The organism is Aquabacter sp. DMC10, from assembly GCF_056314145.1.
In genome coordinates this window covers 113,275-226,656 of the sequence record NZ_JBQUYX010000004.1, presented here as the reverse complement: position 1 = coordinate 226,656, position 113,382 = coordinate 113,275, and the positions used below count along the sequence as shown (strand labels likewise).

Genomic DNA, 113,382 nt, shown 5'->3' with positions numbered 1-113,382 from the left:
GCGGGCGCCACATCCCTGCGGGCGGTCATTTCCGAGCGCATTCCGGCGGGCGTGGTCTACACCACCTTCCACCATCCGGTGACCCAGGCCAATGTGGTGACCACCGAATATTCGGACTGGGCCACCAACTGCCCCGAATACAAGGTCACGGCGGTGCAGGTGGCGCCTTCCAACGGGCCGAGCCAGTGGCAGGAAGAGTATGAGAAGCTCTCCCGCGAAAGCCGCCGCATCGCCGAAGCGGCGGAGTGAGGCGGGACGGTGTCCTCATGGCCGGACCAGATGAAGCGGGACCGGGCCCTTGCCCGACTCCGCTTGAAGTTGGCGGGCGGGCGCACGACCTTGCAGGGGTTCGCCCGCGCGAGGTCCGGCCATGTCTGACGAGCCCAACATCCCCGATTTTCCAGATCCGGTGCGCCGCGTCGACCGCGCCGCATGGCGGAACGGGGTCGTGTCGGAAGGCGAGCGGGCGGTGCCCGAGGAGACGCCGGTGGCGCTCACCTATAACGGCACCACCCACGCCGTCATGATGGCGAGCCCGCAGGACATTGCCGATTTCGCGCTGGGCTTCTCGCTTACCGAGGGCATCATCGCGTCCGCCGACGACATCCTCTCCCTCGATGTGATCGCGGTGGAGGATGGCCTCGAGGCCCGCATGTGGATCGCCGAGGAGAAGATGCGTGTCCTCTCCGCCCGCCGGCGCCATCTGGCGGGGCCCACGGGCTGCGGCCTGTGCGGCGTGGAAAGCCTCGCCGAGGCCATCAAGCCCGCCGCCCATGTGACGACGCAGGCCCGTTTCTCGCCCGGCGAGTTGCTGGCCGCGATGTCCCTTTTGTCACCCGCCCAGGCGCTGAACCGGGAAACCCGCGCGGTGCACGCGGCCGGCTATTTCGAGCCGGAGCGCGGCCTGCTGGCGGTGTGCGAGGATGTGGGCCGCCACAATGCCCTCGACAAGCTGGTGGGCAAGGTGGCGCGCCTGGAGGCCAGCCCCTCGCGGGGTCTGCTTCTGCTCACCAGCCGCGTCTCCATCGAAATGGTGCAGAAGGCGGCGGTGCTGGGCGTCGGCGTCATCGCGGCCGTCTCGGCGCCCACGTCGCTGGCCGTGCGCACCGCAGAGCGCGCCGGCATCACCCTTTGCGCCATCGTGCGGGACGATGGTTTTGAAGTCTTCACCCACCCGGAGCGCATCGGCACCGGGCCATCCGCGGGGCAAGCCCATGTCGCATAGCACCACCGACCGCCTGGTCTATATGGCCAACCAGATCGCCACCTTCTTCGCCACCCAGCCCCATGCGGCAGCGGTGGACGGCACGCGCACCCACATCCGCAAGTTCTGGGACCCGCGCATGCGCGAAAAGATCGCCGAGCACATCGCCCATGGGGGAGAGGGCCTGTCCCCCATCGCCAAGGAGGCGCTGGAAGGCCTGATGCCTGTGAAGGCCTGACGGCTCAAACGTTTCGCCCCGCTGTCACGCCGCCGGATGCCGCCGCATCCGGCGGCATTTTCATATGGGCACAAGCCGGCATCCGCCTCGCGGAAATTGACAGGCCCCCGGCGCGCACGCGTGCCGCACTGCACGCGTGCGCATCAAGTGACGCGAATTTGCGCATCACTTTTGCACGCCACCGAGCAGCCTTAAATTTAGGCATAAAGGATTATCTTGGCGGAGCAAAGCCTTGCTCCATAGCCCGCACTTGGCACAACTCTTGAAAGAGAGGTGAAGCGCGCGGTCGACGCTGATCGCGCTATCCCATTCGTCCCAAAGACGGGACCCGCAGCAGAGCCGCTGACACCGATGGCCGCAAGCCGTCGTGATGTCTGCGGCTTTTTTCGTTTCTGGCCCGCCTTTTCCGCCGACCCACAGGGGAACAGAATGACCGACGCGCCGTCCTCCAAGTCCGATCTGATCGTCCCTGCCTCCGCCCCCAAGGCAGAGCCCGCCCAGATGTCACGCCGCTCCCTGCTCAAGGGCAGCGCGGCGGCGCTCGGCACCGCCGCGCTGTTCGATGCGGTGCGCATGGCGTTCCCCGGTGGGGTGCCCTCGGCCTATGCGGCCGCGCCCGAAACCACCAAGGCGGTGCTCGGCTATATCGCGCTGATGGATGCGGCGCCCCTGGTGATCGCCAAGGAAAAGGGGCTGTTCGCCAAGCATGGCGTGCCGGACGTGGAGGTGGTCAAGCAGGCCTCCTGGGGCGCGACCCGTGACAATCTGGTGCTCGGCGGGGCCGCAAACGGCATTGACGGCGCCCACATCCTCTCGCCCATGCCCTATCTCATCTCCACCGGCAAGGTGACGCAGAACAACGTCCCGACCCCCATGTACATTCTGGCGCGCCTCAACCTGGATGCGCAGGCAGTCTCCGTCTCCAACGAATACAAGGACCTGAAGGTCACCGCCGACGCCACGCCCCTCAAAGCCGCCTTCGCCAAGAAGAAAGAGGACGGCAAGGAAGTGAAGGTCGCCATGACCTTCCCGGGCGGTACCCACGATCTGTGGATCCGCTATTGGCTGGCCGCCGCCGGCATCGATCCCGACAAGGACGTGTCCACCATCGTCGTGCCGCCTCCCCAAATGGTGGCGAACATGAAGGTGGGCAACATGGACGCCTTCTGCGTGGGCGAGCCCTGGAACGAGCAGCTTGTCAACCAGGGCATCGGCTTCACCGCCTGCACCACCGGCGAGATCTGGAAGAACCATCCGGAAAAGGCGCTCGGCATGCGCGCCGAGTTTGTCGACAAGAATCCCAACGCCACCTTGGCCATCCTCATGGCGGTGATGGAAGCCCAGCAATGGTGCGACAAGATGGAGAACAAGAAGGAGATGTCGGAGATCGTCGGCAAGCGGCAATGGTTCAACGTGCCTGTCGCCGACATCTACGGCCGCGCCATCGGCGACATCAATTACGGCAACGGCCGGGTGGTGAAGAACTCCGACCAGTACATGAAGTTCTGGAAGGATTACGCATCCTACCCGTTCCAGAGCCACGACACCTGGTTCCTCACCGAAGACATCCGTTGGGGCAAGTTCGAGCCCACCCTCGACACGAAGGCGCTGGTTTCCAAGGTGAACCGCGAAGACCTGTGGCGCACGGCGGCCAAGCAATTGTCCGTGCCGGCGGCGGAGATTCCCGCTTCCACCTCCCGCGGCAAGGAAACCTTCTTCGATGGCAAGGTCTTCGACCCGGCCGATCCCGCCGCTTACCTCAAGACGCTCTCCATCAAGCGCGTCGAAGTCTGACATCCCACGACCGGGAGAGCCCCGCATGTCCGTCACCGCCTTGAAGGAACCGCCGCAGCCGGCCCGGCGCACCAGCGCCGAGGTCGTGCGCCTCGCCCCCGCGCGCGCTCCGCTCACCGCTCATCTGAAGGCGGGGCTGCACTGGTGCGCCGTCAACATCGTTCCGCCCCTGGTGGTGACGGCGCTGCTCCTGCTCATGTGGGAATTGCTCTGCGCCAGTCCCACCGCCACCCTGCCGCCGCCGAGCCGCATCTGGGCGGACTCCAAGGACCTCATTGTGGACCCGTTCTTCGTAGCGGGCCCGCAGGATATCGGCCTCGGCCTGCGCGTGCTGGTGTCGCTCCAGCGCGTGGCGGTGGGCTTCGGCCTCGCGGCGGTGGTTGGCGTTCTCATCGGCGCCATCATCGGCCAGTCGGTCTGGGCCATGCGGGGCCTTGACCCGCTGTTCCAGATGCTGCGGACGGTGCCCCCGCTCGCCTGGCTGCCGCTGGCGCTCGCCGCGTTCCGCGACAGCAATCCCTCGGCCATCTTCGTCATCTTCATTACCGCCATCTGGCCGATCATCATCAATACGGCGGTGGGCATCCGAAACATTCCGCAGGATTATCGCAACGTGGCGCAAGTGCTGCGCCTCAACCCGCTGGAATTCTTCTGGAAGATCATGCTGCCTTCGGCGGCGCCCTACATCTTCACCGGCCTTCGCATCGGTGTGGGCCTCTCCTGGCTTGCTATCGTGGCAGCCGAAATGCTGACCGGCGGCGTCGGCATCGGCTTCTTCATCTGGGATGCGTGGAACTCCTCCCGCCTGCCCGACATCATTGTCGCCCTCGTCTATATCGGCGCGGTGGGCTTCGTGCTCGACCGCCTCGTCGCCGGTATCTCCGCCATCGTCACCCGTGGCACCGCTTCGGCCTGAGGAGGGTCTCATGACACAAGCCGCCTATCTCCAGCTCAGCCAGATCGGCAAGACTTTCTCGCGGGGCGCCGCCACCACCGAAGTCCTCAAGGACGTATCCCTGGACATCGGCAAGGGCGAGTTCCTGTCCATCATCGGCCATTCCGGCTGCGGCAAGTCCACCTTGCTCAACATCGTCGCCGGGCTCACGGGGGCGACCACAGGTGGCGTCATCCTGGACGGCCGGGAGGTGAACGCCCCCGGTCCCGACCGCGCTGTCGTGTTCCAGAACCACTCCTTGCTGCCCTGGCTGACCGTCTATGAAAACGTCCGCCTCGCCGTGGACAAGGTCTTCTCCGGCAAGCGTTCGCGGGCGGAGCGGCACGACTGGACCATGCACAATCTCGATCTGGTGCAGATGGCCCATGCCAAGGACAAGCGGCCGGCGGAAGTTTCAGGCGGCATGAAGCAGCGCGTGGGCATCGCCCGGGCGCTCTCCATGGAGCCGAAAGTCCTGCTGCTGGACGAGCCGTTCGGCGCGCTCGACGCGCTGACCCGCGCCCATCTCCAGGACAGCGTCATGCAGATCCACGCCAGCCTCGGCAACACCATCCTCATGATTACCCATGACGTGGATGAGGCGGTGCTGCTGTCCGATCGCATCGTGATGATGACCAATGGCCCCTCCGCCCGCATTGGCGAGGTGCTGGACGTCAATCTGGCGCGGCCACGCCGGCGGCTCGATCTCGTCACCAATCCCACCTACCTGAAGGCCCGCGAGGCGGTGCTGAAATTCCTCCACGAGCGCCATCGCTTCGTGGAAGCAGCTTGAACCCGGCGCCGGTCGGGCCGGCGCCGCCCCCTTCTTCCTCCCAGCCAGAGGTCCGCCATGACCCCGAGCCAGGTTGCCCTTGTGCAGGCGTCCTTCGCCAAGGTTGCTCCGATCGCCGATGCCGCAGCCAGCCTCTTCTATGGCCGGCTGTTCGAGATCGCGCCGGAGGTGCGGCCGATGTTCAAGTCGGACATCTCCGAACAGGGCCGCAAGCTCATGGCCACCCTCGCGGTTGTGGTGAACGGCCTCGCGAAGCCCGAAGCCATCCTGCCCGCCGCGCAGGCTCTTGCGCGTCGCCACACCGCCTATGGCGTCACCGCCGACCATTACACGCCGGTGGGCGCGGCCCTGATCTGGACGCTGGAAGAGGGCCTTGGGCCCGACTTCACGCCGGACGTGAAGGCCGCATGGCTGGCGGCCTACACGCTGCTGTCCGGCGTGATGATCGAGGCGGCGGCCGAAGCCCCCGCATCGGCCTGAGGGGAGTTCAATCGCGTCATGCTCGCCCCCCTCGTCATCATCGGCAACGGAATGGCAGCGGCCCGCCTCTGCGAGGAGCTGCGTGCCCGGGATCCCGCCTGCCCGGTGACGGTGGTGGGGGCGGAACCGCATCCGGCCTATAACCGGGTGCTGCTCTCCGACGTGCTGGCCCGCAAGGTGGCGGTGGACGACCTGGCGCTGAAGCCCGACGCATGGTGGGAACGCCACGGCATCAAGGTCATCCGGGGCGTGCCGGCCACCGGCATCGACCGGACCGAAAAGAAAGTGACCTTGGCTGACGGGAGCGTGCTGCCCTATGGCCGGCTCGTGCTTGCCACCGGTTCCCATCCCATCCGCCTGCCCCTGCCGGGCGCGGACCTGGCCGGGGTGCTCACCTTTCGCGACTTGAAAGACGTGGAGCAGCTTATTGCCGCCGCGCGGCCCGGAACCCGGGCCGTGGTCATCGGCGGGGGCCTTCTCGGCCTGGAGGCGGCGAGCGGACTTGCCGCCGCGGGCGCCGAGACGACCCTCGTCCACCTGATGGACCGGCTGATGGAGCGCCAGCTGGATCCCGCCGCCGCCGCCCTCCTGCGGGGGAGTTTGGAGGCACGTGGCGTCCAGGTGCGCCTTGAGGCCGACAGTGCCCGTATCGAGGGCACGGGCCAAGTCTCTGGACTGAGACTCAAGGATGGCACGCTCCTGCCCGCCGACCTGGTGGTGATGGCCTGCGGGGTGCGCCCCAATGCGGACCTCGCCCGGTCGGCGGGCCTCTCCTGCGGCCGGGGCGTGTTGGTGGACGACCAGCTCGTCACCAGCGACCCGGCCATCCATGCCGTCGGCGAATGCGCCGAGCATCGCGGCGCCGTCTATGGCCTGGTGGCGCCCGCCTATGAGCAGGCGCGCGCCCTGGCCGCCCATCTGTGCGGGGAGCGGGCGGCCTATGAAGGCAGCACCGTTTCCACCAACCTGAAGGTCTCCGGCGTCTACGTCTTCTCCGCCGGAGACATCACAGGCGGGCCGGGATGCGAGGACATCCTGCTCACCGATACCGGCCGGGGCACCTATCGCCGCCTGATCCTGAAGGAGGGTCGGCTCGTGGGAGCCGTGCTGTTCGGCGATACGTCGGACGGCCTCTTCTATCTCGACCTCATCACCCGTCACGCGCCCGTCGCCCATCTGCGCGCGGACCTGCCCTTCGGCCGGTCCGCGCTCGACAGGGCGGCCTGAGGCCGCTCCCCCTTTTGCGAAAGACAGGCCCATGAGCGCCGACTTCACCATCGACCAGAAGCGCTATCTGGAGGGCTTCGTCTCCGGCGCGCAGGCCGCCCGCATCATGAAGGGCGCCGCCCCCGTTCAGGCCGCCCCCGCCGCCGAGCCCACCGGTCCCGAGGCCGCCAGCCACCGCGCCATGGCGCGGACCGAGGCCGAGGGGCGCAAGCTGTGCCCGGAAGAAAAGGCCAAGCGCGAGGAATTGGGCCTCGACAGCTACCCGCGCATGAAGGAGGCGGCGGCCAAGGGCGAATTTCCCAAGGGCCCGGACCTTCTGCGCTGGAAGTATCACGGCCTGTTCTACGTGGCCCCCGCGCAGGACAGCTTCATGTGCCGCCTGCGCATCCCCAATGGCATCCTCACCCACTGGCAGATGCGCGGCCTTGCCGACATTGCCGAGCGCCATGGCGGCGGCTATGCGGACGTGACCACGCGGGCCAATCTCCAGATCCGCGACATCCCCGCCACCGATGGGGTCATCCTCCTGGAAAAGCTGGTGGATCTCGGCCTCACGGCGAAGGGCTCGGGAGCGGACAATATCCGCAACGTCACCGGCACCCCCACCGCCGGCATCGACCCGCAGGAGCTTCTCGACACCCGGCCCTATGCCAAGGAGTGGCACTACTACATTCTCAACACGCGCGAGATGTACGGCCTGCCGCGCAAGTTCAATGTGGCCTTTGACGGTGCCGGCCGCATCGGGGCGCTGGAGGACACCAACGACATCGGCTTCCAGGCGGTGAAGGTGAAGGCGGGCTTCGGCGTGGAAGCCGGCGTGTGGTTCCGCCTCGCCTTGGGGGGCATCACCGGCCACAAGGATTTCGCCCGCGACACCGGCGTTGTCGTGCGCCCGGAAGACGCCACCAAGGTGGCGGCCGCCATCGTGCGCGTCTTCATCGACAGCGGCGACCGCACTGACCGCAAGAAGGCGCGGCTCAAATATGTGCTGGATGCCTGGGGCTTCGAGAAATTCCTGAAAGCCGTGGAGGACAAGCTCGGGACGCCCCTCACCCGCCTGCCCGCCGAGGCGGTGCTGCCTCGACCGGAAACCGACCGGCTGGCGCATCTGGGGGTGCACCCGCAGAAGCAGGCGGGGCTCAACTGGATCGGCGTCGGCCTGCCCGTCGGACGGCTGACCGTAGAGCAGATGCGTGGCCTGTCCGACCTCGCCAGTTCCCATGGCGATGGCGATCTGCGCCTCACCGTCTGGCAGAATGTCATCCTGTCCGGCGTGCCGGACGAGCGGGTGAACGACACCAAGTCGCGCATCTATGCCCTCGGCCTTTCGGCGGAGGCGGACCCGCTCCAGGCCGGCATCGTCGCCTGCACCGGCTCGCGCGGCTGCAAGTTCGGCAATGCGGACACCAAGGGCACCGCCCGGGCCATCGCCACCCATTGCGAGGGCAGCGTCGACCTTGATGGGCCAGTGAACATCCACGTCACCGGCTGCCATAATTCCTGCGCCCAGCATTATATCGGCGATATCGGCCTCATCGGCGCGCGTGTCGCCATCAATGACGAGGGCGACACGGTGGATGGCTTCCACCTGCTGGTGGGTGGCGGCTTTGGCAGCGAGGCGGCGATCGCCGAGGAACTCTATCGCGATGTGAAGGCACAGGACGTGCCCGCCACGGTGGAGCGGCTGCTGGCCACCTATCTCGCCCATCGCAGCGGCGCCGAGACCTTCGCGGACTTCACCCGGCGCACCGGCGCCGAAGCCCTGAAACGCCTGGTCGATGCGGAGCTTGTGGCATGACCGTGCAGACCCGCCCCCCCTTCGTGCCCTTCCTGCCAGAAAGCGCGCCTTTCTCGGACGAGCAGCGGGCCTGGCTGAACGGCTTCTTTGCCGGGATCTTCTCGGCCGACACCCCGTCCGGCGCCACCGCTCTGTCGCCCTCCGAGGGCGCGGCCCTCATGCCCGCCCCGGCGGAGGAGGATGACGGCGCACCCTGGCATGATGCGGCCATGCCGCTCGCCGAGCGCATGAAGCTGGCCGAGGGCCGCCCGCTCGCCCGCCGCATGATGGCGGCCATGGCCCAGCAGGATTGCGGCCAGTGCGGCTATATCTGCGAGACCTATTCCAAGGCCCTGGCGGAGGGCACCGAGACCGCCCTCAATCTGTGCGCGCCCGGCGGCAAGGACACGCTGCGCATGCTCAAGCAGCTGGCGGGCGAGAAGGAGGGGGCGCCTGCGGCCGTCCCCGCCGCCGCCGTGCAGCCTGCATCCGCGCCGGTCCTCGCCGCCCTCGGCACGCGGGACAATCCGGGCGAAGTGGTCTTCCTTGGTCGCACCCGCCTCAACAAGGCCGGCTCCGAGAAGGAGACCTGGCATATCGATTTCGACCTGACGGGCTCCGGCATCGACTATCGCGCCGGCGACAGCTTCGGCCTGTTTCCGCAGAATGATCCGGCTCTGGTGGAGGCGGTCATCGCCGCCCTTCATGCGCCGGCCGACTTTCCCATCGGCGAGAAGACGCTCGCCGAAGTGCTGCTGCGCGAGGTGAGCCTCGGCGCGGCGCCCGACCCGCTCTTCACCCTCATCTCCTATGTCACCGGCGGCGCCCGCAAGGCGCTCGCCAAGGCATTGGCGGCGGGGGAAGACCCGGACGGCGATGCCGCGAGCCTCGACGTGCTGGCGGCGCTGGAGAAGTTTCCCGGCATCCGGCCCGATCCGGAAGCCTTCATCGAGAGCCTCGACCCGCTCCAGCCCCGCCTTTATTCCATTTCCTCCAGCCCGGCCGCCACGCCTTCCCGCCTGTCGCTGACGGTGGATGCGGTGCGCTATGCCATTGGAGCGCGCGCCCGGCTCGGCGTGTGCTCCACCTTCCTCGGTGGCCGCGTGGCGCCGGGCACGCGCCTGAAGGCCTATGTGCAGAAGGCCCACGGCTTCGGCCTGCCCGACGATGCCAGCCGCCCGGTCATCATGGTCGGCCCGGGCACCGGCATCGCGCCCTTCCGCGCCTTCCTGCATGAGCGCATGGCAACGGGCGCGCCCGGCAAGAACTGGCTGTTCTTCGGCCACCAGCGCCGCGACACCGACTTCTTCTATGAGGACGAGCTCTCCGGCCTCCAGGCCAAGGGCGTGCTCACCAAGCTGGACCTCGCCTGGTCCCGCGATGGCGGCGCCAAGGTGTATGTTCAGGACAAGATCCGCGCCGCCGGTCCCGAGCTTTGGGCGTGGCTCAAGGAGGGCGCGCATTTTTATGTCTGCGGCGATGCCAAGCGCATGGCCAAGGACGTGGAAAAGGCGATCATGGACGTGGCCGGGGCGGAAGGCGGACTTTCGCCGGATCAGGCGGCAGCTTTCCTGGCCGAACTGAAGAAAGCCGGCCGCTACCAGGCCGACGTCTATTGAGGGCACGCGCCATGGGCCGCAGTGTGGCAGTGGCTGCGCTCAGCGCAGCCTTGGACAGCAGGGGGTTAAGCCGTTGAACGCACCGGTCCAGAACCCCGCCGCCGTGCGCACCACCTGCCCCTATTGCGGGGTGGGCTGTGGCGTGGTCGCCACCCCGGAACCCGAGGGCACCGTCCATATCGAGGGGGATGCGGCCCATCCCGCCAATTTCGGCCGCCTCTGCTCCAAGGGCGCGGCCCTGGGCGAGACGGTGGGCTATGGCTCGCGCCTGCTCCATCCCCTGATGCGGGACGGCACCGGCACGCTTCAGCCGGCGGGTTGGGAGACGGCGCTCGACCATATCGCGGCGGGGCTGCGGGACACGCTGGAGCGTCACGGACCGCAGGCAATCGCCTTCTATCTCTCCGGCCAGTTGCTGACCGAGGATTATTACGCCGCCAACAAGCTGGCCAAGGGCTTCCTCGGCACGGCCAATGTGGACACCAATTCGCGCCTGTGCATGGCCTCTTCCGTCGCCGGCCACAAGCGCGCCTTCGGCTCCGACACGGTGCCCGGCAGCTATGAGGACTTGGACGAAGCGGACCTCATCGTCCTCACCGGCTCCAACACCGCCTGGTGCCATCCGGTGCTGTTCCGCCGCATGGCGGCCGCACGCCAGAAGCGCGGCACCCGGCTGGTGGTGATCGATCCGCGCCGCACCGCCACGGGTGAGGAGGCGGACCTCTTCCTGCCCATCGCCCACGGCACGGACAGCATTCTGTTCAGTGGCTTGCTGGTGCATCTGGCGGAGGCGGGCGCGCTGGATGAAAGCTATATCGCCGCCCACACCACCGGCTTTGCCGCCGCCCTCGCCGAGGCCCGGCGCATCGCCCCCACCCTCGCTACCACCGCGACGGCGACCGGCCTGCCCGAGGCAGACGTGGCGCGCTTCTTTACCCTGTTCACGGCCACCGAGCGGACGGTGACCTGCTATTCCCAAGGGGTGAACCAGTCGGCGCAGGGCACCGACAAGGTGAACGCCATCCTCAATTGCCACCTCGCCACCGGGCGCATCGGGCGGGCGGGCATGGGGCCGTTTTCACTCACCGGCCAGCCCAATGCCATGGGCGGACGCGAGGTGGGTGGCCTCGCAAACCAGTTGGCCGCCCATATGGGCTTTTCGCCGCAAGAGGTGGACCGGGTGCGCCGCTTCTGGGACGCGCCCGCCCTGGCGGAAAAGGAGGGCCTCAAGGCGGTGGACATGTTCGCCGCCATCGGCCGGGGCGAGATCAAGGCGCTCTGGGTCATGGGCACCAATCCCGTCGTCAGCTTGCCCCGTGCCGATGCGGCGCGGGCGGGCCTCGCCAAGCTCGACCTCTTCGTCGTCTCGGACAATGTGCGCCATACCGACACCATTTCGAGCGGCGCCCATGTGCTGCTGCCCGCCGCCGCCTGGGGCGAGAAGGATGGAACGGTCACCAATTCCGAGCGTCGCATTTCCCGCCAGCGGCCTTTCCTGCCCCGCCCCGCCGACGTGAAGCCCGATTGGTGGGCGCTGGCGGAAGTGGCCAAGCGCCTGGGACATGGTGGCGCTTTTGCCTGGCGCGGGCCAGCGGACATTTTCCGCGAACATGCGGCGCTCTCCGGCTTTGAGAATGGGGGCACGCGGGACTTCGATATTTCCGGCCTCGCGGACGTTTCCGACGCCGCCTATGAAGCCCTCGCGCCGGTGCAATGGCCGGTCCAGCCCGGCGCGGAGCGGGGCCGCGAACGCCTGTTCGGCACGGGCGGCTTCTTCACGCCGGACCGCAAGGCCCGGTTCGTCTCGCCGGCGCCGCCGCAGGCGGCCATTGCCAGCCCGGACTTCCCGCTCCTGCTCAATACCGGCCGCATCCGCGACCAGTGGCACACCATGACGCGCACGGGCCTGAGCCCCCGTCTCGCCCGGCACATCCCCGCCCCCTTCGTGGCGGTGAACCCGGCAGATGCGACGCGCTTGCGCCTGGAGGATGGCGGCCTGGCGCGCCTCGCCTCGGCTCACGGTGCGGTACGGCTGCAAGTGCGCCTGGACGAAGGGCAGAGCCCCGGCACGGTCTTCGCTCCCATCCATTGGAGCCATGCCAATGGCTCGGACGGGCGTGTCGGCCCACTGGTGCAGGATGATACGGACCCCTTTTCCGGCCAGCCGGACATGAAGGCGACGCCGGTCGCCCTCGCCCCCCTGCCCGCGCCGCAGGAAGCCTTCCTCCTCTCGCGCACAGCACTCGATCTGCCGGAGGGCAGCTTCTGGGCACGCGTTGCGCTCGGGGGTGGCTTCGGGTGGAAGGTGCTGGCCGATCTCGACGCCTGCACCTGGCAGGCCTTCGGCCGCGCGCGCATCGCCGGGCGCGACCATGCCGAGCTGGTGGACCTGACTGGCGGCCACTACCGGCTGGCAGTGTTCGAGCCGGACGGGAACCTGGCCTTCGTGCTCATGGCCGGCCCGCGGGGTGGCGTGCCCGCCTGGGACACGCTGGTGCACCTGTTCGAGCATGGCCCCGTCAATGATGCGGATCGCAAGGTGATCCTGTCTGGCCGGCACGCTGACGGGGAAGCATCCGCTGGCCCCCTGGTGTGCGCCTGCTTCGGCGTGGGCGCCGGCGCCATCTGCGCGGCCATCGAAGGCGGGGCGGCGACGCCCGAGGCGGTGGGAGCCCGGCTGAAGGCTGGCACCAATTGTGGGTCCTGCCTGCCCGAGATCCGCCGCCTCATCGGCGAGGCGCCGTCTTCCGCGGAGCGCACGCTCACCGCCGCCGCGTAAGCGGGGTTAAGGGCGTCAGCCCCGGCTAAGGCCCTTTTCCTTCAGGGCCTCCAGATAGGCGGCAAACCGCGTTTCCTGCTCAAGGCCGAGCGTATAGAGCAGCACCCAGCTGTAGAGCCCGGTGGAATGCCCGTCATCGAACACGATGCGCACCGCATAGCTGCCCACGGGATGAAGCTCGGCAATGCGCACACTGCGCTTGCCCGGCACAGTCACTTTCTCGTGGGGCGCATGGCCCTGCACCTCGGCCGAGGGGCTCTCCACCCGCAGATATTCCGCCGGCAAGGTAAAGCTGGCCCCATCCTCGAACGTTACCACCAAGGCGTGCTTCTCCTGGGCGACGCGCAGTTCGCTGGGCCAAGGATCGGAAGGAACGGCGGGGGAGGCTTGGCCGGACCCGTGCTCGGTCATGGGAGACGTCCTCGAAATGGAAGGCAGAGCACACGCTTCGGCCTTGGAGGGAGGATGCGGTGATAGACGCGGCGCCGGTCCTTCCTCAAGCGGGATTGCAGGCCAGCCCCTACCCTTTCCGCGCAGGCATACGATATAACGGGATCAAGACCGCAGAAAATCAGAGAGGAACGGTCAGTGAGGCGGATGGCACGGGACCTGGGCGACCGGAGCGGCGGGACGGGCACCTCTTTGGGCCCGCTGATGGATACGTTCGGCCGCACGGTCAGCTATCTGCGCGTGTCGGTGACGGACCGCTGCGACTTCCGCTGCGTCTATTGCATGGCCGAGCACATGACCTTCCTGCCCAAGCAGGACCTGCTCTCGCTCGAGGAACTGGACCGGCTGTGCTCCGCCTTCGTGGAACGGGGCGTGCGCAAGCTGCGCCTCACCGGCGGCGAGCCCCTGGTGCGGCGGGACGTGATGACGCTGTTTCGCGCCCTCTCCCGCCATCTGGAGAGCGGCAAGCTGGAAGAATTGACGCTGACCACCAACGGCTCCCAGCTCGCCCGCTATGCGGCGGACCTGGCCGCGTGCGGCGTGCGGCGGGTGAATGTCTCCATCGACACCCTCAACCCGGACAAGTTCCGCGAGGTGACGCGCTGGGGTGACCTCGGCAAGGTGCTGGAGGGCATTCGCGCCGCCAAGGCCGCCGGCATCCATGTGAAGATCAATGCGGTCGCCCTGCGCGACGTGAATGAGCAGGAGATCGCCAGCCTGATGGAATGGTGCCATGGCGAAGGCCATGACCTCTCCCTGATCGAGGTGATGCCGCTCGGCGAAGTGGGGGCGGAGCGGGTGGACCAGTATCTGCCTCTCTCCGAAGTGCGCGCCAAGCTGGAGGAGCGCTTCACGCTGGAGGACATCCCCTACCGCACCGGCGGGCCTGCCCGCTATGTGGAGGTGAAGGAGACCGGCGGCCGGCTCGGCTTCATCACGCCTCTCACGCACAATTTCTGCGAGGGCTGCAACCGGGTGCGCGTCACCTGCACCGGCACGCTCTACATGTGCCTCGGCCAGGAGGATGCGGCGGACCTGCGAGCGCCGCTGCGCGCCTCTTCCGACGATGGGCTGCTGCATACGGCCATCGATGCCGCCATCTTCCGCAAGCCGAAGGGCCATGATTTCGTGATCGATCGTGCCACCCGCGCGCCGGCCGTGCATCGGCACATGAGCACCACGGGCGGCTAGGTTCTACCGCTTCTGAGCCGCACAAGTTTCTGCGTCCCACCAAGGGCTTAACCTGCCGTTTCCGATTGCGGCGCGCAGATGGCAGACCCATGCCGCACGCGACGGGCTTGCAGAGCGGACCAGCCATTTACGCAACGGCGTATCGGCATCAAATGGGTTAGAGACGTTCTGGTCGGCTTCTCGCGCACTGCCGGGTCTCCCCGTGCAGACCGCCCTCCCGCGCAGGCCGCCCAGGAGACGACCGGTGACCCTCAGTCCTGTCATGCGCGGCATCGTGGCGATGATTACGTCCATGGTGCTGTTCATGGGCAATGATACGTTCATGAAGCTGGCGACCGCCAAGCTTCCGGTGGCTGAGGTCATCGGCATCCGCTCCATGATGGCGGCGGTGCTCCTGTTTGTGCTTCTGGTGGCGACGGGGGACATTCGCGATGTCCACCACGTGCTGCGCCGCAAGGTGGTGATCCGCTCCGCGCTCGATTCCGCCACCACCTACACCTATGTGGTGGCGCTGGCGGTGCTGCCCATTTCCACCTCCACCACCATCTATATGGCCGCGCCCCTGATCACCACGGCACTGGCTGTGCCCATGCTGGGCGAGTCGGTCTCGTTCAAGGGCTGGTGCGCCATCATCGTGGGCTTTGCGGGCGCGGTGATCGTGACCCATCCCGATCCCACCAGCTTCGACACGCTGGCGCTGCTGCCGTTGCTCGCGGCCCTGTTCGGCTCGGTGCGGGACATTGGCACGCGCTCCATCTCCGTCGCCGTACCGGCGACCGTGATTTCCTTCGCCAGCTCGCTCGTCCTGTCGGTGACCGGGCTGCTGTTCGCCATCATGCATCCCTGGACCTGGCCGGACCTGACCTCGCTGCTCTACATGGCGGGGTCCGGCACCTGCTATGCGGCCGGCACGCTGTTCCTGGTCTATGCCTTCCGCAATGCGCCGGTGCGCGCCGTGTCGCCGCTGCGCTACGTGCTGGTGCCGCTGGCGCTGGTCGTGGGCTATTTCGTCTTCGGGCACATTCCCGATGGCTGGGCGAGCGTGGGCGCGGTGCTGGTGGTGGGCGCCGGCCTCTATTCCATCCACCAGGAGGCCTTGCGCGGGCGCGCCGCCAGCCGGGCCGCACGCGCCTTGAGCGAGGCCGCGGCCACCGGCTGCGGCACGCCGCTGGCCGGTGCCATCACCCGCGCCCCGCCGCGCTGATCCGCTCTTTTCAGGCGGAAGACGGGCCCGTCCTCAGTCCGGGCGACCCTCTGAGGCCGCTGCGGCGCCGAGCGTCTCGCGCAGGCCCACCAATTCGTCCTTGAGCCGGACCAGATCCTCCATCTTCCCGCCGGTGGCGGCAAAGATGCACGGCGGCACATCCGCCGCCTTCGTGCGCAAGGTCCGGCCGGCGTCCGTCAGGCTCACCCGCACCACCCGCTCGTCCCTGGAATCGCGAAAGCGATGCACCAGCCCGTTGGCCTCCAGGCGCTTCAGGAGCGGGGTGAGGGTGGAGGATTCCAGGAACAGCCGCTCGCCGATCTCGCCGACCGTCTGGCCGTCCTTTTCCCACAGCGCCACCATGGCCAGGTACTGGGGATAGGTCAGTCCCAGCTCGTCCAGCAGCGGCTTGTAGACGCGGTTGAAGGCGTGGTTCGCGGAATAGACGGCAAAGCAGAGAAAATCCGCCAGCCGCAAATGATCGTCGGCCATGCGGCCATCCCTCATGCAGACGCGGCCCCCTGAAGGTTTGCCGCCTCTTCCAATATAGATCGCACACGATCAATCTGCCAGAGGTGGCGATGACCTGCGCAAATGCGAGGCCGACCGCCCTCGACCTTGACATGCTCGAACGCCAGTGTACCAATTGGTACACTAAAGATCTTTCGGTACGGAGCGCACCCATGTCACGTCCCCCCTTCCCGCCCTTCACCTTTGAGACGGCCAGGCAGAAGGTCCAAATGGCCGAGGATGCCTGGAATCATCAGGACCCGGTGAAGGTCTCGCTGGCCTATACGCAGGACAGCATCTGGCGGAACCGCTCTCAGTTCCTGGCGGGGCGCGAGGCGATCGTCGCCTTTCTGGCCGGCAAGTGGGAGAAGGAGCTGGACTATCGCCTCATCAAGGAATTGTGGGCCTTCCACGAGAACCGCATTGCCGTGCGCTTCCAATATGAGTACCGCACGGCGGAGGGCGCGTGGTTCCGCGCCTATGGCAATGAGAATTGGGAGTTTGACGAGGCCGGCCTGATGCGGTGGCGGCAGGCGAGCATCAATGATGTCCCGATCACGGCCGGCGAGCGCAAGTTCCTGTGGCCCAAGGGACCGCGCCCAGCCGATCATCCTGGCCTCACCGAACTTGGACTTTGATGGCGCGCACCGTCCATGAACGTTCCGACGTGCTCCCCCTCCTCGGCGAGGTGTTCCGGGAGCACGGCTATGAGGGCGCCAGCCTGTCCGTGATTACGGCACGGACAGGCCTCGGCAAGGGCAGCCTCTATCACTTCTTTCCCGGCGGAAAGGAGGAGATGGCGCAAGCGGTGCTGGCCCATATCGATGCCTGGTTCGAGACCGAGATCTATGCGCCCCTGCGGACCGATCCCGACCCGGCGGCCGCCATCGTCCATATGATCCGGGGCGTGGATGCCTATTTCCGCTCCGGCAACCGCGTATGCCTGGTGGGCGTCTTCGCCCTGGTGGAGGCACGCGATCGCTTCGCGGTGGCTGTGAAGGACTATTTTGTGCGCTGGACCGCGGCGCTCGCGGACGCCCTGGTGCGGGCCGGCCGGCCGGCGGATGCCGCCTTTGCGGATGCGGAAGAGGCGGTCCTTGCCATCCAGGGTGCGCTGGTTCTGGCGCGGGCGCTGGACGACCCCGATGTGTTCCGCCGCGCCATGGCGCGGATCGCTGTCCGGCTCGGCGTCGAGGGAGCCCCTTAAGGTTCCGCTTGCGATGGGCCGGCCCCTGATCCAGTCTCCCGCCCATGTCGAGCCACGCCCCCGCCCCCCTTCTTCTGTCCCCCGACGTCACCGCCCCGGTTCTTGAGCGCATCGCCGCCCGCATCGGCGCGCGGCACGTGCTTGTGGATGCCGGCGAGATGGCGCCCTATCTGGTGGAGGACCGGGGGCTCTTTCGCGGCGTTTCCCCTGCCGTGCTGCGTCCGGGCAGCCCGCAGGAGGTGGCCTTCTGTGTCGCGGCCTGCGCCGAGGCGGGCATTCCCATGGTGCCCCAGGGCGGCAATACCGGACTTGTGGGCGGGCAGGTGCCGCTGGGCGGCATGGTGATCTCGCTCCAGCGGCTGGATCGCATCCGGCGGCTGGATGCCTCCGACTACACCCTCACCGCCGAAGCGGGGTGCACGCTCCATGGGGTTCAGCAGGCGGCGGCGGAGGCCGGATGCCTGTTTCCCCTCTCCATTGCTTCGGAGGGCTCCTGCCGGATCGGCGGCAATCTGGCGTCCAATGCGGGGGGCACCGCCGTCCTGCGCTACGGCAACACGCGGGAGCTCACGCTGGGCCTGGAAGTGGTGCTGGCCAATGGCGAGATCTGGAACGGCCTCTCCCGGCTGCGCAAGGACAATACGGGCTACGACCTGAAAGACCTTTTCATCGGCTCGGAGGGGACCCTCGGCCTCATCACCGCCGCCGTGCTGCGCCTTTATCCCAAGCCTCGCCAGCGAGCGACGGTGCTGGCCGGCGTTCCCGATCCCCATCGTGTGCTGCGCCTGTTCGAGCGCCTGCGGTCCGAGGCCGCCGATGCCCTCACGGGCTTTGAAATGATGCCGTCCTTCGGCATGGAGATCGTGCTGCGGCACATGCCGGGCATGGTGCGGGCCCTCCAGGGCACCCACCCCTTCTATGCCCTGATCGAACTCACCTCCCCGCGCGCCCGCGACGACCTGTCAGGGCTGGCGGAAGCCGTTCTGGGCGACGCCCTGGAGGCGGGCGAGATCGAGGATGCGGTGATCGCAGCCAGCGAAAGCCAGGCGGACGGGCTGTGGGCGCTGCGCGAGAACATGTCGGAGGCCCAGAAATTCGAGGGCGGCTCCATCAAGCATGATGTCTCCGTGCCCGTCTCCTGTGTCGCCGACTTCGTGGTGGAGGCGAGCCGCCGGTGCGAGGCGCACATGGCGGGGGTGCGGGTGTGCGCCTTCGGCCATGTGGGCGACGGCAACATTCACTTCAACCTCAGCCAGCCGGTGGGGATGGACAAGGCCGCCTTCCTCGCCTCCTGGGAAGGCTTCAACCGCATCGTGCACGACCTGGTGGCGCAGATGGACGGCTCCATCTCCGCCGAGCACGGCATCGGCCTCCTGAAGCGGGAGGAACTGGTGCGCTACAAGGACAAGGTGGCGCTTGACCTGATGGCGCGCCTGAAGGCGGCCATTGACCCGCGCGGCCTGCTCAATCCCGGCAAGGTGCTGATGGGCTGACGGGCTCAGGCGCGCTTCTGGCGCCCGCCCACTCCCATCACCGCAAAGATGCACAAGGCGAGCGGAACCGAGGCCGCAAGGAACACGGCCTGGTTCATGTGGTGGTCCAGAAGCGCGCCATAGATCAGCGGCCCCAGCAGCGAGCCGATGTCGAAGCCGGAATAGACCACGCCGAACACCTTGCCCGTCGCCCCGACCGGCGCCGCCCGGCGCACCAGCACGTCGCGCGAGGGCATGGTGACGCCGAAGAACAGGCCGATGCTGGAAATCAGCACCACCATGAGCCAGGCCGGATGCACCGCCATCCCCACGCTGGCACAGGTGAGGGCCGCGAGCGCGAGGCCTGCCATGGCCACCCGGTGGTGATGGGTCGCCCGATCCGCCAGCACCCCGCCGATGGACACGCCCACGATGGTGGCCAGCTGGTAGCAGCCAAGCGCCAGCGCCGCGAGCGACGCGGACAGGCCATACCCCTCCTGCAAGGCGGTGATGGAAAACGACTGGACGCCCACCAGGGCCATGGCCGAGGAGACGAAATACAGGAAGGCGAGCAGCACCACCGGCGTCATCAGCACATGGGCGAAGCTGATGGCGGGCAGCCCGTCGGGATGGGCCGCGGCCCGTGCCGCATGGCTCTGCGTCTTCAGGAGCGGGCGGGCCAGCAGCAGGCCGCAGGCAATGGTCAGGCAGGTGAGCCCGAGGATCATCAAGGCCGTGCGCCAGCCGAAAGTAAGCGCCAGGAAGCCCGAGGCGACGGGCGAGACGGCAAAGCCCAGATTGCCGGCGATCACATGGGCCGCGAACGCTCGTCCCAGCCTTTCGGAGCGCACACGCTGGCTCAGGATGGACAAGTCCGCGGGGTGATAGACGCTATTGCCCAGGCCGGCGAGCGCCGCGAGGGGCAGCATGGCCGTATAGGAGGGGGCAAGCCCAAGCCCCGCCATGGAAGCGGACTGCAGCGCCATGCCGGCGATCAGCAGCCGGTCCGCGCCGAACCGATCCACCAAAACGCCCGCCATCACCTGCCCGGCGCCGGAAAACAGATAGAAAACCGACAGCAGGAGGCCCAGATCGGTAAACGACACATTGAGGTCGCTGCGCATGCCGATGAAGAGGGGGGCCAGCGCGAGCTGCAGGACGTGGCTGACGAAATGTGCGGTGCCCACCGCCGAGATGGTGGCAATCTCGCGCTGGGGCTCGGCGGCGGAGGGGGCAGCAAGGCTCACGCGTCTCTCCCGGGTGCCGCCTGCATGGGACAGCACGCTTGTTCTGGACAAGGCACCCGTCGCTGGGGCGCGCCGCCTGGCGACAAGCACACGGTCTCCGGCCCTGATGGACCCATCGTTGCAGACCGATGTTTTAGACCAGCGGCGCGCGTTGCCCTAATGCGTATTGCGCGGACCATGCCCGCCGAAATAGCGGAGCGTGAGCAAGGTGATGTCGTCGGCCTGGGGCGCGCCGCGCTCGAAGGCGCGGATGGAGGCGAGCACATCATGCTCCACCTGCGGCACCGGCCGCTCGTGGAGGCCGGAGGCGAGCAGCGCTTCCAGGCGCTTCTCGCCATAGGGCTCGTCGTCGATGTCGAAGGCCTCGGTCACGCCGTCGGTGAAGAGGAGCAGCGTGTCCCCCGGCTCCAGCTGGATTTCACGCTCCCCATAGACGAAGCCCTCCATCACCGCCACGGCCATGCCCTGGGTGGTGGGGAGCGCCTGCACCTTGCCCTCGCGGGAGATGCGATAGGGCGGATTATGACCGGCATTCACATAGGTGCAGCGGCCGGTATCCAGATCGATGACGCCGTAGAACAGCGTCACGAACAGCATCTGGTCGTTCTCCACGGCCAGCAGGTCGTTGAGGCGGCGGACGCTGCTGGAGGGGGAGCGCTCGAACATGGCGGTGGAGCGCAGCAAGGTGCGCGAGATGGCCATGAACAGGGCCGCCGGCACGCCCTTGCCCGACACGTCCGCCACCACGAAGCCGAGCGTGGACCGGTCGATGAGGAAATAATCGTAGAAGTCGCCGCCCACTTCGCGGGCCGGGGTCATGTGGCCATCCACCATCACCCGCGGGTCGGGGGGGAATTCCTTGGGCAGGATGGCCAATTGCACCTGGCGGGCAATCTCCAGCTCCTGCTGGAGACCGGCCAGCTTGGTCTTGGTGATGAGGGCCTCGCGCAGTTCCACCACCATGGAGGACAGGCGGGTATATTGCTCGACGATGCGGCGCGACAGATCGTGCAGCACCCGCGCCACCCGGCGCAGTTCGTCATCCCCCTCGCTCTCTTCGGGGCGGGCGAGCAAGGCCAGCACCTCTTCCCGATCGGTGGGGTCGATGGCGTCGGCAAGCGCCTTCAGCTCGGTGGAAATGACCGCCTCCTGGCGGCGGCGCACGCGCTCGCGCTGGCGCCGGCTCTCGGCGAGGGCCTGGGCATTGGCCCGCAGACCCACCACCGCCTGCCCGATGCGTCCGATCTCGTCGGCGCCGGTATGGTCCAGCGTCACGGACGTATCCCCCCGCGAGAGGGCTTCCAGCACGGCGATGGCATTTTCCAGCGGGCGGAAATTGTACCAAAGGAACACATAGAGGCCGAGCAGGCCGAAAATGACGAGGGCCAGGCTCACCAGGATGGCCGTCCGGCGCAGCAGCGACTGCGCCTCCCACTCGGCGGTCTCGTCCTTCAGGCTGATGACGGCCCCGACGATGGAACTGGCGAGGTCGTCCACCGGAACCGTGGTGACCGAATAGGTGCGCGGACCGATCACCACCTGCTCATACTGGGGCACGCGGGGCGAGACGTTCAGGTTGGCCTGCTTCCACAGCAGCTCATCGGACGTATCCACCAGGCGCCCGCGCAGCGAGACCAGGGAGGCGCCGGCCCCGAGGCTGGAAGCGAAACGGTTGACGGCAACCCGGGCATCTCGCGCCAGCACCACCACGACGGCGCCTTTGCCGGGCAAGGTCAAGGTGCGCGAGGCCACCACCAGGATTTCGCTCGCCGACACCGAGCGCAATCCGCCCACCGGCCGGCCGGACAAGGCCTTGTCGAGGGTGCCCGCATCCAGAATGCCGCGCCCGAAGGCATTGCCGAGGCTGAAGATGATGTCCCGGCCCTGGTCGATCACCTCCAGCGCCAGGTTCGGAATGTCTTCCTCATAGCCCAGTTCCTTGAGCTCCTGCATCACGCGCTCCCGATCGCCGGCGGCCAGGGCGCCGATGGCGAAGGACGACGCCTCCATCTCCGCAAGGATCTGGTCGAGATCGGAGACCTGCGCCTCGACAATCTCGCTCCACAGCGACGACTGCAGGGAAATGGCGATCTGCGAGGAGCGCCGATGCTCCAGGCGGTCGCGCACCAGGCTCGAGGCCCAGAAGGCGGCGCACAGCGCCAGGAAGCCGATGCCCACCAGCAGGGTGATGCGGGTTCTCAGCAGCATCAGGCGCCCCTCGACGCTTCGGTCCTGGCGCCGGGCCGGGCGAGCACCTTGCGGCGCACCCGCTCCACCTCGGGACGCAGACGGCCGTCGAAGTCCACGGTCAGGATCTCATCGGCATAGGCCTGGAGCGCCGCCTGTCGCTCCAGGATCCGGCGGGAGCCCTGGCGCAGCGCAGCGAAGGCTGCCCCAACGGCGCCGATGCTCACGACGGTGGGCGGTGGACCGAGGTCGAAATCCCCCGCGGCGGTGCGGGCCAGAAGATCCGTCAGCCGCCGGCGGGAGCGCGCCAGGCTCGACCCGGCGAACATCGCCCCCACGCCGCCACCGAGGAGGGCGCACACCACCAGGGCGATGATGGCGTCGCGATTGAGATCGGCGAAGGCGGTGGACAAGGTGGTGGGGGTGGTGATGACATCCACCTGCCCCATCTGGATGCCATCCACCTGAATGGGCATGGTAATGGTGTCGGTGCCGGTGGCGGGGCCGACGGCGCTGCGCAATTCACGCCCGTCCGGCCCGCGCAGCACGATGCGGGCAAGGCCCGGGGTGCGGGACAGCGTTTCGTCCAGATAGGCTTCGACGCCCGGCAGCAGCTTGAGGGGAATGCCGAAGCGCGCCGCCTTCTCGAACTGGGACGCCAGGGAGCGGGCCACCGTGGTGCCGATCAAGGTGGCGTCGCGCCGGGCCTCGTGCTCCACCCGCATGCGGAAGCTGGACAGCAGGAAGGCGCCGGAGAGGCCGCCCACCAGCAGTGTAATCATGAACACGAAGAGCGCACAGGCCAGACGGTCGCGGCCGGTGGCGGCCGATTGCGATTCAATGCGCATCGTCCAGCTCCTGCAGGTCGCGCATGCCGGTCTCCACCCGCTCCTCGGCCTTGTCCCACGCCTCGCGGGTTTGCACAGCGAGCTTTTCCAGCGTCAACCCGCGCTGGTTCTGGATGCTGGCACCGCGCAGGATTCGGGCGACGCGGGCAAAGGGCCGTGTCATGACGAAGGCGCAGGCGCCCGCTGCCAGGATGCCCATCAGGCACGCGGCGGCGATGGTCACGGCGGAATGAGAAACCAGCGCAAAGCCCAGTGTTTCCACCCGCTGCATGCGCGCCGAATCAGACACGGTGACAGCAATGCCGCCGGCGACACCGAGGTCCCCATCAAATCGGGTCCCAAAGGTGGATTCCCGCGGGCCGTCCATGTGCCAGATGGTGTCCTGCTTCAGCAGCGCGAGCCATGGCTTGTCCACCATCTCGCCGATGGTGCCGCGATCGGTGCTGTAGATGAAGCGCCCTTGGGGATTGAAGATGTCGATGGCCACAATGGAGGGGTCGTTCACCTTCTCGCGCTCGATCCGGGCCTGGAGCAGGGAGATCTGGTCGAGCGTCAGGCCGATGGACAGATTGGCTTCGGTGGCGCTGCGCAGCGTCCCAAGGAGATGGGACACGCGCGCCAGCTCGATTTCCTCGCCGACCTTGCTGCCAGCGAGGAAGGCAGCGCTTGCCACCGTCACCAATGTGACGAGGAGCGTCCCTAAGGTCACCAAGACGAGCCGACTGACAAATGTCATGAAGACGGAATGCTGTTCTGTGAAGCGCGCGGGACGTTACCCCCCCGGGCCGTTGCAAACTAGACCCAAACTGAGCAGAATCGAAAATACCGAACTCTTCGAGACGCTTCTCTGCCCATTTGAGCCGCCTCACGGACGTGCGGCACCTTTACCGAGCGAGCCGTCATGACCCGTACGACCGTGGGCCTGATTACGCTGTTTGCTCTGATCGCGGCGGTTTGCGTGGCGTTCGGTGCCTACTTTTCCTACATCACCCTGCAGAACGCCCACCGTCAGGCGGTGGAGGCACGATTCTCCATCACCGCCGAACGCATCGCCCAGACGGCCCAGGTGGCCGATGCCCTCGGCATCGCCTTGCCCATGCAGGAAACGCTCACCGCCGTCCTGCGGCGGGAGGAGCGCCTGGATCATGCGATTCGCTCCATCGACGTGGTCGACCGCAAGGGGCTTGTCTTGTTCAGCAGCGCTCCCAGCCGGGTGGGCGCCACCGGTGAGCGGCGGCCGCCCGATTCGGTTTCAAGCGGCATCGAGAACGACCTCGGACAACTGATCGGGCAAGTGGTGGTCCGCTATGATCCTGAAGCCCTCGCGGCTGGCGCGGCCGCCTTGGCGCAGGATCTGGAGCACATCGCCATTCCCACTCTTCTGGGCGCCGGCCTTGCCACCATGCTGATCGGCCTGCTGCTCGCCCTCGGGCTCAAGCGGGCGGTGCGGCGGGCGGCGGATCCCCAGTCCTGGCCCCCGGCCGCCGTGTCGGCCCGCGCCGCTGCGGACGCCGCCCACGCTCCCCTCACCGCCCCGGAGGTCTCTCGGTCATGATCGGACTGCGGGCAGGCATTTCCATCGCCATTTCCGTCGTCTTGTGCGCCGCGCTGGCCGTGATCGGCTGGGGCGCCCAGCAGGCGGCATCCCGCACCATCGTGCCCGCCATTACCGAAAAGGCCCAGTCGGTGAGCCGCTCGGCCGCGGCCTTGGTGGAAAGCGCGCTCCGGGCCGGCATTCCCCTGGACGACCTGGTGGGCGTGCCCGCCTATTTCGACGAGTTGCGCGCGCGAAACCCCGAGCTGGCGGAAATCCGCCTGACCGCCACCGGCGGTCGCATGGTGGGCGCTTCCGGCGCCCCGCCGGAAGCCGAGGACGCGCCCAAGGTGCTGGCGGCCATCACCGCCACCACAGGCGCCCCCCTCGGCACCCTGACCATCACCATTGATCCCGGCGTGGTGGCCCAACGGGTGAATGCGGTGCTGGTGGACGTGGCCTTCATCGGTATCGTCTCCCTCCTGGTCGCCCTGGAACTGGTGGCGCTGGTGGTGGGTACGCGGGGCGTGGAAGCGCTGTCCGCCGTCGAATCGCGCGTGCGGGCGCTGGCCCGGGGCCGGCTCTGGCTGCATGAGGCGCGCCAGGACGCCTCCGCCCCGCTTGTGGCGCCCATCGACCGCCAGGTGGAGGCGCTGCACGAGCGGCATGCCCGGGCGCGGGCGGAAGCCCAGCGCCGGGGCGACCTGGAAGCGGTGGCCGCCCTCGACGCCATGGCCGCCCGCACGGGCCTTGGCACCGTACATCCCGGCGAGAATCACGCCGCGACCGTCATCCGCCCGGCCTTGTTCCTGTTCATGATGGCCGAGGAACTCACCAGGCCCTTCCTGCCGCGCCTGGTGCAGGGAATGATCCCCCCCGAATCCAGCCTGAAGCTGGATGTGGCGGTCTCGCTTCCCATCGTCGTGTTCATGGCCGGCGTGGCGCTGTGCCAGTTGCCGTTCGCCGTGGCCTCCGAGCGGCTGGGGCGCCGACGGGGCTTCGTGCTCGGCGCCCTGATCGCCGCCTGCGCCTACGCCGCCTCGGGGCTCGCCGAGAACTACTATCTGTTCCTGGCGGCGCGGCTTGCCTCAGCGGTGGGCTATGCCCTCGTCTTCGTCTCCGCCCAGGGCCATGTGATCGACCATTCACGGCCGGCCGAGCGCACGGCTGGCCTTGCCATGTTCGTGCGGGCCATCATGGTGGCGGGCCTGTGCGGGCCGCCCATCGGCGGGGTGATCGCCGACCGCCTCGGCGGCCATGCGGCCCTCCTGGCCTCCGGCCTGCTGGCGGGCGTGGCGCTGTTTGTCGCCCTCCTGACCTTGCCGCGGTCCGAACCGCGCAAGGATGCGGCGGGGGTGGGCCTTGCGGACTTGGCCGCCGCCTTCCGCGCCCCGCGGCTGGCGCCCCTCCTGTTCGGCTGCGCCCTGCCCGCGAAGTTCCTGCTGGTGGCCATCTGCTTCTATCTGGTGCCGGTGGAACTCCAGCGGCAAGGCTATAGCTCGGCCGCCGTGGGCCGGCTGCAGATGATCTATCCCATCCTCATGGTGTTCGCCGTTCCCGTGTTCGCGGCCCTGGCCGAGAAGCTCAATGCCCGCGCCGGCTTCGTCGCCATGGGCGGCCTGGTGGCGGGTGCCGGCACGCTGCTCCTGCTGCTGGGCACCTCCCCGGTCACGGTGGCGGCGGTGCTGGCGCTGCTGGGCCTGGGGCAGGCCATGTCCATCGCACCGCAGTCGGCACTGGTGGCGGACAGCGCGCGGCACATGCCGGGAGGGGGCTCAGCCGGTGTCCTCGGGCTGTTCCGGCTGATCGAGCGCAGCGGCAATGCGGCGGGCCCTGCCGCCGCCGGTTTCCTGCTTGCCGTGACGGGATTTGCTTCCGCGACGGCCCTGATCGGGGTATTCGTGATCTCGGGTGCGCTCGTTTTCGCCCTGTCCGGTCGCCAGAAGGGCACCCGGGCCGGAACGGCAAGCGGTCCGCGAGACATTTCACCAGAAGGTAGCCCGTTGTGATCGATCGGCGTTCGCTCCTTTCGCTGGGCCTTGGCGCGGGCGCCGTCGGCGCATTCGGGGGGCTGTCCCGGGCCGCGGCGCAGACCGCCTCCGCCGGGCAGGACAGCTCCTTCCGCATCCTCATGCTCACCTTCCGCGGCGAGACCGATGTGGAGCGGGGCTTCCGCTACTTCTTCGAGGCCTCGGGCATCAAGGCGGACTTCCTGACCCGGGACGTGGAGCGCGACGCCACGCGCGTGAAGGGGATCCTTGACGAGACCCTGCCCACCTTCAAGCCCGACCTCATCTACACCTACGGCACGCCCAATACGCTGGCGGTGGCCGGCCCTTATGACGCCGCCGACCCCTCGCGCTTCGTGCGGGACATTCCGGTGGTGTTCGCCCTGGTGGCGGCGCCGGTGCCCACCAAGATCACCTCTTCTCTGCCGCTGTCGGGCCGCAACGTGACCGGCGCGGTGCATGTGGTGCCCACCGACGTGCAGATGCGCGCCATGCAGACCTACAAGGCGTTCTCGAAGGTGGGCGTCATCTATTCGCCCAACGAGAGCAACTCGGTGGTGATCGTCAACGAGATGAAGACCTTCTGCGACAGCATCGGCGCCGAGTTGCTGGCCCAGCCGCTCACCATGGTGGGCAACCGCCCCACCGGCGACGGGGTAGAGCAATTCGTGCGGGATCTGCGCAACAAGGGTGCGGAGTGGCTCTATCTGCCGCCCGACACCTTCCTGGCCACCATCTTCAACCGCATCGCGCCCGTGGCCATCGATGTGGGCCTGCCCACGTTCGGCTCCACCGAATTCTTCCTGCGCGAGGGCGACGGGCTGGTGGGCCTGGTCTCGCGCTATTATTCCGTCGGCCAGCTCGCCGCCTCCAAGGCGGTTCAGATCCTGGTGGACAAGCGGCCGGCCAAGGATGTGCCCATCGAGACGCTGAAGCGCTTCGCGCTCATCATCAACATGAAGGTGGCCAAGCGGTTGGGCATCTATCCGCCCATTGTCATGCTCAATTATGCAGAGGTGATCGCCTGATGGGGGCGGCGCTGATGGAGACCGCGGACGCCGCCCTGCACTGGCGCGAGCTGGATCCTTCCGACATCGAGGCGGTGGACGCCCTGCATCGGCTGGCGGTGGGACCCGTGGTGCGCCCGGATATCGTCAAGCCGGAGAGCCGCGCTTATTTCGAGAGCATCCTGGCCGGCCGGGGCCGGACCATCGGCGCCTTCGACCGGAGCGGCTCCGAGGCGGAACACTGCCTGGTGGCCTATGGCATCCTTCAGCATGAGCACGCGCCGAAGGACCATTGGGAAGCGGACCTGAAGATTGCCCCCGGCATTCCCTCGGGACGGCTCGCCGGGGCGTCCGTGGCGCCGGCTTTCCGCGGCCGCGGGCTCCAGCGGGCCACCATTGCCGCGCGCATCGCCATGGCGCCCCGCGGCATGCTCCTGTTCTCCACCGCCGCCCCCATCAATACGCCCAGCTGGGCGAGCCTTCTGGCCGAGGGCTTCCCGATCCATGGCCTGATCCACCGCTATGGCGGCTATGCCCGCTACCTCATGGTGCGGGACTTCGCGCTTCATGACAGCGAGCGGGCCATTGCGGTGGACCCGCGGGACACCCCGACCCAGATCGCCCTGTTCGATAAGGGGTGGCATGGCTTTGCGCGCACCCGCCTGCCGTCCGGCCTGCCGGGCATCCTGTTTGCGCCCCCAATCGGTCGGCAATCATGATCGCCAGCGGCTCGCAGCTCCCCACCGATGTGCTTCCCATCGCCGTTGACGTGGCGGAGATCCCTAAGGTGAGCGAGTGGCTGGAAAGCCTCGCCGAACGCGATGGCATCCCGCCCAATCTCGTGTTCGGCTTGCAACTCTCCGTGGAAGAAGCGCTGGCGAATGTCATCAGCCACGGCTTTCCCGAGCTCGGTCACCGCTGTGTCATACGGCTCGAATACCAGAAGCTTGACGATCGCCGGTTCTTGGTTCGGATCATCGATAACGGGGTGGCCTTCGATCCCACCGCCGTGGTCTCCCCCGATATGGCGGGGAGTGTCGAGGACGCAGAAATCGGCGGTCATGGGGTCCGCCTGATGCGGCACTTCCTCGAGGCCATAAGCTATGAGCGCCAAGGCGACGAGAACCATCTCCTTCTGGTGGCAGGTCCAAAGGGCCAGTAGCCCCCGCGTCGGCGGGGCCCTGCCGGCATGTTGATTTTTGCCGAACTTCTGGCCGGGCTGGGCCTTCTGTTCATCGGCCTGAAGCTGGTGGGCTCCCACCTTCAGGCCGCCCTCGGACACCGCATCAAGGCGCTGCTCAAGTCCGCCACCAGTTCCATCCCGGTTGGCTTTGCCTGCGGCACCTTCGCCGGCGCTGTGATCCAATCCTCCAATGCCGTCACGCTCATCACCGCCAATCTGGTGCGCAGCGCCTTCCTGACCACAAGGGACGCGGTCTCCGTGGTGGCGGGCGCCAACGTGGGCACCTCGGTGCTGGTGTTCCTGGCGGCCATCAACATTCGCCTGGCCGTGCTCTATCTGCTCGCCATCGTAGGCATGGGCTATCAGTTCAAGCTCGATCGCGAGCCGCGCGTGCGGGAATGGCTTGGCGTGCTGCTGGGCCTCGCGCTGCTGTTCATGGGCCTCGACTTCATCAAGACCGCGCCCCGGGAGCTGCCCCTTGCGGAGGTGTCCGCCCTGGTGGCGGACTATATCAATCCCGTGACCGGCCTCTTGCTCGGCATCGTGGTGGCGCTCATCACCCAGTCTTCGTCCACGGCGGCGATCCTGGTGCTGCCGCTGGTCCACACGGGCATCCTGACCTTCGACGACGCGGTGATCGTGGTGCTGGGCGCCAATGTGGGCTCGGGCCTTGCCACCTTGTGGACCACGGCCGGGCTCGCCGGGACCGGCAAGCAATTGTGCTACGTGCACCTGATGGTGAAGGTGTCGGGCACCTTGCTGTTCGGCCTGATCTGGATGGCCTGCCAGCGCTGGCTGGGCATCGATGTGCCTCAGCTTGCCCGCACCTTTGCCGACGGGCAGGATTCGGTGGCGATCTCGATCCAGTTCCTGGTTCTTCAATTGCTGGGTGCGGCAGTGGTCTCCTTCACCCCGGACTGGTCGGCCCGAATCGCGGCCAAGATCAGCCCGCCCACCCATGAAGACAAGGTCTCGCAGCCCTCCTACATCCATTCTGCGGCCCTTGAAGACCCCTCCAGCGCGCTCGAACTTGCCGCGCGTGAGGCCAGCCACCTCCGGCGCCACCTGCCCGACCTCATCCCCGACCTCGATCAGAGGCGCGATGACGAGCAGGATCATCGCGCGGCCATCGCCCGCGGTGCGAACATGGTCTCCACCGAGACCGACCTGTTCATCACCGACCTGCTGCATCGCGGCCTCGGCCCCCAGGACCTGGACTTCGCCCTTCGGATCCGGGGCGAATTGTCACTGATGAAGGACTTGCGCACCACGCTGGGCGAAATATCCGACATCATCGACGATTTCGACACCGTGCCCGCGCTCGCCTTCAACCTGTCCGAGTCCCTGCGCACCCTCATCCTGGCCTTGGTCGAGGCCACGGATATGGAGGATCTGCAGACCCTTAGCGCGCTGACCGAGGACCGCAGCGCGCTCATGGAGCGGCATCGCCGGGCCATCGCCACCTCCATGGCGGGGTCCGGCGCTGACGTGGCGGCGCTTCAGCACGCCACGGGATTGTTCGAGCGGGCCGTGTGGCTGCTGCACCGGCTGGCCCTTGCATTGCGCGCCGGCACGAATGCGGTTAATTCGGCGGGAGAGTTGGTCCAAGACGTCCGGGAAGAGGCTCATGCAGATTGAGCGGGAACAGGTCGGCGGTGACGTGCTGCTGAAAGTGTCGGGTCGCCTCGACACCCCCAATGCCAAGCCCTTCGAGGCGAGCCTTCTCGAGGTGGTCTCCTCCACCAGCGGCGGCATCCAGGTGAATTTGGCCGGGGTGGACTATGTCTCCTCCTCCGGCCTCAGGGCCCTGCTGGTGGCCGGCAAGGCCATGCGCAGCGCCAAGCGCAATCTCTCGCTGGCCGCGCTGCAGCCGCAGATCCGCGAAGTGTTCGACATTTCCGGATTTTCCACGCTGTTCGAGATCAGCTGACGGCGGTATCGCGCCGGCGCAGCGCAGGCCGTGCCGGTGGTGGAATTGACCTTGCCTCTCCTTTCGCCCATCGGTGGCGCATGACGTTTCGCGCCAGCGTTCTCACGCTTTACCCGGACATGTTTCCCGGACCGCTCGGCCATGCCCTGGCCGGGCGCGCCCTCACCGGCGGCCTGTGGGGCCTTGAGGCGCTCCAGATCCGCGACTTCGCGCTGGATCGCCACCGCTCGGTGGATGACACGCCCGCCGGCGGCGGGCCGGGCATGGTGATGCGGGCCGACGTGCTCGCCCGCGCCATCGACGCCGCCGCCCCGCCGGCAGACCCCCGCCCCCGCCTGCTCATGACCCCACGTGGCCGCCCTCTGACCCAGGCCCGCGTCCGCGACCTGGCGGCGGGGCCCGGCGTGGTCATCCTATGCGGGCGTTTCGAGGGGGTGGACGAGCGGGTCATCGCCGCGCGCCAGCTGGAAGAGGTGTGCGTGGGTGACGTGGTGCTCTCCGGCGGAGAGACCGCCGCCCTGCTGCTGCTGGATGCCTGCGTGCGCCTCATTCCCGGCGTCATGGGCAAGGCGCTCAGCGGGGAGGACGAGAGCTTTTCCGCTGGCCTGCTGGAATATCCCCAATATACCCGGCCGCAGGTGTTCGAGGGGCAGCCCATCCCCGAGGTCCTGGTGTCCGGCGACCATGCCCGCATCGCGGCCTGGCGGCAGCAGCAGGCCCTCGCCATCACGCGCGCCCGCCGGCCGGACCTCCTCGCCCGCCCCGATGACGGTGCGGTGACGGAAAACACATGACAGGCGGATGGTTCTGCGCTATAGGCCGCGCCGTCCCTTAACTTACAACGACACGATGTGGCGCCGGGGCATGGTTCCCGCGAGGGATCCCGTTTGCGGTGACCGCTAGAGGTTGGTGACATGAACATCATTCAGACGCTTGAGGCCGAACAGGCCGCCCGTCTTGCCGAGAAGCGCCCGGTTCCGGCCTTCCAGCCCGGCGATACGGTGATTGTGAACGTGAAGGTGGTCGAAGGCGACCGCAGCCGCGTGCAGGCCTATGAGGGCGTGGTGATCGCCCGCAATGGCGGCGGCCTCAACGAGAGCTTCACGGTCCGCAAGATTTCCTATGGCGAGGGCGTGGAGCGTGTGTTCCCGGTCCACTCGCCGCTGATCGATTCCATCAAGCTGGTGCGTCGCGGCAAGGTCCGTCGGGCCAAGCTGTATTATCTGCGCGACCGTCGCGGCAAGTCTGCCCGTATCGCCGAGCGCACCGACCGTCCCGGCGAGGGCAAGAAGGCCAAGGCCGCTCCCGCCAAGTGAGACCGGCGCGGCGCCCCTGGCGTCCCGCCCCTTCTTCCGACGCCGCCGGCCCAGCCGGCGGCGTTTTTTTATGCACGAGCCGCCAGCCCCCGGTCCCGCTCAGGGGCCCGAAGGTCCCCGCACTGAGGCGATGAGCCGGATCAGCAGGCCATCCGGGTCGGCCCGGAAGGCCGCTCCCACGCGCTCCAGCGCCGCTGCGCCGCCCCCGCGATGGCCGGCGCCGCCCACGTGCAGCCACTGATCGGCCAGGAGGTAGGATTCGTCCTGCCCGGTGTCCGGGTCCACCAGAAACACCTCACGGGTGCGCGCCTGGGCGAGGCTGGACAGGGTGAGGTGGCGATAAAGCACCCGCCAGTTCTGCCCGCCGGTGTCGAGGGTCAACGGCGTGTCGGTGCCGAAATCGAGCGGCAGGTGCTCCACGGCGGAGAAGTCGAACACGCTGTAGCCCGGCCACAAATACCATCCCCCGAACCGCGAGCCGTGGCGCACCATGCCATAGACGGGCTGAGCGGCGACCCGGGCGGCGAGATCATCGGGCGCCAGCGGCACCAGGTCATGGTCGAGGAAGGCGAAGACGCGCGGCCGGGCCGGGCGCACCAGATTGCGCCAGACCCAGTTCAGCGCCACGCCGTGGGAGCGCGAGCCGTTCGGCCGCTTATGGGGCCGGGGTGCAGGCGGCATGGGGCAATACAGAAGGCCCTTCTCCGCGCACAGCGCCGCGATGCGTCCGCGCGCCAGCGGATCGGAAGAATTGTCGCACACCAGAAGGCGGGCATCGGGCACAAAGCGCGCCATGCCCTCCGCCAGCAGGGCCACCGCCTCGGGCAGGTTGAAAGCGATGATACAGGCCAGGGCCGCCTCCGGCCGCGCGGCAAGCTCAGCCACCAGGGCCTCCTGCCCCTGGGCGCGGCGGCGGCCATAGATGGCGTCGATGGCGAGGTTGCGCAGCCGGCGGGCGCGATGGGACAGCGGCGTGGCCTGGACCCATTCGCGGAGGCTGTAATCCTTCAGATCGCGCATGAAGAGCCGGTCGCCGGAGTGGAGCGGAAAAGAGGGTGCGCCGTGGGTCGCATCATCAATCAGAAATTGCGGCCCTGCATTATTTTCTGCTGCAAAGCACTCTTGTCGGGGGTGCGGGCCTCGTTGCCCGCCAGTTGATAGAGCCGCACCTCTCCCGTGCCATCACTGCGAGGATAGGTGCCGAGAAGCCGGAAGCGGTCAGGATAGGCCGCGGCGGCCTCCCCCAGCTGCCGGTTGTGCAGAATGGCCTGCGCCGCCGGGGCGGTGTCGAGCGCCACATAGCCCACGCCGACCTCGTCGATCCCCTGCATCAGGGCGGCCGCATCAGGATAGAGCGGCGCATAGTCCTTGCCGTTCCAGTCGGAGACGGCCAGCAGCTTGGAGCCGCGCAGGGCAAAATAGAGCATGGCCCGGTCCTGCTGGGCCACCGCCGCCACCAGCGCCCCCTCCCCCATGGCATCCGAGCCCACCAGGATCAGCGGATTGGCCGCGCCGGTGGCCATGGCCGCACGGGCGGCGGGCGCCATGCCGATGGAGGGTTTGACCTGGCTTTGCAGCATGAAGGGGGAGGCGATGACGAGGAGGATGAGGCAGGCCAGAAGCCCGGTGATGAGCGGCCAGCTGCGGGTCAGAAGATTGAACAGGCCCGCGAGGCCATAGGCAGAGAGGAGCAAAAGGGGCGCCGCCGCGGGCAACAGATACCGCGGGTCCAGCCCGGCGGGAATGATGCACTGGAATGCCAGCACGGCCAGAAGGCCCGCCGCCACGGCCGCCCAGAGCTGCGCCGCCTGCCCGTCCTCGCCGCCGCGCCAGGCGCGTGCGCCGGCAAACAGAAGGCCGATCACCGCCAGCCCCACCAGGGGCACGCCAATGGCCGTGCGCAGCCCGTTGCCATAGGTCTCGGCCGCCAGACGGGTGAAGGCCAGCCCCCAGCCATATTGGAAGCCGGAAGCGGCCATGGCGTAGGTGCCAAGCGTCCACGGCCCCGCCAGCACCGCCACCACCGGCAAGGGCAGCCAGAAGTCCAGCCGACGCAGCAAGCCGAACCGGCCGGTGAGCAGAAGGGCGAAAGGCGGCATCAGCGCCAGCGCAGCGCCCGTGCCCTTGGTGAGGATGGCCATGGCGGCGAGCAGGCCGAACAGGAGCGCGGCGGGCCAGCGGGGCGCGGCGAGATAGCGCGCATATGCCAGGATGGCCAGCAGCACCAGCAGGGCCACCGGCAGGTCCAGCATGATGATGAGCGTCGCCTCGCGCAGCAGCGGCAAGGCGAGCAGCACGGCACCGACGGCCGCGCCCACCAGCGGCCCCAGCGTCAGAGCAGCGACGAAGCCGGCCGTTACCACCAGGAGGGCGGCGATCACCGCAGGCAGGAACAAGGCCACGGGCGTGGCCGGCGAGGAGGCCAGGAACAGCGCCCCCTCGGCCAGATAATAAAGCGGCGGCCAGTGGCCGATGCCGACCTTGGGATAGTGCAGGTAATAGTCACGGGCGAAGGCGAGCGGCGAGGGAAAACCGGCGCGGGCGTAATCGGTGAAGAGCAGGCCGGTGACATAATGGCTGGCTTCGTCCGCATTGTTTGCGGAGAACTCCGCCACGAATGCGCCCGCCCCCTGCTGCTGGAACACGATCACCGTGAGCGCCAGAAGGGTGAGGATGGCGAAGACCAGCCCCATGGAGGCCCGCTTGGCCCACCCCGCGCCCCGCGCCGGCGCCTGCTCGTGCATATCAGCCACAGCTCACCTCCGGTCCGGGCCCTGACGGACGCTTCTAGAATGCCCCGACCGCGCTGGGAAGCGCCGCGACGCGGATCCCCCTACCTCGGCTAACATCTTGAAAGGGGACAAGATCAGACCGCCGGGAGAAATCCGTGCCGCACCTTGACGTGTGCGCTTGCGTGCGCGACCGATCAGGGGAAACGTGCGGCCGTTCCGGCCTGTGCGGGAACACCGGGCGAGCCGTTCCGGCGGACCGGACCCGATGCGGCCCGCCACCGGCGGTCGGCATTGCGCCGCGGAGCCCGGACGGTCAAGGAGACACAGATGGGCGGATTTAAGACCTGGCTCAGCGGCTTTGCCTGGGGGGCCATGCTCGCCTTCCTGGCCACCTGCGCGGCGGGTGTGGTGCTGTTCCGGCCGGACATCATCGACCGGCTGAAGGGCGACATTGCCCGGGGCGACATCACCACCGAGCGCGTCCAGAAGGCGCTCACCCCGGCGAGCATCGAGGACGGGCGCGTGCTCGCCTCCAACACCAGCACCAAGCAGGCGCTGGACATCCCCTTCGCGCCGCCCCGCGCCTTCGCTGTCGGGGATGACCTCGTCATTCGCGGCACCAATTCCACCGGCGGCCCGGTGGAGCTGAACGTTCGCATCGACGACACCGCCTCGCAGAACTGGATGTCCCGCTTCGGCCATGTGGCGGTGCTCCAGCCCGGCCCCTACCAGGTGCGCATCCCGCTGGATTCGCTGCCGACCCCCGGCCAGTCCAAGCTCAACATCAATGCCATCACCCGCATCGTGATCTTCACCCCGGAAGGCGCGCCCACCGCCGCCATCGAGGCCGTGCGCATCGAGAAGCGCCAGACCACCGGCTCGCTCGCCCCCGCCCCCACCGACATTTCGGTGGGGCAAGCCTTTCTGAAGGGCGCGCGCTTCCCGGCGGTGCAGGAGTTTCCCACGCCGGTGGCCTTCGATGCCAACCAGGAGCTGGTCATCACCGGCGTGAACACCTCCGACAAGCCGGTGACCGTCTATCTGCGGGTGGACGATGTGAATTCCAAGAACTGGTATTCGCGCGCCAATGCCAGCGGCACCTTTCCGCCCGGCCCGTTCGTGCTGCGCTCCCCCGTCTCTTCCTGGGTGACGCCCTCCAAGGCGCGACTCGACCGCACCAAGATTTCCCGCATCGTCGTCTCGCTCGGGGATGGCGAAGGCCCGGTCACGCTCGGCGGCGTCGCAGTGGAAGGGGCGAGCCCCGTCCCCTCCGACGCCCTCGCATTGCGTTTCGTGCCCTCCGCGGACTTCGCCGTGCCCGGCTTCGAGACCGTCCTGCCCGACGACAAGCGCCTGGACCGGCCGGCGGGCAGCCTCACCCGCACGCCCAATGATCCGCTCCTCTCCAGCGGCCTCAATGGCATCCACACCGTCACCGTGCCCTGGACCAAGAGCGGCACGGCCACGGTCTCGCTGTGGACCGAGGACCAGGGAGAGTGGGAGTATTTCCCCCACTCCCTCAACCGGACCATCGTCATCAACGGCCAGGTGGTGCTCCAGGAGAGCTATACGCCCGGCCAATGGATCGACCAGGTGTTCAAGCGCGGGCTCTGGAAGGAAGCCATGATCGATGGCGGCCCGTGGGAGGTGTTCGCCCGCGAGCGCGCCGGCCTCATCACGGCCACCGTGCCGGTGATCGACGGCAAGATCGTGGTGCAGCTCGCCTCCGACCAGCCGCCCAATAACGGCTATCTGGCCGCCATGGTGGTGGAACCCGGCGACAGCACCAGCGCGGTCGATGCCATCGAGGACTGGCGCCGCAAGCGCTTCCTGGAGCGCTGGCCGGTGGTGGACAAGCCGGTGGACCCGAGCCTCGCCAAGGGCGTGACTTTGCGGGCGATGGGCGAAGGCCACCGCATCCAGCATCCCTTCTGGGATGCCGCCCTGCCCTTCGAGGCCAATATCCGGGCGGCGCGCGGCGCCCTGGTCTCGGTGGATTTCCTGGCCTTTTCCGACCAGGACGATTTGATGCCCAATGTCACGGTCACCGCGCCGGACGGCATCAGCCCGCAGGTGCGCTGGGGCAAGTGGACCTATATGCGCGGCCGGGGCGAGGGCGAGCGGGCGCTGTCCATCACGTCCGACGTGCTGGAAGGCAATCTCGACCATATGCGGATCGTCGCCGGCGTGCCCCGGCGCATCAACCTGACCTTCACCGTGCCGGAGACCGCCAGCGGCACCTTGCCCATCGTCCTGCAGATGAACATCGCCGGCAACACCGTGCAGGCGCAGGCGAACGTGACGGTCATTCCCCAGGTCCTGCCGGCCATCGACAAGCCCATCGGCTATTATGTGGCCGCGCCCAATGACGAGGTGTGGTTCCCGCCCACGCCCGCCGACGTGGACCGGCTGATGGCCTGCGACTATGCCACCCTGCGCAGCTTCGGCATCACCGGCATCTCGCCGGAGATCACCGCGCCCTTCGCCGACAAGCGCGGGCGTTATGTGGACCAGATGCGTCTCGTGGCGAACGCCGGCTTCAAGCCGCCTTACTTCGACTACACCTCGGTGAAGCACCTGCTGGATCGGGAGGACAAGATGGCGGCCGCGCAAGACGTGGCGGCCATCCAGAAGGAACTGGCCATTGCCGGCCTGCCCAACCCGCTGTGGTCCATCGCCGACGAGCCCATGCCGGGCAGCGAGGAGGCGGCCAAGCTGCGTGCCATCCGCGACGCCATCCGCCTCGCCGCGCCCGACGCCAACATCGCCGGCCATTTCAACGACGCCAAGATGCAGGACCTTGTGCTGCTGTTCGACACGCTGCTGGTGAACAACGGCTTCGGCGTCTCCTCGGCCATCTTCGACTTCATGCGCTCGAAGAATGTGACGCCCTGGCTCTACAACATGCCCGACCATCGGGCGGCGGCCGGCTTCCTGTTCTGGCGGCTGGGCGTCGGCGGCTATCTGCAATGGCACGCCCGCGCAGTGACGGCCGACCCGCGCGACCCCACCGACGGGCGCGAGCCGGACTTTGCCATCCTGCCGCTCGCCTCCGACCGCTGCCAGCTGGTGCCGACCGTGGATGCCCTGATCCTGACCATGGTGGACGGCATGCAGGATCTGCGCTGGCTCACCTGGCTGGATGAGCGGGCCAAGGCCGACCCGAAAGCCGCGGAGCTTCAGCAGGCGCTCCTCGCCGCCGTGCCCAATGATTGGGCGGCCTTCGCCCGCCAGAAGCCGGATCTGGCGGCTCTGCGGGGACGCATCCTGGACTATGCGGCGGCGCTGCCCGCCAATTGAGCGGGGGCGTTGGGAAGTGGCTAATCTTCTCCCCTTGACGCACAAGGCGGGCACGGCGAGCCTCGCACCTGAGCCCGCCCGCCGTTCCGCTCAGCCCCGGCCTCGTGCGTGCACATCCGTCTCGTCCCTCGCCCCGATGCCGAGGGGCTCCTTGCCCGGCACGCTTCTTGCCAAAGACTGTGGCCTTCAATGACTGTCGCCTGCAATGTCACGGACTGAAATGGCCAGCGACCTGTCCCTGCGCATCGTGATCGTGGACGACAGCCCGGTGCGGGCCGCGATCCTTGTCGAGGGGCTGCGCGAGTCCGGCTTCGTGAACGTGCTGCGCATCGAGGGGCGCAACAATCTGCTCGAGCGCATCTATGCCATCGACCCGGACGTGATCCTGATCGACCTGGAAAACCCCAGCCGCGACACCATCGAGCAGATGTTCCAGGTGAGCCGGGAGGTGAAGCGGCCGGTGGCCATGTTCGTGGACCAGTCGGATCGCAAGACCATCGAGGACGCCATCGAGGCGGGCGTTGCCTCCTATGTGGTGGACGGGCTGCGCAAGGACCGTGTGAAGCCCATCCTGGAGACCACCATCTCCCGCTTCCAGGCCTTCGCCCGCCTCAAAGCGGAGCTGGAGGAGGCCAAGAGCCAGCTGGAGGAGCGAAAGCTCGTGGACCGCGCCAAGCTGATCCTCATGAAGGCCAAGAATATCGACGAGCAGACCGCCTATGGCCTCATCCGCCGAACCGCCATGAACGAAAAGAAGCGGCTCGTGGACATCGCGCAATCCATCATCACCGCCGCGGAGTTGCTGCGATGAGACGGCTTTCCATCGGCTTCATCCCCCTGACCGACGCCGCGGTCCTGATCGCGGCCGCCGAGCGCGGCTTTGCCATGGCCGAGGGCATCGAGATTGCCCTCCACAAGGAAGTCTCCTGGGCCAATATCCGCGACAAGGTGAATATCGGCCTGCTGGATGGCGCCCACATGCTCGGGCCGCTGGCCATCGCTTCCTCGCTGGGGCTGGGCCATGTGCGCGTGCCGTTGGTGGTCCCCTTCGCGCTGAACCTCAATGGCAGCGCCATCACGCTCTCCAAGAGCCTCTATGCCCAGATGGCGGAGACCGATTTCGACCTGACCACCGCGCTCGGCGCCGCCAAGGCGCTGGGCCAGGTGGTTCGGGTGCGCCGGGCTGCGGGGGCGGAGCCGCTGATCTTCGCCGCCGTCTATGCGTTTTCCACCCACACCTATCTCATCCGCAACTTCCTGAAGGCCGGCGGTGTCGACCCGGACAAGGACGTGCGCCAGGTGGTGGTGCCGCCGCCCTTCATGGCCGAGAGCCTGCGCAACGGGCTCATTCACGGCTTCTCGGTGGGCAGCCCCTGGAACAGCGTGGCTGTGGATGCCGATGTGGGCCGCATCGCCGTGCTGGGCGCGGAGCTTTATGGCTGGGTGCCGGAAAAGGTGCTGGGCGTCCATGCGCGCTTTGCCAATGCGGAGCCGGACGTGCTGCACCGCCTGGTGCGCGCCCTCCATGCGGCCGCCCGCTGGTGCGAGGACCCGGCCAATCACGAGGATCTCGCCCGGCTGCTGGGGGAGACGCGGCATCTGGCCCTGCCCGCCGACGTGCTGCGGCGGACCTTGGACGGGCGCCTGCGCACCGCGCCGGGCGGGGCGCTGCGGGTGCATCCCGACTATCTGGTGCTCCATCGCGACCAGGCCAACCGGCCTGATCCCGGCCACGCCTTGTGGATCTACCACCAGATCGTGGAGGCCCGTCAGGGCGAGTGGGCGCCGGACGCGGCACGCGAGGCGGTGAGCGTCTATCGGCCCGACATTTTCGACGCAGCGGTGGGCCCCGCGCCCCCCTTGCCCCCGCGCAGCCCCGATTGCGTCGCGACCCAGTTCGGCCCGCCCTTCGATGCGGAGCTGTTCTTGAAAACCGGCGGGCAAGGCAACTGACGCGCCGCAGAGGCGACGCGCCAGGAGCCATCGTGGCAATCTGGTTCAGAACGCGTAGTTGACGGTTACGGTGAGCGCCTGGTTGTTCACCGTGCCGGAGCGGTATCCGCCCGAGACGCCAACAAACTCCACCTGGGGATAGGACGTGTCGAACTGGTTCGCGAACGTGTTCGTGGGGGTGGCCGAGGCGGTGTAGGAATAGCTCAGGTCCAGGAACCAGCCGGGCGCGAAGAAGTAGGTGACGCCCGCAGTGGCCGTTGCGCCCCAGACCCAATTGGAGTCGGAAAAGAAGGCCGGCGCACCGGACACCGCATAACGGTGATCCAGCTCGGCAAAACCCACCAGGCCGTTCATATTGTTGGTGATGCGTGAGAGCGTCGCACCGGCGCCGCCATAGACGAAGCCCCGGCCGAAGGAATAGCCGAGGATCGGCACCAGGGCGAACTGGTGATCGAGGCTGACTTCATAGGAACTGAGCAGGTAGTTGCCGGTGAACGTCCCGTGGATGAGGCCGGTATAGCCGCCCGCCTGGGGAATGAGGACATCACGCGCCACGCCGGTGACGCCCACCTGATTGTAGGAAAACTTGGCGCCCCAGATCCAGGGCGTTCCCTCGAAGGTGCGATAGAAGCCGGCCTGGATCACGGGGGAAAGGGAGGAATCCGTCCCGAGATTGGGATAGGCATTTCCCGCTGCGGCGCCGGTCGCCACGAGAACACGTCCAACCGCGTAATTCTGGCTCACGCCGAAGCCGTAAATGTCCTGGTTGGGGAAACTCGCCCCGTTCCAGGCCCCGCCGGCCCCGATGAAAATGCCGTTCGCCGGCATAAAGCCCGAAGCGCCATCTTCTCCCAGCGCCGCTCCTGGGGCCGCCGCAACGAGAAGGGCGGCCCAGAGTCCAAACGCCCTTGCCTGGCAAAGTGCCTGCCGCTGTCCAAATACGCTCACGTCGACCCCCATGTGTTTCACATGGAGGAAGTACGTAGCCGACTCACTGTCATCTCAATGTCACATTATGACCGAATGTGACGGTCCGAGGCCGCCGCGCCCGCGGCCTCGGCCGGGATGCGTCAGTCCAGCTTGGCGCCGGATTCCTTCACCACCTTGGACCACTTGGCCTGCTCCGCCTTGACGAAGGCGCCCAACTCGGCAGGGGTCATGACGCTCATCTGCGCACCGACTTCCGCATAGCGCGCCTTCACCGCAGCCTCACCCAAGGACTTGTTGGCGGCCGCATTCAGCTTGGCCACGATGGCATTGGGCGTGGCAGCCGGCGCGAAGATGGCGAACCAGCTGGTGGCATCGAAGCCGGGCACGCCGGACTCGGCGATGGTGGGCACGTCTGGCAGCGCGGCGGACCGCTCCGCGGACGTCACCGCGATGGGGCGCAGGTTGCCGGCGCGGATCTGGGCGATGGAGGACGGCAGATTATCGAAGCTGAGGTCCACCTGGCCGCCGACCAAGTCGTTCACCATGGGTCCCGAGCCCTTGTAGGGCACGTGGACGAACTTCACACCGGTCATCTGCTGGAACATCTCGCCGGACAGATGGATGGAGGTGCCGTTGCCGGATGAGGCCATGGTCAGCGGCTGCTTGGCCGCCTTGGCTTCGGCGATCAGCTCCTTGACGGTGGTGGCCTTCACGTTCTTCGGGTTCACTTCCAGCACATTGGGCACGCCGGCGGCGAACGCGACGGGCGCGAAGTCCTTCTCCGCGTCATAAGGCATCTTGGTATAGAGGAAGGGGTTGATGGCCTGGGTGCCAACTGTGCCCATGAGGATGGTGTAGCCATCCGGCTCGGCCCGGGCGACGCCCGCCGCCCCGGTATTGCCGCCGGCACCGGGCTTGTTGTCCACGATCACCTGCTGACCCAGGATCGTCCCCATATGGTCGGCGAGAATGCGGGCGAAGATGTCCGTGGTGCCGCCAGGAGCAAACGGCACGACCATGCGGATGGGGCGGTTGGGATAGCTGTCCGTCTGGGCGAAGGCGCCGGTGGCAGCCAGGCTGCCAGCGGCCATGACAACGGAAGCGGCAAGCGCGCGGAGCGCGCGCCGACGGGCGCGGAAGACACTCATCCTGGACTTTCCTCTCGCAATGACGCGCTGAGCGGCGCCGTTGGAGGCACACTGCCACAGCCCGGTAGCGAAACTCAAATGCGCCCACTGGCGCCCGAACCGGACGCACGACCGGTGCGCCGGCCGCTCAGTGGCGGCGATCACGGACCGCGATCAAAGAGGGCCGCCCCGAGGGCGGGAGCCCTCGGGTCAGGGAGCGGCGGACCGCACGAGGCGGGAGCGGGCTTGAACCGGAAGCGGCCCCATGGCATGTAAATGATACATTATATCATTACTAGGTTCACCCATGTCTGCCACGGATTCCCGCCTTCCCGTCACCGTGCTGTCCGGCTTCCTCGGGGCCGGCAAGACCACGCTGCTCAATCACATCCTTGCCAATCGCGAGGGGCGGCGGGTGGCGGTCATCGTCAACGACATGTCGGAGGTGAACATTGATGCGGAGCTGGTGCGGCAGGGGGGCGCCGGGCTGTCGCGCACGGACGAGACGCTGGTGGAAATGACCAATGGCTGCATCTGCTGCACCCTGCGCGAAGACCTGCTCACCGAGGTGAAGCGTCTTGCCGGCGAGGGGCGGTTCGACAGCCTGGTGATCGAGAGCACCGGCATCGGCGAGCCCCTGCCCGTGGCCGCCACCTTTGAATTCCGCGACGAGGCCGGCTTCTCCCTGTCCGATCTCGCCCGCCTCGACACCATGGTGACGGTGGTGGATGCAGCGCACCTGCTGAAGGATTATGGCTCGCGCGACTTCCTGCGCGATCGCGGCGAAAGCCTGGGGGACGAGGACAACCGCACCCTGGTGGACCTGCTGGTGGACCAGATGGAATTTGCCGATGTGGTCATCCTCAACAAGGTGGGCGCCACACCGCCGGACCAGTTGGAGGCCGCCCGCGCCATCGTCCGCTCGCTCAACCCCGCCGCGCGGCTCATCGAGACGGATTTCTGCGACGTGCCGCTGGCCGAAGTCCTGGAGACCGGCCGCTTCGATTTCGAGGTCGCCCACACCCATCCGCTCTGGTACCGGGAACTCTACGGCTTTGCCGACCATGTGCCGGAGACGGAGGAATATGGGGTCGGCAGCTTCGTCTATCGCGCCCGCCGTCCGTTCGATCCGGCCCGCTTCGCCGCCTTCCTGCGCACCACCTGGCCCGGCCTCATTCGCGCCAAGGGCCTGTTCTGGCTTGCCACCCGGCCCGACTTCGTGGGCGACATGAGCCTTGCCGGCGCCATCTGCCGCACCGAGCGCATGGGCCGGTGGTGGTCCTCGGTGCCGAAGGAGCGCTGGCCGCAGGACGAGGAATGGCGCCGGGAGATGAAGCGCCAATGGGTGCCCGGCTATGGGGACCGACGGCAGGAGATGGTCTTCATCGGTCAGTCCCTGGACGGCGACGCCATCCGCGCGGCTCTCGACGCCTGCCTGCTCGGACCGGCCGACGGCACCCGCGCGGACTTCTCCGCCTGGACCGCTCTGCCCGACCCCTTCCCCTCCTGGTCCAACGGCTAGACCATTTGCCGGCGAAGCAGGGCGCGGTGCGATTGAAGGACTTCTATCATAACAAAGAGATAGGATTTTTCTCGACGCTCCTGAAGCGCCGTCGAGTGGCGTTTTCCCGCGCGGGTGGCGGGATGAAACAAAAAGTGTGACGGCTGCTGATCCGAGGAGGGGCTGGACGCGTATAGGTTGAATTGGTCCGGCTTATGGTCACGCCTGGCGCGGCAAGATCCCTCCCCTGCCGCCAGGCGAGGCGCGTTCCGGGCCACGATCCACCGCTGGGCTGCCCCCTTCGCCCGGCGGTGCGGGGGACGGCGGGGAGACGCGCGCTGCCCGGCGCGCAGGCTCCCCGCCGTGGCCCTCACCCTTGGCAGGCGATCCTGCGGCCGAACAGGAGGACCCCTGCGAAGATCACGCCGAACACGCCGGCATGCACCGCGAGCGGCAGCCACGAAAAGAAAGCGAAAATGGTGACGGCGGTGACGAGGCCGAGCGCCGCCCCGACCGCCACGTCCCGCGGATGGGGCCAGTCGAAACCGTCCAGCGGCAGAGCGCCGCCGTCCTCCTCCGGCTCGAACCCGTCCATCTGAAACCCGGGAGAGGCGCCGTCTCCGACGCGCCCCTCGCCCCCACCGCGCATGCGTCGCCCCCACCGTTGAACGCAGTCTACGCGGTAATATTATACAAAACGACTCACGGCCACAAGCCGGGGCCAAAGGCAAGCTCGGGAGCGCTCACCCGTAGCGGCGGCGCGCCTCAATGGCCAGACCCGTGCCCACCGAGCCGAACGTATCGCCGGCCACCACCCGCGCATGGGGGACGCACGCGCAGATCCCCGCCCGCACATGGGCGAGGCGCGTGGAGCCGCCGGTCAGGAACAGGGCGTCGATTTCCCCCGCCTTCAGTCCCGCCGCCTGCAGGCAGGCCGCGATGCGCGCCGCGATGCGCTCGGCCAGCGCGCCAGTGTGGGTCACCATTTCCCCATGGGAGATGCCCACCGAGAGCCCCGCTTCCAGGAAGGCCAGGTCCAGCTCCGTGCGCCCGGTCTCGGCCACCTCGATCTTGGCCCGCTCCGCCGCCAGGGCGAGCGTATGCCCGCGCTCGTCCTCGACGGCGCGGGCGAGGCGGCCCACCAGGTCCGGCCGGGCCGCCTGCCGCTCCAGCTCGCGGATGGTGCGCAACGCCTTGCCGTCATAAAGCCGATTGATGGAGGCCCAGGTGGCAAGGTCGTGATAGAGGCCCACGGGCATGGCAAGGCCCGCCCGCTTCAGCGGGCTGCCATGGCCCAGGAGCGGCATGACGGTCGCCAGCGACAGGTGGCGGTCGAAGTCGGTGCCGCCGATGCGCACGCCCTCATTGGCCAGGATGTCGGAGGCCCGGTCGGCGTGGCCGCTCCGATCGCGCGAAATGCGGACGATGGAAAAGTCCGAGGTGCCGCCGCCGATGTCCGCGATGAGGGCCAGTTCCTCCCCCCGCACCTGCCGCTCATAGTCCAGGCTCGCGGCAATGGGCTCGAACTGGAACGAAATCTCCTCAAAGCCGATCTGCCGGGCTACGGCCCCTAGGACCGCCTCGGCACGGGCGTCTCCTTCCGGGTCGGCATCGACAAAATGCACGGGGCGGCCGAGCACCACTTGGGTGAGCGGCCCGCCGGCCGCCCTTTCGCCCCGCGCCTTCACCTCGGCGATGAAGGTGCCGATCACCTCCCGGAAGCCGAGGCGCATCCGCCCCACCGGCGTGGTTTCATCCACGAGCGAAGAGCCAAGCACCGATTTCAGCGCCCGCATGAGGCGCCCCTCGTCGCCGTCCACATAGGCGGCCATGGCGGCGCGGCCGAACAGGGGGGCGCCGTTGCGCCGGAAGAAAATGGCGCTCGGCAGCGTGTCCGCCTCTCCTTCCAAGGGCGCGAGGCGGGGCGCCCCGTCGCGGACGATGCCGAGCGTGGTGTTGGAGGTGCCGAAATCGAGGCCGCAGGCGGTCATGGGACCTCCTTGCAAAAGGTGCGGAAACGCGGAAAGGGCGCGCTTGCTAGATCATGTTGCGTTGCAGCGCAAGAGGGAGCAAGGCGCCCGGGCGCCTGTGCACCAGCCGGTCTCAGGCGGTCTCAGGCGGTCTTGGGCCGCCGGGGGGCGGCCGGGCGCGGCTTGCGCAAGGCCTTGGCGCCACGGGGCCAGCGCACGGGCCAGGACACCACATGCTCCATGAGCTCGAACAGGCCGAAGGACTGTTCCGGCCCCGCCACCTTGCCGCGCACCGAAATGCCGGCTTCGTGAACGGTGTCCGGCGAGCCCGACACCAGGGGGTGCCACCAGGGCAGGTCCGCCCCCTCGTCCATCAACCGATAGGCGCAAGTGGGCGGCAGCCAGGACAGGGTGGTGACCGCCTCGGGCGTCAGGCGCACGCAATCGGCCACCTGGGCTTGCCGGTTTGGATAGTCGGTGCAGCGGCAGGAGGTTTCATCCAGCAGCCGGCACCCCACGTCCGTATAGGCCACCATGGCGGTGTCCTCGTCTTCCAGCTTGACGAGGCAGCACCGGCCGCAGCCATCGCACAGGCTCTCCCACTCCCCGTCGGAGAGTTGCGACAGGGATTTGGTGCGCCAGAAGGGTTCGTCCGCCATGCCCCTTCCTACTGCAAGCGGGCGAGCAGGACCAGGGCAGGCCGGCCACAGCACGGCTCATATACCTTGGCGCGGGATCGCCCAGAGGTCGGCCTCGCCGGACGCTCGGGCACGCGCTATAGACGAGGGGGGCGCTGAGCAGACGGCCGCCGTCTTTCCGACATGCCGCTTGGGCAGAACGGAACGGCGAGGGCAGAGACACGACACAACGGTAGAAGACGCGGCGGGACAAGACGCGGCGAGACGAGACGCGAACGTGAGCGAGCGCAAGACATTTTCGTTCCGGGCCTGGTTGCGCAACGCGCTGCTGGATGCGGATGCGCGCATCGACAGCGGCCTGTTTCGCCTGGGCACCGGAACGGTGCGCGCCGCCGCCGCCTATTCCGCCTTCATGGAGCGCTTCGCCCTCACCGGCTTCAAGCGCTTCCTCGTGGGCATGGCGTCGGAAGGCTTCACGCTGGGCACCGCCGGCATCATCGCCGTGCTCGCGCTCGCCCTGCCCGCCTTCCACGAGACCTCGGACGATTGGCTGAAGCGCACCGAGCTCGCCGTCACCTTCCTCGACCGCTACGGCAATGTGCTGGGCGAGCGCGGCGTGCGGCAAAACGATACCGTGCCGCTGGAGGACTTCCCCGACTATCTGATCAAGGCGGTGCTGGCCACCGAGGACCGGCGCTTCTACGAGCATTTCGGCATCGACGTCGCCGGAACCGCGCGCGCCCTCGTCACCAATGCGCGGGCAGGCGGCGTGCGGCAGGGCGGCTCCTCGCTGTCCCAGCAATTGGCCAAGAACCTGTTCCTGTCCAACGAACGCACCATCGAGCGCAAGATCAAGGAAGCCTTCCTGGCGCTCTGGCTCGAGAGCCGGCTGACCAAGAGCCAGATCCTGAAACTCTATCTGGACCGCGCCTATCTGGGCGGTGGCGCCTATGGGGCGGATGCGGCGGCCAAGTATTATTTCGGCAAGTCCATCCGCGAGGTCAATCTCGCCGAGGCGGCGATGCTGGCGGGCCTGTTCAAGGCCCCCTCCAAATATGCGCCCCACGTGAACCTGCCGGCGGCCCGCGCCCGCGCCTCCACCGTGCTCGACAATCTGGTGGAAGCCGGGTTCATGACCGAGGGCCAAGTGTTCGGCGCCCGGCGCAATCCGGCCACCCCCATCGACCGGCGCGACATTGCCGTGCCCGATTATTATCTCGACTATGCCTTCTCCGAGGTGAAGAAGCTGGTGGAGACCCTGCCCAAGTCGGTCAGCGAGCGCATCTTCGTGGTGCGCACCGGCCTTGATCCCAACATCCAGAAGGTGGCCGAGGCCGCGCTCGACCAGTCGCTGCGGCAGTTCGGCAAGGACTATAAGGCAAGCCAAGGCGCCATGGTCATCATGGAGCCCAACGGCACCGTGCGCGCCTTGGTGGGCGGGCGCGACTATGGCGAGAGCCAGTTCAACCGCGCCACGGACGCCCTGCGCCAGCCCGGCTCCTCGTTCAAGCCGTTCGTCTATACGGTCTCGCTGATGAACGGCTACAAGCCCACCACCATCGTGCAGGACGCCCCCATCTGCCTCGGCAACTGGTGCCCGCAGAATTACGGGCGCTCCTATATGGGCTCCATCACGCTGCAGACGGCGCTCCAGCACTCGCTCAACACCGTGGCGGTGCGACTTGCGGAAAAGTTCGGCCGGCAGAAGATCATCGATCTGGCGAAATCCATGGGCATCACCTCGCCGCTGACGCTGACCGCCCCCTTGCCGCTCGGCGCGGTGGAGGTGACGGTCATCGACATGACCACCGCCTATGCGGTGTTCGCCAATGGCGGCAAAAGCGTCTATCCCCACGCGGTGGTGGAGATGCGCATCGGCAGCGGCGACGTGGTGTGGCGCTATGACCGCGACGCGCCCCAGCCGGTGCAGGTGATCCCGCCCTCGGTCATCAATGACATCAATCCCATGCTGAACAATGTGGTGGAGAACGGCACGGGCCGGCGGGCGCGGCTAGAAGGCATCAAGGTGGCCGGCAAGACCGGCACCACCAATGCCTATCGCGACGCCTGGTTCATGGGCTTTACCGGCAATTATGTGGGCGGGGTGTGGTTCGGCAATGACGACTACACCTCCACCAACAAGATGACCGGCGGCTCCCTGCCTGCCATGACCTGGCAGAAGGTGATGGCCTATGCTCACCAGGGCATCGACCTGAAATTCATTCCCGGCGTCGGCGATGCCCCCGCCCCCAAGCTCGACCAGGCGCCAACCCCGCTGGATGTGCCCGGCCTTGAGGCCACCTCGCGGCCCATCACGCTCTCGCCCCGCAGCGCCGAGCGCCTGGGGCGGCTGGAGCGCCTGTTCAAGGAGGCGCCGCCCTTGCCGCCCAGCCCCGGCGGCCCCACCGCCATGGATGCCCGGGCGCTCCCCGCGCGCACCAATTGACGCGGGGACCCGTCGCCCGTGCGCCTCTTTCCCCTTGCCTTCGTCCTCGCAGCCTCCGTCGCCCTGGGGCTCGGCACCACCTATGAGGCGGTCACCCGCACGCGCGGGCTGGACATGGTGAAGCTCGGCCCCTGGGAAGGCTGGCCGCGCTCGGGCACGGTGCAGGCCGATCCCTATGCCCGCGCGGTGTTCGCCCGCTCCGGGGAATTGCCGCTGGAACTGGCGGACGGGCTTCTGTTCCTGGCCTCCCGTGACAGCGCGGGCACGCCGCTGGATGGGCGCTGCGACATCCGCGTGGTGGGCAGTCTGCCCCAGTCGCGCCTGTGGACGCTGACACTGACGGACGCGGAAGGCCATCTCATCGCCAATGAGGCGCAGCGCTACGGCTTCACCAGCGCGGAAACCGTCTACCGCGACGATGGGGAAATCGACATCGTGGTCTCCCCCCGCGCCCGCGCCGGCAATTGGATTCCCTCCGGCGCGCGGGGACGCGTGCGGGTGGCGCTGCGGCTCTATGATGCCCCGTTCAGTTTCTCCTCCGGCGGCCAGGAGGGGGCGGACATGCCGCGCATCGTGACGGAGCGCTGCCCATGAGCGCGCCTCCCTTTCCCACGCGGCGCGGTCGCCTTGCCTTCTGGCGCCGGCCGCCCGAGCCCGAGCCGTTCCTGGAGTTTGACATGCCTCGCCGCACCCGGGGCGCGGCCATCCTGGAATGGCTCGCCAAGGCGCCGGGACAATTGGCGCTGGGGCTGGCTTTCATCCTGGTTCTGGCGGGGATCGTGCACCTCACCTCGGTGCTGGCCATGCCGGCGCTCGCCACCAACACGGCCTTTGCCCGGCTCTCCCGCATGGCGCCCCTGAACGGCATCATGTTGTTGCCGGACCCGACCCCGCAGGGCATGACCTTGCCTTTGTCGGACCCGGCCTTCGTGAGCGCGGTCTGCCTGTATGACCTGGCAAACCACCCGCTGAAGGTGCGCGTACCCGCCACCTCCGACTACACCTCGGTGTCCTTCTACACGGCGCGGGGTGTCGCCTTCTACGCGCTGAACGACCAGGCGGCGGGACGGGTGATCGAGTTGGACCTGCTGTCCCCCCTGCAGCGCGCGGCCTTGCCGGAGGACGAGGAGATCACGGCGGCGGATCGGCTGATCGTGGAATCGCCCGCCCTGCGCGGCGTGGTCCTCATCCGCGCCTTCGCCCGCTACCCGGACACGCGCGATGCCATTCGCCGCCAGTTGGAAGCGGCGAGCTGCGCGCCCTCCACCTGATGCCCTCAGCCGGAACGGCGCAGGCCACGCTTGCCCTGGCGCTCGGGCGCACGGGCGACGGGGCGGGCCGGCGGGGCCTCGGCATATTCGTAGCGCACCACGGGAAGAATGATGATCTGGGCGCCCCCGGCGGGCACCGGCCGCGACTTGCGCCGCGCCTTGCGGATCGGAAAAGCGACGAGATGGCCCATGTTCCCCTCCATCTGGCCCACCATGCCCTGTGCCGGCGAACCTTCAGCGCCGCGACCGGCGCAGCTCTGCATGTTCAACGCCAGGCTGGGGTGAAGGTTGCATGGGCGGGCGGGGAAACAGGTGCGGGGCGCTAGCGGCCCGCGCAGGACGGGCGCGGTCAGTCCCGTGCAAGGTCCACGAACGGGCGGCCATCGCGGTCCTCGATCTCGATCCACCACAGATCGGGGTCGAATCGCAGTTCCTTTTCCATGCGGGCAACGCCGTCTGCCTCGGGGCTGCTCGGCGGCAGCAGGGCCCGGAAGCGGCGGTCGGCCGGGAAGCTCTCGTCGAAGTCGGTCTGCGGCGCGGGACCATAGAGCGCGGCCTTGCCGTCCTGCGTGGAGACGGTGACGAAGACCGCGCCGGCCTCTTCCGCCCCCTTGCGGCGGACGGCGGCAAACGCCCCGGCGCCATTGGCGGTGCGGATGATGGCGGCGACGAAGATGGCGCTCTTGAGCCGCATTCTATTCGATGGGCATGCCGGACACGGCGCTCAATTCGCGCACCAGCCGGTCGGTGATCTCGCCGGAGGCCGGCAGGTTGCGATCGCGCTCGAACCGCTGAATGGCCAGGCGCGTCTCCGCGCCGGGCTTGCCGTCCATCTTGATGGGGCCATATCCGAGCTTGGCCAAGGTCTTCTGCACCGCGAGGATGCGGTTGGAGCCGGGCACGTCGGCCGGCGGGCGGACCGAGCCAGTGGCATCCTGCGCCGCCGGGGCTGCGGCAGCCACCGGGGTGCGGCGGATCTGGGCGAGCAGCGCATCGGTGGGCTCGCCCGTCACCTTCAGCCGCGCCGCCTGCTCGAAGGCGCGGATGGCGGCGTCGGTGCGCGGGCCGCTGAGCCCGTCCGCGGGGCCGTCATAAAAGCCGCGGCGCGCCAGTTCACGCTGGATGTCGGCAATCAGCGGAACCGGAGTCTTGGCGGGCACGGTGGCGGGGGGGACCGGCACGCCGGCCGGGGTCGTGCTGCGCGCCGCCCCGCCAGTGGCCGCGCCGCCGTTGAGCACGGTGCCCTGCGGCACCGAGGTGCTCAGCGAATTGGGGGTGAACATGGCCGCCGTGCCCGGCGGCAGGGGCGCCGGAGCGGCCGCCTTGGGCTTTTCCACCAGCGGGATGAGCTTGCCGTCGGCGGCAGGCATCACCGGACCGTGCTGGTTCATGAACACATTGGCCAGGATGGCGCCGGCCAGCCCCAGCGCCACCAGAAGGGCGAAGCCATCGGCGATGCGAAAGGCCATGCGCCCGCCGGGGGCCTCGGTGAGGAGATCGTGGGAGGGCATTCCGGCAACCGCCTCGCGTCCGAGATCGATCCTCATGCGCTGCGCCTCCCGTCCCTCATGTCGCCCTGTGTCTCGCACGTTTCATCGGCCCGGGCGAAGGCGACAACGCCGCTTTCCCTTGCCAGCGGAATGGTGATGGTCACCGCCGTGCCGCGCCCTTGGGTGCTCGCCACATGGAAGGTGCCGCCATGGAGCAGCACCAGGCCCCGCACCACCGCCAGGCCGAGCCCGCTGCCGGCGCGGCGATGCTCCATGTCGCCGGTCTGGAAGAAGGGCTCGCCAAGGCGAGCGACGTCCGTGGCGCTCATGCCCGGCCCGGTGTCGCGCACGCAGAAGGCGATGGCTGCCGCGCGCGACCGCACGGAGAGTTCCACCTTGCCGTCCTTGGGGGTGAACTTCACGGCATTGGAGAGGAGATTGAGCAGAATCTGCCGCAGCGCCCGATGGTCGGCGGACAGGCTGGGCAGGCGGGGCGCCACGCGCACCTTCAGGGCGACGCCGCGGCGGCCGGCCTCCAGCGTCATCATGTCGAGGCAGCCGTCCACGAGGCCCGCCACGTCGAGCGGCTCGGGCGACAGCTCATAGGCGCCGGCCTCCACCCGCGAGAGGTCGAGAATGTCGTTCACGAGGCCCAGGAGGTGCTGGCCGCTTTCATGGATGATGCGGGCATAGTCGGCCCGCCGGGCCACATCCAGGTGCCCCTCGCCATCGCCGGCCAGCAGTTCCGAATAGCCCAGGATGGTGTTGAGCGGCGTGCGCAGTTCATGGCTCATGGCGGCCAGGAAGCGGCTCTTGGCCAGATTGGCCCGCTCCGCCTCGGCCCGGGCGGCTTCCTCGCGCTCGGCCTTGCGCTTGGCCGCGTCGATGTCGCGCCAGCTCACCCGGGTGGCGCCGGCGAAGGCGGAGCGGACGCCGCCGCGCAGCTCGCGCCCGCCCGAAGCGCGCACCGCCCGCATCTCCATCCACACATAAGCCGGCGTCTCGCCGGCGCTCTCGCAGCGCAGGCGCACTTCGCAGCGGGCCTCTCCGTCGCCGGCCCGCGCGCTGGACAAGGCGGCAAGAAAGGCGGGGCGGTCGGCCACCTGGATGCGGTCGAACAGGTCGGAGGGGGCGGCAAGGCCGAGCCCGGCCCACGGCGCCTGGGCATGCTCCAAGGCGAGGAAGGCGCCGGACGGGCCGTGGAGCGTGACCAGGGCAAGATCCGCCATCAGGCCCGCACGGCCGACGCGCCGGGCGGCGCGGGACAGGCCCGCCGAAACGGCCGCGAGCGCGGCGGCGATGAGGCCGCAGGCCACCAGCCAGAGCGCATCGGGCGCGGCGCCGGTGAACAGGCCCGCCGCCTCTCCCAGCAGCACGGTGCCCCCGGCGCCCAGCGCCAGCAGGCCGAGCGCCGCCAGGGCCCGGGCGCTGCGCCGGGCGAAGACGGCGATCTGGTCGGGGGTGGGCGAAAGCCTGTCTACGCGCGCACGACGGCCCCCGGCGGCCCCCGCCTCCGTCCGTTCGCCTCCTGCCGGCATCCCGTCCCCCACGCGCAATGGGTCCTCCCGTGCAATCTCGGGAAAACCCTGCCACGGCAGGCTTTAAGCGAACGCTAAAGCGGCGCGTCGCCGGCGCGCTTTTGGCGGGAAAGCGTGCGGCTTTTTTCGCCTGCGCCGCTCGCAAAACAAAAGCCCCGCGCGGGCGACCGCGCGGGGCGAGGAAGGGGGCGGATTTCACGCCGCCTTGGGCTGCGGCATGACCGCCGGCAGGCTCTGGGCGGGGGCAACGCCCGACACCAGGCAGGGCGAGAAGAACAGCGTGCCGCGCCAGGCGCCCTGGGCCGTGCGGGTGGCCACCACCAGCCACAGGCCGGTCAGGAGCAGGATGAGCCCGCCGCCCACGATGGTGAAGAACTCGAAGTGCGTGACCCGCCCCAGGCCAATGGTGGCCAGGGAATAGACGCCGAGCGGGAAGGTAAAGCCCCACCAGCCGATGTTGAACGGCATGCCCTCCTTGAGGTAGCGCACGGTCTTCAGCATGGCCAGCATCAGCCACCAGGCGCCATAGCCCCACAGGATGGTGGCGCCGATGATGCCGATGCCGAAGGCCACCGGCCCGACGGCGGCAAGGCCGGCATTGGCAAGGACGGGGGTGGCGTTGCCGCCCAACGTCAGGAGACCGAGGGCGCCGGTTCCGATGGGGCCGAGCGCCAGCCAGCCGGAGGCGGCCATGTCGCGGTTGGGCAGCTTGTGCAGCGTCAGGCGCAGCAGCAGGATCACCAGGATGCTCATGGCCAGCGGCACCGAGAAGGCCCACAGAGCATAGGAAATGAACAGCACGCCATAGGCCTCCGCCGCCGGCAGCACGGGCACCAGCCCGCCGCCCGAGGCCGCCGCCACCTCCGCCGCAACGATGGGCAGCAGCCAGACCGCCGTCATCTTCTCCAGCGAGTGCTCCTGCTGGGTGAACATGAGGAAGGGGATCAGCAGCCCGCAGGCCAGCGCGATCGCCACGTCCAGCCACCACAGCACATGGGCGATGTTGAGGGCCACCTCGCCCCACATGGGGATGCCGAAGGTCACGAAGCCGTTGACGATGGTGGCAAGGCCCATGGGGATGGTGCCGAAGAACATGGACACCACCGGATGCTGGAAGATTCGCTTGGCCTCATGGCCGAAGAAGATCCAGCGCGAGGCATAGAGCACGGTGAACAGGCTGAAGAGGCCGATATTGAACAGCCACAGCGTGACCGCGAGGGGATGCTGGCCGGGAAAGGCGATGGGAAACTGGTTGAGCGCCAGCGCCAGCACGCCGGTGCCCATGGTGGCGGCGAACCAGTTCGGCGTGAACTGGCGCACCGCCTCGTGCAGGCCGCCAAACGGCACATGACGGCCGGCTCCGGCCTGGGGTGCACGCGTCGTCGCCATGACATCCTCCTTCGGATGGGGCTTGTCGCCCGCTCATCAAGAACTGGTCCCAAGGTACCGGCCGGCAACCGATCTCACAAACAGATCTTATGCATCAAATCAATCTTGCTATACGATTGATTTCGCCAGTCATGGCTCAGCTTAGGATATTTGCATGACGCTTGAGCAGCTTCGCATCTTTGTGGCGGTGGCGGAACGCCAGCACGTCACCCAGGCCGCCCGCGCGTTGCATCTGGCCCAGTCGGCGGCGAGCAACGCCATTGCGGTGCTGGAGGCGCGGCACGACACCAAGCTGTTCCACCGGGTCGGGCGGGGCATCGAATTGACCGAGGCCGGCCGCGCCTTCCTGCCCGAGGCCCGCGCCGTGCTCGCCCGCGCCGAGGCGGCCGAGCAGGTGCTGGCGGAGTTCGGCTCGCTCCGCCGGGGCTCGCTGGTGCTCCAGGCCAGCCAGACCATTTCCGGCTATTGGCTGCCCCGCCACATGGTGGCCTTTCGCCGTACTTATCCACAGATCGAGCTGCGCCTATCGGTGGGCAACACCGCCCAGGTGGCCGAGGCGGTAGAAGAAGGCACGGCGGAACTGGGCTTCGTGGAAGGCTCGGTGGACAATCCCGCCTTCGACCGCATCGAGGTGGCCCACGACCAATTGGTGATCGTGGTGGGGCCGGACCATCCCTGGGCGGGGCGGGCGCTCACGCCCGCTGATCTCCTGGCGGGCGACTGGGTGCTGCGCGAGGCGGGCTCGGGCACCCGCTCGGCCTTCGAGGAGGCGTTGACCGACATCGGCATCGATCCGACCCGGCTGAACGTGCCGCTCGATCTGCCCTCCAACGAATCGGTGCGGGCGGCGGTGGAGGCGGGCATGGGTGCCACCGCCCTGTCCGCCTCGGTGGCGGCGCCCAGCCTGGAGGCGGGACTGCTGGCGCAGGTCCATTTCCGCCTGCCGGAGCGCGCCTTCACCGTTCTGCGCCACCGGGAGCGCTATCGCAGCCGCGCCGCCGATGCCTTCCTGGCGCTGGTCCGCGCGGAGCGGCGGGGGTGACCAGCCCCGCGCCCGATGAGCAGGCGCGCGGCCAGGAGCGGGCCGGGCAAAAAGGGCCGGGCGGAAGGGGCCCTCTCAGGCCCGCCCCTCCTGCGCCACCGTGCGGCGGAAGTCGCGCGGCGAGCAGCCGAACGCCGCCTTGAACTCGCGCGAGAGATGGGCGGTGTCGGAAAACCCCGCGTCCAGCGAAATGTCGGTGATGCGGCGGGCGCTGTTTTCCAGGAGCCAGCGGGCATATTCCAGCCGCAGCTGGCGCTGGAAGGCCGCCGGCCCAACCCCCAGCGCGCCCTGGAACACCCGCTCCAGTTGCCGGGTGGAGAGCCCCACGAATCGCGCCACGGCTTCCAGCGCGGGCGGATCATCCAGCCGCTGCTCGATGAAGCGGGCGGCCTGGCGCACCCGCACGTCGCGGATATGTTCGAGGCTGGCATAAAAGTGGGCCTGCGGCATGGCGGCGGGGCGCATGTCCTGCAGCATCATGTGGCGCATGGCCTGCTGGGCCTTGTCACGCCCGCAATGACGGGCCAGCAGGTATAGGCCGAGATCGATGGCGGCGGTGGACCCGGCGCAGGTGATGAGGTCGCCCTCGTCGATGAAGAGGCGATCCACCCCCGCCTTGATGCCGGGAAACTGGCCATTGAAGGCATCAAGCACGTTCCAGTGCACGCACACCCGCCGACCGCCCACGAGCCCGGCCTTGGCCAACAGAAAGGTGCCGGTGCAGATGCCGAGCATGCGCACCCCAGCGCGGGCGGCGCGGCGCAGATAATCGAGCAGCGCCTCCGGCGGGTTTTCGTTCAGATAATCGTTGCCGCCGCACACGGCGAGATAGTCGAAGGCCGGCGGGTCCACCAGGTCCCCGTTGGGCGACACCTCCACCCCGCAGCTGGAGCGGCGCGGCCCCCCGCCCAGCGTCATCACGGTCCAGGCCGCATGCACCTGCCGGCCGCGAGCCCCATGGTCGGCGGCAAGGCGCAACGCGTCGATGAGGCCGGAAAAGGCGGCGATGGTGAACTGGTCCAGGAGGATGAAGCCCACACGCAGGCGCTGGGACGCCCCCTCTTCGGGAGCGGGCGTCGGCGGGGGGAGGTGAACCGGAGCCATGGCGGAAATATTCAATTTTTAGACAGGTGCTTTCTAGCGGTTGTAAGCCGGTCATGAAAGGTTGCTTTTCAGAAGACGCAAATTGCGCACCCAGAGGAGACAACGCGTGAAGACCTGCCTCCCGCTTTCCCCCCTGAGACGCACCGCCTCACTCGCCGCCCTGCTGGCGGGCGCGGCGCTGTTCGCGCCGGCCGCGAACGCCCAGCAGCCCACCTCCATCACGGTGGCCTGGTATGGCGGCAATTGGGGTGATGCCTTCCGAGCTTGCGTCGCCGATCCCTTCACCAAGGCCACCGGCATCCAGGTGAACGGCGAGATCGGCACCTCCACCGTGACCCTGTCCAAGCTCCAGCAGCAGAAGGGCGCGCCCACCATCGACGCCGCCTGGATGGATGGCGGCATCTCCGAATTGGCGCTCGCCGCCGACGTGATCGACACGATCGACCCCGCCGCCGTGAAAAACATGGCCAACACCCTGCCCGAAGCCATCTATTCGGCCGGTGGCAAGGCCTATGCGGTGGGCACCGGCTATTATTCCGTCGGCATCACCTACAACACCCAAAAGGTGAAGGAGGTGCCCACCTCCTGGAACGACCTGTGGAAGAAGGACTATGAGGACGCGGTGACCATCCCGTCGCCGTCCAATTCCTCGGGCGTGCCCTTCCTGCTCTTCCTGTCCAAGACCTGGGGCGTGCCGGCCACCGATCTGGCGCCCACCTTCAAGAAGATCAAGGAGCTCAAGGCCGCCCTGTTCTTCGATTCCTCGGGCGCGGCCACCAATGCCTTCCAGAGCGGCGAGGCCATCATTGGCGCGCACTTCAACGTGGGCGCCTGGGACATGGCCGACAAGGGCCTGCCCATCGGCTTCGTGGTGCCCAAGGAAGGCGTGTGGGCCACCGACGCCCGCCTGCATCTGGTGAAGGGCAGCCCCAAGAAGGAAGCCGCCCAGAAGTTCATCGACCAGGCCCTCACCAAGGAAGCCTCCGCCTGCCTTGCCCAGAAGCTCTATCTCGGCCCTTCCGTGAAGGACGTGACCGTCCCCGCCGATGTGGCCAAGAAGCTGCCCTGGGGCGAGAAGGGCTCGGTGAAGGATCTGCGCCTGTCCGACTGGGCGCAGGTGAACGAGCTGCGTCCCAAGATCGTGGAGACCTGGAACCGCGAGATCGCCCGCAAATAAAGGCCTGAGATTTCCTGGTCTGGCGGCGGGCCGTTGTGGACCCGCCGCCGCCCTCCCCCACCTTCTCCCGCGCGCGAGGGAAGGTTGGGGAGGGGGCCAGCCGACGCACCCCGTGTTCCTGCCCTGACACACGACGCGCGGCCCCCTCTCCCCGCCCTTTGCCGTCCCGGATCCTGGATCCCGGCGGGGCTGGAGCCGCGCGCCTGCCTCCCAAGGGCCTCTTCATAACCGACGTGTCGTAACGGTCCGCGCTTCACGCCGCGCGGGCCATGGCCGATGCTTTGCGTCCTCACGGCCGCGGGTGCCAAGCCCGCCGGTCCGACCCACAGACGAAGGTTGCCGGAACATCCGCCATGCGGTCTCCTCTTCTTCACGTCGCCGGCCTGTCCAAGCGCTTCAGCGGCCAGGCGGCCCTCACCGACGTCTCGCTCGACGTGGAGCAAGGCGAGTTCGTGGCCCTGCTCGGCCCCTCCGGCTGCGGCAAGACCACCCTGTTGCGCTGCGTTGCCGGCTTCCACCTCGCCGATAGCGGCGCCATCCGCATCGCCGGTGAAGACGTGACCCAGCTTCCGCCCTATCGGCGGCCGCTCAACACCGTATTCCAGAATTACGCCCTGTTTCCCCACATGAGCGTGGCGGAGAACGTGGCCTATGGCCCCCGCCGCCAGGGCGCGAGCCGGGCGGAGGCCGCCACACGGGCGCGCGAAGCGCTGGATCTGGTGGGCCTGTCGGGCTACGCCGACCGCCTGCCCCGCCAGCTTTCCGGCGGCCAGCAGCAGCGGGTGGCGCTTGCCCGTGCCATCGTCAACAAGCCCAAGCTCCTCCTGTTGGACGAGCCGCTGAGCGCCCTCGACTACAAGCTGCGCAAGCGGGTGCAGACCGAGCTGAAGCAGCTCCAGGCCAAGCTCGGCATCGCCTTCGTCTTCGTCACCCACGACCAGGAAGAGGCCATGACCATGGCCGATCGCATCGTGGTGATGAATGCGGGCCGCGTAGAACAGGTGGGCCTCGGCCAGGACATTTATCGCCGCCCGGCCACCCGCTTCGTGGCCGACTTCATCGGCGAGGCCAATTTCCTGTCCTGCGCGCGCGGCGCCGATGGCCGACCGACCCTGGCCTTGGGCGGGCAGGTGATCGCTCTCCCGGCCCCGGCGGCGGCCGGCGCCCCCGTGGCGGTGCTTCGCCCCGAGCAGGTCCGCCTGCTGGAGGGCGCCGACGCGCCCACGGGGCATCTGGCGGCCACCGCCATCGTCACCGACATCGTGCATGTGGGCAGCCATGCCATGGTCACCCTCGCCTGCGGGGAAACGCAGCTGGTGAGCCGGCTGGGCGGCACCTTGCCGGCCGGCCTTGACCGCGGCGGATCGGTGCGGATCGGCATCGATCCGGCCGATCTCCACCTCATCGCGGAATAGCGCCATGACGGCTCCCTTCCGCACCCTCGCCCTTCTCACCGGCCTGCCGGTGCTGTTCTTCGCCGCCTTCTTCCTGGCGCCCATGATGGTGGTGGCGATTGCCAGCCTCACCACTGGCGAGGGCCACCTCACCCTCGCCAATTACGCCCGCATCCTTTTGGATCGCTACCATTGGGACGTGATCTGGATCACATTTCGCCTCTCCGCGCTCACCACCCTTCTGTGCGTGCTGATCGGCTACCCGCTGGCCTGGTATCTGGTGCGCATGGTGCGCTGGAAGGCGTGGCGGCGGGCCTGCGTGATCCTGCTGGTGGTGCCGCTCTTCACCTCCAACATCGTGCGCTCGTTCGGCTGGATGGTGCTGCTGGGCCGCAACGGCCTCGTCAACGACACGCTGGTGGGCATGGGCCTGCTGGAGCGGCCCATGCGGTTCCTCGGCACCGAGACCGGCATCCTGATCGGCCTTGTCTATATCCTCCTGCCTTTCATGGTGCTGGCGGTGGGCAATACGCTGGCGAAGGTCGATCCCGGCCTTGAGGATGCCTCCGCCGATCTCGGCGCCCCGCCCTGGACCACCTTCTTCACCGTCACCTTGCCCTTGACCATGCCCGGCCTCGTCTCGGGCGCGGTGCTGGTCTTCACGCTGGCCGCCAGCGCCTATGTGACGCCGGCCCTGCTGTCGGGCGGACGCATCACCGTCTTTTCCATGCTGATCTTCCAGCAATACAGCTCGGTGTTCGACTTCCATTATGGCGGCGCGCTGTCGCTCACCATGCTGGTGCTGACGCTGGCCTTGGTGGCGCTGGCCGGGCGCATCGGCGAGCGGAGGGCGGCATGAGCGATCGCCTGATCCTGGCCTGCGCCTCCGGCGCGGTGCGCCTCCTCTCGCTGCTGGCGCTGGCCTTCCTGGTGCTGCCGCTGGTGGTGCTGGTGGGCGCCTCGCTCACCGCCACCAGCTACCTGGCCTTCCCGCCGCAAGGCATCACACTGGCCTGGTACGCCAAGATGCTGGGCGACCCGTCCTATGTGTCGGCCTTCGTCACCTCCACCCTGCTGGCGGCGGCGGCGACCCTGGTGGCGGTGGTGTTCGCGGTGCCCACCGCGCTGGCCATCGCCCGCTATGCCTTTGCCGGCCGCCGGGCGCTCTCGGCGACGCTCATGTCGCCCCTCGTCCTGCCCCATGTGGTGCTGGGCGCGGCGCTGCTGCAATACGGCACCGCCATCGGGCTAACGCGCTCATTTGCGGCGCTGCTGGTGGGCCATGTGGTCATCATCACGCCCTTCGTGCTGCGCGCCGTGCTGCCGCTGCTGGACGACGACCAAAAGAGCCTGGAGGACGCCTCCGCCGATCTCGGCGCGGGGCCGCTCACCACCTTCTTCCTGGTGACCCTGCCGCAGATCCGGCCAGGGGTGATCGCCGGCGCGGTGTTCGCCTTCATCTCCTCCTGGATCAACGTGGAACTGAGCATTTTCAACACCACGGCGGACCTCACCACCATTCCGGTGAAGCTGTTCAACTACGTCCAATACACCATCGACCCCACCATCGCGGCGGTCTCGGCGCTCACCATCCTGGTGGCCGGCCTCGCCATCATCCTCATCGACCTCATCCTCGGCCTGGACATGTTGTCCGAGCGCCGGTGACCCCTTTCCATTCAGCCCAAGGAGCCCCCGCTCATGATGCGCACCAAGGACGTGTTCGACGTCGTCTATACCCACACGGAAGGAGAGCCTTTGTGCATCATCCATTCCGGCATTCCCTATCCCGCCGGCTCCACCATCCTGGAGAAGCGGGCCTTCCTGGAAGAGCATTATGACTGGCTGCGCTGCGCCCTCATGCGCGAGCCGCGCGGGCACCGGGACATGTTCGGCGTGTTCCTGACCCCGCCCTCCAGCACCGATTATGATGCCGGCCTCATCTATATCGACGGCACCCAATATTCCCACATGTGCGGGCACGGCACCATTGCGGTGGCCATGGCCATGGTCTCGCTCGGCCTCGTGCGCCGGGGCGAGAACGGGCGCACCATCATCCGCTTCGAGACCACCGCCGGCCTGGTGGTGGCGGAAGTGGCGAACGAGGGCGAGACGGTCCTGTGGACCCGGTTCGAGAATGTGCCGGCCTATGTGGCGGCGCAGGACGTGCCGCTGGAGCTGCCCGGCGTCGGCGCGCTGAAGGCGGACATTTCCTGGGGTGGCAATTACTTCGGCATCATCGACCTGCGCGGCACGGCGCTGAAGATCTGCCCCGAGAACGGCTCGGAGCTGTCGCGCCTGGGCATCATGGCCCGCGAGCAGCTGCGCGAGAAGGTGGCCATCCAGCACCCCGCCTCCAAGCACATCAACAACTTCAACTTCGTCACCTTCTGGCACGAGGCGACCATTCCCGGCGCCTTCTACAAGAACGTGCACGTCTTCTCCGCCGGCCAGCTGGACCGCTCGCCCGGCGGCACCGGCACCAGCGCCATGATGGCCATGTTCGAGGCGCGCGGCGCGCTGAAGATCGGCCAGACCATCCGCTCGGAAGGCCTGCTCGGCTCGGGCACCTTCGAGGGCAGCCTCATCGGCGAGACCACCCTCAACGGCACCCGCGCCGTGCGCCCCACCGTGAAGGGCACCGCCTCCATCCTCGGCACCGCCCGCTGGGTGATCGACCGCGAGGACCCGGTGGGCGCCGGCTTCCTGGTGGCCTGAGGCACGAAAAAGAGGCTCAGCGGCGGACGATCACCGCCGCTGGGCCGCCCCCGTCAGGGCCCTGGTGCTCGGCACCGCCGGAGACATAGATTTCCGGCAGCCCCACCAGCCCCGCCAGCGCACCCGCCACATAGGCGCGGGCATGGCGGGTGGAGGAGATGTCGCTGTCATCCAGCATGGTGTGGCGATAGCCGCGGATGAGGCCGGAGCGGCTCGCCTCCGCCTTGGCGAGGAGCGCCACCAGTTGATCGCCGTCCTGCGCCCCGAGGCGGCCGAGGGCCGCGCGCACGGGGGCGACATCGATGGCATCCGCCATGACCCCATGGTCGATGGCGAGCGGCCCGGACCAGTCCGGCGACATGCCCAGCACCACCACTTCATGGCCCATCAGCTCGATGCCGGACGAGCAGCTCGCCCGGCCGGAATAGAGCGAGAGATCGGAGCAGATGACGGCGTCGGACAACGCCCCCTCCTCCACCTCGCCCAGCGCCAGGGCAATGCCCAGCGCGCTCGCGCCCCGCGACAGGCCCATGGACTTCAGCGTGTCGGAGGTGGCCGTATCGGCGCCGCGCGCCTTGGCCTCGGCGACGCGGGCCATGGTCAGCAGCGGACACTTCACCTGCACGAAATGCACGTCCTGCGGCCGGTGGATGCCCGCCTCCGCCATGGCGTGGCGCACCGCCTCCGCCACCTGGCGCACCTGGCCCATGCGGCCGATGTCTTCAGGCAACAGGTCCGCCGTATGGGTGCGGCCGATGGCGAGCGCCGGGCCGGGCGTGCCCTCCCCTTCCGCCCGCTCGAACACCAGCCAATGGGGCGCCATTCCCCCCTCGGTGCCGCCGGACATGACCAGGCACACGGTCTGCGCCGCCTGCCCCAGATGCGCCTTCAGCATCAGGCCAAGCGATTGCACCGCGAGCCCGCGGGAAAAATCATTCACGCAGCCATTGCCTTCGGTCTTGCCGAAGATGGCGAGGATGCCAGCCGGATGGATCTGGCGGGCGGCTATGGCGGCCTCGATGCCCGACACATCGTCGGGCCCGGCCGCGCTGATCCGATGGACCTTGGCAATGGGCATCAGCAGCATCCCGGTTCAAAATGACTTGCAGCGGCGGCATCGAGCGCCGGCATGGCGGCGGCGAGGGTCGCCTTGTCGGGCATGGCGGCGCGCATGCGATCCAACACCTCGGCGCGCACGGCGGGATAGTCGATGCCGGTCACGACGCCGTCCCGCACAATGGTGCGCCCGCCGATGATGAGCTCGCGCATGTGGCGGGCGGTGGCGCGCGTGAGCAGCAGATCGAGCACGTCGAGATCGACGCCCAGGCGGTCATCCTCGATCTTCGCCCAGTCCAGCACGATGAGGTCCGCCGGCGCGCCGGGGACCAGCACCCCGCCATCGTCGCGGCCGGTGACGGACCGGCGGCCATTCACCAGCGCCATGCCGAGAATATCGGAGGCGGTGACCTTGGCGCGGAAGCCGGTGCCGATGTGCAGGAGGTGCGCCACGCGGATCTCGCGCAAGGCATCGTCATCCTCCTCCAGCGCCTTGCCGTCGACGCCGATGGCCACCCGGCAACCCCTAGCCTTCATCTGCGCGACAGGCCCGATGCCGGAGCGCAGGTGCAAATTGGACGACGGATTGGAGACGATGGTCACGCCCCGCTCCGCCAGCAATTCCAGTTCGTCCGGCCGCGCCCACACGCAATGGGCAAGCGTCAGCCGCTCGGAGAGCAGGCCGATGGAATCCAGGTGGCGCACGATGCCGCCGGGATGGGCCTCGTCCGCCCAGGCCCGCTGGTAGCGGGTTTCCAGGAGATGCATATGCACCCGCCGGCCGGTGCGGGCGGAGGCTTCCGCCACCGCCTCCAGCAAGCCGTCCGAGCACCATTGCGGGCCATTGGGGCCATATTGCACATCGAAATCCGGCCCGCCGGCCGCCTCGGCCACCGCGTCGGCCAGCTCGATGAAGGTTTTCGGCTCAAGAGAGGGCCGCAGGAACTGGCTCGCCAGCACGCTGCGCGCCGGCTCGGGGATGGTGGCGAGGAAAGGCTCGCTTTCGCCATAGACGAGGGGGTTGCGGTCCTTCATGGAGACGGCAAAGCCCACCCGCACGCCCACGTCGCGCGCGGCGCGGGCCACCTCCTCAACCTCGCGCGGCAGGTCCGTGAAGCCCTGGGCGCGGGTATAATGCATCATCACGATGCCCGCACCGCCGAGCGCGCTGCGGGCGAGCGACAGCGCCGCCGCCAGATAGGGATCGACGGAGGGAAAGAGCGCGAGATATTGGAGCCAGGCCTCCAGCGGCTTGCCGCCGCCGCCCACCGAGCTGGATCGCACCGGGCGGCCGTGGTCATGGGCATTCACCGGCGCCGGCATCACGAACACATCGTCCGCCGGCCCCTCCATGGCGCCGACATGGCCGATGCGCCCCTCAGCCAGCATAAGCCGGGCCGGCCCCGTGACCGGCCCGCGCGGATCGGCCAGGAGATGGGTGCAGCTGAGGGAACGCGCGCCGCTCATTGCCCCACCTGCGGTGGGACGCGATCAGCCTTGGGCGGCAGGAAGGCGCGGTTGAACACCTCGGCCGGGGTCGGCTTCTTCGGCAGCTCGAAAGCATCGGAGATCAGCGTGATGGCGGTCTCAAGCCGCGCATCGCTCACATCGCCAAGGCCGAGGGAGCGGGCTTCCGGCGTGTCGATGAGGGACTTGTAGACATAGATCAGCCGGCGCTTCTCGATGTCCTTGTTGATGAGCGGCTCCTTGGCCGCCAACAGCGCGATGGCCGCGTCGGGGTTCTCCACCGTCTCCTTGATGGCACGGTTGAGCGCGCGCAAGAGGCCCTTCACCGCCTCGGGGCTGTCCTTGGCCAGCTTCTGGGAGACCATGATGCCGTTGGAATAAAGGTCGATGCCGGCATCGGAATAGAAGATCCAGCGGAAGTCCTTGTCGGGATCGAGCTTCAGCGCCACGAGGTTCATGTAGCTGGTGGCCGAGAAGACCGCGATGGAACTCACCTGTCCCTGAAGCAGCATCTGCTCCTGGAGGTTCGGCGCCACCTGGGTGATGGCGATGGAGCCATAATCGAGCCCATTGGCCTTGGCGAGCAGCGGCAGGAGCTTGAAGGAGGCGCCGCCGGGCGGCGTGCCGAGCTTGGTGCCGGCAAGGTCTTTCACGGACTTGATGGGGCTGTCCGCCTTGGTGAGCAAAGCAAACGGCGCCTTGTTGTAGATCATATAGACCATGACCGGCGTATCGGCGGGCCGGGCGGCGGCGTTCTGGATGACGGCATTGATGTCGCCGAAGCCGGCATCATAGACCCCCGACATGATGCGGGTGACGGTGGCCGCCGAGCCCTCGCCCTGGTCGATGGTCACGTCCAGATTTTCGGCCTTGAAGTAGCCCTTCTCCAGCGCCCAGTAATACCAGGCGTGCACGCCCTGGAGCTTCCAGTCCAGGGTGAAGCGGATCTTGGTGGGCTCGGCATGGGCGGAGGGGGCCGCACCGGACAATAGCAGCGCGCCAAGCGCCGCCAGCAGCAAGCGTTTCATGAGCAACTCCTGGAAGGTGTTTGTGTTTTTTTGAAAATGCGGCCAGCTTCAGCCGACCGCGAAATCATCCTTGCGGCGCGCCCAGCCGATGACGCGGCCCTCGATCAGGGAGAAGAGCGCGTAGAGCCCGACCCCCAGCACCGCGAGCACCAGGAGGCCGGCAAAGACCAGGGGCACGTCGAAGGACGAGGAGGCGATCATCATGAGATTGCCGATGCCCCGATTGGAGGCCACCGTCTCCGCGATCACCGCGCCCACGAAGGCCAAGGTCACCGACACTTTCAGCGAGGCGAAGAAGAAGGGCATGGTGCGCGGCAGCCCCACATTCATGAGGATGTCCATCTTGGAGGCGCGCAGCGCCCGCATCACGTCCTCCAGCTCCGGCTCGGTGGTGGCCAGGCCCGCCGCCACGTTCACCACTATGGGGAACAGGCTCATGATCATGGCTGTGAGGATGGCCGGCACGGAGCCGGCACCGAACCACAGCACGAAGATGGGCACGAGGGCCACCTTCGGGATGGAGGAAAAGCCGATGAGGAGCGGATAGCCCGCATCATAAGCGAGGCGCGAGGAGCCGATGAGGGCGCCCAGCGCGACGCCGGAGACGATGCCGAGGGCAAAGCCCACCAGCGTCGTGTAGAGGGTCTGGAGCGCGTGGGGCCAGATGGCGGGGGCGCGCTCGATGAGGGTGGCCACCACCTGGGTCGGCCGGGGCAGCACGATCTCCTTGATGCCGAAGGCGATGCAGGCCAGCTCCCAGATGACGAAGAAGCCGATGATGACGGCCACCGAGGACAGGCGGCGGCGCAGTTGGGTGTTCATCGGGCGGCCTCCACGGGTTCGCGCGCGGAAACGATCAGCTCGCGCAGGCGCTGGGTCAGGCTCACGAAGCCCGGCTCATAGGTCATCCCGATGTTGCGCGGCCGGGCGAACGGCACGTGGCAATCCTCGATGATGCGGCCGGGGCGGGCGCGCATGACGCACACCCGGTTGGCGAGGAAGCCGGCTTCCTTCAGATCGTGGGTGACGAGGATCACGGTGGGCTTGCGATCCAGCCACAGGTCCTGGAGCACGCCCCACAATTCCTCGCGGGTGAACTGGTCGAGAGCGCCGAAGGGCTCGTCCAGCATGAGCAATTGGGGATCATGGATCAGCGCCCGGCACAAGGAGGCGCGCTGGAGCATGCCGCCGGACAATTGCCAGGGAAAACGATCGGCAAAGCCCTTCAGGCCCACCTGGTTGAGCAGGGCATCGGCGCGGTCGCGAAATTCGGTGCGGCGCTTGGACCGGAACTCGCCCCGGAAGGGCGGCACGATCTTCAGCGGCAGCATGATGTTGTCGCGGATGGAGAGCCAGGGCAGCAAGGTGGGGTTCTGGAACGCCATGCCCACCCGAACGGGCGAAGCCCCCACTTCCCGGCCGTCCACGAACACATGTCCAGTGGTGGCGGAGATGAGGCCCGTCACCAGCTTCAGGATGGTGGACTTGCCGCAGCCCGACGGCCCCACCAAGGCGACGAAATCGCCCTGCCCGATGGTCAGGCTGGTCTCGCCCAGCGCGTGGACCTGATGGCCCTCCCGCCCGTAGGAGAGGGTGACCTCTTCCAGCTCGACGAAGGTGCGCGGCGTGCTCATGCGGCCGCCTCCGGTCGGTACGCCACCACGGCGGCCAGTGTCTCGTCGGTGTGGCGGGGGCTGGGGGTGCCCACGTCCTGGATGGCGTGGACCGAGCGGCCATGGCCGCGCGTGTCCGCCATGAGGGTGCGGTCCTTCATCACGAAGCGGCCGCGCACCATGGTGTGCACCGGCAGACCCTGCACCTCCCGCCCATGCCAGGGCGAGACCTTGGAGCGGGACTGGAGGGCGGCGTCATCGATGGTCCAGCGCCGGTCGAGATCGATGAAGGCGAGGTCCGCGTCCGCCCCGGACTGGATGGCGCCCTTGCGGGGATAGAGCCCCCACACCTTGGCGGGATTATAGGCACTCCAGCGCACCAGATCCGTGAGCGCCATCCGCCCGGCTGCGACCTCGGTGAGCATGAGCGGGATTTGCGTCTCGACGCCGGGGAAGCCGCAATCCACCGTCCAGATGTCCGTCCGGGTCTTTTCTTCCGGCGTATGGGGCGCGTGGTCGGTGGCGATCATGTCGATGGTGCCGTCCATGAGCGCGTCCCAGAGCGGGCCCTGGTTGGCGGCCTCGCGCACCGGGGGATTGACGCGGATGATGCCGCCCCAGCGGCCATAGTCCTCCGCCGCCAGCATCAAATAATGGGCGCCGGTCTCCCCGGTAATGTCCACGCCCCGCGCCTTGGCGTCCCGCAGGGGGCCGAGTTCGGCGGCGGAGGAGATGTGGAGGATATGGATGCGCGCGCCGGTCCATTCGGCGAGAATGGCCGCGCGGGCCACCGCCTCCACCGCCACCACGGCGGGGCGGGAGGCGAGATGAGCGAGGGCATCGGTGCGGCCGGCTTCCATCAAACGGGCCTGCCGGCGCTCCATGATGGAATTGGTCTCCGCATGCAGCGAGACGCGCTTGCCGGTGGGCGCCACCACCTCGAACGCCTCCAGCATGGCCCCCGTGGAGGGCGAGGGAATGCGGCCGAACGTGTTGCCCATATAGAGCTTGAAGCCGATGATCCCGCCTTCCACCAGCGCCGGCACGTTGGCGAGGCTCTCCTCGCCCAGCACCGCATAGAGGCCGTAATCCACATGGGCCTTGGCGCTGGCCATGGCGTGCTTTTCGGCAAGGCTCGCAGCGTCGGCAACGGTGGGAATGGTGTTGGGCATGTCGAAGACGGTGGTGACGCCTCCGAAGGCCGCCGCCGCCGTGCCGCTCTCAAAGTCTTCCTTGTGGGTGTAGCCGGGATCGCGGAAATGCACGTGCACATCGATGGCACCGGGCAGGATATGAAGGCCCGTGGCATCGAAGGTCTGCCGGGCGGCGGGCATGGCATCTTCCTCGCCCACCGCCACGATGCGCCCGTCCTTCACCGCGATGGCGGCGGGCCGGATGGTCTCGTGGGTAACCACCTGTCCGCCGGTGATGACGAGGTCGGCGGGGAAATCCTGATCGCTCATTCCACCCTCCTCACAGCATGGCCCAGCCGCCATCCACCGGCAGATCGATGCCGGTGAGCTGACGGGACACGTCGGAGGCGAGGAAGAGGCAGGCATTGGCCACGTCCTCGTCCTGCGTCACCCGGCGCAGCGCATAGTCGGCGGCGTGGCGCTCCATGGCCTCTTCCACCGTGATGTTCAGCTTGGCCGCCATATTGGCACACACCTTCTCGCGGAAACGGGGTCCGTCCACCATGCCAGGGGCGACGCAGTTCACATTGATATTGTGCTGTCCCACCTCCAGCGCGAAGCTCTTGGTGATGCCGCGCAGGCCCCATTTGGAGGCGGAATAGGCCATCCGCCCCGCCCGGCCGCGCATGCCGAAGGTGCCGCCCACATTCACCACCTTGCCGTAGCACCGCGCGATCATGCCCGGGAGAACGGCGCGCATGGTGTGGAAGCAGCCATTCATGTTGAGGGTGACGATGTCGTCGAACTCCTCCGGCGTCGTCTCCACCCCGGTCTTGCCGATGGGGCCGGAGCCGCCGGCAATGTTGACGAGGATGTCGATGGCGCCGAACGCCTCTTGCGTGCGGGCGGCGGCGGCCTCGCAGGCGACGGCATCGGTAAGGTCACAGCCGAGCACGATCACCTCGGCGCCCTTGGCCCGCGCCGCCTGCGCCACCGGTTCGATGGCCCCGGTGTCGCGGCCCACCAGGGCCAGGCGGCAGCCCTCGGCGGCGAAGGCGAGGGTGACGGCGGCGCCCATGCCCTTGGCCGGGCCGGTGATGAAGGCGACGCGATCTTTCAGCTTGAGGTCCATGGCACGTCCGAGGGTTTCGTGGTCGGGAAAGGGGGTGGCGCGGGGCACACCCCAACCCTGCCCTCCCCCGTGCGGGGGAAGGTGGGGTCGGCATCGGCCGGCGCGCGGAGCACCGGCCGGGATCAGGGAGAGAAGGTCAGAAGAGCTTCTTGGGCAGGTCGGCCACCGGCGGCAGGAAGGCCGGGGTGAAGACCTGGTCGACCTTGGGGGTCGTGGGCAGCTTGTTGGCATCCACCAGGATGTCGATGGACTGCTTCAGCCGCTCCGGGTCCACATTGCCGAGGCCGATCTTGGCGATCTCGGGGTGGTTCATCTCCGAGCGCAGCGTCGCCTCCAGGCGCTCCAGTTCCACCTGCGGCTTGATGAGCGGCTCGCGCTTCTGAACCGCCGCGACACCGGCCTTGGGGTCCTTCAGCATGTCGATGAGGCCCTTGTTCAGCGCCCGCACCAGGCCCTTCACCGCTGCCGGATTGTCCTTCACCAGCTTCTGGGAGACGATGATGGCGTTGGAATAAAGATCCATGCCGTAATCGCCATAATTGATGTAGCGGATCTGGCTGTCCTCGATGCCGATCATCTTGGCCGAGAAGCGGATGGTGTTCACATAGCCGAACACGCCGTCCACCTGGCCCTGCATGAGCATCTGCTCGCGCAGATTGGGCTGCATGTTGACGATCTTGATGCCCGAGCAATCGATCTTGGCCAGCTTGCAGAAGGCCGGGAACAGCTTCAGCGCGCCGTCATTGGCGGCCCCGCCCAGCGTCTTGCCCACCAGGTCCTGCGGGGTCTTGATGGGGCTGTCGGCCTTCACCGCGATGGTGAAGGGGGGCTGGTTGAACATCACATAGACGGCGATGGGCGCGTCCTCGGGCTTCTTGGCCACCAGCTCGATGAGGGCGTTGATGTCGCCGAAGCCGGCATCATAGGTGCCATTGGCCACCAGCGGCACAGCGGCGCCGGAGCCGTTGCCCTGGTCGATGGTCACGTCCAGGCCCTCGGCCTTGAAGTATCCATTGTCCTCGGCCAGGAAGAACATGGCCTGCGGGCCCTGATACTTCCAGTTGAGCACCAGCTTGATCTTGGTCTGCGCCGCGGCCGGGGCGGCGGAAAGGCCAAAGGCAAGCCCGAGGGTCAGGCCGGCCGCTACGGTAGCAAGCGCGCGTCGGGCAAGCGCACGTCGGGTCATGGACTTGAACGGCATCGGAAGAACGTCCCTTTTGGTCAAGGTTTGTCTTTGGTTTCTTGTTGTGTGAAGGCGGACATGAGCGCATCGGCGGTGGCGGTGGCGCCATAGAGCAGGCGCACCAGATAGAGGATCGCGTCGCGCACATAATCGGGGGACGGGGTGGCGCAGGCATCTTCCACCAGCACGCAGCCATAGCCCAGGAACGAGGCGTCGCAGAGGGTGGAGAAGACGCAGCGGTCGATATTGATGCCGGTGAACAGCAAGGTGTCGATGCCGCGATTGCGCAGCACGGAATCCAGCTCATTGTCCGTGAAGCCGCTGAGGCGATGCTTGTGGACCAGGAGGTCGCCGGGCAAGGGCGCCAGTTCCTCCACCACCTCCGCGCCCCAATCGGTGGCAACCGTAATCCGGCCGCGCCCGCCGGGCGAGGGATCGCCATAGACCGGCCGCGTGCCGCCAGCCGAGCCCTTGGCCAGCACCAGCGGCGGCAATTCGGCCACATCCGCCCGCACGCCCCAATTGACGAACACCACCGGCACATCCGCCGCCCGCGCCGCCGCCGCGAGGCGGGAAATGGCGGGGATGACGGCCTTCAGGGGTGTGGGATCGACGCCGGAGCGGGGGAACCAGCCGTCCGCGTGCAGGAAGTCGTTCTGCATGTCCACCACCACCAGGGCGGTGGTTGAAAGGTCCAGTTCCGCCGGCTGCGGCTCCGCCGCGAAGGTGGCGAGGCGCGGCGCCGGGCGGGGGCGCGCGAAGCTCAGCGTGGCGGGAGCGGAAGGGGGCATGGGCTGCTCATGAAACCTTGTCGCCGGCCCGATCCGGTCCGTTCCGGTGCGCCGCAACATGATCCTTTCGTGACACAGCCTAGGCACGATCGGTGATGCGATCCATAGCCGATTTCGATACATTGCGTTGCCGAACAGGCTACGAACTTTCCCCACCGAAGGCTCGCCATGCGCCACCTCCGCTTCCTGCGCTACATGGACGAAGTGGCCCGCACCGGCTCCATCCGGCGGGCGGCGGAGCGGCTGAACGTGACGCCCTCGGCGCTCAATCGCCGCATCATGGACCTGGAGGAGGAGCTGGACGCCAAGCTCCTGGAGCGCCGCCCGCGCGGCGTTCAATTGAGCGCGGCGGGCGAGGTGTTCGTGGCCTATCTGCGCGAGCAACTGGCCGACGCGGAGCGCATGCGCTCGCAGATCGAGGATCTGCGGGGCCTGAAGCGCGGCACGGTGAAGATCGCCTGCAGCCAGGCTTTGGCGCACGACTTCCTGCCGCAGCAGATCGCCGCCTTCCGAAAGCGCTATCCGCTGATGAATTTCGAGGTGTCGGTGGCCGACCATGAGCGCGCCGTGGCGCTGCTCACCGCCTATGAGGTGGACCTGGTGCTGGTGTTCCGCCCGCCCTTTGTCGGCGCGCTGCGCCTCCTGACCACCTTGCCCCAGCGCCTCGTCGCCCTCCTGCCGGCGGACCATCCGCTCGCCGCGCGCACCTCGCTGCGCCTGTCCGACTGCACCGGCTATGCGCTGGCATTGGCCGAGCGCAGCACCGGCGGACGGCAGATGATCGAGGAAAGCATCGCCCGCTCAGGCTTGCGCTTCTCGGTGGCGGCGGAATGCAATTCCTTCGAGATGCTGCGGGGGCTGGTGGCCCATTGCGGCATGATCTCGTTCCAGATCGAGCTGGGCGCGCTCCCCGCCGCCATGCCGCCCGGCATCGTGGTGCGCCAGATCGACGACCTGGCCGGCGCCGACATGGTGCTCGCCCAATTGCGCGGCCGCAGCCTGCCTCTGGCGGGGGCGCAGTTCGCCGAGCATCTCACCAAGGCGCTCCGGGCCCTGGCGCCGCCGAAGGCGGGGTGAGCCGGCCCCTGCCGCCTCGACACCTGCCCCGCATGGCCCTACCTTCCCTTTGGGCGGGGAGCGCGGGCATGTGGACCATCCTTGAGCGGATCATGGCCGTGATCGGCTGCATCGCCACCGTTCTCGGTACGGTGATCGCCTATTGGGCCTTCATGGATCCGGGCGATCTTGCCAAGGATGTGGCTGCTATCGCCGAGCGCCTGAGCCGAGAGCCCTCCCTAGACCAGCAAGAGCGCCTCTATGTGGGCCAGGTAATGAATATGGGCGACAGATACCTCGTCAATATCGAGAAGCAGCCCACCAGCGCGTCCGGATCGTTCGACCTGAAGCTCTGCGATGCCAAGACCGGCGCCATCATCGGCGAAGGCACCTATGCGTTCGGACGCGAGGGGGCGGACTTCACGCCCCAGTTCAAGCAGGCAGGACCGGCCATCACCATCGTGCTGAACGCCAAGCTGGCGCAGACCCCCTTCTCGCGCAAGGAACAGTGGCGCAATGCCAACGGCAACTGGTCCCGCATCGCCGAGCCGAAGATCGTGGCGGGCACCACCCAATCCTGCCCATGACAGGCGCGCGCCAGGACCTCACACTCCCGGCCGAAACCTCTCGAACGCGGTGATCTTCTGGACCAGGAGGTCCACCTCGCGCAGATAGATCTCGGCCTTCAGATAGGCCAGCTCGTCCGCGAGGCCCGCTTCCGGCACCTCGATCCACCAGGATTTGGGCCGCCCGTCGGAGCCGTCGTTCCAGCGATAGCCGCGCTTCTTCAGATGGTCCTTCATGTCGAAGGGCGCGCCTTCCGCCCAGACGCGGAAGGTGGGCTGGCGGGCGGTGGCCAGCAGCCGGGAAAAGGCGATGCCCTCCGCCTCCTTCAAGGGCGCGCCGAGCACGGCGAGCAGCGCCTGGCAATCATCCACGGCCCGGTGGCCATTGTGGAACCAGCCGGACTGGCCCACCAGATAGCCAAGCTTCACCCCCTCGAAGCCGAAGCCCGACCAATCGACCTGCGAGGCCGAACAGGCCCAGGCCTTGTGGGCGAAATCGGGCAGCAGGCGCTCGCAGAAGGGCCGGTCGAAGCGGGCATTGTGGGCGATGACCAAGGCGGCGGGCGCGATGAAGCGGGCGACTTCGTCCAGGTCCAGCGCATGGCCCTTCACCATCTCCGGCGTGATGCCGGTAAGCTTGGTGATCTCGGCGCTGATGGGCACGGACGGCTCGCGGAGCTGGCTATAGGTGGCGATCACATCGCCCACCGCGCCATCCTCCCCATAGGCGAAGGCCACCATGCCCAGCTCGATCACCTCTTCCTTGGCGGGGTCGAGCCCGGTGGTCTCGGTGTCGATGATGATTGCGAGCTTTTCCCCAGCCTTGAGCGGCCGGGGCACCACGGGCGGGAATTCCAGCCGGCGCAGGATGCGATAGCGCCCGGTGCGCTCCAATTCGCAGGCCCAGGCCTCATATTGCGCATCATAGGCGATCTCGGGGACCAGCGGCGCGACGGGCTCGGGCGCGGGGCGCACCGCGGCCGTGCGGGCGCGGCGGCGGGGCTTATGCACCGCCTCGCCATCCTCCAGATTCATCAGGGCGAAGAAATCCGCCTGCTGCGCCAAGGCCAAAGCTCCGAATCGCCCCGCTCATATGGGGGCGCCGGGGAGATTACACCATTGGCGCCCCGCCCCCTCAGGCGCGGGCATCCTCCAGGATCATGCGCGCCCCCTTCTCGGCGATGGCGAGGGTGGGCGTGTTGGTATTGCCCGAGGTGATGGTGGGCATGACGGAGGCGTCCACCACCCGCAGCCCCTCCAGCCCCACCACCTTCAGCCGCGCATCCACCACCGCCATGGGATCGGAGGGCAGGCCCATCTTGGCCGTGCCCACGGGATGGAAGATGGTGGTGCCGATATCGCCCGCCGCCCGCGCCAGCGCGCTGTCCTCATCCGGCACGGCGGGGCCGGGCAGGATTTCCTGCGGCGTATAGGGGGCGAGCGCCTTCTGGCCGACGATGCGCCGGGCCACCCGGATGGAATCGGCCGCCACTTGCCGGTCCTCATCGGTGGCGAGATAGCCGGGCCGGATCTCGGGGGCGGAGGTGAACACATTGTCCTTCAGGCGGATGGTGCCGCGCGAGGTGGGCCGCAGATTGCACACGCTCATGGTGAAGGCGGGGAAGCGGTGGAGCGGCTCGCCGAACTTGTCCAGCGACAAAGGCTGGACGTGGAACTCGATGTTCGCCCGCTCCTGGCGGGCATCGGAGCGGGTGAAGATGCCCAGTTGCGAGGGCGCCATGGTCAAGGGTCCGCGCCGGAAGAGGGCATATTGGGCGCCCATCCAGGCCTTCCCCAGCAGGGAATGGTAGCGGGTGTTCAGCGTGCCGATGCCCTGGATCTTGTAGATGAGCCGCAATTGCAGATGGTCCTGCAGATTGCCGCCGACGCCGGGCAGATGATGGGCGACCTCGATGCCCTTGTCCTTCAGATGCTCCCCCGGCCCGACGCCCGACAGCAGCAGCAATTGCGGCGAGCCCACCGCACCGGCGGCCAGAACCACCTCCCGGCGGGCCGTGAGCGTGCGCGGCCCGTCGCGGCCGGTCACCACGACCCCGGTGGCGCGACGGTTCTCGATCACCACCTTGCGCACATGGGAGGCGGTGATCATGAACAGATTGTCGCGATCCAGCACGGGTTTGAGGAACCCGCGCGCCGTGCTCCAGCGCATGCCGCGCTTCTGGTTCACATGGAAATAGCCGGCGCCCTCATTGTCGCCGGTGTTGAAATCCTCCACGGCGCGGATGCCCGCCTCCCCCGCCGCCTGGCGCACGGCGTCCAACAGCGGCCAGGTCATGCGGGGAAACTCCACCCGCCATTCCCCGCCCTTGCCGTGATGGGCGTTGGGGCCGAGGAAATGGTCCTCATTGCCCTTGAACAGCGGGGCAAGATCATCCCAGCCCCAGCCGGGCAGGCCCAGTTGCCGCCAATGGTCATAGTCGGCCGCCTGCCCGCGCATGGAGATCATGCCATTGATGGCGGAGGAGCCGCCAATCACCTTGCCGCGCGGATAATTGAGCGCGCGGCCATTGAGGCCGGGTTCCGGCTCGGTCTTGAAGCACCAGTCGGCCCGGGGATTGCCGGTGGCATAGAGATAGCCGACGGGAATGTGGAACCAGAGCCAGTCGTCGTTCCGCCCGGCTTCCACCACAGCGACGCGAACGTTGGGGTCTTGCGAGAGCCGGTTGGCGAGAACGCAGCCGGCGGTACCCGCGCCCACCACGATGTAATCGAAAATGTCGTCCACTTCCCCCGCCATGGCGTCGGCCTCCCGGTCTTGTTGTCGGGACTGTGGCGGGGGGCTGGCGCAGGGGCAAGAGCGACGCTGTGCCTCCCCGGCCGCATCCATCTCCACTTGGGCCATGTCGGAGGCGCGGTGTGAATGCGCCATAAGTCGAAGGCGGGTCAGCCGGCGGCGGCCGCGCCCTCGGTCTCGTCCTGCAAGGCGGTCAGGAGGGAGAGGAAGCGCTCGCCCTGCACCAGCACATGGGCGCGCACGGCGGCGGCGGCGGCCTCCCCGTTCCCCGCCAAAAGGGCGGCGAGGATGGCCTCATGCTCGGCGAAGGAGGCGTCCATGCGGCGGGAGACGCGCAATTGCAGACGGCGATAGGGCTGCAGCCGGCGCTGGAGCCGGCGGGCCTCCGCCGCCAGCATGCGATTGCCGGTGGCGTCATAGATGGCCTGGTGGAACACCGCATTGGCCGGGTAATAGGCGCCGGTGTCGCCGGCCGCCACCGCCGCCCCGCAGGCGCCATGGGCCGCGGTGAGGGCCGCGCGATCGGCCGGGTCCAGGCGCTCGGCGGCCAGGCGCGCGCAGGCACCTTCCATTTCCGACATGAGCTCGAAGGACTCAACCAGTTCGCGGGGGCCGAGCAGCACCACGAAGGCGCCTCGCCGGGGGCGGATTTCCACCAGGCCCGAGGAGGCAAGCTGGATCAGCGCCTCCCGGATCGGGGTGCGCGAAACCTGGAAGCGCTCGGCGAGGCCCACCTCGTCCAGCCGTTGCCCCGGCCGCAGCCGGCCGGCGACGATGTCGTCCTCCAGCGCCTCACGCAGGCGCGGCGTGGCCTCTCCCCTCACCGCTTCCCTCCTCCAGCTTCAGCGCCACTTTAGCAGCTGGAAACATACAGTCACCACCATTCTTGCATACATGAAGATTGACTTATCATGCAATCGGCACTTACATGTGTGGGACGACGGAGGATGCCTGCTTCATGCCTCATCTGCCCGCACATTGTTTCGCCCCACCTCAGGCCAGCCTTGCATTGCGGGCCGGCCCTCGGCCCAATGGCTCTTGATCGAACAGGCGGACGGCGACCCATGAGCTCCAACACCACCTTTTTCGGCGACCTCCTGAATTCCATTGCCGAGCGCGGCCGGGCGCTTCTGGACCGCAACAGCCGGGTCAGCGGCGCCACCAAGGCGGCCACCCTGGTGGAGCGCTGCGAGGACCTGCTGTCCGGCAAGGGCGAAGCCTCCGGCGTCGCGCTCGCCAGCGATATTCTCGATCGCTATGGCCGCATGAAGACCGGCGAGCGCATCGCCTTCTTCGAGGCCCTGCTGGAAACCTTCGGCCCCGATGTGAAGCGGCTGGAAAAGGCGGTGGCCGCCTATGGCAAGGCCGGCTCGGATGCCGCCATCGCCGAGATCCACCGCGCCAGCGAGCCGCGCCGGCAGGAATTGTTCCGCCGCTTCAACATGGCCCCCCGCGCCACCGGGCAATTGGTGCGCATGCGCGAGCATCTCATGGACGCCATGGTGCTGCGCCCCGACCTTGCCCCGGTGGACCGGGATTTCGGCCACCTCTTCTCCTCCTGGTTCAATCGGGGGTTCCTGGTGCTGCGCAGCATCGACTGGTCGACGCCCGCCAATGTGCTGGAAAAGATCATCCGCTATGAGGCGGTTCACGAGATCAAGGACTGGAACGACCTGCGCGCCCGCGTGGATGCCCCCGACCGGCGCTGCTACGCCTTCTTCCATCCCGCCTTGGTGGACGAGCCGCTGATCTTCGTGGAAGTGGCCCTGCTGCGCGAGATCCCCGGCGCCATCGCGCCCATCCTGGACCAGGCCCGCGCGCCGCTGGACCCCGGCACCGCCACCACGGCGGTGTTCTATTCCATCTCCAATTGCCAGCGGGGCCTGGCGGGGGTCTCCTTCGGCCACTTCCTCATCAAGCAGGTGGTGGAGGAAATCTCCCGCGAGATTCCCTCGCTCACCACCTTCGTGACGCTCTCCCCGGTGCCCGGCTTCCGCGCCTTCGTGAACAGCACCCGCGCCGACGAGACCTCGCCCCTCCTGACCGCAGCGGACCGCCAGGTGCTCACCCGTCTCGACGTGGCTGGCTGGGAAGGCGACGAGGCCGCCCGCACGGAATTGACGCCCGTCATCAATGCGCTGGCCGCCCATTATTTCCTGGTGGCGCGCACGGCCAAGGGCAAGCCCATCGATCCGGTGGCGCGCTTCCACCTGGGCAATGGCGCCCGGCTCGAACGCATCAATCCCATGGGCGACCTCTCGCCCAAGGGCATCGCCCAGGCCGCCGGCCTGATGGTCAATTACCGTTATGTCCTGGCCGACATCGAGAAGAACCACGAAGCCTATGCCGGCAAGGGCGAGGTCGTGGCGAGCGCTCCCGTCAAGAAACTGCTGCGCGGCGAGGCCAGCGCGCGCAGCCTGGTGCCCGTGCAATGACCTCTTCAGCCTCCACCAATCATCTCTTCTCCGCCTTCGAGGCGGCGATCCCCGCCCGCGACAAGCCGCTGGTGCTCCATCCCGGCGGCGGGCAGGAAACCTATGCGGACGCGCTTGCCTTGTCGGCGCGCCTTGCCCATCTGCTGGTGGCCCGCGGCGTGAAGCCCGGCGACCGGGTGGCGGTGCAGGTGGAAAAATCCTGGACGGCGCTGGCGCTTTATCTGGCCGCCGTGCGGGCGGGCGCGGTCTATCTGCCGCTCAACACCGCCTATACGCTGGCGGAGATCGAGTATTTCCTCTCCGATGCCGAGCCCACCGTCATGGTGGCGCGCCCGGAAGTGGCTGATGACATGCGCGCGCTGGCCACCCGCCTCGGCGTGCCCCATGTGGAAACGCTGGGCACCGATGGCAAGGGCTCGCTCACGGAAGGGGCTGAGGGCCTGCCAGAGACCTTCGATAATGTGCCGCGCGGGCCCGATGATCTCGGCGGCATCCTCTATACGTCGGGCACCACGGGCCGGGCCAAGGGGGCCATGCTCTCGCACGACAACCTCCTGTCCAACGCCCGGACGCTGCGCGACTATTGGCGCTTCACGTCAGACGACGTGCTGATCCACGCGCTGCCCATCTTCCACACCCATGGCCTGTTCGTGGCCACCAACATCATCCTGCTGGCCGGCGCGTCCATGATCTTCTGCCCGAAGTTCGATGCGCGCGAGGCCCTCTCCCTCATGCCCCAGGCGACCTCGCTCATGGGCGTGCCCACCTTCTATACCCGCCTCCTCGACCAGCCCGGCCTCACCCGCGAGGCGACCGCCCACATGCGCCTGTTCGTTTCCGGCTCCGCCCCGCTTCTGGCCGAGACGCACCGCGCCTTCCGCGAGCGCACGGGCCAGGCGATCCTGGAGCGCTATGGCATGACCGAGACCGGCATGAACACCTCCAACCCCTATGACGGGGACCGGCGGGCCGGCACGGTGGGCTTCCCGCTGCCCGGCATCGACGTGCGGGTGACCAATCCTGAGACCGGCGCGGTTGTCGGCACGGACGAGATCGGCATGATCGAGGTGAAGGGCCCGAACGTGTTCAAGGGCTACTGGCGCATGCCGGAGAAGACCGCCTCTGAATTCCACGACGGCTTCTTCATCACCGGCGACCTCGGCAAGGTGGACGGCGACGGCTATGTCCACATTGTCGGGCGCGGCAAGGATCTCGTCATCACCGGCGGCTTCAACGTCTACCCGAAGGAAATCGAGGGCGAGATCGACGCCATTCCCGGCGTGCTGGAAAGCGCCGTCATCGGCCTGCCCCACAAGGATTTCGGCGAGGGCGTGACCGCCGTGGTGGTGCGCACCAAGGGCGCCACCCTCACCGAGGCGGAGATCCACGCGGCGCTGGAAGACCGGCTCGCCAAGTTCAAGCAGCCCAAGCGCATCTTCTTCGTCGACGAACTGCCCCGCAACACCATGGGCAAGGTGCAGAAGAACGTTCTGCGCGAGACCTATAAGGACGCGTATCGGTCGGTGGCCTGACCGCCGGCCCGCACGACCAGGGACGCCGCCGGCCTTTTCCGGCGGCCCCGCCCTTCAGGAGCGCCAACTCCGAGCGGCGGACGCAACCAAGATCCGGGACACCCGGACAGCAGGATCAGGAAACGCCATCGGCCGCCCCATGCGCGGCCCAAGGGAGGAGTGTGTCATGCAGATCACGCGACGTCATGTGCTGGCCGGCGCCATTGCCGCCCCGGCGCTTTTAAGGCTCTCCGGCCCCGCGCAGGCGGCCACCACGCTGAAGATCTCCCACCAATTCCCAAGCTCCAGCGGCGATGAGGGCGACTTTCGTGACCGGCTGGTGCGCAAGTTCGCCGCCGAGGTGGAGAAGCGTTCCAATGGCGATGTGAAGTTCGAGATCTATCCCGGCTCCTCGCTGATGAAGACCAACGCGCAATTCTCCGCCTTGCGGAAGGGCGCGCTCGACTTCTCGCTCTATCCCATCTCCTATGCGGGGGGCGAGGCGCCGGAATGCAACATCGGCCTCATGCCGTGCCTGGTCTCCTCCTACAAGCAGGGCCTGGCCTGGAAGACCGCTCCCGTGGGGCAGGAATTTTCCGCCTATCTGGAAGGCAAGGGCGTCAAGATCATCACCTGGGTCTGGCAAGCCGGCGGCGCGGCCAGCCGCGAGAAGCCGCTGCTGACCCCCGCCGACGCCAAGGGCATGAAGGTGCGCGGCGGCTCGCGCGAAATGGACCTGATGCTCCAGGCGGCAGGCGCGGCGGTGCTGAATTTGCCCTCCAACGAGCTGTACGTGGCCATGCAGACCGGCGCCTGCGATGCCGGCATCACCTCCTCCACCTCCCTTATCTCCTTCCGCCTGGAGGAATTGTCCAAGAACCTGTCCGCCGGCCGGGGCACCTCCTATTGGTTCATGCTGGAGCCGCTGTTGATGTCGAAGACCATCTTCGACGGCCTGCCCAAGGCGCAGCAGGAGTTGATCCTGACCGTGGGCGCGGAGATGGAGCCGCTGGGCCTGAAGGGCGCGCAGGAGGATGACGTCAACGTCATCAACGTCTTCAAGAAGGCCGGCGCGCAGATCAACGACCTGTCGGCGGCGGTGGTGGACCAATGGAAACCCATCGCCCGCGACACCGCCTGGAAGGACTATGCCGGGAAGTCGGCCCTGTGCGCGAAGCTGCTCAAGCTCGCCGAAGAGGTCCCCGCATGAGCCACGGCATGGACATGGGGGCGCCGGCGATCCCGGCGCCCGCAAGCCCGGCGCTGGCGGTCCTTGACCGGGCGCTGGGCCTTGTCAACCGCATCATCCTCTTCCTCGCCTCGCTGGCGCTGGTGGCGGCGAGCCTGATCCTGTCCTATTCGGTGATCGTGCGCTTCCTGTTCCGCACGCCCACCTATTGGCAGGACGAGGCGGCGGTGTTCCTTTTGGTGGGCGCCACCTTCATGACCGCCGCCTATGTGCAGAGCCGGCGCGGCCATGTGGCCATTGAGGCGCTCACCGCCTTGCTGCCGCCCGCCGTCAATGCGGCGCGGCTGCTGGCGGTGGATGTCATCTCCTTCGCCTTCTGCGCCTTCTTCTCCTGGAAGTCCTTCGTGCTGCTGGAGGAAGCCTGGGTGGACGGGCATGTCTCCTCCTCCACCTGGGGGCCGCCTCTGTTCATCCCCTATGGGGTGATGACGGCGGGCATGGTGCTGCTGTCGCTCCAGATCCTCCTGCAGATCGCCATCGCCTTGTCGGGAGGGCGCCGGTCATGAGTGTGCTTGCCATCGGCCTCATGTACGGGGCCGCTACCCTCACGACCATGTTCATCGGCATCCCCATCGCATTCGCACTGGGGGCGGTGGCGGTGCTGTTCATGTTCGGCTTCATGCCGGCCGCATCGCTCGATACGGTGACCCAGAATGTCTATGAGGAGATGGCGTCCATCACGCTGCTCTCCATCCCGCTCTTCATCCTGAAGGGCGCGGCCATCGGCAAGTCGCGGGCGGGCGCCGACCTTTATTCCGCGCTCCATGCCTGGATGCATCGCATTCCCGGCGGTCTCGGCATCGCCAATGTGTTCGCCTGCGCGCTGTTCGCCGCCATGGCGGGCTCCTCGCCCGCCACCTGCTCGGCCATCGGCTCGGCGGGCATTCCCGAGATGCGGGCGCGCGGCTATTCCGGCGCCTTTGCCGCCGGCATCATCGCGGCGGGCGGCACGCTCGGCATCCTGCTGCCGCCCTCCATCACCATGATCCTTTATGCAGTGGCCGCCGAGCAGTCGCTGGGACGGCTGTTCCTGGCCGGCCTCGGGCCAGGCCTGCTGCTGGTGCTGCTGTTCTCCGGCTATGCCATGGTGCGCTTCCGGCAGGAATTTGCCCGCGCCAAGGCCGCCTATGAGGCCAACGGTACCCCCTCCGCCCTGCTGAAGGAAGAGCACATCACCATGCGGGACCGCTTCAATGCGCTCCCCCGCGTGCTGCCCTTCGTGGTGCTGCTCACCGGCGTCATGGTGGCGCTCTATGGCGGCTATGCCACCCCCTCCGAGACGGCGGGCCTTGGCGGCATTCTGGCCTTGGTGCTGATCGCCCTCATCTACCGGGTGTGGACGCCCAAGGATCTCGCGCCCATCCTCACTTCCACCATCCGCGAATCCACCATGCTGATGCTCATCATCGGCATGTCGCTGCTCTATTCCTACGTGATGAGCTATTTGCACATCAGCCAGGCTGCCGCGCAGGCCATCGTCGCCCTGCAATTGTCCAAATGGCTGCTGCTGGCCACCATATTGGTGCTGGTGGTGGTGCTCGGCTTCTTCTTTCCGCCGGTCTCCATCATCCTCATGACCGCCCCCATCATCCTGCCGCCCCTGCGGGCCGCCGGCTTCGACCTGATCTGGTTCGGCATCGTGATGACCATCGTGATGGAGATGGGGCTGATCCACCCGCCGGTGGGGCTCAACATCTTCGTCATCAAGAACATCGCCCCCGACATCCCGCTGAAGGACGTGATCTGGGGCACGGTGCCCTTCGTGCTTCTGATGCTGGTGGCGGTGGTGCTGCTGTGCCTGTTCCCCCAGATCGCCACCGGCTTCCCCGACCTCGTCATGGGGCCGGGCCGCTAGGCGGGACGGCAGGCGGGACCGTCGGCAAGGCGAACGGCGTCCTCAGGACGCCGGCGCCTCCGCCTGCGGCTTCTCCACCGGGATCACGTCCACGCCCACCGCAAGGCCGTGCTCGCCGGAGGCGACGATGACGCCGTCCACCGGGGCCACGTCCGCATAGTCCCGGCCGATGGCGAGGATGATGTGGTCTTCGCCAGCGGGGATGGAATTGGTGGGATCGAGCCCCACCCAGCCCAGTTCCGGGCCGCACCACACTTCCGCCCAGGCATGGGTGGCGTCCGCTCCCGCCAGGCGCTCCTGGCCGGGCGGGGGCACGGTGCGCAGATAGCCGGACACATAGCGCGCCGGCAGGCCGAGGCCCCGGAAGCCGGCGATCATCACATGGGCGAAGTCCTGGCACACCCCGCGCCGGGCGGCGAAGGCTTCCGCCGGCAAGGTGGTCACATCGGTTGTGCCGGGCATATAGGCGAAGTCATCATGGATGCGCGTCATCACCTCCAGCGCGGCGGCAAGGATCGGCCGGTTGGCGGGGCAGCTCTGCGCCGTCCAGTCGGTGATCTCACCGTCGAGGGGAATGGCACGGCTGGGATAGAGGGCATGGACGGGGGATTGCGGCCCCAGGTCCGTGCTGGCGAAGGCCTCGCGGCGCACCTCATCCACCATCAGCGTCGCCTCGGGATCGGGCAGCACCACCGGATGCACCTCGATGCGGGCACGGGTGGAAATGTCCAGCCGGTCATGGGGCGTGTCGAAGGTGGCCCAGGCCACCGCATTGCCGAAGAAATCCGTGCCCTGCTCCATCTCGGCGGGGCGGGGCTGGGTGTTCAGCATGTGGGCGATCACATGCTGGTGGGGCATGCGGTCCACCGGCGTCATGCGCAGCACCTGCCGGGCCGAGCGCACGGTGGTGCCATAGGTATAAGTGGTGGTCTGGCGCACGTCGTAGAGCATGGCCACCTCAGTTGGGTCCGTGCCATTCCGCTTCGGCGGCCGGCCCCTGGATGAAATAATGGGTGGAGATTTCGTCCGAGAGCAGCATCAGATCCTGCTCCAGGGCATCGAAATCCTCGAACTCGAACGTCTCGGCGCTGGAGGCGATAAGGTCCGCCCGCATGCGGGCGATGATGCGCTCCGAGAGAGGCGGCGGCTCGTCGGGATTGCGGCCCGGCAGCACCTGGAGATGGGCCGCCATGCGCTGCACCTGGAAGGCCAGGGAGCGGGGATTGTCCGGGTCCAGCAGCACCAGGTCCAGCACCGGCCCGCGCGCCTCCATGGTCACATAGCGGCTGCGATAGGTGATCTGGCTGTCCGCCAGTTGCAGCAGCACATCCAGCGCGCCGCTGGGCACGCCCGGCTCGGCGAAGGTGCGGGCATAGCGCAAGAGCACGATGGAGCGCTCGATGCGCCGGCCCATCTCCAGGAACCGCCAGCCGGTCAGCCGGTTCATGTTCTCCGAGGCAAGGCCCGAAAAGGCCGCGACGATGCGCAGCGCCGCGTCGGCCCGCTCATGGGCGTCGGCCTCCGAGGGGGCGGCGGGCACGGGGGCGTTGAGGCAACTTTCCAGGTCCACCAAGGCGCGCCAGGCATCGGGCGAGAATCGGTCGCGGATCACGGATGCGGCGGCGCGGGCCGAGCGCACCAATTGGGGCAGCCCGCCCGGCAGGTCCGGCCGGGTCAGGGCCGCCACGGCGCAGAAGCCGGGGGTCGCGCGGGCCAGATTGGCGGGCATGGCGCCCCAGGAGGACAGGAGCGAGAGAATCCGCGTGACGAGCGGGCTGGAGGACGATTCCGTCTCCGCCAGGCGCCCCACCAGCGCCCGCACCAGGCGCAGCGTCGCCTCCGTGCGCTCCACATAGCGCCCCAGCCAGAACAGATTGTCCGCCGAGCGGCTGGGCAGCGTGCCCGAGGAGCGGCGCACCCGCACATTGTCCGGGCTCGGCAGCAGGGACTGGGTGCCCACTTCCGTATCCGCCAGCACCCACACATCCGCCGAGCGATCGCCCCGCTGGATGGAAAAGGCGCGCGCGTCCAGGCTCTCGGCAATCCGGCAGAAGCCGCCCGGCATCACCGTCCAGCCGTCCTCGGTGGCGCACAGGAAGACGCGCAAGGTGAAGGGGCGCGGCACCAGCTTTTCGCCGGTCCACACCGGCATGGTGGACAGGCGCGCCACGTCCTGGCCGACGAGGTCCGAGCCCCGCCGCGCCATGAGAGCGGAGAGCCGCCGCCGCTCGGCGCCGGTCAAATCCGCCCCGAGCACCGAGCCCCGCGCGCCAAGCGCGCTCACCCGCTGGCCGAAGGCCGAGGTGAGGACGAGGGAATCCAGATTCTCCATCACCTGGGTGCGCTCGGCCTCCTGGCCGCACCACCAGGTGCCCACATGGGGCAGCGCCAGCGGGCGGCCGAGCAGGCGCACCGCAAGGCGCGGCAGGAAGGCCATGAGGGCGGGCGCCTCCACCAGGCCGGAGCCCAGCGCATTGGCCAGAACCAGGGCATTGTTGCGCACCGCCGAAACCAGGCCGGGCACGCCGAGGCGCGAGCGCGCATTCAGCTCCAGCGGGTCGGCGAAGTCGGAATCCAGGCGCCGCAGCAGCACGTCGATGCGCTTCAAGCCCGCCACCGTGCGCACGAAGGCGGCATCCGAGCGCACCGAAAGGTCCTCGCCCTCCACAAGCAGGAAGCCCAGATAGCGGGCGAGCAGGGCATGCTCGAAATAGGTCTCGTTGAGCGGGCCAGGGGTGAGGAGGCCGATGCGCCCCTCCCCCGTGCGATCCAGCTTGATGAGCGAGGTGCGGAAGGTCTGGAAGAAGCCGGCCAGGCGCTCCATGCGCATCTGCCGCGAGGTGTCCGGCAGGGCGCGGGTGAGGGCGAGGCGGTTTTCCAGCGCATAGCCGACGCCGGACGGCGCCTGGGTGCGGTCGGAGAGCACCCACCAGCGCCCGTCGGGCCCGCGCCCCACGTCGGCGGCATAGAAGCGCAGATAGCGCCCGCCCCGGGGTTTGACCCCCACCAGCGGCCGCAGGAATTCCGGGCTCCCGGCCACCGCCGCCGCCGGCAGCGCGCCCTGGCTGACCAAGTTTGCCGGGCCGTACAGATCCCTCAGCAGGCGGTCCAGGAGTTCCGCCCGTTCGATCAGGCCGGCGGAGAGCACTTCCCAGTCGGCCTTGTCCAGCAGCAGGGGCACATGGCTCAGCGACCAGGGCCGCTCCCGGCCGCCGCCATCGTCATAGACCCGGTAGAACACGCCGCTGTCGCGCAGGTAACGGTCGGCAGCATCGAAGCGGCGCCGCAACTCCTCCGGTCCGAGCTCGGCCAGGGCGGCCAGGAAGGGCGCCCAATGAGGACGGGGGCGGCCATCCGCATCCATCATCTCGTCGCGCACACCCGGCAGGGGGGCATAGGCGCCGACGAAGCTCGCCACCGCCGCCGCCGCAAAGGCCTCTGTCCGCTCTTCGCTGCCCGCCACCTGCCCCATCCCGCTTCCGATCCCCGGCGATCCCGCCCCTGTGACGGGCGCCCGTGGGAGCCCCATCCGCCGCCCGGTGGCCCCAAGTCCCGGGGTCGCCAGCCTAAAGTCCTGATTCAGAACGCGTCACGGATCGGGGCCACGCTTGAGACACCCCCCTCACCTGCCTTGGCCGCAGGTCGGGTCGGTGCGTCTCGCCGCGCACGCCCCACCCCGGCCGGCAGGCCGCCCGAGGCCTTGGACGCATTAGAACAGGTTCCGAAACAGGGGTGAAGAACCTTTTCTCGGCAAAATTGGCCAACCCATTGAATTTTCGCGCATTCCAGAATCGGCGTGGCGTCCGCGGCCGGTCGTCGGGGGCCGCCGCCCGCGCGCCCTCCCCCGGGGAATCACAGCCGCGGCGGATGGACGCACATGGCGCGCGGGGACCGCACGGCACGCCGCGGGGGCCCCGCGCGGGCGAGCCCCGGGAGCAAAGGGACCGCGCCATCTGCGAGACATTCGCGACTTCCCCAGCGGCATCTTGACCTGCATTTTATGCAAGGCTCACGCTTCAGACCGCGCGAGGGCGCGGCTTCGGAGCGCGGGGCAAAGCGTCCATAAAATACGTTCGGAATGCGCGTTTCACCGTGGCAGGACAGATGCGGTTTTCCGTCCCTTCGGGGAGGGAAAGCCGGAGGGGGGTGCGGTGCCGGCGCGTCAGGGCCGCTGCGTGCCGCGCCTCCCTCTTGGCCTGCCATACAAAGATCTACCAGGGCATGTCCGCGCCGGCGGGAGCGGGTTCGCATCCAGGCCTTGGGTCCAGCCCATGCACCGCCCAGCCACCCGCGGGAAAACGGCGCAGACCGCCGGCTTTAGGGGGGCCTCATTGCGGTCTGCAGATCAGGCGAGGCGCGTGATGAGCGCCGCCGCAAGGCCTTCGGCCGGCCCCTCCACGTGAAAGACCTTCAGCCGCGCCGTGGCGCCCGAGAGCAGGCGCACCCGCGCCGGTGCCACACCACAGGCCTGCGCCAGCACCTTGGCCACCGCCTGCGTGGCCGCGCCGTCCTCCGCCACTGCCCGCACCCGGATTTTCAGCACCTCGCGCCCGTCGGAGAGGCTGGCCACGCCATCCAACGCATCTCGCCCGCCCTTGGGGGTGGCGCGCACGCGCACCTCCAGGCCGTCCGCCCGCGCGGTCCAGAACGCCATGGCCGCGTCAGAAGACGTAAGGATAGATGTAGAGGCCGATCACCCGCTCGATGAAGAAGATGATGAGGATCAGCACCATGGGCGACAAATCGAGGCCGCCGAGGCTCGGCAGAATGGAGCGGATGGGCGCCAGCACCGGCTCGGTGATGCGAAAGATAAACTCGCCCACGGAGCGGACGAACTGGTTGTAGGGATTGACGACATTGAAGGCCACCAGCCAAGACAGCACGGCGGCGGCGATCAGCACCCAGACATAAAGCTGGAGCACGATCAGGATGACGTCGAGAATGGCGCGCATCGGCTGAAACTTCCTCGGCAGACTGGCGGCACGCGGTGGCCGGAGCCGCCCCGTTCGCGCATGCAATACCCCAACGGCGGCGCCCTTGAACAGTGCGAACCTCCATCCGGGGCAAGCGGCAGTGTTCCACACGAGGGTGGCGCGAGGGTGGCGCCCTCGTGTGGAACGGACCCGTCGCCCCAGGCGCGGCCCACGCACCGGCACGGCATGTTGAGGCCACAGGTCCCGCCTGCGTCCAATCAGCCGCGACACCGGATTGGGGCAGGATTAATCATTGATATTTTCCAGGCCCCTTGCAAAGGTCCCGCCCGCAAGTCAACGCCGCGGGGGCAAGGATGGGAAGACAATTAGAACTCAAAGTAGCCACCGTTATTCTTTCTCTTTTCGCTGGCGCGCTTTCTATTGACGCCGCATCAGCGCAGACCGGAAAGCGTGGTGAATTCACGATTCACAATGAAACGCCCGGGAATACGGTGGTCGGCTTCTATACAAATGACGGGACCGGCTGGAGCACCAACTGGCTGAGTCGGCCCCTCGGGCCCGGCGACAGCGCCGAACTCGAATTTACCAAGTCGGGCGGCAGCTGCCAGCAGACGCTGCGGGTGGGCTGGCGCGGGAAGTCCGGTGGCGAAGTGAAGGATGAACCCATTCGCATCGACATCTGCAAGGCCAGCAACGTGTACCTGCACGACAACGACATCTCATTCGATTGAGGACGTTGCGGCGAGAGACGGACCCGCCTCTCGCCATCGACCGGACGCGAGGACGGATCAGGGACGCCCAGTCCCCGCTCATGTGCCATAGGTGCGGGCAAGCCGGGCGGTATCTTCGACCGCAAGCCAGGGATGCAATCCGCCCCCACGGCACCGGCAGAGGCCAGGCTGACGCGCCTTTCACACGCGTCCATCTCAGATGCGCCATGTTTCGCCGTTAACCAACCAGCACAGCGTCCCCTGCGGACGCGGTGGCACACCGGGTTTGGCCCGGCTTGACACCTCCTCCTGCGGCGGGCAGCTTCCCGCCTCCCTTTCGGGAGCCCATTGCTCCCCCTCAGAACCTAAGCGGACAGGCATGCGCAGCTATTTGGACTTCGAGAAGCCGGTGGCCGAGCTCGAGGCGAAGGTGGAAGAATTGCGTGCCCTGTCCACCGGGGACGGCGTCGCCATCGCCGACGACGTGCAGCGCCTGGAGGCCAAAGCCGCCGAGGCCCTCGCCCAGCTTTATTCCAACCTCACCCCCTGGCAGAAGACCCTGGTGGCGCGGCATCCGCTGCGGCCCCATTTCGGCGATTTCGCCAAGGGCCTGTTCGAGGAATTCACGCCGCTGGCCGGCGATCGCAAGTTCGGCGAGGACGAGGCCATCATCGGCGGCTTCGCCCGCTTCCGTGGCGAGGCCGTGTGCGTGATCGGCCATGAGAAGGGCTCGACCACCGAGACCCGCATCCGGCACAATTTCGGCATGGCCCGCCCCGAAGGCTACCGCAAGGCCGTGCGCCTGATGGAACTGGCGGACCGCTTCAACGTGCCGGTGATCGCGCTGGTGGACACCGCCGGCGCCTATCCCGGCATCGGCGCGGAAGAGCGCGGCCAGGCGGAAGCCATCGCCCGCTCCACCGATGCCTGCCTGTCCCTGGGCGCGGCCAATGTGTCGGTCATCATCGGCGAGGGTGGCTCCGGTGGCGCCATCGCCATCGCCACCGCCAATAAGGTGCTGATGCTGGAGCACGCCATCTATTCGGTAATCTCGCCGGAAGGGGCCGCCTCCATCCTGTGGCGCGACACCGCCAAGGCCCAGGACGCGGCCACCAACATGAAGATCACCGCGCAGGACCTGCAGCGCTTCGGGGTGGTGGACACCATCATCCGCGAGCCGCGCGGCGGCGCCCATCGCGATCCCGAGGCCGCCATCCAGGCCACCGGCGATGCCATTTCCGAGGCCCTCTCGCAGCTGGCCGGCCTTGATCCGGCGGCGGTGCGCAAGGCGCGGCGCGAGAAGTTCCTGGCGATCGGTCGCACCCTTTAAGGTCCATCGCGCGGCATTAACCATGGCGCGCGAAAGCCGGGCGCAGGGATCGCCCCGCACAAGGATAGGATGCAATCATCCCATCTTGGCCGCATTTGCGCCCTTTGCTCCGGTGGTCGCGCCCCCGCTCTTCCCCTTTGGAGCGACTTGCGGTAACGACGTGGCAAGGTCGAGGAATCTAGACATGTCGCTCACCGCACCCGGAACGGATGTTGGAGTTCTGCGTTGAGCCGCCCGCTGCCCCTTCTCCCGCGTCTGCGCCTTGCCGCCCTTGCGGCGGTTGCCGCCCTCGCGCTCGCCGGCTGCAATGGCGAGAATTACGAAACCTCCGCCCGCGCCCGCCAGCCCCTGTCGTCCCAGACGCTCGCCCTCATTTCCGAGAAGGGAATGACGCCGCAGAGCCCCATCCTGGTGCGCATCTACAAGCAGGAAGCGGAGCTTGAGGTCTGGAAGCAGAAGACGGACGGCGAGTTCGCCCTGCTGAAGACCTATCCCATATGCCGCTGGTCGGGGGATCTCGGCCCCAAGGTGAAGGTGGGCGACCGCCAGGCGCCGGAGGGCTTCTATACGATCACCCCCGGCCAGATGAACCCGAATTCCAATTACTATCTGTCCTTCAATATCGGCTTCCCCAACGCCTATGACCGCGCCTACGGCCGCTCGGGCGACTTCCTGATGGTGCATGGCGATTGCTCGTCCGCCGGCTGCTATTCCATGACCGACGAGCAGATGGCGGAGATCTATGCGCTCGGCCGCGAGGCGTTCGCGGGCGGGCAGAGGGGCTTCCAGGTGCAGGCGCTGCCCTTCCGCATGACGCCCACCAACATGGCCAAGTATCGCAACAACCCCAACATGCCCTTCTGGAAGAACCTGAAGGAGGGCGTGGACGCCTTCGACGTCACCATGCGTGAGCCGAAGGTGAATGTGTGCGAACGCCGCTATGTGTTCAACGCCACGGCCGCGCCGGGCCGGGGCTTCGACGCCGCCATGGCCTGCCCCAGCTACACTGTCCCTGCCTCCATCGCCCAGGCGGTGCAGGCCAAGCAGCATGCGGACGAGCAGAAGGCGGCCGCACTGGCCAGCAGCGTTTCGGCCCCCTATAGCCGCGCCGGCATCGACGGCGGCATGCACCCCATCTTCCTGGCCAGCTACAAGGAAAAGAACCCCGGCCAGGAGTTGAAGACCATTCCGCCGGGTCCCGCGCCGGGCACCATGCCGGGCCGCACCACCAACCCGCCCCCAGTGGCCGACGACGGCTTCAGCCCCATCGGCTCGCCCGCCAATACCCATGTGACCACCAACACCTATGGCCGGTCCATGCTGGCCATGCGGCCGGCGGACGAGGGCGCCGCCGCGCCCGCGCCGGCGGCCACGGCTCCCGCGTCCGGCGGCCTGTCGGTGGCCTCTCTGCTGGGCGGCGGCGCGAAGGCGGAAGAAGCGCCTGACACGTCCGCCAGCATGGCCGCCTCCGCTCCCTTGCCCCAGCCGCGCCCCGCGACGGCCCCGAGCGGCTCCACCGCCTCGGTCTATGCCCCCGCCCCGCAGCAGACGGCGAGCCTGGCCACGGGCGGATTTGCCCCCGCAACCGACGGCTCGCTGACCACCGGCACCTTCACGCCCGCCCGCTAGGCCAGGTCCGCGCGAAGCCGGACCCGGCTCGCGTGAAGGACACCCGTCAAAACCATGCGATAGAGGGCTTCAGCGTTTCCACGAAACGCTGAAGCGCCCTACACTCTTCGCACCTCACCCCGTCCGCCACGGCTTCGGGAGCGTGCGTCATGTTTCTGGATGAAAAGATGCTGGGCCCGCGGCCCGAACCCATGCCCGAGCGGCCGCAGCGGCGGCTGTCGGCCCGGGGGGAGCGGGTCCTCCTTGCGATCCTGGCCTTCAACCTGTTCATGCTGCTGGCCGCGCCCATCGGTGGCGCGACCATCCTTGAGGGGCTGTTCGCGCTGCTCTTCAGCCGCTGACCGGCTCCCGCCTCACCGGGGGAGCGGCAAAGCGGAGGGGTCGCGGCATCCGTCCGCCAGCACGCCGAGCCCTGCGAGCGTGGCGCCCACCGCGACACCGAGCGATGTGTGCGGCTCCTCACCGAGGAAGGCCACCAGGCGCCGATTGTCGAGCCGGGCGGGCAATTGCCAGAGGGGCTTCATCTCCCGCAATTCCCGCATGGTCTCGTTGAAGGGCGCAATCAGCGCCAGCAGCCACCAGGGAAAGGCGCGCACCGGCACGGAGGGCGCGCCCGCCGCGCGGCGGATGGCGGCGATCATGGCGGTGCCGTCCGCGTCCCACTGGCCCTCGAAATGAAAGCGGGCGAAGGCGGGCAGCTCGCCCTCCCGGTCGGCGAGACGGGCGAAGGTCTCGGCCACATCCGGCAGATAGGCCCAGGCATGGCCGGCCCCGCGCGCACCGGGATAGAGGATGGACTTGAGCGGCTTGCCGGGCTTCACCAGGCCCTGCCCGAACCAGTTGTTGCCGGTGCGCGGCCCGAAATAATCCCCCGCCCGCAGGATGAGGGAACGCACGCCCCGCGCCGCCGCAGCCTCAAGGCGGGCCTCCATCTCAACGCGGATGCGGCCCTTGCGGGTTTGCGGCCGCTGGGGTGTCTCCTCCGCCAGCAGCGGATAGGCGTCCGGCCCGTAATTGTAGATGGTGCCGGGCAGGAGGATGCGCGCGCCGCTCGCGTCCGCCGCCGCGATGGTGTTGTCCATCATGGGCAGCACCAGGCGGTCCCAGGCGCGATAGCCGGGCGGGTTGACCGCGTGGACAATGAGGGCAGCGCCCCGGGCCGCCTCCACCACCGCATCGCGGTCCATGGCATCGCCCTGCACATAGTCCCAGCCGGCCCGGGCCGGGGCCTTGGAGAGGTCGCGCACCAAGGCGCGGATGGTCCAGCCGTGGCGGCCCAGCGCCAGAGCGGTTTCGCTGCCGACGCCGCCTTGGGCGCCGACCACGAGGGCGATGCGGGGGGAGACTTCAGTCATGGCGGCGTCCTTCGGATCACGGTTTCAACGTGACGCCACCATGCCCGGAGGCAGCCTCTCTATAAATTGACGAGAATGATTGATCGGCTAGTCTGTTTTTTATGAACCTACCGCATCTCGACGCCATCGACTGGGAGCGCCAGCGCGCCTTCCTGGCTGTCCTGCGGGAGGGGAGCCTCTCCGGCGCGGCGCGGGTGCTGGGGGCCGCCCAGCCCACCGTGCGGCGGCGGATCGAGGATCTGGAGCGGCAATTGGGCGTCGCCCTCTTCACCCGCTCCCCCGCCGGCCTCACCCCCACCGCGCTCGCCCGCGAATTGGCCGCCCCGGCGGAGGCCATGGCGGCGGCGGCCGCCGCTTTCGCCCGCACCGCCTCCGCCGAGGCGGGCGCCATGGCGGGCACGGTGCGCATCACCGCCAGCGAGGTGATCGGCATGGAGGTGCTGCCGCCCCTCCTGGCGCGGGTAAGGGAGGCCCATCCCGGCCTCGTCTTTGAGCTGGCGCTCACCAACCGCAACGAGGATCTGCTGGCCCGCCAGGCCGACATTGCCGTGCGCATGGTGCGCCCCGTGCAGGAGGCGCTGGTGGCGCGGCGGGTGGGGATGATCGAACTGGGCCTGCACGGCCACACCCGCCTCCTGGAGGCCTGGGGGCGGCCGGCGAGCCTGGCCGAGGCCAAGCGCCTGCCCCTGGTGGGCTATGAGACCGAAACCGCCGCCGTGCGCGCGTTCAAGGCTTTGCACGGCATCGATCTGTCCCCCGACGACTTCGCCTTTCGCGCCGACAGCGACCTGGCGCAACTGGCTGCCATCCGGGCGGGACTGGGGATCGGCATCTGCCAGGTGGGCCTTGCCGCCCGCGATCCCCAGCTGGAGCGGGTGGTGCCGGACCTCGCCTTTGCCCTGGAGACCTTCGTGGTCACCCACGAGGACCTGCGCGACGTGCGGCGCGTGCGGCTGGTGTTCGACGCCTTGGTGGAGGGCCTCACCGCCTATGCGGGGTAAGGGCCGCCTCACCCCGCCTCGCCTCACCACGCCGGCGTGACGGCCACCTCCACGTCCAGGCCCTCGAACACATTGTTGTTGCCGAGGAAGGTGCCGGAGATGGGATTGGCAAGATCCATGGTGCGGGCCACCGCCACCGGGATGAGGTCGCCCCCCGCCACCGTGCCATTGGTGGGATCGAACGCCACCCAGCCCGCGCCGGGCAGGAAGACCTCCGCCCAGGCATGGGTCGCCCCCTGGTCCTGCGGGCCGAAGGGAATGCGATTGGGCGTGAACAGATAGCCTGACACCAGCCGCGCCCCGAAGCCCAGCCGCCGTGCCGCCTCGGCGAACAGCACCGCATAGTCCCGGCAGGAGCCGAAGCCGAGATCCAGAGTCTCCAGCGGCGCCTGGGCACTCTCGAGGGTGCGGATCACATAGCGCAGGCGTTGGGAGATGCCGGCATTGAGATCGGCCAGCAGGGCCAGCGTATCGGTGCCCGGCCCGGCCACAAAGCTCTGGGCGAAGGCCATGAGGCGCCCGTCCGGGTCCGGCGTATGGAAGGAGGTGAGGTGGCCGAGGTCCGCCCACTCCGCGTCGCAATAGCGGAAGGGATAGGTGGCCGCCTCCGGCGCCAGGGCCGTGCGCGGCGGGCGGGGATCGGACAGTTCGACGGTGGAGAGCGCCTGGACGGACAGCCGGTTGGTGGGCGCGGGAAAGGCCACCGTGGCCAGGCCATTCCCGAACACGTCGGCACCGAAAGAGAGCTGGCCATAGGGGTCGGTCAGCACCTGGTGGCTGAGGAGGCGCAGGTTCGCCCCCTCCCGCGGCCGCAGCAGCAGGCGATGGGGGCACAGGCGCACCGGCTCGCTATAGCGGAACGTGGTCCGATGGCTGATCCTCAAGGTGACCAAGCGGCGCCCTCCCCTGTGGGACGGCGCACGGCCAATCCGATTGGTTCGGCGCGCGCTCGACCCTGACTTGCATCATATAGGCATGCGATGGCGCCGGACGCATGCATTCCGTGCACGGCAGAGCCGGCGCTTATATGGACTTGGCGGTTGTCTCCCCGCCCCCGCATCGGCCATAGCTGGGGGATCAGGGCGAACAGAACAGCAGAGACCTTCCAGATGGCCGACACCTATGACGTGGTGGTGGTGGGGGGCGCCGCGACCGGCAGTTCCACCGCCTATCACCTGGCCGCCGACCCCGCCTTTGGCGGCCGCGTGCTGGTGGTGGAGCAGGACCCCAGCTACCAGCGCTGCGCCTCCGCCCTCTCGGCGGCCTCCATCCGCCAGCAATATTCCACCGCCATCAATGTGGACATCTCGCTTTACGGCATCACCTTCCTGCGCGAGATCGGCGAGCGGCTGGCGGTGGACGGCGACCGGCCCGAAATCGGCCTGAAGGAAGGCGGCTATCTCTTCCTGGCCACTGCGCGCGGCGAGGCGGCCATGCGCGCCTCCAACGCCCTCCAGACCGGGCGCGGCGCCGACATCGCCTTGCTCGATCCCGAGGCGCTGGTCGCCCGCTTCCCGTGGCTGAGCACCGAGGGCATCGCGCTCGGCAGCCTGGGGCTGACCGGGGAAGGCTGGTTCGACGGCTATGGCCTCATGCAGGCGTTCCGCAAGAAGGCCCGGTCGCTGGGCGTGACCTATGCCGCCGCCCGCGCCGAAGGGCTGGAGATGAGCGGCGGCCGGGTCACCGGCGTGCGCCTCTCAGATGGGCGGACCATCTCTTGCGGGGTGGTGGTGAATGCCGCCGGCGCCGGCGGAACGGAACTGGCCCGTTCGGCCGGCGTGGAGATCCCCGTCGCCAACAAGAAGCGGATGATCTTCACCTTCACCTGCGCCGATCCGGTGACGGACTGCCCGCTGATGATCGACCCCACCGGCGTCTATGTGCGCCCGGAGGGCACCGGCTTCCTGTGCGGCACTTCCCCGCCGGAGGACGAGGACCCCGACAGCACCGATTTCGAGGTGGATCACACCTTCTTCGAGGAGCGCATCTGGCCGGTGCTCGCCGAGCGCGTGCCCGCCTTCGAGCGCATCCGGCAGGGCCGGGCCTGGGCCGGGCATTACGACATGAACCTGTTCGACCACAACGCCATTCTCGGCGCCGCGCCGGGCGTGGACAATCTGTTGCTGGCGAACGGTTTTTCCGGCCACGGCCTGCAGCAGTCGCCGGCCGTCGGGCGGGGGCTGGCGGAGCTGGTCACCTATGGCGGCTATCGCAGCCTGGACCTGTCCCCGCTCGCCTATGAGCGCCTGACCCGCGCCGCGCCCTTGCTGGAGACCGCGGTCGTCTAGAGCATGCGCCGATCAGATGGCATCGCCATCTGATCGGATCACGCATTCTCTATCAATAGTTTAGAGGGCGATTCACCCATCAGATTGATTCAATCTGATGGGATCGCGCTCTAACCGCGGGCCCCAACCGGATGGGGTCGCCGATCAGCCTTCGTAATGGTCGGCGACCAGCTGGTTCAGCAGGCGCACACCCCAGCCCGAGCCCCAGCTCTTGTTGATGTCGCTGGCCGGCGAGGCCATGGCGGTGCCGGCCACGTCCAGATGCGCCCAGGCGGTCTTGTCCACGAAGCGCTGGAGGAACTGGGCCGCCGTGATGGACCCGCCGTTGCGCCCGCCGGTGTTCTTCATGTCGGCGAACTTGGAATCGATCAGCTTGTCATAGGCCGCGCCGAGCGGCATGCGCCACACGGTCTCGCCGGTGGTCTCGCCCGCCGCCGCAATGCGCTGGGCCAGTTCGTCGTTATTGGAGAACAGGCCCGCATGCACCGTGCCGAGCGCCACCAGGATGGCGCCGGTCAGCGTGGCCAGGTCCACCATGAAGCGCGGCTGAAAGCGCTCCTTGGCGTACCAGAGCACATCGGCCAGGACGAGCCGGCCCTCGGCATCGGTATTGATGATCTCGATGGTCTGGCCGGACAGGGAGGTGACGATGTCGCCGGGGCGCTGCGCCGCGCCGTCGGGCATGTTCTCGACGATGCCGATGACGCCCACCGCATTCACTTTGGCCTTGCGGGCCGCCAGAGCGTGCATCAGGCCGGTGACGCAGGCCGCCCCGCCCATGTCGCCCTTCATGTCCTCCATGCCGGCCGCCGGCTTGATGGAGATGCCGCCGGTGTCGAAGGTCACGCCCTTGCCGATGAAGGCGACGGGCGCGTCGCCGGCCGCGCCGCCATTCCAGCGCATGACCACCACGCGGCTTTCCTTGATGGAGCCCTGGCCGACGCCGAGCAGCGCGCGCATGCCGATTTCGGACAGCGCCGCATCGTCCAGCACCTCCACCTCGACGCCAACGTCGCGCAGGGCTTCGGCCCGGCGGGCGAATTCCGGCGGGTCAAGCACATTCGGCGGCTCGTTGACGAGGTCGCGGGCGAGGATGACACCGTCAGCGATCGCCCCTTCGGCGGCCCAGGCGCGCTCGGCGGCGGCGGGGTCGGCGACCAGGAGCGTGAGGGACAGGGCGCTAGCCTCGCCCTCATTCTCCTTCTTCTTGGTCTTGTAGCGATCGAAGCTATAGGCCCGCAGCCGCACGCCCAGCGCGATCTCGGCGGCCGCCTTGGCGCTCACCGCGCCGGAGGGCAGGTCCACGATGAGGGTGGCTTCACGGGCACCGGCTGGGATGCGGCCGGCCACCAGGCCGCCGAGCCGCACGAAGTCCTGGCTCTTCAGCTCGCCCGCCTTGCCCACGCCCAGCACGATGACGCGCGGCACGTTGAGGCCGGTGGGCGCGATGAGATCCAGCGCGGAGCCCATGGCGCCGCGGAAGCGGTCGGCATCCAGCGCCCGCTCGAAGGTGGACTTGATGGGCTTCAAGACCTTCAGCGTTTCCTTGCCCAGGGCCAGGGCATCGTCCGTGAGCGCCAGCAGCACGCCCTTGGGCGCGCCGCCGTGCTTGGCGAAGGAAACGGACACGGTATCGGGCATGATGGGCTCCAGAACGCGGAACGGCGCGGCGCGGCGGGCAAGGCCTCAGGCGGGAGGCTGGAAGTCCAGCAGCGCGCGGGTGGGGAAGTCGTAGAGCTTGCCCGTCGCCTCGAAGGCGGGCAGGCACAGCTCGAGGATGGCGGCGGCGGCCTCTTCGGGCGCCGGCAAGGTCTGCGCGTCCTCGAAGGGGAAGGCCTTGGCCCGCATGCGGGTGCGGATGGGGCCGGGATTGAAGAGGTTGACCTTCAAATTGGTGGTGACCGTCTCCGCCGCCCAGGTACGGCCCAGCAGCTCCAGCGCCGCCTTGGTCACCGCATAGGGGCCCCAATAGGCCCGTGCCTTGTGCGCCGCGCCCGAGGAGACGAACACCGCCCGCCCCGCCGTGGACAGGCGCAAGAGCGGATCGAGCGAGCGCACGAAGCGGTAATTGGCCGTCACATTGACGGCGAGCGCCTCGTCGAAATCCTTCGGGGCCACATGGCCCAGCGGCGTGATGGGGCCGAGCACGCCGGCATTGCCCACGAACACATCGAGGCGGCCATAGCGCTCATAGAGCGCGGCGCCCAGCCGGTCGATGGCGTCATAATCGGTGACGTCCAGCGGCACGAGGGTGGCGGAGCTGCCCGCCGCCTTCACCGCATCGTCCAGTTCCTCCAGCGCCCCTTCGGTGCGGCCGAGGGCCACCACATGGGCCCCGGCCTTGGCGAGGGCCACCGCCGTGGCGGCGCCGATGCCGCGCGTGGCACCGGTGACGAGTGCGATCCTGTCGGCGAGCGGCCGGTCGGTCATGGGTCAGGTCTCGTGCGAGGGAGGGGTGCCTCCCCCGCGCGGGAGGAGGCGCCGGATCAGCTGGCTTCGGCGAGCAGGGAAAGCTGCTGGGCGGCCACCGACCCGGACCGGTCGGTCAGGGGGGTGGGATAGTCGCCGGTGAAGCAGTGGTCGGTGAACTGGGGGCGAACCGGATCGCGCGCCTCATAGCCCATGGCGCGATAGACGCCGTTCACGGACAGGAAGGCCAGCGAATCCGCGCCGATATAGCGCCGCATGCCTTCCAGGTCGTGGGTGGCGGCCAAGAGCTTGTCCCGGTCCGGCGTGTCGATGCCGTAATAATCGGGATGGGTGATGGGCGGCGAGGCGATGCGGAAATGCACTTCGGTGGCGCCCGCATCGCGCATCATGCGCACGATCTTCACCGAGGTGGTGCCGCGCACCAGGCTGTCGTCCACCAGCACGATGCGCTTGCCGGCCACCACCGAGCGGTTGGCCGAATGCTTCATGCGCACGCCCTGGTCGCGCACCGACTGGGTGGGCTGGATGAAGGTGCGGCCCACATAATGGTTGCGGATGATGCCCAGCTCGTAGGGGATGCCGGAGACCTGGGAATAGCCGATGGCGGCCGGCACGCCGGAATCCGGCACCGGCACGATCACGTCCGCCTCGACGCCGCTCTCCTGGGCGAGCACCTGGCCCATGGTCTTGCGCACCTGATAGACGGAGCGCCCGCCCACCACGGAATCCGGCCGGGCGAAATAGATGTACTCGAAGATACAGGGGCGGGCCTGCATCTCCGGGAAGGGCCGCAGCGACTGGATGCCCTCCTCGTCGATGACGACCACTTCGCCATTCTCGATGTCGCGCACATAGGTGGCGCCGATGATGTCGAGGGCACAGGTCTCGGACGCCAGGATGTAGGAGCCTTCCAGCACGCCGAGCACGAGCGGGCGAATGCCGAGCGGGTCGCGGGCGCCGATGAGCTTCTTGTTGGTGACCGCCACCAGGGAATAGGCGCCTTCAAGCGCGCGCAGCGCATCCACGAAGCGGTCGACAAAGCGCGGCTTCTTGGAGCGGGCCACCAGATGGAGGATCGCCTCGGTATCGGTGGTGGACTGGGTGATGGCGCCCTCGCGCACCAATTGGCGGCGCAGCGTCAGGCCATTGGTGAGGTTGCCGTTGTGGCCGACCGCGAAGCCGCCAGCATCCAGTTCGGCAAACAGCGGCTGCACGTTGCGCAGCAGGGTCTCGCCGGTGGTGGAATAACGCACGTGGCCCACCGCGATATGGCCCGGCAGGCGATCGATGACCGCCGCGTCCGAGAAGGCGTCCGCCACCAGGCCGAGGCGACGCTCGGAATGGAAACGATTGCCGTCATAGACGACAATGCCCGCCGCCTCCTGCCCGCGATGCTGGAGCGCATGCAGGCCGATGGCAGTGATGGCCGCCGCGTCGGGATGGTTGAAGATGCCGAATACGCCGCATTCCTCGCGCAGCCGGTCGCCATTGAGATCGAGATCCAGATTGAGCGGCCGCGCCTCTTCGCGCGCCCCCTGAACCTGCATATCCCGCGCCTCAACGCCGATATGCCCCGCAGCGCCATGCCCGGGGTGCGAACCTTCGCTCTCCATGTCCATCTTACCCTCCGCTCGGCGGCTCACTGGCCGGTGCCGCGCGTACTCTCGAGCAGCTGATCAAACCCTTGCCGGTCACCGCGGCGGTATCCGGCTTCACCGCCCGCCGACGTGGCGGACGATGCAGCTGCAACAGTGGTGCCCCCACGCTCCGTACGCTGTCCACTGGGAGGCGCGGGCGTCTCGCCCTCCTCACCGGCGGGCGAACGCTTTAGCCGCTTAAGAATGGTGTTCTCGGGGTCATCCGGCAACAGAGACACCAACCAATTCCCTGTATTTTGAAGCACAGGGCGGGATTTCGCATTCAAAACCCACGGCGGCTGGTTCTTGTCGGGGACGAGCCAGTTGAAAAACAGGAACGCAACCACCATGACGAGAAGCCCGCGGGCGAGGCCGAACAGGAAGCCGAGCGTGCGGTCCAGCGCGCCGATTCGGCTGTCGAGCACAATGTCCGACAGGCGCGCGCTGATGATGGAGACGATGAGAAGGGTGCCGAGGAACAGGATGGCAACGGTGACGGCCAGCGCCACCATGTCCTGCGAGATGTATTGTTTCGTGAAGGGCAGGAGCTTCGGGTAGAAATAGACCGTCACACCCGCGGCGGCGATCCAGGACACGATGCTGAAGACTTCCCGCAGCAGGCCGCGCACCATGGCCAGAAGGCCGGACACCAGCATTACGGCGATCAGGATCAGATCCAGCAGCGTCACAGGCATAGGCGCGGCTTACCCTTCAAGGTGGCGCCGACCTGGCGACCGGTGAAGCGACACGGTGAAGCGACACCTGGATGACAGGCCTCGCGTGGGTGGGACGTATAGCTTCAAGTGCCCTCCGCGTCATCAGTCGTCTTGCGCCGATGCCTCACGGGGTGGCAGGGCAGCCTTGCGCGGTGCGCGTGCCGCGATGGCCGCCACCAGCGTCGCCAGCGAGGGAACCGCATCCACCCCGACCGGCGCATCGCCCCCTTCGGCGCTGGCGGCGGGCATGACGGCGCGGGAGAAGCCGAGCTTGGCCGCCTCCTTCAGGCGGGCCGGCGTCTGGGAGACCTGGCGCACCGCGCCGGTCAGGCTCACCTCGCCGAAATAGACCGATTCCTGCGGCAGAGGCGCGCCGGTCAGCGCCGACACCAAGGCTGCCGCCACGGCGAGGTCCGCCGCCGGCTCGCCGATGCGCAGGCCGCCGGCCACGTTCAGATAGACATCATGGCCGCCGAGCCGCACACCGCAACGGGCATCCAGCACCGCCAGCACCATGGCCAGGCGACTGGAATCCCACCCCACGACAGCGCGCCGGGGCGTGCCGAGGGTGGAGGGCGCGACGAGGGCCTGGATTTCCACCAGCACCGGCCGCGTGCCCTCCATGCCCGCGAACACCGCTGTGCCGGGCGCGCCGGCATCGCGGTTGGACAGGAAGAGCTCGGAGGGGTTGGGCACTTCCGAGAGGCCCTTGCCGGTCATCTCGAAGACGCCGATCTCGTCGGTGGGGCCGAAGCGGTTCTTCTGCGCCCGCAGGATGCGGAACTGGTGGCCGCCATCGCCCTCGAAGGAAAGCACCGCATCCACCATGTGCTCGACCACACGGGGGCCGGCGATCTGGCCGTCCTTGGTCACGTGGCCCACCAGGATCACGGCGGCGCCGGACTGCTTGGCGAAGCGCACCATCAATTGGGCGGAGGTGCGCACCTGCGTCACCGTGCCCGGCGCCGATTCCACCGAGTCCGACCACATGGTCTGGATGGAATCGATCACCACCATGCGCACGGGCGGGCCGCTGGCCAAGGTCGCCAGGATGTTCTCCGCATTGGTCTCGGCGGCAAGGCCCACCTGCGCCTCGCCAAGGCCGAGCCGCCCGGCGCGCAGGCGCACCTGGTCCACCGCCTCTTCGCCGGAGACATAGATGACCCGGTGCCCGGCCGAGGCCAGCGCCGCCGAGGCCTGCACCAGAAGCGTGGACTTGCCGATGCCGGGATCACCGCCCAGCAACAGGATGGAGCCGGGCACGAAGCCGCCGCCCGCCACCCGGTCCAATTCGCCGATGCCGGAGACGAGGCGCGGCGGGGGCGTGCCCTGGCCCTGGAGGCTCTCCAGCGGCACCGCTCGCCCCTTGCGCCCCGCCCGCTGGGCGGCGGGGACGGAGGCGACCACCTCCACCTCCTCGGCAATGGTGTTCCAGGCGCCGCACGCCTCGCACTTGCCGAGCCAGCGATTATAGCTGGCCCCGCAGGCCTGGCAGACGAAATGGGCCGCGCGCTTGGCCATGCGTCAGCCCGCCCCACCCACATAGAGGCGCCGATAGCGGGCGCCGAGGCCGGTGAGCACCTCATAGCCGATGGTGCCGCCATGGGCGGCCAGCTCATCAACGCCGATGCCGTCGCCCAGCAGCACCGCGCGCTGGCCGCGCTGCACCGCGTCGGGCGGCAGGTCGGTGACATCAACGGTGACGAGATCCATGGAGATGCGCCCCACCAGCGGGCAGCGATGGCCGGCAATCATGGCATCCGCCCCCGGCCGCCCATCGGCGGAGCCGAAGGCGCGGTGGAAACCGTCGGCATAGCCGAGCGAGAGCACGGCGATGCGGCTGTCGCGGGAAAGGCGCTGGGCGGCGCCATAGCCCACGCTGTCGCCGGGCAGGCCCTGGCGCACCTGGATGATCGGCACCTCCAGCCGCACCACCGGCTTGAGCGGCGCCCGGCCGGCGATGGCCGCCCCGCCATAAAGGGCGATGCCCGGGCGCACCAGGTCGAAGCGGAAATCGGGGCCGGACTGCACGCCCGCGGAATTGGCCAGCGAGGCGCGAACCCCGGGAAAGGCGGCGGCCGCGCGCGAAAAGCGCTCCAGCTGACGGGGTGTGAGCGGATGGCCGGGCGTATCGGCACAGGCCAGATGGCTCATAATGAGGCTCGGCCGAAATCCGACGCCCGCCGCCCCCAGCGTCAGAGCCTCGTCCACGGTGATGCCCAGCCGGTTCATGCCGGTGTCCACATGGATGGCCGCCGGCCGCTCGGCGCCCCGCGCGTGGGCCGCCCAGTCGGCAATCTCCGGCAGGCTGCCGAGGACGGGGCGCAAGCCATGGGCCTCGAACGCCGCCTCGGTGCCGGGCAGGAGGCCGCCGAGCACATAGATGGTGGCCTCCGGCAGCACGGCGCGCAGGCGCACGCCTTCCTCCAGCAGCGCCACGAAGAAGGTGCGCGCACCCGCCCGCCACAAAGCCGGCGCCGCATGTGCGATGCCGAGGCCATAGGCATTGGCCTTCACCACGGCCGCGCATTCGGCCGGGGCGGCAAGGCCCGCCAAAGTGCGCCAATTGTCGGCGAGGGCGTCGAGGTCGATGGTGAGCAGGGCGCTGGAGCGGGAGAGGGCCGCGTCGATCGCGGACCCCGCCGCAGCCTGGGGCGCGGGAGTGAGGGTTTTCATCTGTGTTCCGGCAGCCGGTCCTCGCGGGCGAGGTTGGAGAAGCGGGTAAACTGGGCCTCGAAATGCACCTTCACCGTGCCGGTGGGGCCGTGACGCTGCTTGCCGATGATGACTTCGGCCACCCCCTTGGCGGCCTCCATGTCCGCCTCCCACTTGAACCATTCCTCGGTGCCGGGCTTGGGCTCGCGGCTCTTGAGGTAATATTCCTCGCGATACACGAACATGACCACGTCGGCGTCCTGCTCGATGGAGCCGGATTCGCGCAGGTCCGACAATTGGGGGCGCTTGTCGTCGCGGGCCTCCACCTGGCGGGAGAGCTGGGAGAGCGCCACGATGGGCACGTTCAGCTCCTTGGCGAGGGCTTTCAGGCCCGTGGTGATCTCGGTGATTTCCTGCACGCGGCCCTGGGAGGCGGTCTTGGAGGAGCCGGAGAGCAGCTGGAGATAGTCCACCACCATGAAGTCGAGGCCGCGCTGGCGCTTCAGGCGCCGGGCGCGGGCCACCAATTGGGCGATGGAGATGCCGCCGGTGTCGTCGATATAAAGTGGGATCACCTGCATGGTCTGGGCGGCGGCGGCGAGCTTGGAGAACTCGCTTTCCGAAATGTCGCCGCGGCGGATCTTGTAGGAGGCGATCTCCGCCTGCTCGGCGAGGATACGGGTGGCCAATTGCTCGGCCGACATTTCCAGCGAGAAGAAGCCCACGATGCCGCCCGAGACGGTGGCGATGGCGCCATCGGGCTTCTGCTCGCCCCGATAGGCCGAGGCAATGTTGAAGGCGATGTTGGTGACAAGCGCGGTCTTGCCCATGGCGGGACGGCCGGCGAGAATCACAAGGTCCGACGGCTGAAGGCCGCCCATCTGGTTATCGAGGTCATCAAGGCCGGTGGCGATGCCGGACAGATGGCCTTCCCGCTGGAAGGCGCGGTTGGCCATATCCACCGAATCGCGCAACGCATCGCCGAAGCGCACGAAGCCGCCGTCATAGCGCCCGCTCTCGGCGATGGCGTAGAGGCGCTTTTCGGCTTCCTCGATCTGCTCCTGGGGCGTCGAATCGATGGGGGCCTCATAGGCCTCGTTGACGATCTCCTCGCCGATCTGGATGAGCTGCCGCCGCACCGCCAGGTCATAGATGGTGCGACCGTAATCCTCGGCATTGATGATGGTGGTGGCTTCGGCGGCCAGCCGCGCCAGATATTGCGGCGCGGTGAGCCCGCCCACCTCGAAATCCGCCGGCAAAAAGGTCTTCAGCGTGACCGGGGTGGCCACCTTTCCCGCGCGGACCAGCGAGCCGGCCAGTTCGAAGATCCGGGTGTGGATGGGCTCGAAAAAGTGCTCGGGCTTCAGGAAGTCGGAGACGCGGTAGAAGGCCTCGTTGTTCACCAGAATGGCGCCCAGCAGCGCCTGCTCGGCGTCCAGATTATGGGGCGCCTGGCGATAGCTGGGTTCGACATCGCCACGTGCGGCAGGCAGGTCAAGCATTGCGATCGGTCGGTTCCTGGAGGTTGGGGGAGCCTAACAGATCCCACCCTCCCCTGAAGCCAGGTTAAGACGACCCAGCGGAATCTCTTTGCCATGCAGATGTAGTTTTCCACCTGTGCATAACAATGGGGAAAGGTCGGGCCGGGCGGCGGGGCGCCCCCGCCGTCCGCCTCATTCTCCCGCCAGCCGCAGCGGCGTGGACGCCCGCTTTTCCCGCAGGCGCAGGCGCTTCTCCGCCTCGGCGATATAGTCGCGGGTGAGCGGCACCGCCTCCTGCCGCCGCGCCAGCTGGATCTGGAACACCATCATGCCCTGGTGGCGGAAGGCCATTTCCGAGGCCGCCAGATAGAAGTCCCACATGCGGATGAAACGGGCGTCGGTGAGCCGCGCCACCTCCTCCCGGTGGGCGAGGAAGCGCTCCCGCCAAGCCTTCAGCGTCTGGGCATAATGCAGGCGCAGGATCTCCACGTCGGTCACCACCAGCCCCGCCCGCTCAATGTGAGGCAGCACCTCCGACAATGCGGGGATGTAGCCGCCGGGAAAGATGTATTTGGCGATCCAGGGATTGGTGATTCCCGGCACGTCCGAGCGGCCGATGGAATGGAGCACCATCACGCCGTCCTCGGCGAGAAGCGCGCGGGCCTTGCGGAAGAAGGCGCCGTAATGGTCGACGCCCACATGCTCGAACATGCCCACCGACACGACGCGGTCGAACGGCCCCGCCACATCGCGGTAATCCTGCAGGCGGAACGCGGCCCGATCTTCGAGGCCCTGCTCTGCGGCCCGCGCGCGGGCCACGCCCAGTTGCTCGGTGGACAGCGTCACGCCCGTGACCGCCGCCTGCCCGATGCCCGCCAGGTAAAGCCCGAGCCCGCCCCATCCGCTGCCGATGTCCAGCACCGTCAGGTCGGGCCGGTCGAGCACCAGCTTGGCGGCGATGTGGCGTTTCTTGGCCAGCTGGGCATCATCCAGCCTTTGGCCGGGCTGCTCGAAATAGGCGCAGGAATATTGCCGGTCGGCATCCAGGAACAGGGAGTAGAGACGCCCGTCCAGGTCGTAGTGATGGGCCACATTGCGACGGGACCGGCCGCGCGGGTTGAACTGGGCGATGCGGCGCAACGCCATGCGGACCTTGAAGAACAGGCGCGCGGTGAGCGTCGGCTGCAGGACCGGCTGGCCCATGAGGATGTCCAGGAGCCCGGCCATGTCGCCCTGCTCCAGCACCAGCCCCTCGTCCATGTAGATTTCACCGAGCGCCAGTTCCGGGTCCAGCAACAGCCGCCACTGGGCCCTTCGCGAGGTGAAGCGGATATGGACCTCCGGGGAAGCGGCCCCCAGGGTGAGGGTCCGGCCGGAGGCCAGGGTGACCATGAGACCGCCGCGCGTGACCACGCGGCGCAAAACAGATTCAAGCAACCTTTCCATCGGCCGCCTCCGTCTGAAATGTGTCCCCTGCACGCCTCCCCTTGAGCTCGATGCGATCAGGTTGAACCCACCTGATCGGTGAATCAGCCCTTATCTTCTCTGGCGGCCGCATGCGCGGCGCCCCTTTGACCCGACGTCGGCTCCCAACGCCTCAAGGCCCGACAGCATCGCCGGCTCGGGCTTCCCTCTTGAGACACATGAGATGAGATCGGAGTGTCCCAATCTCAACACCAGAAAGGCCGATCGACAATATGCTGCAGTGCATTCGACCCAAAAGAAAAGCGCCCGGCAAAGGCCGGGCGCTCTGGTAACGCAGCGTAACTCTCCCGTTGGGGGGAGATCAGGCCTCGGTGGCTTCCTCGCCGGCCTCGGCGGCCTCTTCCACCACCTCGTCCTCATCCTCGTCGTCATCGCGACGGGCGGTGACGTCTTCGCCGGCCACGAGGCGAGCAGCCTCCTCGGCGCTGCGGGCCACGGAGACGGTCACCTTCACCTCGACCTCGGGGTGCAGGGAGACCGGCAGGGTGTGCAGGCCGATCAGCTTGATGGGGTGGTTCAGCACGATCTGCTGGCGGTTCACGGTGAAGCCGGCCTGCTCCAGCGCCATGGCGATGTCGCGGGTGGAGACGGAGCCGTACAGCTGGCCGCTCTCGCCGGCCTGTCGGATCACCACCACATTGGTGCCGTTCAGCTTGGCGCCGACCACTTCGGCATCCTTCTTCAGCTCAAGGTTCCGCGCCTCGAGCTGGGCCTTCATGGTGTCGTACTTGGCGCGGTTGCCGGAGGTGGCGCGCAGGGCCTTGCCCTGGGGCAGCAGGAAGTTGCGGGCATAGCCGTCGCGCACACGCACCACTTCGCCCATCTGACCAAGCTTGGCCACGCGCTCCAGAAGAATGACGTCCATTTTTGTCTCCTAATCGATGTTGTCTGTTTCAGCTTCGGGTCGGGCGGCCGGAACCGCCGGTTCTGTCGTGTCTATCGGTCGTTGGCGGCGGGCGGGCCGCCGCGAAAGCCCATGCGCGTGCGAAGATCGAACATGGTGTCGACGATGCCGAGCAGGGCGGCGGCCAGCGCCGGCCAGCCGAGCGCAAGCGTCGCCATCCAGGCGGCAGTCAGGATGAGCGGGCGCCCGGGGCGTCCGCGGGTCAGGAAATGGAGGGTGGCAAATCCGGCGACCGCATAGGCGGTCACGAGGGTCGCCACCACCACCGAGGCACACAGGCCGAGCATGCCGGGCGTCACCGCCAGGGCGATGAGCACCGCCAGAGCCAGGGCCGTCACCTGAGGCAGGCGGGTGGCCGCAAGGTCCGGCCACGGGCGGGCCAGGCGCCCGGAGACGCGGGCGGCCCGCGCGGCCAGGTACAGGCAGGCCAGATGGGAGACCATGGTCAGCGTCCCCGCCATGGGGGGCAGAACCGCCGCGACCAGGCTGGCCATATGGGCCGTGTCTTCCGTGCGGGCCGATCCGGCCCCGGCCACCATGAACAGCTCGAAGGCCTTGCCCACCGCCTGCCGATAGGTCTCGTAATCGGTGGCCACCGACAGCAGGCCGACGATGACGCTCACACTGGACAGGGCTCCCGCCAGCAGCACCAGCGGACCGATGGGAAACCACACCAGGCCGTCCCGCGCCGCCGGATCGGGCCGGGCGAGCAGCGCGCCATAGGCCAGCGCCCAGGCGGGGCCGCCAATGCCGAGCACATAGGCGATGAGGAAGGTGGAGCCGAACACCAGGCCAAGCCCCGCCGCGCCCGCCACCAGGCCGACGAAGGCCGTCCAGTGGGAGAAGGCCAGGCCGGCCACCATGATGGGAAGGGGAGCCAGATAGAACAGGGGCACGGCCAGAACCGTTCCCGCGGCAACGCCGGCGGAAAGGAGCGCAGAGGCCGCGCCAGCGGCCAGGCCGATCAGTGCAATCTGTCCCATCATCACGCTGTCCCGCCATGAGCGGTTAGAGGAAGGTCGACGCCCACCCCAGCCTTGGCACCCGCCCCGCGCGATGCGAAATCGCCAGGACCGGACGCCGTCGTCAAAACCACCAATGCAAAGGCCGCCGGCCCGGAGGCCGGCGGCGAACCTAAATCGCGATCAGCGGATCACGAAGGGCAGCAGGCCGAGGAACCGCGCGCGCTTGATGGCGGCGGACAGCTCGCGCTGCTTCTTGGCGGACACCGCGGTGATGCGGCTCGGCACGATCTTGCCGCGCTCGGAAATGTAGCGCTGCAGGAGACGCACGTCCTTGTAGTCGATCTTCGGCGCATTGGGGCCGGAGAACGGGCAGGTCTTGCGACGACGGAAGAACGGACGGCGCTGACCGCCGCCACCACCAGCTTGAGCGAACGCCATCAGACTGCCTCCTCGCCCTGGGCTTCTTCCCGGTCACGGCTGCGACGGGGGCGGTCCTCGCGACCACCGAAGCCACGATCCCCACCAAAGCCGCGGTCGCCGCGCTCGCGATCATCGCGGTCGCGCTTCTGCAGCATGGCGGAGGGGCCTTCTTCATGCTCCTCGACGCGCAGGGTGAGGAAGCGCAGGACGTCCTCATCGATGCGCATCTGGCGCTCCATCTCCTGCACCGCCGCCGCGGGGGCGTCGATGTTGAGGAGCGTGAAGTGCGCCTTGCGGTTCTTGTTGATGCGATAGGTCAGGGACTTCACGCCCCAATACTCGGTCTTGCCGACCGAGCCGCCATTCGCTTCGATCACACCCTTGAAACGGGTGGTCAGTTCCTCGACTTGCTGCGCCGTGATGTCCTGGCGCGCGAGGAACACGTGCTCATAGAGCGCCATGTGTCCAAGTGCCTTTCCTGTTCCACCGCGCCCCGACGCCAAGCCCTTTCAAGCCTTTCAGGAAAGGCTCGTCTGCTCGGAAGGCGGGGACACGGGACGACGGACCACAGGCCCTGCCAGCTTCTGGAGCGCGCATCGGGATGCCCGCGACAACAGCCAACCGTCCGTTCAGCCCCCGGCCGGGGCAACGGAAGCGGGGCGTATAGCAGAATATGCGGGAAAGGCAACAGCGCGCGGACGCCCTCGCCGCCCCGCGCAAGGTCCGTGCGGGGCGCGCGCACGGCCCGCGCAGGGCACCCATGGTGCGGCGCGGCTTGACTCCCAAGGCCGCGCAGTGTCTCTGCGCTCCCCAAATTTAACCTGAGAGCGCGATCCGACCAGATAAAACCGCAGCGGGTTTCCATCTGGTCGGGGAATCGCCCTCTAACGTCTTGAATAGAAACGGATTTAACCCTCGCAATCCATCGCCTCGGCGATTCATTGCAAGGGGGGCCGGCTCTTAAAACCCGTCAGGGGATGCGCATGACCACCGCTTTCATTTTTCCCGGCCAGGGCAGCCAGGCCGTCGGCATGGGCAAGGCCCTGGCCGAGGCCTTTCCGGCCGCGCGCGCCGTGTTCGACGAGGTGGATGCGGCGCTCGGCGAGAAGCTCACCGCCATCATGTGGGAGGGTCCCGCCGATGCGCTGACCCTCACCGCCAACACCCAGCCTGCCCTTATGGCCGTGTCGCTCGCCGCCATCCGCGTGCTGGAAGCCGAGGCCGGGCTTGACCTTGCCCGCGACGCCTCTTTCGTGGCCGGTCATTCGCTCGGCGAATATTCGGCGCTCGCCGCCGCCGGCGCGCTCTCCATCACGGACGCCGCCCGCCTGCTGCGCATTCGCGGCCGGGCCATGCAGGAGGCCGTGCCCGTGGGCCAGGGCGCCATGGCTGCCCTGCTGGGCCTGGACTATGATCAGGTGGTTGCGGTGGCCGCGGAAGCCGCCAGCGATGAGGTCTGCGAAGCCGCCAACGACAATGCCAATGGCCAGGTGGTGGTGTCCGGCTCGACCGCCGCCGTGGAGCGGGCCATCGAGATCGCCAAGGCCAAGGGCGCCTCCCGCGCCATCCTGCTGCCCGTGTCCGCCCCCTTCCATTGCCGCCTGATGGAGCCGGCCGCCGAGGCCATGGCCGCGGCGCTGGCGCAGGCCAACGTGAACGCGCCCTGCGTGCCCGTCATCGCCAATGTGCGGGCGACGCCGGTCACCGATCCCCAGGAGATCGTCCGCCTGCTGGTGGAGCAGGTCACCGGCACGGTGCGCTGGCGCGAGAGCGTCATCTATATGGCGGGCGCGGGCGTGACCCGGGCGGTGGAAGTGGGCGCCGGCAAGGTGCTCTCCGGCCTCGTGCGGCGCATCGCCCGCGAGATCGCCGTCTCCGCCGTCGGCACGCCCGAGGATGTCGCGGCCTTCATCGCCGCCCGCCAGGCACCCGCCGCCTGACGTCTGCCGCCTGACGCCGCCCCATCGTTTTCCTCTCGTTTCGGAGACCTCATGTTCAATCTCAGCGGCAAGACCGCCCTCGTCACCGGCGCCACCGGCGGCATCGGCGGCGCCATCGCCAAGGCCCTCCACGCCCAGGGCGCGACGGTGGCCATTTCCGGCACCCGCCGCGAGGTGCTGGAGACGTTCGCGGCCGAGCTCGGCGAGCGCGTGCTGGTGCTGCCCTGCAACCTCGGCAATCCCGAGGAGGTGGAGAAGCTGGTGCCCGAGGCCGAGGAGAAACTCGGCCAGCTGGACATCCTGGTGAACAATGCCGGCATCACCCGCGACAACATCTTCATGCGCCTGAAGGACGAGGACTGGGACCAGGTGATCGCGGTGAACCTCACCGCCACCTTCCGCCTCTGCCGCGCCGCCGTGCGCTCCATGATGCGCCGCCGGTCGGGCCGCATCATTTCCATCACCTCGGTGGTGGGCGTGACCGGCAATGCCGGCCAGGGTAATTATGCCGCCGCCAAGGCGGGCATGATCGGCATGTCCAAGTCGCTGGCCCAGGAAGTGGCCAGCCGCGGCGTGACCGTGAACTGCGTGGCGCCGGGCTTTATCGCCACCGCCATGACGGACGTGCTGAACGACAAGCAGCGCGAGGCGATTCTCAAGGCGGTGCCCGCCGCCCGCCTTGGTTCGCCCGAGGACATCGCGTCCGCCTGTGTGTATCTGGCCTCCGACGAGGCGGCCTATGTGACCGGGCAGACGCTGCATGTGAACGGCGGCATGGCCATGGTGTGAGGGCGGAAACGGCCGGTGCTCCCCGGCTGTTTTCCACCCTGGCCCTTGCCGGGACAGGTGCGGGGCGCGGCGGGAAAACCCATGCGAGGTCTGGACCTTCGGCCCGTGATCGGGTTTGCTGGCCAAGGCTGGGGAAGTGTGGTAACGAGCCGCTCCGTACCACCCGGTTGTGCTAGGCACGGCCGGGGCTTGGACGACGGTGCTTCGATCTGCCCGGTCGGATACGAGCATGGGGGCTGGGCACGGCGCGTGAAAGGCTTTATGCCGTCTCACAGCCGCCGTACGGCAGAGAGACAATTTTTTCAGATAACGAGGGTGCATCGATGAGTGACATCGCCGAGCGGGTGAAGAAGATCGTCGCGGAGCATCTGGGCGTCGAGCCCGAGAAGGTTACGGAAAACGCCAGCTTTATTGACGATCTCGGCGCCGACAGCCTCGACACCGTCGAGCTCGTGATGGCCTTCGAAGAGGCCTTCAACACCGAGATCCCGGACGACGCCGCCGAGACCATCCTGACGGTCGGCGACGCCATCAAGTTCCTGGAAAAGAACGCGGCCTGATCGCCGTCATCATGATACTGACGGCCGCGGTGCGCCACGCGCCGCGGCCGTCGTCGTGATCGTACCCGGAGTTCCCTCATGAGACGTGTTGTCGTCACTGGCCTCGGCATGGTGACGCCGCTCGGCTGCGGCGTCGAGCCCAGTTGGCGGCGGCTGATTGCGGGCGAGAGCGGTGCCAAGCGGGTCGACCGGTTCGACGTTGCCGACCTCGCCTGCCAGATCGCCTGCACCATTCCTCGGGGCGATGGCTCCGACGGCACCTACAATCCCGACGATTGGATGGAGCCGAAGGAACAGCGCAAGGTGGACGAGTTCATCGTCTTCGCCATGGCGGCTGCCTCCCAGGCGCTGGACGATGCCGGCTGGCATCCGCAAAGCTATGAGGACCAGACCAATACCGGCGTCCTCATCGGCTCCGGCATCGGCGGCATCGAGGGCATTGCGGAAGCCTCCCTCATCCTGCGCGATCGCGGGCCCCGGCGCATTTCTCCCTTCTTCATTCCCGGCCGCCTCATCAATCTGGCGGGCGGCTATGTGTCCATCGCCCATGGGCTGAAGGGTCCGAATCACGCGGTGGTCACCGCCTGCTCCACCGGCGCCCACGCCATCGGCGATGCAGGCCGTCTGATCGCACTCGGCGATGCCGACGTGATGGTGGCCGGTGGCACCGAATCTCCCGTGAACCGCCTGTCGCTGGCCGGCTTCGCCAGCTGCAAGGCGTTGTGCACGGCCTTCAACGACGATCCCGCGCGCGGCTCGCGCCCCTATGACAAGGACCGCGACGGCTTCGTCATGGGCGAAGGCGCCGGCATCGTGGTGCTGGAAGAGTACGAGCATGCCAAGGCGCGCGGCGCCAAGATCTATGCCGAGCTGGTGGGCTATGGCCTGTCCGGCGATGCCTTCCACATCACCGCCCCCTCGCCGGACGGCGACGGCGCCTATCGGTGCATGTCCGCCGCGCTGAAGCGGGCGGGGATCACCGCCTCCGACATCGATTACATCAACGCCCACGGCACCTCGACCATGGCGGATGAGATCGAACTGAAGGCGGTGGAGCGGCTGCTGGGCAATGCGGCGGCCAATGTCTCCATGTCCTCCACCAAATCGTCCATCGGCCACCTGCTGGGTGCGGCCGGCGCGGTGGAAGCCATCTTCTCCATCCTCGCCATCCGCGACCAGGTGGCGCCTGCGACGCTGAACCTGGAGAACCCGTCGGTGGATACCCCCATCGACCTGGTGCCCCAGAAGGCCCGCTCCCGGAAGGTGGATACCGTGCTGTCCAACTCCTTCGGCTTCGGCGGCACCAATGCGTCGCTGATCTTCCGCCGCGCGGACGCCTGACCTTTGCCGGCGGCCTTCGGGCCGCCGGTCACGCCTTTCAGGCCCCCGCGATCCTGCAAAATGCATCGGATCGGTGCGGGCGTCGCATTTCCGTCCAGATAAGCGCTATCCCCTTTCGGGCGCCG

104 protein-coding genes (1 of these 104 only partly in view) are annotated in these 113,382 nt (G+C 68.1%); 55 read left to right on the top strand and 49 right to left on the bottom strand.

What is annotated here, in order from left to right:
* From fdhF to ACT54L_RS12770, 11 genes are all read left to right on the top strand, one after another.
* Positions 1–249, top strand: partial view of a formate dehydrogenase subunit alpha gene (fdhF, locus tag ACT54L_RS12820; RefSeq protein WP_476085974.1) — the final stretch only. The gene continues 2,589 nt to the left of window position 1, outside the view; the window shows 249 of its 2,838 coding nt (coding positions 2,590–2,838); its start codon lies off the left edge, out of view; its stop codon occupies positions 247–249.
* A gap of 121 nt (positions 250–370) precedes the next feature.
* Entirely contained in the window at positions 371–1,225 is an 855-nt protein-coding gene (gene fdhD, locus ACT54L_RS12815; RefSeq protein ID WP_476085973.1) for a formate dehydrogenase accessory sulfurtransferase FdhD, read from the top strand.
* Entirely contained in the window at positions 1,215–1,442 is a 228-nt protein-coding gene (locus tag ACT54L_RS12810) for a formate dehydrogenase subunit delta (RefSeq protein WP_476085972.1), read from the top strand. The genes fdhD and ACT54L_RS12810 overlap by 11 nt, the downstream gene beginning before the upstream one ends.
* A 501-nt stretch (positions 1,443–1,943) precedes the next feature.
* Positions 1,944–3,236, top strand: a complete 1,293-nt coding sequence (locus ACT54L_RS12805) for a CmpA/NrtA family ABC transporter substrate-binding protein (protein WP_476086341.1) — start codon at positions 1,944–1,946, stop codon at positions 3,234–3,236.
* Positions 3,237–3,261: 25 nt separating this feature from the next.
* Positions 3,262–4,152: a nitrate ABC transporter permease gene (gene ntrB / locus ACT54L_RS12800; protein WP_476085971.1), complete on the top strand. Its 891-nt coding sequence runs from the start codon at positions 3,262–3,264 to the stop codon at positions 4,150–4,152.
* Between the two features lie 10 nt (positions 4,153–4,162).
* Positions 4,163–4,963: an ABC transporter ATP-binding protein gene (locus ACT54L_RS12795; RefSeq protein WP_476085970.1), complete on the top strand. Its 801-nt coding sequence runs from the start codon at positions 4,163–4,165 to the stop codon at positions 4,961–4,963.
* Positions 4,964–5,020: 57 nt separating this feature from the next.
* Positions 5,021–5,443, top strand: a complete 423-nt coding sequence (locus tag ACT54L_RS12790) for a globin family protein (protein WP_476085969.1) — start codon at positions 5,021–5,023, stop codon at positions 5,441–5,443.
* Positions 5,444–5,461: 18 nt separating this feature from the next.
* On the top strand, positions 5,462–6,670 hold the full coding sequence (locus ACT54L_RS12785) for an NAD(P)/FAD-dependent oxidoreductase (RefSeq protein WP_476085968.1): 1,209 nt from the start codon (positions 5,462–5,464) through the stop codon (positions 6,668–6,670).
* A 31-nt stretch (positions 6,671–6,701) separates the two neighbouring features.
* Positions 6,702–8,468, top strand: a complete 1,767-nt coding sequence (locus ACT54L_RS12780; RefSeq protein WP_476085967.1) for a NirA family protein — start codon at positions 6,702–6,704, stop codon at positions 8,466–8,468.
* Positions 8,465–10,066, top strand: a complete 1,602-nt coding sequence (locus ACT54L_RS12775) for a sulfite reductase subunit alpha (protein ID WP_476085966.1) — start codon at positions 8,465–8,467, stop codon at positions 10,064–10,066. Before ACT54L_RS12780 ends, ACT54L_RS12775 begins: the two co-directional genes overlap by 4 nt.
* Positions 10,067–10,139: 73 nt before the next feature.
* Complete coding sequence (locus ACT54L_RS12770) at positions 10,140–12,845, top strand: nitrate reductase (protein WP_476085965.1); 2,706 nt, start codon at positions 10,140–10,142, stop codon at positions 12,843–12,845.
* 15 nt (positions 12,846–12,860) lie between these two features.
* On the opposite strand, the gene ACT54L_RS12765 is transcribed toward ACT54L_RS12770, so the two are convergent.
* Entirely contained in the window at positions 12,861–13,256 is a 396-nt protein-coding gene (locus ACT54L_RS12765; RefSeq protein WP_476085964.1) for a gamma-butyrobetaine hydroxylase family protein, read from the bottom strand.
* A gap of 186 nt (positions 13,257–13,442) precedes the next feature.
* Here ACT54L_RS12765 and moaA point away from each other — a divergent pair, with 186 nt between their 5' ends.
* Positions 13,443–14,486, top strand: coding sequence for a GTP 3',8-cyclase MoaA (gene moaA, locus ACT54L_RS12760; RefSeq protein WP_476085963.1), 1,044 nt, complete (start codon positions 13,443–13,445; stop codon positions 14,484–14,486).
* A gap of 244 nt (positions 14,487–14,730) precedes the next feature.
* Positions 14,731–15,690 carry a DMT family transporter gene (locus ACT54L_RS12755; RefSeq protein WP_476085962.1) on the top strand — a complete coding sequence of 320 codons (960 nt, stop codon included), beginning with the start codon at positions 14,731–14,733 and terminating at the stop codon, positions 15,688–15,690.
* A gap of 33 nt (positions 15,691–15,723) precedes the next feature.
* Here the strand turns inward: ACT54L_RS12755 and ACT54L_RS12750 are convergent, their stop codons facing one another.
* Complete coding sequence (locus ACT54L_RS12750) at positions 15,724–16,182, bottom strand: MarR family winged helix-turn-helix transcriptional regulator (RefSeq protein WP_476085961.1); 459 nt, start codon at positions 16,180–16,182, stop codon at positions 15,724–15,726.
* A 191-nt stretch (positions 16,183–16,373) separates the two neighbouring features.
* On the opposite strand from ACT54L_RS12750, the gene ACT54L_RS12745 reads away from it, so the two are divergent.
* Genes ACT54L_RS12745 through ACT54L_RS12735 form a run of 3 tightly spaced genes read left to right on the top strand, consistent with a single transcriptional unit; the run spans position 16,374 to position 18,900 of the window.
* Positions 16,374–16,838: a nuclear transport factor 2 family protein gene (locus tag ACT54L_RS12745; protein ID WP_476085960.1), complete on the top strand. Its 465-nt coding sequence runs from the start codon at positions 16,374–16,376 to the stop codon at positions 16,836–16,838.
* Positions 16,838–17,407 carry a TetR/AcrR family transcriptional regulator gene (locus ACT54L_RS12740; RefSeq protein WP_476085959.1) on the top strand — a complete coding sequence of 190 codons (570 nt, stop codon included), beginning with the start codon at positions 16,838–16,840 and terminating at the stop codon, positions 17,405–17,407. Before ACT54L_RS12745 ends, ACT54L_RS12740 begins: the two co-directional genes overlap by 1 nt.
* A 44-nt stretch (positions 17,408–17,451) precedes the next feature.
* Positions 17,452–18,900, top strand: a complete 1,449-nt coding sequence (locus ACT54L_RS12735; RefSeq protein ID WP_476085958.1) for an FAD-binding oxidoreductase — start codon at positions 17,452–17,454, stop codon at positions 18,898–18,900.
* Positions 18,901–18,905: 5 nt separating this feature from the next.
* On the opposite strand, the gene ACT54L_RS12730 is transcribed toward ACT54L_RS12735, so the two are convergent.
* The 4 genes from ACT54L_RS12730 to ACT54L_RS12715 all read right to left on the bottom strand — a co-directional run bounded on the left by ACT54L_RS12730 (position 18,906) and on the right by ACT54L_RS12715 (position 23,897).
* Positions 18,906–20,126 carry an MFS transporter gene (locus ACT54L_RS12730; RefSeq protein WP_476085957.1) on the bottom strand — a complete coding sequence of 407 codons (1,221 nt, stop codon included), beginning with the start codon at positions 20,124–20,126 and terminating at the stop codon, positions 18,906–18,908.
* Between the two features lie 156 nt (positions 20,127–20,282).
* Complete coding sequence (locus ACT54L_RS12725) at positions 20,283–22,334, bottom strand: SpoIIE family protein phosphatase (RefSeq protein ID WP_476085956.1); 2,052 nt, start codon at positions 22,332–22,334, stop codon at positions 20,283–20,285.
* On the bottom strand, positions 22,334–23,161 hold the full coding sequence (locus ACT54L_RS12720) for a hypothetical protein (RefSeq protein ID WP_476085955.1): 828 nt from the start codon (positions 23,159–23,161) through the stop codon (positions 22,334–22,336). Before ACT54L_RS12720 ends, ACT54L_RS12725 begins: the two co-directional genes overlap by 1 nt.
* Positions 23,151–23,897, bottom strand: a complete 747-nt coding sequence (locus ACT54L_RS12715) for a hypothetical protein (protein ID WP_476085954.1) — start codon at positions 23,895–23,897, stop codon at positions 23,151–23,153. The genes ACT54L_RS12720 and ACT54L_RS12715 overlap by 11 nt, the downstream gene beginning before the upstream one ends.
* A 165-nt stretch (positions 23,898–24,062) precedes the next feature.
* On the opposite strand from ACT54L_RS12715, the gene ACT54L_RS12710 reads away from it, so the two are divergent.
* From ACT54L_RS12710 to rplS, 9 genes are all read left to right on the top strand, one after another.
* Complete coding sequence (locus ACT54L_RS12710) at positions 24,063–24,716, top strand: hypothetical protein (RefSeq protein ID WP_476085953.1); 654 nt, start codon at positions 24,063–24,065, stop codon at positions 24,714–24,716.
* Positions 24,713–26,704: an MFS transporter gene (locus ACT54L_RS12705; protein WP_476085952.1), complete on the top strand. Its 1,992-nt coding sequence runs from the start codon at positions 24,713–24,715 to the stop codon at positions 26,702–26,704. Before ACT54L_RS12710 ends, ACT54L_RS12705 begins: the two co-directional genes overlap by 4 nt.
* Positions 26,701–27,732 carry an ABC transporter substrate-binding protein gene (locus tag ACT54L_RS12700; RefSeq protein ID WP_476085951.1) on the top strand — a complete coding sequence of 344 codons (1,032 nt, stop codon included), beginning with the start codon at positions 26,701–26,703 and terminating at the stop codon, positions 27,730–27,732. The genes ACT54L_RS12705 and ACT54L_RS12700 overlap by 4 nt, the downstream gene beginning before the upstream one ends.
* Positions 27,732–28,430, top strand: a complete 699-nt coding sequence (locus ACT54L_RS12695) for a hypothetical protein (protein WP_476085950.1) — start codon at positions 27,732–27,734, stop codon at positions 28,428–28,430. Before ACT54L_RS12700 ends, ACT54L_RS12695 begins: the two co-directional genes overlap by 1 nt.
* A complete protein-coding gene (locus ACT54L_RS12690; RefSeq protein WP_476085949.1) occupies positions 28,427–28,873 on the top strand; it encodes an ATP-binding protein in 447 nt (148 codons plus the stop codon). The genes ACT54L_RS12695 and ACT54L_RS12690 overlap by 4 nt, the downstream gene beginning before the upstream one ends.
* Before the next feature lie 27 nt (positions 28,874–28,900).
* On the top strand, positions 28,901–30,532 hold the full coding sequence (locus tag ACT54L_RS12685; RefSeq protein ID WP_476085948.1) for a Na/Pi cotransporter family protein: 1,632 nt from the start codon (positions 28,901–28,903) through the stop codon (positions 30,530–30,532).
* Positions 30,522–30,824 carry an STAS domain-containing protein gene (locus ACT54L_RS12680; protein ID WP_476085947.1) on the top strand — a complete coding sequence of 101 codons (303 nt, stop codon included), beginning with the start codon at positions 30,522–30,524 and terminating at the stop codon, positions 30,822–30,824. The genes ACT54L_RS12685 and ACT54L_RS12680 overlap by 11 nt, the downstream gene beginning before the upstream one ends.
* Before the next feature lie 80 nt (positions 30,825–30,904).
* On the top strand, positions 30,905–31,618 hold the full coding sequence (trmD, locus tag ACT54L_RS12675) for a tRNA (guanosine(37)-N1)-methyltransferase TrmD (RefSeq protein WP_476085946.1): 714 nt from the start codon (positions 30,905–30,907) through the stop codon (positions 31,616–31,618).
* A gap of 120 nt (positions 31,619–31,738) precedes the next feature.
* Complete coding sequence (rplS, locus tag ACT54L_RS12670; RefSeq protein WP_476085945.1) at positions 31,739–32,140, top strand: 50S ribosomal protein L19; 402 nt, start codon at positions 31,739–31,741, stop codon at positions 32,138–32,140.
* A gap of 99 nt (positions 32,141–32,239) precedes the next feature.
* Here the strand turns inward: rplS and ACT54L_RS12665 are convergent, their stop codons facing one another.
* Both ACT54L_RS12665 and ACT54L_RS12660 read right to left on the bottom strand, forming a co-directional pair.
* Positions 32,240–33,160 (bottom strand): hypothetical protein, encoded by a 921-nt coding sequence (locus ACT54L_RS12665; RefSeq protein WP_476085944.1) that lies wholly within the window; start codon positions 33,158–33,160, stop codon positions 32,240–32,242.
* 59 nt (positions 33,161–33,219) lie between these two features.
* Entirely contained in the window at positions 33,220–34,893 is a 1,674-nt protein-coding gene (locus ACT54L_RS12660; RefSeq protein ID WP_476085943.1) for a hypothetical protein, read from the bottom strand.
* 306 nt (positions 34,894–35,199) lie between these two features.
* Between ACT54L_RS12660 and ACT54L_RS12655 the strand changes: the two genes are divergently transcribed.
* The 3 genes from ACT54L_RS12655 to ACT54L_RS12645 all read left to right on the top strand — a co-directional run bounded on the left by ACT54L_RS12655 (position 35,200) and on the right by ACT54L_RS12645 (position 40,125).
* A complete protein-coding gene (locus ACT54L_RS12655; protein ID WP_476085942.1) occupies positions 35,200–38,172 on the top strand; it encodes a hypothetical protein in 2,973 nt (990 codons plus the stop codon).
* 220 nt (positions 38,173–38,392) lie between these two features.
* On the top strand, positions 38,393–38,983 hold the full coding sequence (locus ACT54L_RS12650) for an ANTAR domain-containing response regulator (RefSeq protein WP_476086340.1): 591 nt from the start codon (positions 38,393–38,395) through the stop codon (positions 38,981–38,983).
* Positions 38,980–40,125: a CmpA/NrtA family ABC transporter substrate-binding protein gene (locus ACT54L_RS12645; protein ID WP_476085941.1), complete on the top strand. Its 1,146-nt coding sequence runs from the start codon at positions 38,980–38,982 to the stop codon at positions 40,123–40,125. The genes ACT54L_RS12650 and ACT54L_RS12645 overlap by 4 nt, the downstream gene beginning before the upstream one ends.
* 45 nt (positions 40,126–40,170) lie before the next feature.
* Here ACT54L_RS12645 and ACT54L_RS12640 read toward each other — a convergent pair whose 3' ends face one another.
* Both ACT54L_RS12640 and ACT54L_RS12635 read right to left on the bottom strand, forming a co-directional pair.
* Entirely contained in the window at positions 40,171–40,953 is a 783-nt protein-coding gene (locus ACT54L_RS12640) for an outer membrane protein (protein WP_476085940.1), read from the bottom strand.
* 242 nt (positions 40,954–41,195) lie between these two features.
* On the bottom strand, positions 41,196–42,203 hold the full coding sequence (locus ACT54L_RS12635) for a Bug family tripartite tricarboxylate transporter substrate binding protein (RefSeq protein WP_476085939.1): 1,008 nt from the start codon (positions 42,201–42,203) through the stop codon (positions 41,196–41,198).
* A gap of 286 nt (positions 42,204–42,489) precedes the next feature.
* Here ACT54L_RS12635 and zigA point away from each other — a divergent pair, with 286 nt between their 5' ends.
* On the top strand, positions 42,490–43,704 hold the full coding sequence (zigA, locus tag ACT54L_RS12630) for a zinc metallochaperone GTPase ZigA (protein ID WP_476085938.1): 1,215 nt from the start codon (positions 42,490–42,492) through the stop codon (positions 43,702–43,704).
* A gap of 349 nt (positions 43,705–44,053) precedes the next feature.
* Here zigA and ACT54L_RS12625 read toward each other — a convergent pair whose 3' ends face one another.
* From ACT54L_RS12625 to ACT54L_RS12615, 3 genes are all read right to left on the bottom strand, one after another.
* The gene (locus tag ACT54L_RS12625) at positions 44,054–44,332 is read right to left on the bottom strand and encodes a hypothetical protein (RefSeq protein ID WP_476085937.1); all 279 of its coding nucleotides are present in this window, start codon (positions 44,330–44,332) and stop codon (positions 44,054–44,056) included.
* A 94-nt stretch (positions 44,333–44,426) separates the two neighbouring features.
* Positions 44,427–45,674, bottom strand: coding sequence for an Hsp70 family protein (locus ACT54L_RS12620; RefSeq protein ID WP_476085936.1), 1,248 nt, complete (start codon positions 45,672–45,674; stop codon positions 44,427–44,429).
* Positions 45,675–45,796: 122 nt separating this feature from the next.
* A complete protein-coding gene (locus ACT54L_RS12615) occupies positions 45,797–46,312 on the bottom strand; it encodes a YcgN family cysteine cluster protein (RefSeq protein WP_476085935.1) in 516 nt (171 codons plus the stop codon).
* A gap of 256 nt (positions 46,313–46,568) precedes the next feature.
* Here ACT54L_RS12615 and ACT54L_RS12610 point away from each other — a divergent pair, with 256 nt between their 5' ends.
* From ACT54L_RS12610 to ACT54L_RS12600, 3 genes are all read left to right on the top strand, one after another.
* Complete coding sequence (locus ACT54L_RS12610) at positions 46,569–48,737, top strand: transglycosylase domain-containing protein (protein ID WP_476085934.1); 2,169 nt, start codon at positions 46,569–46,571, stop codon at positions 48,735–48,737.
* A gap of 18 nt (positions 48,738–48,755) precedes the next feature.
* Positions 48,756–49,331 carry a DUF1214 domain-containing protein gene (locus tag ACT54L_RS12605; RefSeq protein WP_476085933.1) on the top strand — a complete coding sequence of 192 codons (576 nt, stop codon included), beginning with the start codon at positions 48,756–48,758 and terminating at the stop codon, positions 49,329–49,331.
* Positions 49,332–49,441: 110 nt separating this feature from the next.
* The gene (locus ACT54L_RS12600; RefSeq protein ID WP_476086339.1) at positions 49,442–50,008 is read left to right on the top strand and encodes a DUF1254 domain-containing protein; all 567 of its coding nucleotides are present in this window, start codon (positions 49,442–49,444) and stop codon (positions 50,006–50,008) included.
* A 5-nt stretch (positions 50,009–50,013) separates the two neighbouring features.
* On the opposite strand, the gene ACT54L_RS12595 is transcribed toward ACT54L_RS12600, so the two are convergent.
* The 5 genes from ACT54L_RS12595 to ACT54L_RS12575 form a co-directional block, all read right to left on the bottom strand.
* A complete protein-coding gene (locus tag ACT54L_RS12595) occupies positions 50,014–50,199 on the bottom strand; it encodes a hypothetical protein (protein WP_476085932.1) in 186 nt (61 codons plus the stop codon).
* A gap of 158 nt (positions 50,200–50,357) precedes the next feature.
* Positions 50,358–50,702 carry a DUF1491 family protein gene (locus tag ACT54L_RS12590; RefSeq protein ID WP_476085931.1) on the bottom strand — a complete coding sequence of 115 codons (345 nt, stop codon included), beginning with the start codon at positions 50,700–50,702 and terminating at the stop codon, positions 50,358–50,360.
* A gap of 1 nt (position 50,703) precedes the next feature.
* Positions 50,704–51,555, bottom strand: coding sequence for a peptidoglycan-binding domain-containing protein (locus tag ACT54L_RS12585; protein WP_476085930.1), 852 nt, complete (start codon positions 51,553–51,555; stop codon positions 50,704–50,706).
* Positions 51,552–53,036 (bottom strand): sensor histidine kinase, encoded by a 1,485-nt coding sequence (locus tag ACT54L_RS12580; RefSeq protein WP_476085929.1) that lies wholly within the window; start codon positions 53,034–53,036, stop codon positions 51,552–51,554. Before ACT54L_RS12580 ends, ACT54L_RS12585 begins: the two co-directional genes overlap by 4 nt.
* 195 nt (positions 53,037–53,231) lie before the next feature.
* Positions 53,232–54,425 carry a TDT family transporter gene (locus ACT54L_RS12575; protein ID WP_476085928.1) on the bottom strand — a complete coding sequence of 398 codons (1,194 nt, stop codon included), beginning with the start codon at positions 54,423–54,425 and terminating at the stop codon, positions 53,232–53,234.
* Between the two features lie 154 nt (positions 54,426–54,579).
* On the opposite strand from ACT54L_RS12575, the gene ACT54L_RS12570 reads away from it, so the two are divergent.
* Positions 54,580–55,467: a LysR family transcriptional regulator gene (locus tag ACT54L_RS12570; RefSeq protein WP_476085927.1), complete on the top strand. Its 888-nt coding sequence runs from the start codon at positions 54,580–54,582 to the stop codon at positions 55,465–55,467.
* A gap of 75 nt (positions 55,468–55,542) precedes the next feature.
* On the opposite strand, the gene ACT54L_RS12565 is transcribed toward ACT54L_RS12570, so the two are convergent.
* A complete protein-coding gene (locus ACT54L_RS12565) occupies positions 55,543–56,571 on the bottom strand; it encodes a GlxA family transcriptional regulator (protein ID WP_476085926.1) in 1,029 nt (342 codons plus the stop codon).
* Between the two features lie 106 nt (positions 56,572–56,677).
* On the opposite strand from ACT54L_RS12565, the gene ACT54L_RS12560 reads away from it, so the two are divergent.
* The 5 genes from ACT54L_RS12560 to ACT54L_RS12540 all read left to right on the top strand — a co-directional run bounded on the left by ACT54L_RS12560 (position 56,678) and on the right by ACT54L_RS12540 (position 61,857).
* Entirely contained in the window at positions 56,678–57,748 is a 1,071-nt protein-coding gene (locus tag ACT54L_RS12560; protein ID WP_476085925.1) for an ABC transporter substrate-binding protein, read from the top strand.
* Positions 57,749–58,101: 353 nt separating this feature from the next.
* Positions 58,102–59,163, top strand: a complete 1,062-nt coding sequence (locus ACT54L_RS12555; RefSeq protein ID WP_476085924.1) for an ABC transporter ATP-binding protein — start codon at positions 58,102–58,104, stop codon at positions 59,161–59,163.
* A 4-nt stretch (positions 59,164–59,167) separates the two neighbouring features.
* Positions 59,168–60,001: an ABC transporter permease gene (locus tag ACT54L_RS12550; RefSeq protein WP_476085923.1), complete on the top strand. Its 834-nt coding sequence runs from the start codon at positions 59,168–59,170 to the stop codon at positions 59,999–60,001.
* Complete coding sequence (locus ACT54L_RS12545) at positions 59,998–60,807, top strand: ABC transporter permease (RefSeq protein ID WP_476085922.1); 810 nt, start codon at positions 59,998–60,000, stop codon at positions 60,805–60,807. Before ACT54L_RS12550 ends, ACT54L_RS12545 begins: the two co-directional genes overlap by 4 nt.
* A gap of 33 nt (positions 60,808–60,840) precedes the next feature.
* Complete coding sequence (locus ACT54L_RS12540; RefSeq protein WP_476085921.1) at positions 60,841–61,857, top strand: proline racemase family protein; 1,017 nt, start codon at positions 60,841–60,843, stop codon at positions 61,855–61,857.
* Between the two features lie 16 nt (positions 61,858–61,873).
* Here the strand turns inward: ACT54L_RS12540 and atzD are convergent, their stop codons facing one another.
* The 9 genes from atzD to ACT54L_RS12495 form a co-directional block, all read right to left on the bottom strand.
* Positions 61,874–62,935 (bottom strand): cyanuric acid amidohydrolase, encoded by a 1,062-nt coding sequence (atzD, locus tag ACT54L_RS12535; RefSeq protein WP_476085920.1) that lies wholly within the window; start codon positions 62,933–62,935, stop codon positions 61,874–61,876.
* Positions 62,935–64,380, bottom strand: a complete 1,446-nt coding sequence (locus tag ACT54L_RS12530; RefSeq protein ID WP_476085919.1) for an amidohydrolase family protein — start codon at positions 64,378–64,380, stop codon at positions 62,935–62,937. The genes atzD and ACT54L_RS12530 overlap by 1 nt, the downstream gene beginning before the upstream one ends.
* Positions 64,377–65,408 carry an ABC transporter substrate-binding protein gene (locus tag ACT54L_RS12525; protein ID WP_476085918.1) on the bottom strand — a complete coding sequence of 344 codons (1,032 nt, stop codon included), beginning with the start codon at positions 65,406–65,408 and terminating at the stop codon, positions 64,377–64,379. The genes ACT54L_RS12530 and ACT54L_RS12525 overlap by 4 nt, the downstream gene beginning before the upstream one ends.
* A 48-nt stretch (positions 65,409–65,456) precedes the next feature.
* Positions 65,457–66,230, bottom strand: a complete 774-nt coding sequence (locus ACT54L_RS12520; RefSeq protein ID WP_476085917.1) for an ABC transporter permease — start codon at positions 66,228–66,230, stop codon at positions 65,457–65,459.
* A complete protein-coding gene (locus tag ACT54L_RS12515; RefSeq protein ID WP_476085916.1) occupies positions 66,227–67,042 on the bottom strand; it encodes an ABC transporter ATP-binding protein in 816 nt (271 codons plus the stop codon). Before ACT54L_RS12515 ends, ACT54L_RS12520 begins: the two co-directional genes overlap by 4 nt.
* Positions 67,039–68,484, bottom strand: a complete 1,446-nt coding sequence (allB, locus tag ACT54L_RS12510; protein WP_476085915.1) for an allantoinase AllB — start codon at positions 68,482–68,484, stop codon at positions 67,039–67,041. Before allB ends, ACT54L_RS12515 begins: the two co-directional genes overlap by 4 nt.
* 10 nt (positions 68,485–68,494) lie before the next feature.
* Positions 68,495–69,334, bottom strand: coding sequence for an SDR family NAD(P)-dependent oxidoreductase (locus tag ACT54L_RS12505; RefSeq protein WP_476085914.1), 840 nt, complete (start codon positions 69,332–69,334; stop codon positions 68,495–68,497).
* 88 nt (positions 69,335–69,422) lie between these two features.
* The gene (locus tag ACT54L_RS12500) at positions 69,423–70,487 is read right to left on the bottom strand and encodes an ABC transporter substrate-binding protein (protein WP_476085913.1); all 1,065 of its coding nucleotides are present in this window, start codon (positions 70,485–70,487) and stop codon (positions 69,423–69,425) included.
* Positions 70,488–70,507: 20 nt separating this feature from the next.
* Complete coding sequence (locus tag ACT54L_RS12495) at positions 70,508–71,260, bottom strand: cysteine hydrolase family protein (RefSeq protein WP_476085912.1); 753 nt, start codon at positions 71,258–71,260, stop codon at positions 70,508–70,510.
* Between the two features lie 168 nt (positions 71,261–71,428).
* Here ACT54L_RS12495 and ACT54L_RS12490 point away from each other — a divergent pair, with 168 nt between their 5' ends.
* Positions 71,429–72,337: a LysR family transcriptional regulator gene (locus ACT54L_RS12490; protein WP_476085911.1), complete on the top strand. Its 909-nt coding sequence runs from the start codon at positions 71,429–71,431 to the stop codon at positions 72,335–72,337.
* 68 nt (positions 72,338–72,405) lie between these two features.
* Positions 72,406–72,903, top strand: a complete 498-nt coding sequence (locus ACT54L_RS12485; RefSeq protein ID WP_476085910.1) for a hypothetical protein — start codon at positions 72,406–72,408, stop codon at positions 72,901–72,903.
* 18 nt (positions 72,904–72,921) lie between these two features.
* On the opposite strand, the gene ACT54L_RS12480 is transcribed toward ACT54L_RS12485, so the two are convergent.
* The 3 genes from ACT54L_RS12480 to ACT54L_RS12470 all read right to left on the bottom strand — a co-directional run bounded on the left by ACT54L_RS12480 (position 72,922) and on the right by ACT54L_RS12470 (position 76,461).
* The gene (locus ACT54L_RS12480) at positions 72,922–73,947 is read right to left on the bottom strand and encodes a 3'-5' exonuclease (protein WP_476085909.1); all 1,026 of its coding nucleotides are present in this window, start codon (positions 73,945–73,947) and stop codon (positions 72,922–72,924) included.
* A gap of 70 nt (positions 73,948–74,017) precedes the next feature.
* The gene (locus ACT54L_RS12475; RefSeq protein WP_476085908.1) at positions 74,018–75,640 is read right to left on the bottom strand and encodes a GMC family oxidoreductase; all 1,623 of its coding nucleotides are present in this window, start codon (positions 75,638–75,640) and stop codon (positions 74,018–74,020) included.
* Positions 75,641–75,786: 146 nt separating this feature from the next.
* Entirely contained in the window at positions 75,787–76,461 is a 675-nt protein-coding gene (locus tag ACT54L_RS12470; RefSeq protein WP_476085907.1) for a GntR family transcriptional regulator, read from the bottom strand.
* Positions 76,462–76,701: 240 nt separating this feature from the next.
* Between ACT54L_RS12470 and ACT54L_RS12465 the strand changes: the two genes are divergently transcribed.
* The 5 genes from ACT54L_RS12465 to ACT54L_RS12445 all read left to right on the top strand — a co-directional run bounded on the left by ACT54L_RS12465 (position 76,702) and on the right by ACT54L_RS12445 (position 82,687).
* Positions 76,702–78,072 carry a malonyl-CoA decarboxylase gene (locus ACT54L_RS12465; protein ID WP_476085906.1) on the top strand — a complete coding sequence of 457 codons (1,371 nt, stop codon included), beginning with the start codon at positions 76,702–76,704 and terminating at the stop codon, positions 78,070–78,072.
* Positions 78,069–79,604 (top strand): malonate--CoA ligase, encoded by a 1,536-nt coding sequence (locus ACT54L_RS12460; protein ID WP_476085905.1) that lies wholly within the window; start codon positions 78,069–78,071, stop codon positions 79,602–79,604. The genes ACT54L_RS12465 and ACT54L_RS12460 overlap by 4 nt, the downstream gene beginning before the upstream one ends.
* A 166-nt stretch (positions 79,605–79,770) precedes the next feature.
* A complete protein-coding gene (gene dctP, locus ACT54L_RS12455) occupies positions 79,771–80,793 on the top strand; it encodes a TRAP transporter substrate-binding protein DctP (protein ID WP_476085904.1) in 1,023 nt (340 codons plus the stop codon).
* Positions 80,790–81,338: a TRAP transporter small permease gene (locus tag ACT54L_RS12450; RefSeq protein WP_476085903.1), complete on the top strand. Its 549-nt coding sequence runs from the start codon at positions 80,790–80,792 to the stop codon at positions 81,336–81,338. Before dctP ends, ACT54L_RS12450 begins: the two co-directional genes overlap by 4 nt.
* Positions 81,335–82,687, top strand: a complete 1,353-nt coding sequence (locus ACT54L_RS12445; RefSeq protein ID WP_476085902.1) for a TRAP transporter large permease — start codon at positions 81,335–81,337, stop codon at positions 82,685–82,687. Before ACT54L_RS12450 ends, ACT54L_RS12445 begins: the two co-directional genes overlap by 4 nt.
* Before the next feature lie 42 nt (positions 82,688–82,729).
* On the opposite strand, the gene ACT54L_RS12440 is transcribed toward ACT54L_RS12445, so the two are convergent.
* The 4 genes from ACT54L_RS12440 to ACT54L_RS12425 form a co-directional block, all read right to left on the bottom strand.
* Positions 82,730–83,638: a transglutaminase family protein gene (locus ACT54L_RS12440; RefSeq protein WP_476085901.1), complete on the bottom strand. Its 909-nt coding sequence runs from the start codon at positions 83,636–83,638 to the stop codon at positions 82,730–82,732.
* 7 nt (positions 83,639–83,645) lie between these two features.
* Positions 83,646–86,159 (bottom strand): circularly permuted type 2 ATP-grasp protein, encoded by a 2,514-nt coding sequence (locus ACT54L_RS12435; protein WP_476085900.1) that lies wholly within the window; start codon positions 86,157–86,159, stop codon positions 83,646–83,648.
* Positions 86,160–87,032: 873 nt separating this feature from the next.
* Positions 87,033–87,341, bottom strand: coding sequence for a DUF167 family protein (locus ACT54L_RS12430; protein WP_476085899.1), 309 nt, complete (start codon positions 87,339–87,341; stop codon positions 87,033–87,035).
* 7 nt (positions 87,342–87,348) lie between these two features.
* Positions 87,349–87,639 (bottom strand): YggT family protein, encoded by a 291-nt coding sequence (locus tag ACT54L_RS12425; RefSeq protein WP_476085898.1) that lies wholly within the window; start codon positions 87,637–87,639, stop codon positions 87,349–87,351.
* 335 nt (positions 87,640–87,974) lie between these two features.
* Here ACT54L_RS12425 and ACT54L_RS12420 point away from each other — a divergent pair, with 335 nt between their 5' ends.
* The 4 genes from ACT54L_RS12420 (at position 87,975) to ACT54L_RS12405 (ending at position 91,631) form a co-directional block, all read left to right on the top strand.
* Positions 87,975–88,352 carry a hypothetical protein gene (locus ACT54L_RS12420; RefSeq protein ID WP_476085897.1) on the top strand — a complete coding sequence of 126 codons (378 nt, stop codon included), beginning with the start codon at positions 87,975–87,977 and terminating at the stop codon, positions 88,350–88,352.
* Positions 88,353–88,710: 358 nt separating this feature from the next.
* Positions 88,711–89,661 carry an acetyl-CoA carboxylase carboxyltransferase subunit alpha gene (locus tag ACT54L_RS12415; RefSeq protein ID WP_476085896.1) on the top strand — a complete coding sequence of 317 codons (951 nt, stop codon included), beginning with the start codon at positions 88,711–88,713 and terminating at the stop codon, positions 89,659–89,661.
* 225 nt (positions 89,662–89,886) lie between these two features.
* Entirely contained in the window at positions 89,887–91,290 is a 1,404-nt protein-coding gene (locus tag ACT54L_RS12410) for a L,D-transpeptidase family protein (protein WP_476085895.1), read from the top strand.
* Positions 91,291–91,439: 149 nt separating this feature from the next.
* Positions 91,440–91,631, top strand: a complete 192-nt coding sequence (locus ACT54L_RS12405) for a hypothetical protein (protein WP_476085894.1) — start codon at positions 91,440–91,442, stop codon at positions 91,629–91,631.
* A 12-nt stretch (positions 91,632–91,643) separates the two neighbouring features.
* Here ACT54L_RS12405 and ACT54L_RS12400 read toward each other — a convergent pair whose 3' ends face one another.
* The gene (locus ACT54L_RS12400) at positions 91,644–92,645 is read right to left on the bottom strand and encodes an NAD-dependent epimerase/dehydratase family protein (protein ID WP_476085893.1); all 1,002 of its coding nucleotides are present in this window, start codon (positions 92,643–92,645) and stop codon (positions 91,644–91,646) included.
* A gap of 101 nt (positions 92,646–92,746) precedes the next feature.
* Between ACT54L_RS12400 and ACT54L_RS12395 the strand changes: the two genes are divergently transcribed.
* Complete coding sequence (locus ACT54L_RS12395) at positions 92,747–93,646, top strand: LysR family transcriptional regulator (protein WP_476085892.1); 900 nt, start codon at positions 92,747–92,749, stop codon at positions 93,644–93,646.
* A gap of 23 nt (positions 93,647–93,669) precedes the next feature.
* Here ACT54L_RS12395 and ACT54L_RS12390 read toward each other — a convergent pair whose 3' ends face one another.
* Entirely contained in the window at positions 93,670–94,539 is an 870-nt protein-coding gene (locus tag ACT54L_RS12390) for a transglutaminase family protein (protein ID WP_476085891.1), read from the bottom strand.
* Positions 94,540–94,755: 216 nt separating this feature from the next.
* Here ACT54L_RS12390 and ACT54L_RS12385 point away from each other — a divergent pair, with 216 nt between their 5' ends.
* Positions 94,756–95,934 carry an NAD(P)/FAD-dependent oxidoreductase gene (locus ACT54L_RS12385; RefSeq protein WP_476085890.1) on the top strand — a complete coding sequence of 393 codons (1,179 nt, stop codon included), beginning with the start codon at positions 94,756–94,758 and terminating at the stop codon, positions 95,932–95,934.
* A 144-nt stretch (positions 95,935–96,078) separates the two neighbouring features.
* Here the strand turns inward: ACT54L_RS12385 and ACT54L_RS12380 are convergent, their stop codons facing one another.
* From ACT54L_RS12380 to rpsF, 12 genes are all read right to left on the bottom strand, one after another.
* Positions 96,079–97,575, bottom strand: a complete 1,497-nt coding sequence (locus ACT54L_RS12380; protein WP_476085889.1) for a leucyl aminopeptidase — start codon at positions 97,573–97,575, stop codon at positions 96,079–96,081.
* Positions 97,576–97,620: 45 nt separating this feature from the next.
* Positions 97,621–98,364: an SDR family NAD(P)-dependent oxidoreductase gene (locus ACT54L_RS12375; RefSeq protein ID WP_476085888.1), complete on the bottom strand. Its 744-nt coding sequence runs from the start codon at positions 98,362–98,364 to the stop codon at positions 97,621–97,623.
* 56 nt (positions 98,365–98,420) lie between these two features.
* Positions 98,421–99,911: an amidophosphoribosyltransferase gene (purF, locus tag ACT54L_RS12370; RefSeq protein ID WP_476086338.1), complete on the bottom strand. Its 1,491-nt coding sequence runs from the start codon at positions 99,909–99,911 to the stop codon at positions 98,421–98,423.
* 92 nt (positions 99,912–100,003) lie between these two features.
* Positions 100,004–100,696, bottom strand: coding sequence for a CvpA family protein (locus tag ACT54L_RS12365; protein ID WP_476085887.1), 693 nt, complete (start codon positions 100,694–100,696; stop codon positions 100,004–100,006).
* 123 nt (positions 100,697–100,819) lie between these two features.
* On the bottom strand, positions 100,820–102,238 hold the full coding sequence (radA, locus tag ACT54L_RS12360; RefSeq protein ID WP_476085886.1) for a DNA repair protein RadA: 1,419 nt from the start codon (positions 102,236–102,238) through the stop codon (positions 100,820–100,822).
* A gap of 3 nt (positions 102,239–102,241) precedes the next feature.
* Positions 102,242–103,393, bottom strand: coding sequence for an alanine racemase (gene alr / locus ACT54L_RS12355; protein WP_476085885.1), 1,152 nt, complete (start codon positions 103,391–103,393; stop codon positions 102,242–102,244).
* On the bottom strand, positions 103,390–104,874 hold the full coding sequence (locus tag ACT54L_RS12350; protein ID WP_476085884.1) for a replicative DNA helicase: 1,485 nt from the start codon (positions 104,872–104,874) through the stop codon (positions 103,390–103,392). The genes alr and ACT54L_RS12350 overlap by 4 nt, the downstream gene beginning before the upstream one ends.
* 171 nt (positions 104,875–105,045) lie before the next feature.
* Positions 105,046–106,299, bottom strand: coding sequence for a class I SAM-dependent methyltransferase (locus tag ACT54L_RS12345; RefSeq protein WP_476085883.1), 1,254 nt, complete (start codon positions 106,297–106,299; stop codon positions 105,046–105,048).
* A gap of 340 nt (positions 106,300–106,639) precedes the next feature.
* A complete protein-coding gene (gene rplI, locus ACT54L_RS12340; RefSeq protein WP_476085882.1) occupies positions 106,640–107,203 on the bottom strand; it encodes a 50S ribosomal protein L9 in 564 nt (187 codons plus the stop codon).
* A gap of 71 nt (positions 107,204–107,274) precedes the next feature.
* Positions 107,275–108,228, bottom strand: coding sequence for a DUF2232 domain-containing protein (locus ACT54L_RS12335; protein ID WP_476085881.1), 954 nt, complete (start codon positions 108,226–108,228; stop codon positions 107,275–107,277).
* Between the two features lie 159 nt (positions 108,229–108,387).
* Positions 108,388–108,645 (bottom strand): 30S ribosomal protein S18, encoded by a 258-nt coding sequence (gene rpsR / locus ACT54L_RS12330; protein ID WP_012172827.1) that lies wholly within the window; start codon positions 108,643–108,645, stop codon positions 108,388–108,390.
* A complete protein-coding gene (rpsF, locus tag ACT54L_RS12325; protein ID WP_476085880.1) occupies positions 108,645–109,088 on the bottom strand; it encodes a 30S ribosomal protein S6 in 444 nt (147 codons plus the stop codon). Before rpsF ends, rpsR begins: the two co-directional genes overlap by 1 nt.
* A gap of 522 nt (positions 109,089–109,610) precedes the next feature.
* Between rpsF and fabD the strand changes: the two genes are divergently transcribed.
* From fabD to fabF, 4 genes are all read left to right on the top strand, one after another.
* Entirely contained in the window at positions 109,611–110,567 is a 957-nt protein-coding gene (gene fabD, locus ACT54L_RS12320; protein WP_476085879.1) for an ACP S-malonyltransferase, read from the top strand.
* 51 nt (positions 110,568–110,618) lie between these two features.
* On the top strand, positions 110,619–111,356 hold the full coding sequence (fabG, locus tag ACT54L_RS12315; protein ID WP_476085878.1) for a 3-oxoacyl-[acyl-carrier-protein] reductase: 738 nt from the start codon (positions 110,619–110,621) through the stop codon (positions 111,354–111,356).
* A gap of 323 nt (positions 111,357–111,679) precedes the next feature.
* The gene (locus ACT54L_RS12310; RefSeq protein WP_029003376.1) at positions 111,680–111,916 is read left to right on the top strand and encodes an acyl carrier protein; all 237 of its coding nucleotides are present in this window, start codon (positions 111,680–111,682) and stop codon (positions 111,914–111,916) included.
* Positions 111,917–111,994: 78 nt separating this feature from the next.
* Positions 111,995–113,257, top strand: coding sequence for a beta-ketoacyl-ACP synthase II (gene fabF / locus ACT54L_RS12305; protein WP_476085877.1), 1,263 nt, complete (start codon positions 111,995–111,997; stop codon positions 113,255–113,257).
* Positions 113,258–113,382 lie beyond the last annotated feature (125 nt).

Bases quoted from the DNA above. Each gene is read 5' to 3' on its own strand.
- fdhD (WP_476085973.1), top strand. From the start codon at position 371: ATGTCTGACGAGCCCAACATCCCCGATTTTCCAGATCCGGTGCGCCGC.
- ACT54L_RS12810 (WP_476085972.1), top strand. From the start codon at position 1,215: ATGTCGCATAGCACCACCGACCGCCTGGTCTATATGGCCAACCAGATC.
- ACT54L_RS12805 (WP_476086341.1), top strand. From the start codon at position 1,944: ATGTCACGCCGCTCCCTGCTCAAGGGCAGCGCGGCGGCGCTCGGCACC.
- ntrB (WP_476085971.1), top strand. From the start codon at position 3,262: ATGTCCGTCACCGCCTTGAAGGAACCGCCGCAGCCGGCCCGGCGCACC.
- ACT54L_RS12795 (WP_476085970.1), top strand. From the start codon at position 4,163: ATGACACAAGCCGCCTATCTCCAGCTCAGCCAGATCGGCAAGACTTTC.
- ACT54L_RS12790 (WP_476085969.1), top strand. From the start codon at position 5,021: ATGACCCCGAGCCAGGTTGCCCTTGTGCAGGCGTCCTTCGCCAAGGTT.
- ACT54L_RS12785 (WP_476085968.1), top strand. From the start codon at position 5,462: ATGCTCGCCCCCCTCGTCATCATCGGCAACGGAATGGCAGCGGCCCGC.
- ACT54L_RS12780 (WP_476085967.1), top strand. From the start codon at position 6,702: ATGAGCGCCGACTTCACCATCGACCAGAAGCGCTATCTGGAGGGCTTC.
- ACT54L_RS12775 (WP_476085966.1), top strand. From the start codon at position 8,465: ATGACCGTGCAGACCCGCCCCCCCTTCGTGCCCTTCCTGCCAGAAAGC.
- ACT54L_RS12765 (WP_476085964.1), bottom strand. From the start codon at position 13,256: ATGACCGAGCACGGGTCCGGCCAAGCCTCCCCCGCCGTTCCTTCCGAT.
- moaA (WP_476085963.1), top strand. From the start codon at position 13,443: ATGGCACGGGACCTGGGCGACCGGAGCGGCGGGACGGGCACCTCTTTG.
- ACT54L_RS12750 (WP_476085961.1), bottom strand. From the start codon at position 16,182: ATGGCCGACGATCATTTGCGGCTGGCGGATTTTCTCTGCTTTGCCGTC.
- ACT54L_RS12745 (WP_476085960.1), top strand. From the start codon at position 16,374: ATGTCACGTCCCCCCTTCCCGCCCTTCACCTTTGAGACGGCCAGGCAG.
- ACT54L_RS12740 (WP_476085959.1), top strand. From the start codon at position 16,838: ATGGCGCGCACCGTCCATGAACGTTCCGACGTGCTCCCCCTCCTCGGC.
- ACT54L_RS12735 (WP_476085958.1), top strand. From the start codon at position 17,452: ATGTCGAGCCACGCCCCCGCCCCCCTTCTTCTGTCCCCCGACGTCACC.
- ACT54L_RS12725 (WP_476085956.1), bottom strand. From the start codon at position 22,334: ATGCTGCTGAGAACCCGCATCACCCTGCTGGTGGGCATCGGCTTCCTG.
- ACT54L_RS12720 (WP_476085955.1), bottom strand. From the start codon at position 23,161: ATGCGCATTGAATCGCAATCGGCCGCCACCGGCCGCGACCGTCTGGCC.
- ACT54L_RS12715 (WP_476085954.1), bottom strand. From the start codon at position 23,897: ATGACATTTGTCAGTCGGCTCGTCTTGGTGACCTTAGGGACGCTCCTC.
- ACT54L_RS12710 (WP_476085953.1), top strand. From the start codon at position 24,063: ATGACCCGTACGACCGTGGGCCTGATTACGCTGTTTGCTCTGATCGCG.
- ACT54L_RS12705 (WP_476085952.1), top strand. From the start codon at position 24,713: ATGATCGGACTGCGGGCAGGCATTTCCATCGCCATTTCCGTCGTCTTG.
- ACT54L_RS12695 (WP_476085950.1), top strand. From the start codon at position 27,732: ATGGGGGCGGCGCTGATGGAGACCGCGGACGCCGCCCTGCACTGGCGC.
- ACT54L_RS12690 (WP_476085949.1), top strand. From the start codon at position 28,427: ATGATCGCCAGCGGCTCGCAGCTCCCCACCGATGTGCTTCCCATCGCC.
- ACT54L_RS12685 (WP_476085948.1), top strand. From the start codon at position 28,901: ATGTTGATTTTTGCCGAACTTCTGGCCGGGCTGGGCCTTCTGTTCATC.
- ACT54L_RS12680 (WP_476085947.1), top strand. From the start codon at position 30,522: ATGCAGATTGAGCGGGAACAGGTCGGCGGTGACGTGCTGCTGAAAGTG.
- trmD (WP_476085946.1), top strand. From the start codon at position 30,905: ATGACGTTTCGCGCCAGCGTTCTCACGCTTTACCCGGACATGTTTCCC.
- rplS (WP_476085945.1), top strand. From the start codon at position 31,739: ATGAACATCATTCAGACGCTTGAGGCCGAACAGGCCGCCCGTCTTGCC.
- ACT54L_RS12665 (WP_476085944.1), bottom strand. From the start codon at position 33,160: ATGCGCGATCTGAAGGATTACAGCCTCCGCGAATGGGTCCAGGCCACG.
- ACT54L_RS12655 (WP_476085942.1), top strand. From the start codon at position 35,200: ATGGGCGGATTTAAGACCTGGCTCAGCGGCTTTGCCTGGGGGGCCATG.
- ACT54L_RS12650 (WP_476086340.1), top strand. From the start codon at position 38,393: ATGGCCAGCGACCTGTCCCTGCGCATCGTGATCGTGGACGACAGCCCG.
- ACT54L_RS12645 (WP_476085941.1), top strand. From the start codon at position 38,980: ATGAGACGGCTTTCCATCGGCTTCATCCCCCTGACCGACGCCGCGGTC.
- ACT54L_RS12640 (WP_476085940.1), bottom strand. From the start codon at position 40,953: ATGCCGGCGAACGGCATTTTCATCGGGGCCGGCGGGGCCTGGAACGGG.
- ACT54L_RS12635 (WP_476085939.1), bottom strand. From the start codon at position 42,203: ATGAGTGTCTTCCGCGCCCGTCGGCGCGCGCTCCGCGCGCTTGCCGCT.
- zigA (WP_476085938.1), top strand. From the start codon at position 42,490: ATGTCTGCCACGGATTCCCGCCTTCCCGTCACCGTGCTGTCCGGCTTC.
- ACT54L_RS12625 (WP_476085937.1), bottom strand. From the start codon at position 44,332: ATGCGCGGTGGGGGCGAGGGGCGCGTCGGAGACGGCGCCTCTCCCGGG.
- ACT54L_RS12620 (WP_476085936.1), bottom strand. From the start codon at position 45,674: ATGACCGCCTGCGGCCTCGATTTCGGCACCTCCAACACCACGCTCGGC.
- ACT54L_RS12615 (WP_476085935.1), bottom strand. From the start codon at position 46,312: ATGGCGGACGAACCCTTCTGGCGCACCAAATCCCTGTCGCAACTCTCC.
- ACT54L_RS12595 (WP_476085932.1), bottom strand. From the start codon at position 50,199: ATGGGCCATCTCGTCGCTTTTCCGATCCGCAAGGCGCGGCGCAAGTCG.
- ACT54L_RS12590 (WP_476085931.1), bottom strand. From the start codon at position 50,702: ATGCGGCTCAAGAGCGCCATCTTCGTCGCCGCCATCATCCGCACCGCC.
- ACT54L_RS12585 (WP_476085930.1), bottom strand. From the start codon at position 51,555: ATGAGGATCGATCTCGGACGCGAGGCGGTTGCCGGAATGCCCTCCCAC.
- ACT54L_RS12580 (WP_476085929.1), bottom strand. From the start codon at position 53,036: ATGCCGGCAGGAGGCGAACGGACGGAGGCGGGGGCCGCCGGGGGCCGT.
- ACT54L_RS12575 (WP_476085928.1), bottom strand. From the start codon at position 54,425: ATGGCGACGACGCGTGCACCCCAGGCCGGAGCCGGCCGTCATGTGCCG.
- ACT54L_RS12570 (WP_476085927.1), top strand. From the start codon at position 54,580: ATGACGCTTGAGCAGCTTCGCATCTTTGTGGCGGTGGCGGAACGCCAG.
- ACT54L_RS12565 (WP_476085926.1), bottom strand. From the start codon at position 56,571: ATGGCTCCGGTTCACCTCCCCCCGCCGACGCCCGCTCCCGAAGAGGGG.
- ACT54L_RS12555 (WP_476085924.1), top strand. From the start codon at position 58,102: ATGCGGTCTCCTCTTCTTCACGTCGCCGGCCTGTCCAAGCGCTTCAGC.
- ACT54L_RS12550 (WP_476085923.1), top strand. From the start codon at position 59,168: ATGACGGCTCCCTTCCGCACCCTCGCCCTTCTCACCGGCCTGCCGGTG.
- ACT54L_RS12545 (WP_476085922.1), top strand. From the start codon at position 59,998: ATGAGCGATCGCCTGATCCTGGCCTGCGCCTCCGGCGCGGTGCGCCTC.
- ACT54L_RS12540 (WP_476085921.1), top strand. From the start codon at position 60,841: ATGATGCGCACCAAGGACGTGTTCGACGTCGTCTATACCCACACGGAA.
- atzD (WP_476085920.1), bottom strand. From the start codon at position 62,935: ATGCCCATTGCCAAGGTCCATCGGATCAGCGCGGCCGGGCCCGACGAT.
- ACT54L_RS12530 (WP_476085919.1), bottom strand. From the start codon at position 64,380: ATGAGCGGCGCGCGTTCCCTCAGCTGCACCCATCTCCTGGCCGATCCG.
- ACT54L_RS12525 (WP_476085918.1), bottom strand. From the start codon at position 65,408: ATGAAACGCTTGCTGCTGGCGGCGCTTGGCGCGCTGCTATTGTCCGGT.
- ACT54L_RS12520 (WP_476085917.1), bottom strand. From the start codon at position 66,230: ATGAACACCCAACTGCGCCGCCGCCTGTCCTCGGTGGCCGTCATCATC.
- ACT54L_RS12515 (WP_476085916.1), bottom strand. From the start codon at position 67,042: ATGAGCACGCCGCGCACCTTCGTCGAGCTGGAAGAGGTCACCCTCTCC.
- allB (WP_476085915.1), bottom strand. From the start codon at position 68,484: ATGAGCGATCAGGATTTCCCCGCCGACCTCGTCATCACCGGCGGACAG.
- ACT54L_RS12500 (WP_476085913.1), bottom strand. From the start codon at position 70,487: ATGCCGTTCAAGTCCATGACCCGACGTGCGCTTGCCCGACGCGCGCTT.
- ACT54L_RS12495 (WP_476085912.1), bottom strand. From the start codon at position 71,260: ATGCCCCCTTCCGCTCCCGCCACGCTGAGCTTCGCGCGCCCCCGCCCG.
- ACT54L_RS12490 (WP_476085911.1), top strand. From the start codon at position 71,429: ATGCGCCACCTCCGCTTCCTGCGCTACATGGACGAAGTGGCCCGCACC.
- ACT54L_RS12485 (WP_476085910.1), top strand. From the start codon at position 72,406: ATGTGGACCATCCTTGAGCGGATCATGGCCGTGATCGGCTGCATCGCC.
- ACT54L_RS12475 (WP_476085908.1), bottom strand. From the start codon at position 75,640: ATGGCGGGGGAAGTGGACGACATTTTCGATTACATCGTGGTGGGCGCG.
- ACT54L_RS12465 (WP_476085906.1), top strand. From the start codon at position 76,702: ATGAGCTCCAACACCACCTTTTTCGGCGACCTCCTGAATTCCATTGCC.
- ACT54L_RS12460 (WP_476085905.1), top strand. From the start codon at position 78,069: ATGACCTCTTCAGCCTCCACCAATCATCTCTTCTCCGCCTTCGAGGCG.
- dctP (WP_476085904.1), top strand. From the start codon at position 79,771: ATGCAGATCACGCGACGTCATGTGCTGGCCGGCGCCATTGCCGCCCCG.
- ACT54L_RS12450 (WP_476085903.1), top strand. From the start codon at position 80,790: ATGAGCCACGGCATGGACATGGGGGCGCCGGCGATCCCGGCGCCCGCA.
- ACT54L_RS12445 (WP_476085902.1), top strand. From the start codon at position 81,335: ATGAGTGTGCTTGCCATCGGCCTCATGTACGGGGCCGCTACCCTCACG.
- ACT54L_RS12440 (WP_476085901.1), bottom strand. From the start codon at position 83,638: ATGCTCTACGACGTGCGCCAGACCACCACTTATACCTATGGCACCACC.
- ACT54L_RS12435 (WP_476085900.1), bottom strand. From the start codon at position 86,159: ATGGGGCAGGTGGCGGGCAGCGAAGAGCGGACAGAGGCCTTTGCGGCG.
- ACT54L_RS12430 (WP_476085899.1), bottom strand. From the start codon at position 87,341: ATGGCGTTCTGGACCGCGCGGGCGGACGGCCTGGAGGTGCGCGTGCGC.
- ACT54L_RS12425 (WP_476085898.1), bottom strand. From the start codon at position 87,639: ATGCGCGCCATTCTCGACGTCATCCTGATCGTGCTCCAGCTTTATGTC.
- ACT54L_RS12420 (WP_476085897.1), top strand. From the start codon at position 87,975: ATGGGAAGACAATTAGAACTCAAAGTAGCCACCGTTATTCTTTCTCTT.
- ACT54L_RS12415 (WP_476085896.1), top strand. From the start codon at position 88,711: ATGCGCAGCTATTTGGACTTCGAGAAGCCGGTGGCCGAGCTCGAGGCG.
- ACT54L_RS12405 (WP_476085894.1), top strand. From the start codon at position 91,440: ATGTTTCTGGATGAAAAGATGCTGGGCCCGCGGCCCGAACCCATGCCC.
- ACT54L_RS12400 (WP_476085893.1), bottom strand. From the start codon at position 92,645: ATGACTGAAGTCTCCCCCCGCATCGCCCTCGTGGTCGGCGCCCAAGGC.
- ACT54L_RS12395 (WP_476085892.1), top strand. From the start codon at position 92,747: ATGAACCTACCGCATCTCGACGCCATCGACTGGGAGCGCCAGCGCGCC.
- ACT54L_RS12385 (WP_476085890.1), top strand. From the start codon at position 94,756: ATGGCCGACACCTATGACGTGGTGGTGGTGGGGGGCGCCGCGACCGGC.
- ACT54L_RS12380 (WP_476085889.1), bottom strand. From the start codon at position 97,575: ATGCCCGATACCGTGTCCGTTTCCTTCGCCAAGCACGGCGGCGCGCCC.
- ACT54L_RS12375 (WP_476085888.1), bottom strand. From the start codon at position 98,364: ATGACCGACCGGCCGCTCGCCGACAGGATCGCACTCGTCACCGGTGCC.
- purF (WP_476086338.1), bottom strand. From the start codon at position 99,911: ATGCAGGTTCAGGGGGCGCGCGAAGAGGCGCGGCCGCTCAATCTGGAT.
- ACT54L_RS12365 (WP_476085887.1), bottom strand. From the start codon at position 100,696: ATGCCTGTGACGCTGCTGGATCTGATCCTGATCGCCGTAATGCTGGTG.
- radA (WP_476085886.1), bottom strand. From the start codon at position 102,238: ATGGCCAAGCGCGCGGCCCATTTCGTCTGCCAGGCCTGCGGGGCCAGC.
- alr (WP_476085885.1), bottom strand. From the start codon at position 103,393: ATGAAAACCCTCACTCCCGCGCCCCAGGCTGCGGCGGGGTCCGCGATC.
- ACT54L_RS12350 (WP_476085884.1), bottom strand. From the start codon at position 104,874: ATGCTTGACCTGCCTGCCGCACGTGGCGATGTCGAACCCAGCTATCGC.
- ACT54L_RS12345 (WP_476085883.1), bottom strand. From the start codon at position 106,299: ATGGAAAGGTTGCTTGAATCTGTTTTGCGCCGCGTGGTCACGCGCGGC.
- rplI (WP_476085882.1), bottom strand. From the start codon at position 107,203: ATGGACGTCATTCTTCTGGAGCGCGTGGCCAAGCTTGGTCAGATGGGC.
- ACT54L_RS12335 (WP_476085881.1), bottom strand. From the start codon at position 108,228: ATGATGGGACAGATTGCACTGATCGGCCTGGCCGCTGGCGCGGCCTCT.
- rpsR (WP_012172827.1), bottom strand. From the start codon at position 108,645: ATGGCGTTCGCTCAAGCTGGTGGTGGCGGCGGTCAGCGCCGTCCGTTC.
- rpsF (WP_476085880.1), bottom strand. From the start codon at position 109,088: ATGGCGCTCTATGAGCACGTGTTCCTCGCGCGCCAGGACATCACGGCG.
- fabD (WP_476085879.1), top strand. From the start codon at position 109,611: ATGACCACCGCTTTCATTTTTCCCGGCCAGGGCAGCCAGGCCGTCGGC.
- fabG (WP_476085878.1), top strand. From the start codon at position 110,619: ATGTTCAATCTCAGCGGCAAGACCGCCCTCGTCACCGGCGCCACCGGC.
- ACT54L_RS12310 (WP_029003376.1), top strand. From the start codon at position 111,680: ATGAGTGACATCGCCGAGCGGGTGAAGAAGATCGTCGCGGAGCATCTG.
- fabF (WP_476085877.1), top strand. From the start codon at position 111,995: ATGAGACGTGTTGTCGTCACTGGCCTCGGCATGGTGACGCCGCTCGGC.